Here is a 113,728-nt window from a genome sequence, read left to right as displayed (position 1 = left end):
ACCACGGGCTCCGGGACGCCGGACGCCACGGACAGCCGGCCGGTGCCGAAGACCTCCGCGTGCGGTACGCCGAGCCGGTCGGCGAGCGCGGCGACGCGAGCGACGACGGCCGGCAGCTCAGCCGTCGGTATGACGCCCGGACCCTCGATGCCATCCGTCACCGACAGATCTCCTAAAGCTCTCACAGGCTTCTCACAAGCGGTCGCGGTGAACTGGACGGAGATTACCGGGTAGTTCGAACTCACATCCAGGTCTCGCCACAACTGTGGCCAATTTCAGCCGTCAACAGGCATGGAATGCCACGATAGTTGACACCGCTCCGGCCCGGGCAGCAGGATCAAGGCGCCGCGTGAAGGCCGCATAGGCAAGAGGGGTGACCTCCCGATGGCATATCAGGCAGGTGGGCAGCGGTCCGTACCGCGGCCCGTCCCCGAGAGGCCCGAGGCCGAGGCGTATCTGCGGGACTACGCCACCCTCGTCGAAGCCGTGCCCTTCCCGTCCGTCATCGTCGACCACCGCTGGGACGTCGTTCTGGCGAACACTGCTTTCGCGTCACTTTTCCGTGGCGTGGGCCCGCATCCGACGGCCATGCCCGACGACAACTTCCTCAAGTTCGTGCTCTTCCACCCGGACGCGAGCACCGTCCTCGGCGACCACGAGTCCGGCTGGTGCCTGCCGATGCTGGCCCGCTTCGCGGCCGCGGTGGAGCGGCACGGTCACGATCACGGTGTGCAGGCCATCCGCCGGGAGATCGCCCAGGACCCGATCATGGAGGCCGCCTACCGGCAGGGCCTGCCGCACTGGATCCGCGCGGTCGGCGAGCGGGCGGCCGAACTGGACGGCGCCGTACGGCCGCTGCTGCACCCCGATCCGCGCTGGGGTGCCACCGACTGCCGGGTCGTCGACGAGACACCCGGGACCCTTCAGGAGCTGGGCTACACCCGGCTGACGCTGGTCCTGCGCGAGGTGCGCCGTGACCGGCCCAGGGTGCGCGGGGCCCGATCCGCCGCGGGCCACCTGCGCGTGGTGCCCGCCCCCGAGGACTGAACGGGGCACCGTCGGCGTTCAGGTCGCCGGCGGCGCCCCGTCAGCACGATTTCCGGTACGCAGACGTCGTCGCTCTGTTCCGTCACAGGGTGGTGTGTGACATAGTACTGGCGTGAGCGAGCGACTGACCTGCGACGTCGTGGTCGTCGGAGCCGGGATGGTGGGCGCGGCCTGCGCCCTGTACGCGGCTCGGGCGGGCCTCGCCGTGATCCTCGTCGACCGTGGCCCGGTGGCCGGCGGCACCACCGGCGCCGGCGAGGGCAACCTCCTTGTCTCCGACAAGGAGCCGGGCCCCGAGCTCGACCTCGCGCTGCTGTCCGGCCGTCTCTGGGGTGAGCTGGCGCAGGAGTTCGGGCCGGCCGTCGAGTACGAGGCGAAGGGCGGCGTCGTCGTGGCCTCGTCCCCGGACGGGCTCGCGGTGCTGGAGCGGTTCGCCGACGGGCAGCGGGCCGCCGGGGTCGCCGCCGAGCCGGTCATGGGCGACCGCCTGTACGACCTCGAACCCCACCTGGCCCCCGGCCTCCCGGGCGCCGTCCACTACGCCCAGGACTGCCAGGTCATGCCCGCCCTGGCCGCCGCCCACCTCGTCCGCACCTCGGGCGCCCGCCTCCTCACCGGCCGGACGGTGACGGACGTCCTGCGCACGCGGGACGGTGCCGTACGCGGGGTCCGCACCGACAAGGGCGACATCCACGCCCCGGCCGTCGTGAACGCGGCCGGCACCTGGGGCGGCGAACTCGCCGCACGCGCGGGCGCCCACCTTCCCGTCCTCCCGAGACGCGGCTTCGTCCTCGTCACCGAACCGCTGCCGCGCCTGGTCCGCCACAAGGTGTACGCCGCCGACTATGTGGCCGACGTCGCCAGCGACTCGGCCGCGCTGCAGACCTCTCCCGTCGTCGAGGGCACGGCGGCGGGCCCGATCCTGATCGGCGCGAGCCGGGAGCGCGTCGGCTTCGACCGGACGTTCTCCCTGCCCGTCGTACGGGCGCTGGCGGCGGGCGCGACGCGGCTGTTCCCGTTCCTCGCCGATGTTCACGCCATGCGCGCCTACCTGGGCTTCCGCCCCTACCTGCCCGATCACCTGCCCGCCGTCGGCCCCGACCCCCGGGTGCCCGGCCTGCACCACGCCTGCGGCCACGAGGGCGCCGGCATCGGACTGGCCACCGGCACCGGCCACTTGATCGCACAGGCCCTGACCGAGAAGACCCCCGACCTCGACCTGACGCCGTTCCGCCCCGACCGCTTCGCCGAGGAGGCCGCGTGAGAACCCCACTGGAGCTTGCCGACGCCCAGCCGGGACCGGCCTTCACGGTCACCCTGGACGGCCGCGAGATCGAGGCACTGCCCGGGCAGACGGTCGCCGCCGCGCTCTGGGCGGCCGGGATCACCTCCTGGCGGAGCACCCGGGGCGAGGGCCGCCCCCGTGGCGTCTTCTGTGGCATCGGCGTCTGCTTCGACTGCCTCGTCACCGTCAACGACCGCCCGAACCAGCGGGCCTGTCTGCTGCCGCTGCACCCGGGCGACGCCATCCGGACGCAGGAGGGGACGGGCCACGATGACTGATCTCGCGGTGATCGGCGCGGGTCCGGCAGGCCTCGCCGCGGCCCTGGCGGCCACAGCGCAGGGCGTACGGGTCGCGCTCGTCGACTCGGCGGCGGAAGCGGGCGGGCAGTTCTACCGTCAGCCCGCCCCCGCACTTCGCGCCAGGCGCCCGCAGTCCCTGCACCACCAGTGGCGCACCTGGGAGCGGCTGCGGGACGGGCTGGCCCGCAGCGACATCCGCTTCCTGACGGATCATCACGTCTGGGGTGTGGAACGGGACTCCGACGGCTTCACCGTGCACGCGCTGCTCGGCCCCGAGCAGCGGGAGCCGGCCACGGTGCACGCGCGCGCCGTACTCCTCGCCACCGGCGGTTACGAGCGGGTGCTGCCCTTCCCCGGCTGGACCCTGCCCGGTGTCGTCACCGCCGGTGGTGCGCAGGCGATGCTCAAGGGCGGGCTCGTGGTACCGGGGCGCACGGCGGTCGTCGCCGGGACCGGGCCGCTGCTGCTGCCCGTGGCGACCGGACTGGCCGCTGCGGGCGTCGAGATCGCGGCGCTCGTCGAGGCGGCGGGCCCCAAGTCCCTCGTACGGCACGGTCGGGCGCTGGCCGCCAAGCTGCCCGAGGGCGCCGGATATGCGGCCCGCCTCCTGCGCCACCGCGTCCGACTCCTCGCCCGGCACACGGTCGTCCGCGCCCACGGCGACGACCGGCTCACCGGGGTCACCGTCGCCGCCCTCGACGCCGACGGGCGCGTCCGGCCCGGCACCGAGCGGCACCTGTCCTGCGACACCCTCGCTGTCGGGCACGGCATGCTCCCGCACACCGACCTCGCCGAGACCCTCGGCTGCCGCCTGGACGGGCTGACGGTCGCCGTAGACGACGAGCAGCGCACGGATGTGCCCGGCGTGTGGGCGGCGGGGGAGTCCACCGGCATCGGCGGCTCCGCACTCGCCCTCGCCGAGGGCCACATCGCCGGACTCTCCGCCGCCGCACGACTGAAGGGCACGGAACCCGACCCGGCGCGGTGGGCAGGGGCCGCCAAGTCCCGTACCGGACTCCGCAGGATCGCCGCCGCCCTCGACGCCGCGTACCCGCCGCCCGCGCACTGGAGCGAGCAGGTCACCGACGACACCCTCGTCTGCCGCTGCGAGGAGGTCACCGCCGGTGCCGTCCGCGAGGCCGTGGACGAACTCGGGGCGGGCGACGTCCGCACCGTGAAACTGCTGACCCGCGCCGGAATGGGCTGGTGCCAGGGACGCGTGTGCGGGCCGGCGGTCGCCGGGCTCGCCGGATGCGAACTCACCCCGTCCCGGCGGCCGTTCGCACGTCCCGTACCGCTCGGCGTACTCGCCGGACAGCACGACAACGCCACTCGGAGAGGACCCTCATGACCGACCACCGTCCCTGGCGCGGAGTTCTCGTCGCCACCGCGCTCCCGCTCGACGACGACCTCCGCGTCGACCACGGCAAGTACGCCGAGCACTGTGCCTGGCTGGTCGAGAACGGCTGTGACGGCGTCGTACCGAACGGCTCCCTCGGGGAGTACCAGGTCCTCACACCCGAAGAGCGGACGAAGGTCGTTCAGACGGCCGTCGCCGCGATCGGCGGCTCGCGGGTGATGCCGGGTGTGGCCGCCTACGGCTCGGCCGAGTCCCGCCGCTGGGCCGAACAGGCTCGTGACGCGGGCTGCGAGTCCGTGATGCTGCTGCCGCCCAACGCCTACCGTGCCGACGAGCGGTCGGTGCTGTCGCACTACGCGGAGGTCGCCAAGGCAGGCATCCCGGTCGTGGCCTACAACAACCCCATCGACACCAAGGTCGACCTCGTACCGGAACTGCTCGCGAAGCTGCACGGCGAGGGGTGCATCCAGGCGGTCAAGGAGTTCTCCGGCGACGTCCGCCGCGCCTACCAGCTCGCCGAACTCGCCCCGGAACTCGACCTGTTGATCGGCGCCGACGACGTCCTGCTGGAGCTTGCCCTTGCCGGTGCCAAGGGCTGGGTCGCCGGTTACCCGAACGCGTTGCCGAGGTCCACGGCGGAGCTGTACCGCGCGGCCGTCGGCGGCGACCTCGCCACCGCCAAGCAGCTCTACGCGCAGCTGCACCCGCTGCTGCGCTGGGACTCCAAGGTCGAGTTCGTGCAGGCCATCAAGCTGTCCATGGACGTCGTCGGCCGCCACGGGGGACGCTGCCGGCCACCGCGGGTGCCGCTGCTGCCGGAGCAGGAGGCGACGATCCGCGCCGCCACCGAGAAGGCCGTCGCAGCAGGGCTCGCGTAACCCACCCGAGGAGACCCGATCATGCGTAGCAAACTCGTCCTGCACGCCGTCGACTCGCACACCGAGGGCATGCCCACCCGGGTGATCACCGGCGGCATCGGCACGATCCCGGGCGCGACCATGAACGAGCGGCGTCTGTACTTCCGAGAGCACCGCGACGACATCAAGCAGCTCCTGATGAACGAGCCGCGCGGCCACTCGGCGATGAGCGGCGCGATCCTCCAGCCGCCCACCCGTCCCGACTGCGACTGGGGCGTGCTCTACATCGAGGTCTCCGGCTATCTGCCGATGTGCGGGCACGGCACGATCGGAGTGGCGACCGTGCTCGTCGAGACCGGCATGGTCGAGGTCGTCGAGCCGGTCACCACGATCCGGCTCGACACCCCGGCGGGCCTGGTCGTCGCCGAGGTCGCGGTGGAGGACGGCGCCGCGAAGGCGGTCACCCTCCAGAACGTGCCGTCCTTCTCCGTCGCCCTCGACCGCAAGATCACCCTGGCCGACGGGCGCACGGTGACATACGACATGGCATACGGCGGCAACTTCTACGCCATCCTGCCGCTGGAACAGTTCGGGCTGCCCTTCGACCGGTCCCGCAAGGACGACATCCTGCAAGCCGGCCTCTCCCTCATGGCGGCGATCAACGCCGAGGAGGAGCCCGTGCACCCGGAGAACCCCTCCATCCGCGGCTGCCACCACGTCCACCTGATCGCCCCCGGCGCCAACGCCCGCCGCTCCCGGCACGCCATGGCGATCCACCCCGGCTGGTTCGACCGCTCACCCTGCGGCACGGGCACCAGCGCACGCATGGCGCAGTTGCACGCGCGCGGTGAACTCCCGCTGCACACCGAGTTCGTGAACGAGTCATTCATCGGCACCCACTTCACCGGCCGCCTCCTCGGCACCACCGAGGTCGCGGGCCGGCCGGCCGTCCTGTCGAGCTTCACCGGCCGGGCCTGGATCACGGGCACGGCGCAGTATCTGCTCGATCCTTCCGACCCGTTCCCGGCCGGGTTCGTGCTCTGAGCGTCGACGATAATGTGCCGCGTACCGCGTGACATTGCACAGCTAGGAGAGTCATGGCCGCCCAGCGCACCAGCGCCCCGCCCGCCGCAGCCGGCCCGGCGCTGCCCTCCCTGGGCGGCAAGAAGAGCAGCTACCGGGAGCGGGTCGCCGACGCCCTGCGGGCCGCGCTGATCGCCGGAGAGCTGCGCCCGGGCGAGGTCTACTCGGCGCCCACGCTCGCCGCCCGCTTCGGCGTCTCGGCGACCCCGGTGCGCGAGGCCATGCTGGACCTGGCCAAGGAGGGCCTGGTCGACACCGTCCCCAACAAGGGATTCCGGGTCACCGCGGTCTCCGAGAAACAGCTCGACGAGTACACCCACATCCGCGCGCTCATCGAGATCCCCACGGTGGTGGAGCTGGCCAGGACCGCCGACAAGGTGTCCCTGGAGGCGCTGCGCCCCGCCGCCCGGGAGATCGTGCAGGCCGCGGTCTCCGGTGACCTCATCGCCTACGTCGAGGCCGACACCCGCTTCCACCTCGGCCTGCTCGCCCTGGCCGGCAACGCGCACCTCGTCGAGGTCGTCGGCGACCTCCGCAAGCGTTCCCGTCTCTACGGCCTCACCGCGCTCGTCCAGGCGGGCCGTCTGCTGGCCTCCGCCGAGGAGCACCTCGAACTGCTCGACGCGTTGATCGCCCGCGACGAGAAGGCCGTGCGCGAGGTCATGACCCGCCACCTGGGACACGTTCGCGGACTCTGGGCAGCGAAGAAATAGACGCCGCCGACTGAGTGCATTGACGCAAGCCACTTGCATTATTTGCGCTATTCTTGCGTGCATGACGCGACGACTTGCGGAAGTGGCGAAGAAGGTCGGGGTCAGCGAGGCCACGGTCAGCCGGGTGCTCAACGACAAGCCCGGCGTCTCCGAGGCCACCCGGCAGGCAGTGCTCTCGGCTCTGGATGTCCTCGGCTACGAGCGGCCCACGCAACTGCGCGGGGAACGCGCCCGGCTCGTCGGCCTGGTCCTCCCCGAGCTGCAGAACCCGATCTTCCCCGCGTTCGCCGAAGTGATCGGCGGGGCGCTCGCCCAGCTCGGGCTGACGCCGGTGCTGTGCACGCAGACCAAGGGCGGGGTGTCCGAGGCCGACTATGTCGCGCTGCTGCTGCAACAGCAGGTCTCCGGGGTCGTTTTCGCCGGCGGGCTGTACGCCCAGGCGGACGCACCGCACGACCACTACAAGGAGCTCGCCGACCGCAACATCCCGGTCGTGCTGGTCAACGCGGCCATCGAGCACCTGGGCTTCCCGGCCGTGTCCTGCGACGACGCCGTGGCCGTCGAGCAGGCCTGGCGGCATCTGGTCTCGCTGGGCCACGAGCGCATAGGGCTGGTGCTCGGGCCGGGCGACCATGTGCCGTCGGCGCGCAAACTGGCCGCCGCGCGGGGCGTCGCCGGGGAGCTGCCCGAGGAGCACGTGGCGCGGGCCATCTTCTCGATCGAGGGCGGTCATGCGGCGGCCTCCCGGCTGATCGACCGGGGCGTCACCGGCATCATCTGTGCCAGCGACCCGCTCGCGCTCGGAGCGGTCAGGGCCGCCCGCCGCAAGGGACTTGACGTACCGTCACAGATTTCCGTGGTCGGGTACGACGACTCGGCGTTCATGAACTGCACGGAGCCTCCCCTGACCACCGTCCGCCAGCCCATCGAGGCCATGGGGAGGGCGGCGGTGGAGCTGCTGAACGCGCAGATCGCGGGCACCGCCGTAGCGGCCGAGGAGCTGCTCTTCGAGCCGGAACTGGTGGTGCGGGGGTCGACGGCGCAGGCTCCTCGCACCTGACGTCCGCTTGGAAGTTCCGGGCATCCATCCAACTGTTAAAAAATTTCAAATCTCGCGCGACATCTTGCGGACCGATGTCGCCGGTGCTTGAGTGTGCGGCGCCCACCGCTCCTGCCCAGAGGGGTCCACCGATGAGAAGCACCGGGTTCCGCCGTACCTTTGCCGCGCTGAGCGTCTGCTCCCTCGCTCTGGCCGTCTCCGCCTGCGGGTCGAGCGACGACTCGGCGAGCGGAAAGACGCGCATCACGGTCAACTGCATGCCGCCCAAGAGCGCCAAGGTCGACCGGCAGTTCTTCGAGCAGGACATCGCGTCCTTCGAGAAGCAGAACCCGGACATCGACGTCGTGGCCCATGACGCGTTCCCCTGCCAGGACCCGAAGACGTTCGACGCCAAGCTCGCCGGCGGGCAGATGGAGGACGTCTTCTACACGTACTTCACGGACGCCCGGCACGTCGTCGACATCAACCAGGCGGCCGATCTCACGCCGTACCTCAAGGAGTTGAAGAGCTACGAGACCATCCAGCAGCAGCTGCGCGACATCTACACCGTCGACGGCAAGGTCTACGGCATCCCGCGCACCGGCTACTCGATGGGCCTGATCTACAACAAGAAGCTCTTCACCGAGGCCGGTCTCGACCCCGAGAAGCCCCCGGCGACCTGGGCGGAGCTGCGCGCCGCGGCCGAGAAGATAGCCGGCCTCGGCAACGGCACCGTCGGATACGCCGACTACAGCGCCCAGAACCAAGGGGGCTGGCACTTCACCGCCGAGCTCTACTCCCAGGGCGGGGACGTGGTGAGCGCCGACGGCAAGCAGGCCACGATCGACACCCCCGAGGGCCGCGCCGTGCTGCAGAACCTGCACGACATGCGCTGGACCGACAACTCGATGGGCAGCAAGCAGCTCCTCGTCATCAACGACGTCCAGCAGATGATGGGCTCCGGCAAGCTCGGCATGTACCTCTCCGCCCCCGACAACATCCCGATCCTGGTCAAGGAGAAGGGCGGCAACTACAAGGACCTCGCCCTCGCTCCCATGCCCGGCGGCAAGGGCACGCTCATCGGCGGCGACGGCTACCTGTTCAACAAGAAGGCCGACCCCGAGCAGATCCGCGCCGGACTGAAGTGGCTGGACCACATGTTCCTCACCCCCGGAGACGGCTTCCTCGGCGACTACGCCCGCGCCAAGAAGAACGACGCCCCCGTCGGACTGCCCGAACCCCGTCTGTTCTCCGGCGCCGCCGACGCCAAGGACCAGCAGGTCAAGGAGGCCAACGCGAACGTCCCGGTGGACAACTACCAGGCCTTCCTCGACGGCAACCAGAGCCTCGACATGAAGATCGAGCCGCCGAGCGCCCAGCAGATCTACTCCGTCCTCGACGGTGTCGTCTCCGCCGTCCTCACCAAGAAGGACGCCGACCTCGACCAGCTCCTGAAGGACGCCTCAGGCAAGATCGACGGCATTCTGGCGCGAGGCTGACGGGCCATGACCAGGACGGCTCAGCGCCGGACCGTCGAGAAGGTCGCGGTCCGCCCGATGCAGGCGCCGCCCCCGGCAGGGGACCGGAGGCGGCGCCGCCTCACCGACCAGGTGCGTGCCTACGGCTTCCTCCTCGGCGGTCTGGTCTGCTTCGCCCTCTTCTCCTGGTACCCGGCGATCCGGGCCGTCGTGATCGCCTTCCAGAAGTACACGCCCGGCAGCGAGCCCGAGTGGGTCGGCACCGCCAACTTCACCCGCGTCTTCGCCGACCCGGAGTTCGCGGCGGCCTGGCGCAACACCCTCACCTTCACACTGCTCGCCCTGCTGATCGGCTTCGCGATCCCTTTCGTACTCGCCCTGGTCCTCAACGAGTTGCGGCACGCCAAGGCGTTCTTCCGGGTCGTGGTCTATCTGCCGGTGATGATCCCGCCGGTGGTCAGCGCGCTGCTGTGGAAGTGGTTCTACGACCCCGGCACCGGCCTCGCCAACGAGACGCTGCGCTTCCTTCACCTGCCGACCTCGAACTGGTCCAACGGCGCCGACACCGCGCTCATCTCCCTGGTGATCGTGGCCACTTGGGCCAACATGGGCGGCACCGTACTGATCTACCTCGCGGCGCTCCAGTCCATCCCGGGGGAGCTGTACGAGGCGGCCGAACTCGACGGTGCGAGCCTGCTGCAACGCATCCGCCACGTCACGATCCCGCAGACCCGCTTCGTCATCCTGATGCTGATGCTCCTTCAGATCATCGCCACGATGCAGGTCTTCACCGAACCGTTCGTGATCACCGGCGGCGGCCCCGAGAACGCCACGGTGACTGTCCTCTACCTGATCTACAAGTACGCCTTCCTCTACAACGACTTCGGCGGCGCCTGCGCCCTGAGCGTCCTGCTGCTCGCGCTCCTCGGCGCCTTCTCCGCCGTATACCTGCGTCTGACGCGCACCGAAGGGGAGGGCACATGACCACCCGGACCCTCGTCTCCCCGGCCACCCTGGCCCGCCCGCGCGGCAGGGCCGTCTACTGGTCCGTCTTCACCGGCACCGTCCTGCTCTTCACGCTGGCCTTCCTCTTCCCCGTCTACTGGATGGCGACGGGCGCGATGAAGTCACCGGACGAGGTGGCGCGCACGCCGCCCACCGTCGTCCCCGAGCAGTGGCACCTCAGCGGATACACGGACGCGTGGGACCTGATGCAGCTGCCGGCCCATCTGTGGAACACGGTGGTCCAGGCCGCCGGTGCCTGGGTGTTCCAGCTGGTGTTCTGCACGGCCGCCGCCTATGCGCTGTCCAGGCTGCGGCCGGTCTTCGGCAAGGTGGTCCTCGGCGGCATCCTCGCCACGCTGATGGTCCCCGCCCAGGCCCTGGTCGTGCCGAAGTACCTGACCGTGTCGGACCTCGGACTGCTCAACGACCCCCTGGCCATCTGGCTGCCGGCCGTCGCCAACGCCTTCAACCTCTATCTGCTGAAGCGGTTCTTCGACCAGCTCCCGCGCGATGTCCTGGAGGCCGCCGAGATCGACGGCGCGGGGAAGCTGCGCACCCTGTGGTCCATCGTGCTGCCGATGTCCCGGCCGGTCCTGGGGGTCGTCTCGATCTTCGCCCTCGTGGCCGTGTGGCAGGACTTCCTCTGGCCGCTGATGGTCTTCTCCGACACCGACAAGCAGCCGATCAGCGTCGCGCTCGTCCAGCTGTCGCAGAACATCCCGCTGACCGTGCTCATCGCCTCCATGGTGATCGCCAGCATCCCCATGGTCGCCATGTTCCTGGTCTTCCAGCGGCACATCATCGCCGGGATCGGCGCGGGCAGCAGCAAGGGCTGATGTCCCCAGGACGTCCTCCTCCTTCCGACAGAAAGGGCCGCACCGTGCCACAGCCCCGTCACGCCTCTGCACAGTGGTGGCGTTCCGCCGTCATCTACCAGGTCTACGTCCGCAGCTTCGCGGACGGCGACGGCGACGGCACCGGCGACCTCGCGGGCGTCCGCGCCCGGCTGCCGTACCTCGCCGGACTCGGCGTGGACGCCCTGTGGTTCACGCCCTGGTACGTCTCCCCGATGAAGGACGGCGGCTACGACGTCGCCGACTACCGCGCCATCGACCCGGCGTTCGGCACCCTCGCCGAGGCGGAGAAGCTCATCGCCGAGGCCCGGGAGCTGGGCATCCGCACCATCGTCGACATCGTGCCCAACCACGTCTCCGACCAGCACCCGTGGTTCCGCTCGGCCCTCGCCGACGGCCCGGAGCGCGCCCTGTTCCACTTCCGCCCGGGACGCGGCCCGCACGGCGAACTCCCGCCCAACGGCTGGCGGTCCGAGTTCGGCGGCCCCGCCTGGAGCCGGCTCCCCGACGGCGACTGGTATCTCCACCTCTTCGCCCCCGAGCAGCCCGACCTCGACTGGTCCCACCCGGCCGTGCGCCAGGAACACGAGGACATCCTGCGCTTCTGGTTCGAGCGCGGCGTCGCCGGCGTCCGCATCGACTCGGCCGCCCTCCTCGTCAAGGACCCCGACCTGCCGGACTTCACCGAGGGCGAGGCCCCGCACCCGTACGTCGACCGCGACGAACTCCACGACGTCTACCGCTCCTGGCGCGCGATCGCCGACGAGTACGGCGGCATCTTCGTCGGCGAGGTCTGGCTCCCCGACACCGAACGCTTCGCCCGCTATCTGCGCCCCGACGAACTCCACACCGCCTTCAACTTCTCGTTCATGACCTGCCCCTGGGACGCCGGGCGGCTGCGCGGGGCCATCGACGAGACGATCGCCGAGCACGCGCCCGTGGGCGCCCCCGCGACGTGGGTGCTGTGCAACCACGACGTGACCCGCACGGTCACCCGGTACGGCCGCGCCGACACCGGCTTCGACTTCGCCACCAAGGCCTTCGGCACCCCGACCGACCTCGCGCTCGGCACCCGCCGCGCCCGGGCGGCCGCGCTGCTCTCGCTGGCCCTGCCGGGAGCCGTCTACGTCTACCAGGGCGAGGAGCTCGGCCTGCCCGAGGCCGACATCCCCCTCGACCGCATCGAGGACCCCATGCACACCCGCTCCGGTGGCATCGACCCGGGCCGGGACGGCTGCCGGGTCCCGTTGCCGTGGGCCGCCGAGGCGCCGTACGCGGGCTTCGGCTCACGCGAGGAGCCGTGGCTGCCGCAGCCCGCCGACTGGGCGTCGTACGCCGCCGACCGTCAGGCGGCGGACCCCGGTTCGATGCTCGCCCTGTACCGCCGGGCGATCGAGCTCCGGGCGGCGTTCGGCGACGGCCCGCTGGTCTGGCTGCCCGCACCCGACGGCGTGCTCGCCTTCACCCGAGGGCGGGGCGCCACCTGCGTGGTGAATCTCGCGGACGCCCCGGCCGACCTGCCCGCCCACACCGGACTCCTGCTCGGCAGCGGCCCGTTGGACACCGAGGGGCGGCTGCCGAAGGACACCGCGGTCTGGCTGCGCGCCTGACACCGCGGCCCGCTCATCCCCGTACCCCCACCACGAAGGGATCAGCACATGCAGCAGCACACACATGGAGCTGTCAGGCCCATGACAGTAGCGGCATCGGCCGCCATGGTCGTCGCCCTCGCCGGCGGTCTGCTCACCGCGATGGCCCCCGCCGCCCAGGCCGCGTCCGGCGCGACCCTCCCCTTCACCTCCGTCGAAGCCGAGTCCGCCACCACGACCGGCGCGAAGATCGGCCCCGACCACACCCAGGGCACCCTCGCCTCCGAGGCCTCCGGACGCCAGGCCGTACGCCTCACCGCAGGCCAGCGGGTCGAGTTCACGGTCCCGCGCGCCGCCAACGCCGTGAACGTCGCCCACAGCGTCCCCGACGGCCAGTCCGGCACCTTGGACGTGTACGTCAACGGCCAGAAGATCGCGAAGACCCTCGCGGTCACCTCGAAGTACTCCTACGTAGACACCGGCTGGATCCCGGGTGCCAAGACGCACCACTTCTACGACAACGCCCGCCTGCTGCTCGGCCAGAACGTGCAGGCGGGCGACAAGGTGGCCTTCCAGGCGACGGGCACCCAAGTGACCGTCGATGTCGCCGACTTCGAGCAGGCCGCGGCGCCGACGGGGCAGCCCGCCGGATCGGTGTCCGTCACCTCCAAGGGTGCCGACCCCAGTGGCCAGGGGGACTCGACCCAGGCCTTCCGCGAGGCCATCGCCGCCGCGCAGGGCGGGGTGGTGTGGATCCCGCCGGGCGAGTACCGGCTGACCTCGTCCCTGAACGGCGTGCAGAACGTGACCCTCCAGGGTGCCGGGCACTGGCACTCGATCGTGCGCAGCTCCCGCTTCATCGACCAGTCCAGCTCCTCCGGGAAGGTCCACATCAAGGACTTCGCGGTGATCGGTGAGGTCACCGAGCGGGTCGACTCCAACCCGGACAACTTCGTCAACGGCTCACTGGGGCCGGGGAGTTCCGTCTCCGGCATGTGGCTCCAGCACCTCAAGGTCGGCCTCTGGCTGCTGGGCAACAACGACAACCTCGTCGTCGAGAACAACCGGTTCCTCGACATGACCGCCGACGGACTCAACCTCAACGGCAATGCCCGCGGCGTCCGCGTCCGGCACAACTTCCTGCGCAACCAGGGCGACGACGCGCTCGCCATGTGGTCGCTGCACGCGCCGGACACCGACAGCAGCTTCGAGAACAACACGATCACGCAGCCGAACCTCGCCAACGGCATCGCGATCTACGGCGGCACCGACATCACGGTCAAGGACAACCTGATCTCCGACACCAACGCGCTGGGCAGCGGCATCGCGATCTCCAACCAGAAGTTCCTGGACCCCTTCCACCCGCTGGCCGGCACGATCACCGTCGACGGCAACACGCTGGTCCGCACGGGCGCGATGAACCCCAACTGGAACCACCCCATGGGCGCCCTGCGCGTCGACTCCTACGACAGCGCCATCGAGGCGAACGTCCGGATCACCAACACGACCATCACCGACAGCCCGTACAGCGCCTTCGAGTTCGTCTCGGGCAGCGGGCGTGGCTTCGCGGCCAAGAACATCACCGTCGAGGGCGCGACCGTGCGCAACACGGGCACGGTCGTCGTCCAGGCCGAGGCCCCGGGCGCCGCCACCTTCCGCAACGTCACGGCCACTGCCGTGGGCGCCGCGGGCATCTACAACTGCCCCTACCCGTCCGGCTCGGGCACTTTCACCCTCACCGACGGCGGCGGCAACTCCGGCTGGAGCAGCACCTGGTCCGACTGCTCGACCTGGCCGCAGCCCGGCCAGGGCAACCCCGACCCCGACCCCGACCCGGCCCGCAATCTCGCCCAGGGCCGCCCGGCCTCGGCCACCGGCTCGCAGGACGTCTACGCACCCGGCAAGGCGGCCGACGGGGACGCGAACAGCTACTGGGAGTCCGCCAACAACGCCTTCCCGCAGTCCTGGACGGTCGACCTCGGCGCCAACGAGGCGGTCCGCCGGCTGGTGCTGAAGCTGCCGCCGCAGCCGGCCTGGCAGGCCCGCGCCCAGACGCTGTCCGTCCAGGGCAGCGCGGACGGGTCGACGTACTCGACCGTGGTCGCGGCGAAGGACTACCGCTTCGACCCGGCGACCGGCAACACGGTCACGGTCTCCCTGCCGAGCGGCACGAGCCTGCGCCACCTGAGGCTGCACGTCACCGCCAACACGGGATGGCCCGCTGCCCAGTTCAGCGAGGTGGAGGCATATCTGTCCTGACCGCGTCCTGCACCACGTCCTGAGGTGTCCCGCGCTTCGCCGCCTGGATCTGCTCGTACACATGGGTACGCAGCTCGGCGAAGCGCGGATCCACCCGCGTGTGCAACTGGTCGCGTTCGGCGGGCAGATCGACCTTGAGCTGCTCCTGGACGACGGTCGGGGAGGATGACAGGACGAGCACCCGCTCGCCCAGGTACACGGCCTCGTCGATGTCATGGGTGACGAACAGGATCGTGATGCCGCGCTCCCGCCACAGCCCCCGGACCAGATCCTCCAGTTCGGCCCGCGTCTGCGCGTCCACCGCCGCGAACGGCTCGTCCATCAGCAGTACACGGGGCTCGTAGGCCAGCGCCCGGGCGATGGCGACCCGTTGCTGCATACCGCCGGACAGCTGCCACGGATACGCCCGGACGGCATCCGCCAGCCCGACCGACTCCAGCGCGTCCCGCACCAGCTCCCGCCGCCGCGACGCGCTCAAGTCTTTCTGTTTCAAGGGTAGTTCGACGTTCTCGCCGACCCGCATCCAAGGGAAGAGGCTGCGCCCGTACTCCTGGAACACGAACGCCATCCCGGGCGGCGGCCCGGTCACCCTGCGCTGCTCCAGGTGCACCTCACCGGCCGTCGGCGTGAGCAGTCCGCCGATGCACTTCAGCAGCGTCGTCTTGCCGCAGCCCGACGGGCCGACCAGACACACCAGTTCGCCGGCGTCGACGGTGAAGGTGAGGTCGCGGACCGCCTCCACCCGCCGCCCCGACCCCTCGTAGACCTTGCGCAGGCCGGATACGGCAAGAAGCGCGTGCATGGACCGCCCTTTCACGAGGTTCACGGCGACCGCCGGGCCGAGGCGCGCAGACCGTGGTACCAGCCGAGCACCCGCCGCTCGACCAACTGGAAGACGACCGACAGCACAAAGCCGAGCAGGCCGAGCACGAGAATGCCGGTCCACATGTCCGGGATCGCGAAACCGCGCTGGAACTGGACGATGGTGAAGCCGAGCCCGTTGCTGGCGGCGAACATCTCACTGATCACCATGAGGATGATGCCGATCGACAGGGCCTGGCGCAGGCCCGCGAAGATCTGCGGACCGGCCGAGCGCAGAACCACTTTCCGCAGCCGCGCCACGCCCGTGATGCCGTACGACCGTGCCGTCTCCGCCAGCACCGGGTCCACCGCCCGCACGCCCTCGACCGTGTTGAGCAGGACCGGCCAGACGCAGCCGCTCGCGATCACCGTGACCTTCATGGTGTCGCCGATGCCCGCGAACAGCATGATGACCGGCACCAGCACCGGCGGCGGCACCGCCCGCAGGAACTCCAGGACCGGCTCGCACACCGCACGCACCCGCCGGTAGGAGCCGATGACGGTACCGAGAGCCACGCCCACGACGGCCGCCAACGCGTAGCCGCCCGTCAGCCGCAGCACGCTGGGCAGGACGTCCGCACGCAGCCGCTCCGCCGTCCATACGTCCGGGAAGGCCTCCAGGATCGTCCGCAGGGGCGGCCAGTACACGTCCGTGCTGCCGGCCGAGGCCACCCACCAGACCGTGACCAGCACCGCCGGCAGCGCGCACGCGAACACCAGCCGCAGCAGCACGCGCGTCACACCGCCACCTCCCCGCGCACCGACTGATGCCACGCCAGCGCACGCCGCTCCACCGTCCGCGCGCCCACATTGATCAGCAGCCCCAGCAGCCCGGTCACCACGATCAGCGCATACATCTCGGGCACGGCCTGCGAGGCCTGCGCCACCCCGATGAGCTTGCCCAACCCCGGCGCTCCGATGATGAGTTCGGCGGTGATGGCGAGGATCAGCGCGACCGCCGCCGCCAGCCGCACGCCGGTCATCACGTACGGCAGCGCGGTCGGCCACAGCACATGCCGGATCCGCGCCCAGGTGCCGAGGCCGTACGACCGCGCCGTCTCGTCGGCGACGGGGTCGACGTCCTGGACGCCGTACAGCACCTGGATCAGCACCTGCCAGAACGAGGCGTAGACGACGAGCAGGAGCACCGAGCGCAGTTCGGTGCCGTACAGCAGCACCGCGAGCGGGATCAGGGCGACCGACGGGATCGGGCGCAGGAACTCGATCGTGGAGGCCGTCACCTCACGCAGATACGGCACGACCGAGACGACCACGCCGACCACGATGCCCGCGCAGGACGCGATCGCCAGGCCCAGCGCCCAGCCGGTGAGCGTGTCGCCGAGGGCGCTCCAGAAGGCCGGGTCGGTGACCTCGTCCGCGAGCGCCCCCGCGATACGGCTGGTCGGCGGGAAGTAGGCCTCCTTGACCAGACCGAGCCGAGGCATCGCCTCGCCCAGGGCGAGGAAGGCCGCGAGGCCGGCCGCACCGAGTGCGACGTTCACGCCCTTCACGGCAGCAGGGCGTCCAGGTCGGGCGTCTTCTTGAAGAGGCCGTCCTCCTCGCCGAGCTTCATGAGGGCCTCGATGGAGGAACGGTTCGGCTCGGCCGGCCACTTCGGGAGGACGACCTGCTCCAGCACCGCCGCCGGGATCTTGGTGTACGTCGTGACGATCTGCCGGGCCTCGTCCGGGTGGGCCTCGGCGTAGGCGAGGGACTCGGCGGTGGCCTCCTGGAACTTCTTGACCACGTCCGGGTTCTGCTGCGCGTACTGCGTGGAGGTGAAGTACATCGCGACGGTGAGTTCCGGCGCGACGTCGATCAACGGCGAGGCGATCTCGCGGCCGCCCTGGCTCCTGATGGTGGCGGTCGCCGGCTCGACCACGCACGCGGCGTCGATCTGGCCCTGGTCGAGGGCAGCGGGCATCTGGTCGAAAGCCATCTCGACGAGCTTCACCTTGTCGGGGTCGCCGCCCGCCTCGCGCACCGCCTGCCGCACCGCGGTCTCGTTGATGTTCTTCAGGGTGTTGATGGCGACCTTCTTGCCCTCCAGCTCCTTCGCCGACTTGACGGGGCTGTCCTTCTTGACCATGAGGCCGTTGAAGTCCTTGCCCCGCACGCCGGTCGACGCGATGCCGTTGGCGACGGCCTTCACGGGGACGCCGTTGGTCTGGGCGACCATCAGGGACGTCACGTTGCTGAACCCGAACTGGAACTGCCCGCTGACCACGCCGGGCACGATCGCCGCGCCGCCCTGAGCGGTCGTGAACTCCAGCTTGAGGCCGTGCTTTTCGAACAGCCCCTTCTGCTGCCCGAGATACAGCGGCGCGACATCGACGATCGGGATGACTCCGAGCTTGACGGTGGTGACTCCGCCGGACGACGCGCCCGCGTCCGGCGAGCCGTCGTCGGACGAGCCACAGGCCGTCGCGACGAGCAGCAGGGCGCCGGCGGTGAGACCGGCCGACAGACGACGCATGGCTCCTCCTGTACAGACAACGGTGCAGCGGTGTTCCGACAGGTTGTGCGCAAGGCGCACAGTAGTGCGCGGGAATGCCCTGCGGGAAGGTAGAAGTCTCAACGGAGACAGGGCAATTGGCAGGGCGGAGCGGGACGGAGCGGGATGGGTCGGGTCGGCGCCGGGCGCGTCGCCGACAACATTGTTGACACTATTGGAGGTGGCGATGCTTCCGGCAGACCGCGCACCACACTTCGTGAAGTCCTTCGAGCGCGGCCTCGCCGTCATCCGCTGCTTCGACGCCGACCATCCCGCCCGCACGCTCAGCGAGGTCGCCCACACCTGCGACCTGACCCGTGCCGCCGCCCGCCGGCTGCTGCTGACCCTCGCCGACCTCGGCTACGTCCACCAGGACGGCCGGCTCTTCCGCCTCACCCCGCGCGTGCTGGAACTCGGCTACTCCTACCTCTCCAGCTACACCCTGCCCCAGATCGCCGAGCCGCATCTCGAGCAACTCGTCGCGCAGGTACGGGAGTCGTCGTCGCTGTGCGTCCTCGACGGCGAGGACATCGTGTACGTGGCGCGGGTGCCGACCCGTCGCATCATGACCGCGTCGATCACGGTCGGCACGCGCTTCCCGGCGTACGTGACGTCCGTGGGCCGGGTGATCCTCGCTCATCTGCCGGACGAGGAGGTGGAACGCAGGCTGGAGCAGGCCGAGTTGAAGCCCCTCACCGCGCGCACGATCACCTCGCCGGACGCCCTGCGCGCGGAACTCGGCCGCGTTCGCCGGCAGGGCTACGCCGTCGTCGACCAGGAGCTGGAGGAGGGCCTCAGGTCGGTCGCCGCCCCGGTGCGGGACCGGGACGGCGAGGTGGTCGCGGCCGTCAACATCGCCGTGCACGCCGGGCGCAACTCGGCCGACTCCGTGTGCAGCGACCTGCTGCCGCACTTGCTGGCGACCGTCGCCGGGATCGAGGGCGACCTGCGGATCGCGAAGCCCGGGCGGGGCACATAGCGAGGCCGGTCACAGTTCCAGGCCGGTCACAGATCCAGACGGGTCACAGATCCAGGACCAGCCGCTTTCCCCGGCACCGCGACACGCAGATCATCATCGTCTCGCCGCTCTCCTGCTCCTCCCGCGTGAGCACGGAGTCCCGGTGGTCGGGGGAGCCGTCGAGGACGTCGGTCTCACAGGTGCCGCAGGTGCCCTCGGTGCAGGAGAAGAGCACCTCGATGCCGGCGGCGCGCACGGTGTCGAGGACGGACACGCCCGGCGCGACGGTGAGCGTCAGGCCGCTCCGCGCCAGCTCGACGTCGAACTCCCCGTTCTCGCCGACCGGTTGCTCCTTCGCCCGGAACCTTTCGACGCGCAGCACCTCCGACGGGCACCGCGCCTCGACGGCGTCCAGCAGGGGGCCGGGGCCGCAGCAGTAGACGAGGGTGCCGGCCGGGAGGTCGTCGAGCACCGAGGCCAGGTCCAGCAGCCCGGACTCGTCCTGCGGAGCGACGGTCACCCGTTCGCCGTACGGCCCCAACTCCTCGGCGAACGCCATGGATTGACGGGTGCGCCCGCCGTACAGCAACGTCCACGCGGCACCCGCCGCCTCGGCCGCGGCCAGTATCGGCAGGATCGGGGTGATACCGATGCCGCCGGCGATGAAGACGTAGCGGGAAGCGGACTCCAGCCGGAAGTGATTGCGCGGGCCGCGCACCCGTACCTTGTGGCCCTGACTCACCTGCTCGTGCACATGGGCGGATCCGCCGCGCCCGTCCGGCTCCCGCAGCACGGCGATCCGCCAGGCAGAGCGATCGGCGGGGTCGCCGCACAGCGAGTACTGGCGCTCCAGCCCCGGCCCGAGCACGACGTCGATGTGCGCGCCGGGTTCCCAGGCGGGGAGCTGCTCGCCCAGCGGGTGGCGCAGGGTGAGGGCGAGGACGCCGTCGGCTGCGAACTCCCGTCGGGCGACGACGAGTTCGGCTTCGTACGCGTCGTTCATGAACTGGTTCCTCGCGGCTCGTGTCCCTCGGGTCCCTGGAGCCGGTGTCCCCGGGGGTGGGCGAGCATCCACTCCCACATCTCCACCGGGTCCTGCGCGGTGTGCTCGCGGCCGCAGTGACAGGTGCCGTGCAGGACGTCGGTGCCCGGCAGCCAGTCGATGCGGTAGATCTCGCCGGTGGGACCGCTCACTGGACCTTCTCCGTCTCCATCGGCTTCGCGCCCTCCTCGACCAGCCGGGCGAGGATACGGCGGGCGGCCAGGCCGCCGGTGTCGATGTTGATGCTCAGCTCCTGGTAGCCGTGGCGCTCGGTGCCGAGGGTCTGCTGGAGCAGGTTGAGGGCGGTGACGTCCTGCATGACGACCGTGTGGTTGTTGCCGCGCAGGAACTCGGTGACCTCGGCGTCGTCCGTCGCCCAGTCCCGCGAGACCGCCCAGAAGTCGTACACCTTGCCGTCGCCGGACGGTGTGATGGCGTACGTGATCTCGGTGTGGAAGCCGTTCGGGTCGCTGCCGTCCGCCTCGGGCAGCACGCCGACCGGGGCGATACGGCTGTGCAGCAGATACAGGCACGGGGCGTGGTACTCGATGTCCTGCCAGCGCGTGATCCTGCCCGCTATGCCGGTCGACCTGGCGTAGAACGGCGGGCACTCGGCGTCGTCCATGTGCCGGCTGACCCGGACGATGCCGGCGCCCTCGTCGACCTCGGTGGTGATCGGGGTCTCGGCGACTTCGGGGGTGCCGATGTAGCCGCCGTGGAGATAGGTCTCGTGGGAGAGGTCGAGAAGGTTGTCGACCAGCAGGCCGTAGTCACAGTCGATCGGCTCCATGCCGCGCACGGTGACCCAGCCGGGGGAGTCGAGGTGCCCGGCCCGCGGGATGCTCTGCGGGTCGGCGAGCGCCGGGTCGCCGACCCACACCCAGATCAGGGAGTCCTGCTCCACGACCGGGTACGACGCGACACGCGCGGTGCGCGGAACGCGTTTCTGTCCGGGCACATACACACACGTACCGGTGGTGTCGTACGTGAACCCGTGGTACCCGCACACGATCCGGTCACCGTCGAGTCGGGTCGGCGCCTCGGACAGCGGGTAGCGGCGGTGCACGCAGCGGTCGTGCAGGACGACCGGCGTCCCGTCCTCCTCCGTGCGGTAGAGCACGAGGGTTTCTCCGAGGACGGTCCGACCGAGCAGCTCGCGCCCGACCTCGTGGCTGTAGGCGGCGACGTACCACTGGTTCCTGGCGAAGGCGGTGGTGTGAGGCATGGGGTTCCCGTCCCTGTCGGCGGGGCTTCGTCGCCCCGCGTGCCGTGGTTGGCATCAGGTTCGTGACGGCTGCGACCGCCGCGCAAGACGACTTCTGCCAGACGGAAGTGCAGGGACGGAGGGCAGGGACGGAGGGCAGGGACGATGCGCGGGGACGATGCGCGGGGACCGACCGTCCCCGCAACCCCTACTCAAGGCTGAGCTGACGCAGATTGGTCCTGGTGAGCTCAAGGATCTCGTCACCGCGTCCGGACAGGACGGTGCGGGTGGCGAACAGCGTGAAGCCCTTGATCTGCTCAAGGGTGAGCTTGGGAGGCAGCGAGAGCTCCTGGCGCTCGGTGTGCACGTCGACCAGTGCGGGCCCGTCGTGTGCGAACGCCTCCTGCAATGCCCCCTCCAACTCGTCCGCGCGCCGGACGCGGGACGCGTGCAGTCCGGCCGCGCGGGCCAGGGCGCCGAAGTCAGGATTCTCCAGACCGGTGCCGTAGGTGACGACGCCCGCGGCCTTCATCTCCAACTCGACGAAACCCAGCGCCGAGTTGTTGAAGACGACGACCTTCACCGGGAGGTCCAGCTGCCGCAGTGTGCTCAGCTCGCCGAGCAGCATCGCGAGGCCACCGTCGCCCGAGAGCGCGATCACCTGGCGGCCCGGGTGGCTGGCCTGGATCCCGATCGCGTGGGGCAGAGCGTTGGCCATCGAGCCGTGGTTGAAGGAGCCGATGAGCCGTCGTGCCCCGTTCATGCGCAAGTAGCGCGCCGCCCATACGGTGGGTGTGCCGACGTCGGCGGTGAAGGCCGCGTCCCCGGCTGCCAGTCGGTCGACGGTGGCGGCTACGTACTGCGGGTGCAGCGGGGAGTCGGTGGGCTTGGCCTCGCCCAGCCGGTCCAGGCGGGAGCGCACCCGCTGATAGCGGCGGGTCATCGTGTTCAAGAAGCCGTCGTCGCCCCGGCGTTCGAGGAGGGGAAGCAGCGCCTGGGCGGTGTCCTTGACGGTCCCGACCAGGGGTACCTCCACCGGCGTACGGCGGCCGATGTGCTCGCCGCGCACGTCGACCTGCACGACGGACGCCTTCCGCGGGTAGAACGAGCGGTAGGGGAAGTCGGTGCCCAGCATCAGCAGCGCGTCGCAGTGCTCCATCGCCCGGTAACCCGAGCTGTAGCCGATCAACCCGGTCAGTCCGACGTCGTAAGGGTTGTCGTACTCCAGGAACTCCTTGCCCCGCAGCGAGTGCACCATGGGTGCCTTCAGCGCCTCGGCCAGTGCCACGGTCTCGTCGTGCGCCCCTTCGCAGCCGGCCCCGGCCAGGATCGTCACGCGGTCGGCCGCGTTGAGGACCTGCGCCGCACGGGCCAGCGAGGCGTCGTCCGGCCGGATGTGGGACGACGTCTTGAGCACCGGGTGCTGAGCGGGCCTGTCGGGCGCCGGCGCCAGGAACAGTTCGCCGGGGACGACCAGCACCGCCACTCCGCTGCGTTCGAGGGCGGTGCGGACAGCCGTCGCCAGGAGCCAGGGCACCTGCTCCGGCATGCTCGCCAGTTCGCAGTACACGCTGCATTCGCGGAACAGCAGCTGCGGATGCGTCTCCTGGAAGTACTCGCTGCCGATCTGCTCCTGGGGAATCTGCGCGGCCACCGCGAGCACCGGCACCCGGCTGCGCTGCGCGTCGAACAGCCCGTTGATCAGGTGCAGGTTGCCCGGCCCGCAACTGCCGGCCGCGACCGCGAGGCGTCCGGTCACGCCTGCCTCGGCAGCGGCGGCGAAGGCGGCGGCCTCTTCGTGCCGGACATGCCCCCACGCGATGGTGCCGTCACGGCGCAGCGCGTCGGTGAAGCCGTTGAGGGAGTCGCCGGGCAGACCGTACACGCGGCGCACGCCGGACGCCTTGAGCATGGAGACGATGAGGTCAGCAACAGTGTCGGCCACGATGTGACGCCCTCCTGCCCCGGGCTGCGGTGGGCGGTGGTCCGAGGAGCCGGTTGAACACACTCACCGTCACCACCGCGTAGGCGAGGTGGGGAACGATGTCGGCAGCCCAGTCGGCTGCGGCCCAGGTCCGGGGATCGGTCACCCCCAGCACGGTCATGGGCCCGTTGGTGGCCGCCAACGCCCCCACCACGGCCACCGCGTACTGGGCGCTCGGAGCCGGACGCCAACCGGCTGCATGCGCCAGCCCCAGCACCACGCCCATACCGGTCCCGGCAGCCAGGCCGGTCAGCGCGCCGAGAGCCGCAATGCGGTTCTCCTGGACCGCACCCTCGCCGGGGATACGCAGGTGAAGTTTCTCCGCCAGCCTGCGCACGGTCGTCTCGGGTGTGGAACTGGCCGGCCGGCCCCGCAGGACCATGTCGCCGTACGTGACCACGTTGAGCGTCGTCGTACCCGCGGCGCCGGCGGCGGCCCCGTAGAGCAGTGGGCCTGTGACACACACCATGGCAGTCCTCCTCCCGCCTGTTCGGGAGCCGGGCACGCCGGACCGCCCCGCAGCCTGCGGAACGCAGGGGGGACCCGCTCCCTACCTCCACCATGCGCCACCTCCGCCTCGCACGCCACGGGACGACGAGCTCGGGAAGCGGCGGTTTCAGGGGGCGGGCTTCGGGTCGATCCACAACGCTTCGGAGACGGCGCACAGTTCGCCCGCGGCCGTCGCGAGTGCCACGCCCATGGTGTGCTTGCGTCCGGACTCCGACCGCAGCCACGCGTACGAGATGTACGGCTCGCCGACGGCGACCGGCCGCAGAATCGTGCCCGTGAGCGCTGCGGTGACCGCTCCCGGGCGCAGGGTGCCGAGGAAGCGGCCCGCCCAGTGTCCCGGGCAGTCCAGGGCGCCCCAGACCAGCGGGGCCGGGAGCCGGCCGTCCGGGTCGGCGAAGGCGGGGGACGGGGTCCAGGCGGAGGCCACCAGGCCGAGGTCCGGCACCGGCGTGCCGTGCACACGCAGACCGCGGTCGGCGGTACGCAGGCCGCAGCCGAAGCAGTCGACCACACCCGACGGCGGCGCCGCCCGGAACCTGTCGGCCGCGGCGGCCGCCTCGTCCCAGGTGGGCGCAGCCGGCACGTCGACCGGCAGTTCGTCGGGGCGTGCCGTGGCGAGGGGCCGGTCGGCCTCGCCCAACTCCACGCCGCCGTCCGCCGTCTCGGCGATCCGCACGGGCACCTCGACCGGCACCGGCCCACGGAAGTCCACGCGAACCGTCCGTGCCCCGGACTGCTCCGCCAGCACACCGGCGACGTAGCCGCCGAAGGCCACCTCGGGGTAGCCGACGTACAGCCCGGGCACCACGATCGCGTCACTCGTCGTCATGATCCCCACCTCATCACACCCGCGGACCGGGATCATGTCGAGCACTCACCGCTCCAGCGGCTTGTGAGCGGTCTCGGGGAGCCGCAGATACACCAGCGACGAGCCGAGGCAGAGTACGGCGACGTACCAGGGGAACAGATCCGCGTGACCCAGCTCCTTGAACAGCGTGCCGACGTACGGCGCCGTCCCGCCGAACATCGCGACCGTCAGTGAGTACGGGAACCCGATACCCGCGGCCCGCACCCGGGGCGGAAACACCTCGGCGTTCACGGCCGCGCTGATCGACGTGAACCCGGTCAGCAGGACCATGCCCGCGCACTGCACGAGCAGCAGCACCGCGAACGAGTCGTGCAGGGCGTGCAGCAGCGGGACGGTGAGGAGGGCGAAGCCCAGGCCGAAGAAGAGGAGGAGGGGGCGGCGGCCGAAGCGGTCGGAGAGGAGGCCGCCGAGGGGCTGGAGGAGGGCGAAGAAGGCGAGCGAGATCGTGCCCGCCAGCAGCGCGTCGGACTTCTCGATGCCCGCGTTGAGTTCGGCGTACGTCGGCAGGTACGAGGTCCATGTGTAGTACGCGATCGTGCCGCCCGCGGTGATCCCGCAGATCAGCAGGGACTGGCGGGGGTGGCGGCGCAGCGCCTCGAACAGGGCCGGCCGCGGGGCCTGTTGCTGCTCGGCGCTCCGCGTCTCCTGGGCGCCCTGCCGGATCCAGAAGCCGACCAGGCTGAGTACGGCACCGAGGACGAACGGCACCCGCCAGCCCCAGCCGTTCATCTGCCCGTCACTCAGGGTGTCCACCAGCAGGGTCGCGATGCCGGAGGCCACGAGTTGCCCGGCCGTCGTCGACACGTACTGGAAGCTGGAGAACAGCCCGCGGCGGCCCGGTCCCGCCGACTCCACCAGGAAGGTCGTCGACGCCGCGAACTCACCGCCCACGGACAGGCCCTGGAGGAGGCGGGCGAGGACCAGGATCACCGGAGCGAGGACGCCTGCCGTCTCGTAGGTCGGGGTCAGGCCGACCAGCAGGCTGCTGCCGCCCATCAGAAGGATGGTGACCGCCAGCGCGGCGCGCCGGCCGCGGCGGTCGGCGATCGCGCCCATCACCAGTCCGCCCACCGGCCGCATGAAGAAGCCCACGGCGAAGACCGCGAACGTCGAGAGCAGCGGCACCAGGGAGTTGTCGGCGCCCTTGGGGAAGACCTCGGCCGCGATGTAGGTGGCGAGGAACGTGTAGGCGTACCAGTCGTACCACTCCACGGCGTTGCCGACGGAGGCGGCGAGGAGCTGGCGTACGGGCCGTTTCGTCGGCGGGGAAACCGTGCGCGTCGTCTCTGTCATGATCGCGACCATCCCCGTGTCCCGGTCCCGGCACACCTCACGTACCGACGACTTTCACACGAGCGCCACCAGACCCTTCCCTGACGTTTGGTGCTCCTGGAACACTCCTTCCGCGCGCATTCCGTCACATGCCGTCCGGTCACATCACCCCCTATGGGAAGAGGTCCCTCACTCATGCCCGAAGTCAATCGCCGCAGGTTCCTTCAAGTCGCGGGCGCGACCACGGCGTTCACTGCTCTGTCGAGCAGCATCCAGCGGGCCGCCGCCCTCCCGGCGAACCACCGAACGGGGTCGATGGAGGACGTCGAGCACATCGTCGTCCTGATGCAGGAGAACCGTTCCTTCGACCACTACTTCGGCAAGCTGCGCGGCGTCCGCGGCTTCGGCGACCCGCGCCCGGTGGCGCAGGACGGCGGCAAGTCGATCTGGCACCAGTCGAACGGCACCAAGGACATCCTGCCGTTCCACCCGGACGCCGACGACCTCGGCATGCAGTTCCTGGAGGGCCTGCCGCACGGCTGGAACGACGGTCAGCAGGCGTACAACAGCGGCAAGTACGACAAGTGGGTCCCCGCCAAGGGCACCACGACCATGGCGTACCTGAACCGCGAGGACATCCCCTTCCACTACGCCCTCGCCGACGCCTTCACCGTCTGCGACGCCTACCACTGCTCGTTCATCGGTTCCACCGACCCGAACCGCTACTACATGTGGTCGGGCTACACGGGCAACGACGGCACCGGCGGCGGACCGGTCCTCGGCAACGACGAACTCGGCTACGGCTGGACCACCTACCCCGAGCGCCTGGAGCAGGCGGGCGTCTCCTGGAAGATCTACCAGGACATCGGCGACGGCCTGGACGCGGCCGGCTCCTGGGGCTGGATCGAGGACGCCTACCGGGGCAACTACGGCGACAACTCGCTGCTGTACTTCAACAAGTACCGCAATGCCAAGCCCGGCGACCCCTGGTTCGACAAGGCCCGCACCGGCACCGACGTCAAGAACGGCGACGGCTACTTCGACCAGCTGAAGGCCGACGTCAAGGCCGGCAAGCTGCCGCAGATCTCCTGGATCGCCGCCCCCGAGGCCTTCACCGAGCACTCCAACTGGCCCTCGAACTACGGCGCCTGGTACATCGCCCAGGTGCTGGACGCCCTCACCTCCAACCCGGAGGTCTGGTCGAAGACGGCCCTGTTCATCACCTTCGACGAGAACGACGGCTTCTTCGACCACGTGGTGCCGCCGCTCCCACCGAAGGACGCCTCCAAGGGCAAGTCCACCGTCGACGTCTCGCCCGACCTCTACAAGGGCGACAGCAACCGTCCGGCCGGCCCCTACGGCCTCGGCCCGCGGGTGCCGATGCTGGTCGTCTCGCCGTGGAGCAAGGGCGGTTACGTCTGCTCCGAGACCCTCGACCACACCTCGATCCTGCAGTTCATGGAGCGCCGCTTCGGCGTCAAGGAGACCAACATCTCCCCCTGGCGCCGGGCCATCTGCGGCGACCTGACCTCGGCCTTCGACTTCTCCTGCAAGGACAGCCGCCCGGCCGCGCTGCCCGAGACGGACGAGTACGAGCCGCCGGACCGCGAGCGTCACCCCGACTACAAGCCGACGCCGCCGGCCGACCCGGCCATGCCGAAGCAGGAGCGCGGTCTGCGTCGGGCCCGCCCGCTCAAGTACGCCCCGCACGTCGACGGTTCCGTCGACGCGGCGGCCGGCAAGTTCACGCTGTCCTTCGCCTCCGGGGCCAAGGCCGGTGCCGCCTTCCACATCACCTCCGGCAACCGCACCGACGGCCCCTGGATGTACACCACCGAGGCCGGCAAGAGCATCGCGGACACCTGGAACTCGGCGTACTCGAACGGCTCGTACGACCTGACCGTCCACGGCCCCAACGGTTTCGTGCGCTACTTCAAGGGCTCGAACAAGACGGCCGGTCCCGAGGTCACCGCCCGGCACAAGGGCGACGACATCGAGCTGACCTTCACCAACAAGGGAACGGCGAGCGTCCGTCTGAAGATCGCCAACGGGTACGGCGGTCGCCCCGCGACGGCGACGGTACGGCCCGGCGACAGCGTGCGCCACACGGTCGATCTGCAGGGGAGCCGGCGCTGGTACGACCTGACCGTCACCACCGACGCCGACCCGAAGTTCCTGCGGCGCTTCGCCGGGCACGTCGAGAACGGGCGGCCGGGCGTGAGTGACCCGGCGATCATCACGGATTAGTCCGGATCGCAGCTCTGCTCAATGTGCTGTGAGGTGCCCCGGCTCCGCTTGCCGGGGCACCAACGCCGCCTCCTGCGCGGACGACTCGGGCGTCAGCGCCCGTCCCTGTGCCGCCGCCTCGGCCTCCAGGGCCAGTACGGCGGCGACGGGGTGGTCGTCGTCCGCGGCGGGAGCGGGCGTGGCGGGTGCCAGGGGGGAGGCGGGGTCGGGCGTCGCCCGGCTGAGCAGCACCACGCCCCAGGACGCCAGGCCCGCCCCGGCCAGCGCGAGCAGGATGCCCGCCGCGCCGCCCTGCTGGCGTTCGCCGAGCAGGACCAGCCCGATGACCGCGGCCGCCATCGGGTTGGCCAGCGTCACCACCGCGAGCGGGGCGCCGAGGCCGCCCCGGTAGGCGGTCTGCGACAGCAGCAGCCCGCTCGCCGCAAGGGCCGCGACCGGCAACGCCACCCCGACCACCTGAAGGCTGAGCAGCGGGGCCGAGTGGTCCGTCGCGGCCACCGTCACCGTCTGCGTGAGCGCCGAGGCCACTCCGGAGGCGAATCCGGACGCGGTCGCGTGCCGCAGCCCCGGCCGGGCGCCCGGCCGCGACAGCATGCCGATCAGCGCCACCGTCACCGCCGCGACCGCCACCGCCTCGGACGTGCTCAGCACGTCGTCGGGTGCGGGCCCGGACGCCGTGACGAGGATCGCCCCCAGCCCGGCGAGCGTCAGCGCCGTACCGCGCCACTCGACCGCGCTGACCCGTCGCCCGGCGAGGCGCGCACCCAGCGGCACCGCCGCCACGAGGGTGAGCGCGCCCAGCGGCTGCACCAGGGTCAGCGGACCGTACTTGAGGGCCACGACGTGCAGCAGCGCGCCGGAGCCGTTGAGCAGGACCGACCCCCACCAGGCGCCGGAGCCCAGCAGCCGCAGCAGGCCCGAACCCGCGGCGCGGGCAGCCAGCCGCTCCTGGGCGACGGCCGCGGCGGCGTAGGCGACGGCGGAGAACAGCGACAGGACGACGGCGAGGACGGTGGCGTTCATCGGCCCGCCCCCACGAGTACGGCTTCCTCGTCCGCGGATTCCTCACTGCGGGGGGCCGGTACGAGCCTGCCGGCGCCGTGTCCGGCCGTCGTCGCCGTGCGCTGCGGCAGCTGAACAACGGCGAGGGCTGTGCCGACCATGGCGGTGGCCACGATCGCGTCGAGCCAGTAGTGGTTCGCCGTGCCCACGATCGCCAGCAGGGTCACCAGCGGGTGCAGCAGCCACAGCCACCGCCGGCGCGACCGGGTCGCCACGATCAGGCCGATCGCCACCATCAGCGCCCAGCCGAAGTGCAGCGACGGCATCGCCGCGAACTGGTTCGAGAGGTGGTCGGTCTCGGGCGAGCCGTACACGGAGGGGCCGTACACCTGCCCGGTGTCGAGCAGGCCGGCCGCGGCGAGCATGCGCGGCGGGGCGAGCGGGAACGTCAGGTGCACCACCAGGGCGGCGGCGGTGACGACGGCGAGGACGCGGCGGGACCGGACGTAGTGCGCGGGGCGCCGCAGGTAGAGCCAGATCAGGAAGGCCGCGGTGGCCGGGAAGTGGACGGTCGCGTAGTAGGTGTTCGCGATGTGTATGAGCGTGTCGCCGTGCAGCAGCAGGTTCTGCACCGAGCCCTCGCCGGGCAGGTGGACGGTTCGTTCCAGGTCCCACACGCGGTCCGCGTTGTGGAAGGCCTCGCCGGTGTGGCCCGTGGCGAGCTGCCGGCCCAACTTGTAGACGAGGAAGAGCCCTGCGACGAGCAGGAGCTCCCGGACGAGCGGAGGCCGCGCTATCGCGTCGGTCTCCGCCCGGGCAGGCTCGGTGCGGGCATTCATTCCCCCGGCCCTTTCGCTGACGGTGGGTGGTGCTGGGTGGTGCTGGGTGTCGCTGGGTGGTGCTGGGCCGAGCTGTCGAGCTCATGACTCCTCGGGCTCGGCGAACTCATCGGTACGGCGACGTACCGATACGCCAATGTACCGAAACGCAGCTGTACCGATACGCCACTGTACCGATACGGGCACGTTCCGGTACAGTGGCGTATCGATAGACGTGCGACACACTGGAAGCGCGGCCTCCGTCACCCCACGGGGCCGCCCCACCGGAGCGAGGAGAAGAGCCATGACGTCGCAGGCCGCGAACGGACCGGAGACGGTCGCCGCCTCGCGCCGCTCCAAGATCACGCCAGAGCGTGAGCGGGAGTTCTTCGACGCCGTGCTCGAACAGATCCGCGCCTGCGGCTACGACGCCGTCACCATGGAGGGCGTCGCCGCCAGCACGCGGTGCAGCAAGTCCACGCTCTACCGGCAGTGGGGGACCAAGCCCCAGTTCGTGGCGGCGGCCCTGCGGTCCAGCCGGCTCACGCGCTTCGACGGCATCGACACCGGCACGCTCGCCGACGACCTGCGCGAGGCCGCGCGGGCCGCGGGGGCGTGGTCGGCCAAGGACACGCGACTGTTCCAGGCGCTCGGGCACGCGGTGATGGAGGACCCGGAACTCAAGTGCGCCCTGCGGGAGGCGCTCATCGACCCCGAGATCGAGGCGTTGCGGCAGATCCTGAGGCGTGGGGTCCAGCGCGGGGAGGTCGCCGCCGGCCATCCGGCGCTGGAGTACGTCCCCGCGCAGATCTTCGGCGTGCTGCGGGCGCGTCCCGTGCTGGAGGGCGAGGACGCCGACCCCGACTACCTCGTCCGTTTCGTGGAGGCCGCCGTGCTACCGGCACTCGGTCTCACCTGAGACTCAGGCCGCCGTCCACGGGATGACTGGACGGTGACCTGTTCGCGCCGCACCGTGGGGACGGGGGCGGCGCGCACCCCCCGGCCGGGTGGGGTTCCCCTTGAGCGGAGGGGCCGCCCCACCCGGCCGCCTTGTGTGCGGGGCGCGGTCGGGACGGCTCAGACGTCCTGGCCGTTGCCGCCGCCGGTGGACACCTTGATGCCCTTGGTGATCTCGTCGATCAGCGACTGCTTCTCACCGACGTCGACGCCGAAGCGGACCACGACCATCTGCTCCGCCCTCACGGGGGAGGGGAAGGCGAGCGACTCGACGTAGCCGTCGGTGCCCTTGCTCGTGATCGCCTTCCAGCGGACCAGGTAGCCCTTCTGCCCGGCCACGGTCACCGCCTTGGAGGCCAGCACCTCGTGCGAGGTGATCTTGCCGTAGCCCTTGCCGTAGGACTCCGTGGCGTTCGCCTCGATGTCCGCCTTAGCGACCTCCTCGGCCGTGTCGCCCTTGGTGCCGTGCGCGAGGGCGGGAGCGGAGTACGCGCCTCCCTTCTGGCAGCTCTGGGAGGTGTCGGCGGGGCACTTGTACGTGTCGTCCGAGGCGACGTTCGCGCCCCAGCCGCTCTCCTGTCCGTACCAGCCGTCCGGGATGGGGATGCTGATCCCGTTTATGGCGTCGGTCACCGAACCGCTGTCCACCTTCGGTGCCTCGGACTCGTCGGGTGCGGGCGACTCGCCGCCGGAACCGCCGTCGCCGCCGCCCGAACCGCCGTCGCCGCCGCCGGAGTCGCCGAAGGGGCCGCCCTGACCGCCGCCGGGCCCGCCCTGTCCGCCGGAGCCCTGCTGTGGGGAGTTGGCGCTGCTGCCGCCCGAGCCGTCGTCGGCGGTCAGCGCGTACACGCCGACACCGATGCTCGCGAGGACCACGGCGGCCACTCCCACGGCTATCCCGGTACGCAGCCGACGCCGCCCGCCCGACTCCAACTCGCCGGGATAGCCCGGATGTGCCGGATACGCCGGATAAGCGCCCTCGGCCGGCAACTGCTCCGGAGGACCCCATACGTCGGCCGACCCCGAGTGCCGGACCTGGTCCGTCCATGCCTTGCCGTCCCACCAGCGCTCGGTGGGCGGACCGTCACTTTGCCGGCCGGGGTCGGGGTACCAGCCGGGAGGAGTCACCTGCGTCATGAGCCCACCGTATGAGGTGTCGGTGAAAGCCGGATGAGAGGATCCGGCCCCGGCGTGCTCGGATTTCGGCCCGAATCACTCCAGGACCAGCCGAATCGGCTGCTCCTTCGCGGGTGGCGGAAGCCGCAGTCCGTCCCGGCCCGGGGTGATCGAGCCGAGCACGCGCGCGTGCCGGGCGCCGGTGGCGGACGGCACGGTGCCGGGCAGTCCGTGCGCGGTCAGGAATCCCAGCACGGCGAAGGCGTACGCCTCCTTCGCGGCCGACGGCAGCCCCAACTCGTCCGACGTGCGCAGCGACACCTCGGGGAGCCGCTGCCCGAGCATCCTCATCAGTACGGGGTTGCGCGTCCCGCCGCCCGAGGCGATCACCTCCGTCGCGCCCATCGCACGCACGGCGTCGGCGACCGTCCGTGCCGTGAGCATGGTCAGCGTGGCGACGACGTCCTCGGCGGGCAGGGTCCCGAACCCGGCCAGTGCGTCGCGCAGGTGGCCGAGGTGGAACAGCTCCTTGCCGGTCGTCTTGGGTGCGGGCAGCGCGTAGTACGGCTCCTCCAGCAACCGCAGCAGCAGCGGCTCATGGACGCTGCCGCGACCGGCCAGCGCCCCGTCCACGTCGTACGACAGCCGTCCGCCGCTGAACCCCCGTGCCGCGGCGTCGATCAGCGCGCAGCCAGGCCCGGTGTCGAAGGCGGTGCCGTCGGGCGCGGTGAGGTTGGCGATCCCGCCGACGTTGAGGGCGACTGGCGTGCCGGGCCGGCCGCGCAGCCACAGCAGGTCGACCAGGCTGACCAGCGGTGCGCCCTGTCCTCCCGCCGCGATGTCGCGGGGCCGGAAGTCGGCGACCACGGGCAGCCCGGTCGCCTCGGCGATCCACGCGGGCTGCCCGAGCTGCAGCGTGCCGTGCACCTGTCCGTCCTCGGCCCAGTGGTACACGGTCTGCCCGTGCGAGGCGACCAACTCGGCCCGCCCGCCGCACAGTTCACGATCCGCCCGCACCGCCGCCGCGGCGAAGGCCTGCCCGATCCGCGTATCCAGCCGACACACGTCCGCCATCGAGGCCACCCCCGGAGGCAGCACCTCCGCAAGAGCCTCCCGCAACGCCTCGTCATAGCCCTCGCTCACCAGCCCCCGCGCCTTGAGCACCAGGCTGTCGCCGACGAGGTTCAGGTCGGCGGCTGCGGCGTCGATGGCGTCGTGGGAGGTGCCCGACATGAGGCCGATCACCCGCATTCGATCAGCTCGCCTTCCGTTTCGGCTTCGGCGTCTTGGCCGGCGTGTGGTGTCCGCCGGGCGGGCCGTCGCACAGCTCGCGGTCTGCCCGGACAGCTGCCGCCGCGGGTGCGTGGCGCGACGCTTCGGCATGAGCCACGTTCATCAGCCCTCGCGCCTTGAGCACCAGGCTGTCGCCGACGAGGTTCAGGTCGGCGGCTGCGGCGTCGATGGCGTCGTGGGAGGTGCCCGACATGAGGCCGATCACCCGCATTCGATCAGCTCGCCTTCCTGTTCGGTTCCTTGACCGGGGCCTCCGGCTCTTGGGTCCGCGCCTTCGGCCCCGCGGTCAGCGCGAGGACACTCACCGCGCAGGTCGCGGCAGCGTAGTACGCCGGGATGTCCACGTTGCCGGTGCGTTCGATCGTCTCCGTGATGATGAGCCCGGCGCAGCCCGAGAACACCGCATTGGACAGGGCGTAGGCGAGTCCCAGCCCCGTGTAGCGCACGTTGGTCGGGAACAGCTCCGCGAGCATGGCCGGGCCGGGGCCCGCCATCAGCCCCACCACGGCACCTGCGCCGCACACCGCCGCGCCCTTCACGGTGAGGGAAACGCCGGGGTCCTGCAGAAGGTTGAGCAGCGGCACCGCGAGGACCACCACCAGCACTGCCCCCGTCAGCATCACCGGCCGCCGCCCGTACCGGTCGCTGAGCCACCCCGCCGGCACGATCGTCGCCGCGAAACCGAGGTTGGCCAGCACCGTGGCGATCAGTGCCTGCTGGAAGGTCGCGTCCAGCGTGGACTGCAGGTACGACGGCAGTACGACCAGGAACGTGTACCCGGCCGCGGCCCACCCCATGATCCGCCCGGCGCCCAGCGCGATCGCCCCCGCGACCTCACGCCCCGGCGGCCGCTCGGCCTCCCGCTCCTCCCGGAACGCCGGCGTCTCGTCCAGCCGCAGCCGCAGCCACAGCGCACCCAGCCCCAGCGGCAACGTCAGCAGGAACGGCAACCGCCAGCCCCAGTCGCCCAGTTGGCCCTCGGTCAGCACAGTGGCCAGCAGCGCCGCCACCCCCGCGCCGCCCAACAGCCCCAGCGCCACCGTGAACGACTGCCACGACCCGTACAGACCGCGCCGCCCGGGTGGCGCGAATTCGGTCATCACCGAGACCGCGCCCCCGAACTCCCCGCCCGCGGACAGCCCTTGCAGCACCCTCAGAAACGTCAGCAGCCACGGGGCGAGGGCGCCGACGGTGTCGTACGTCGGAAGCGCGCCGATCAGCGTCGTCGCCCCGGTCATCAGTGTGATCACCAGGATCAGCACCGGACGCCGCCCGATCCGGTCGCCGAGCCGCCCGAACAGGGCCGCTCCGACCGGCCGGAAGAAGAACGCCAGCGCGAACGACGCATACGTCCGCACCAGAGCCTCGACCTCGCTGCCGCCCTCCGGCGTGAAGAAGCGCGCCGCGATGATCGTCGCGAAGTACCCGTAGACCCCGAACTCGTACCACTCGATGAAGTTGCCCACCGAACCCGCGACAAGCGCCTTGCGGGACCGGACCGTGCCTCGGTCGGAAGAAGTCAGCGTCATGTCCGCGCCTTCGAACGTCGTTGGAGAGGCCTATTTTTGACTGACAGTCAGTTTTCATGGCGCAGGTCGCGGGCCCCTCGCGTCGCCCGTCCGCACCACCTGTCACCCTTCACGGCAACAGGTGCCCGGACCCGCCTCCACTTAGGCAATCGGACGGCTACGCTCGAGGTCGGTACGTCGTTCGGGCGACTTGGGGAGGGAGCGGGATGACGGAGGTACGGCCCACACAGGCCGCCTCGGCCTCCCTGTGGGAGCGCGACGAGGAACTCGCCGCCTTCGAGGGGGCGCTCGACACCCTGTGCGCAGAGAAGTCCTCGTCGGGCAGCCTCCTGGTGCTCCGGGGCGAGGCGGGACTCGGCAAAACCGCGCTGCTGGCCGAAACACGCCGTATCGCCGAGGCCCGCGGCTGCACGGTGTGGTCCGCCCGCGGCAGCGAGACCCTGCGCTCCGTCCCCTTCAACGTCGTACGGCAGCTGATGCAGCCCGCCCTGCTGTCGCTGATGCCGGAGGAGGCGCGCGAGTACCTCGGCGACTGGTACGACATCGCCGGACCCGCCCTCGGCATCACGGACCCCGGCGAGCGGCAGGCAGACCCGCAGGGCGTGTGCGACGGCCTGGTGGCCGCCGTACGCCGGCTGGCCCGGCGCGACTGGCCGCTGGTGCTGCTGATCGACGACGCCCACTGGGCCGACCAGGAGACCCTGCGCTGGCTCGCCGCCTTCGCCGAACGCCTCGGCGAACAGAACGTCCTGGTCGTGGTGGCCCGCCGCCCCGGCGAGGTCAGCGGCGACAGCGCCCGCCACCTCGACGCGGTCGCCGCCGCGGGCAGCTCCGTCGCCACTCTGAGCGCCCTGACCCCGGACGCGACCGCCGGCCTCACCCGCGCCACCCTCGGCCCGCACGCCGACGCCCCGTTCTGCCGCGAGGTCTGGGCGGTCACCGGCGGCAACCCGTACGAGACCGTCGAACTCCTCGCCAAGGTGCAGGACAGCGAGTTCGAGCCGACCGAGGCCGCGGCCGCCGAGCTGCGCGCCCTGAACCGCGCGGCACGCGGCGGCGGCCTCGTCGCACGCCTGGAGACACTCGGCATCGAAGCCACCCGCTTCGCCTGGGCGGCCGCCATCCTCGGCACCGGCATCTCCGTCGACCTGGTGGCCGAGCTCGCCACCATGAGCCTCGACGACGCCGTGCGCTGCGCCGCCCTCCTGCGCACCGCCCGCATCCTCACCGAGCCCGACCCGGCGGGTGCCCAACCGGGCGACGGGGAGCTGGAGTTCGTCCACCCCCTCATCGCCTCCGCCGTCTACAACTCCATACCCGACGCCCTGCGCACCGCGATGCACGGCATCGCCGCCCGCGTCGTCACCGACAACGGCCGCGGCGCCGCGGTCGCCGCCCGCCACCTCCTCGAGGTCCACCCGGACAGCGACGAGGAACTCGTCGAGCAGCTGCGCGAGGCCGCCCGCGAACACCTCGCCGTCGGCGCCCCCGACGCGGCCCGCCGCTGTCTGGAGCGGGCCCTGCTGGAACCGCCCCTGCCCGAGGTCCACGCGCGCGTGCTCCACGAACTGGGCGGCGCCACCCTCCTCACCGCGCCCGCCACCACCATCGACCACCTCCAGACCGCCTTGGCCATGCCCGGTCTCGACGGCGACGAACGCGTCGACGCCGTCTACCGCCTCTCCCAGGCCCTGCTCCACAACGACCAGCTGGAGGAGGCCGTCCGCACCGTCGAGGCGGAAGCCGCCCGGCACCGGGCCGGCCCCGCCCGACTGCGGCTGCAGGCGGTGCAGTTCATGTGGGAGGGCATCCACGCCGGCGAGGAGGCCTACCCGGGGCGCTCGACGCGTCTCGCCGAACTCGCCGCCACCTGCACCGGTCGCGACAACTCCGAGCGTGCCCTGCTCATCCTGCGGGGCTTCGACGCCATGGTCCGCGGTGAGAACGCCGAGGAGGTCGCCGAACTGTGCGACCGCGCCCTCGTCAACGGCCGCCTCGCCCCCGGACTCGGCTGGACCGACCCGGAGTGGGGCATCGAGCTGCTGATGATGCTGGCCAACTCCTACGCCTTCACCGACCGCCTCGACCGTGCGGAGTCCCTCTACAACGAGGCCCTGCGCGCGTACGAGTCCGCCGGCTGGAGCGGCGGCCACCTCGCCCTGGCCCACGCCTACGTCGGCGTCGGGCACCGCAGGCGCGGCCGGCTCCGCGAGGCAGAGGCGTCACTGCGCAAGTCGCTGGCACTCGCCGAGCGCGTCGGCCGTCGCCTGCCCCTGTACTGGTCGGCGACCTGCAACCTCGTCGACACGCTGCTCGCCCGCGGCCATGTCCAGGAGGCCTGGGAGCTCGCCGAGGATCACGGCTTCGCCCCGCCCTACCCGACCACCATCGTGCTGCCGGACCCGCGCTCGGTCCGCGGCCGTCTGCTCCTGGCCGTCGGCCGTACCAAGGACGGCATCAACGAACTGGAGGCCGCGGAGAAGGCGGCTGCCGTGCGCAGCCACAACAACCCGGTCCTGGTGCCCTGGGCCGTCGACCTGGCCCGTGCCCTCGCCAACGAGGACCCGGAGCGCGCCGCCCGGCTGGCCACCGACGTCCGCCGGCACGCCGAGCGCCTCGGCACCGACACCGCCATCGGCGAGGCCCTGCGTTGCGCCGCCGCCCTGGAGACCGGCCAGCGCGCGGTACGCCTGGCCGAACAGGCCGTCACCTATCTGGAGGCCTCGCCCTGCCAGTACGAACACGCCGCCGCCCGGGTCGAGTACGGCATCGCCGCGCGCTCGTCGGCGGAGCTTCGGCGCGGGCTGACGCTGGCACGGTCGTGCGGCGCGGACGGACTGGTGCTCCAGGCGGAGGCGGCGCTGGCCGCGGGAGTGGTGTGAGGCGGCTCAGAGGTCAGGCGTCCGGCTCCGCCTCCTCGGCCAGCACCCGCTGGGCCGCCGCGAACGCCGAGTTCGCCGCCGGAACACCGCAGTACACGGCCGTCTGCAGCAGTACGGCCCCGATCTCCTCCGGCGTCAGCCCGTTGCGCCGGGCCGCCCGGACATGCATGGCCAGCTCGTCGTAGTGGCCGTGCGCGACCAGTGCCGTGAGGGTGATCATGCTGCGCTCGCGGCGGCTGAGCGTCGGGTCGGTCCAGATCTCGCCCCAGGCGTAGCGCGAGATGAAGTCCTGGAAGCGGGCGGTGAACGGCGTCTGCCGGGCCTGCGCACGGTCGACGTGCGCGTCCCCGAGCACCTCGCGCCGTACCTCCATGCCTCGCCCGGCACCGCCCCCGAAGTGCGCCCGCAGCGCTGTCAGCACTGCCTCGGGGCATTGCGCGGGTGCCAGATGCGAGGCCCCCGGGAGCTCCACGAGCGTGGCACCGGGCACGGCGTCCGCGATCTCCCTCAGATGCGCGGGCGGAGTCGCGGGGTCCGCGCGGCCGGCGATCAGCAGCGTGGGGGAGGAGATCTCGGGCAGCCGGTCGCGCAGGTCGAACGCGGCGAGCGCATCACAGCAGGCGGCGTACGCACCCGGGTCGGCGTCCCGGTGGTCCTGCACCAGCTCCGGCACGGTGAACCCGGGTGTGAACCAGCGGTCGTTCGCGCCCTCGGCGAGCCCCGCCAGCCCCTCGCGCCGCACCAGCGCGGCCCGCTCCTCCCACGGCCTGGAGCCGTTGAAGTGGGCCGACGAACAGATCACGGCCAGCGAGGAGACCCGTTCGGGATGGTGCACGGCCAGGTGCAGCCCGACCGCACCCCCGAGCGACACCCCCGCGTACGCGAACCGTTCGACACCGAGCGAGTCGGCGAGCGCGAGCACCAGGCCGGCGAGGTCACCGACCGTCGCGCCCGCGCCGATGAGGTCGGCCGCCGAACCCCCGTGCCCCGGCAGATCCCAGCGGACCACCCGATGACCGATCGACAGCTCGGGCGCGACCTTGTCCCACAGGGCGTACGAGGTGCCGAGCGAGGGTCCCAGCAGCAGCGGGGGAGCGGAAGCGGGCCCTTCGGCACGGTGATTGAGGAGTTTCTCGGTCAACGTCGCTCCAGAGCACGGTCGGTGAGGGCTCCGGCGGAGCCGGTGTAGTGGGTGGGATCGAGGTCGACGTCCGTCAGCTCCGGCGCCTGGTCGAGCGGGCGGCCCTCGGACGCCAGCCGGGTGAGGAGTTCCTTGGCGCGGGCCCGCCCCAGCACGGGGGCGAGCTCGGCGGACAGCCGCTCCGAGATGATCAACCCGTGGGTGAGATCCAGGTGTTCGCGCATGACATCGGCTTCGACCCGCAGTCCCTCGGTCAGCTCGACGGCATCCCGGGCGGCCCCGCCGACCAGCCGCAGCAGGTCCCTGAGCGGTTCCCACTCGGCGTGCCAGGCCCCGGCCGGCCGCTCGTCCTCCGCCGCCAGCGAGCCGTACAGCGTGGCCGCGAGCTGAGGCGCCCGCCGTGCTGCGGAGGCGATGAGGGTGGACCGTACGGGATTCGACTTGTGCGGCATGGCGGACGAGCCCCCGCCACTGCCCTCCGCCACCTCGGCGATCTCGGTGCGGGAGAGGGTGAGGACGTCCGCGGCGAGCTTGCCGAGCGCCCCCGCCGTGAAGGCGAGGCACCCGGCGAGATCGGCGACGGGCGTGCGCAGGGTGTGCCAGGGCAGGTCGGGTGCCCGCAGGCCGAGCTCGCGGGCGTACGCCGCCGGCAGCGCCGTCGGATCGCTCGCGCCGTACGCCCCGAAGGCCGCCAACGTCCCGGCGGCGCCGCCGAGTTGCGCCGGCAGCGAGTTCCGTACGGCAGTCACCCGGTCCCGTGCGTCCAGCACCAGCGACCGCCATCCGGCCGCCTTGAGCCCGAACGTCGTCGGTACGGCGTGCTGGGTGAGGGTCCGCCCGGGCATCGCGGTGTCGCGGTGCTCGGCGGCCAGCCGGGCCAGGGCCTGCTGGGTGCGGTCGAGGTCGGCCGGCACCAGGTCCAGGGTGCGTGCCGCGACCAGCATCGTCGCCGTGTCCAGGATGTCCTGGCTGGTGGCACCCCGGTGGACGTACGGGCCGTACTCCTCGCCGACCGCCTCGGTCAGGTCGGCGACCAGCGGGATGACCGGGTTGCCGCCCCTGCGGGCACGCTCGGCGAGGGACCGTACGTCGAAGCGGGCCGCCTCGGCCGCCTCCGTGACCGCTCGCGCCGCCTCGGCCGGGGCCGTCCCCAGCGCGGCCTGAGCCCGCGTCAGCGCGGCCTCGGCGTCCAACAGCGCCTGGAGATAGGCGCTGTCACCGGTCGCGGAGGCCGCGGGGGAGCCTGTCCACCCGGGCGCGAGCAGGCCGGTGTCGGGATCGGGAGAAGTCACTGGTACTCCAGGAAGACCGTCTCGCCTTCGCCCTGAAGGCGGATGTCGAAACGGTATGTCCCATCACGCTGCTCCCGTGCGATCAGCGTGTCGCGCCGCTCCTCCGGTACCCGGGAGAGCAACGGGTCGGTGGCGAGAGCCGCAGCGTCGCCCGGCAGATAGATCCGGGTGTACAGGTGCACCAGCAGGCCGCGCGCGAAGACGCACACGCTGAGGTACGGGGCGCTCCGCCCGCGCGTGCCCGGCCTCAAGGTCCGCGCGGTCCAGTGGCCGCCTGCGTCGGTCTGGATGCGTCCCCAGCCGGTGAACTCCACGCCGTTGCGGCCCAGATACCCGCCGCTCGCCGGGTCGCGCCGGATCGAGCCGTCGACCTGCGGGATGTTCCCGTCCGGGTCGGCGCCCCACAGCTCCACGAAGGCGTCCGGCAGCGGATTGCCCTCGCCGTCGGTGATGTGGCCCTGGAGGACGATCGTGTCCGGGTGGCCGATCGGGGCGATGTCGCCGCCGCCGGGGAAGGGCAGGGCGTGGCCGTAGAAGGGGCCGACGGTGTGCGACGGGGTCGGGAGCACGGTCTCGGGACGGCTCGTGTCGATCTTCGTCATGGCAGGTCAGCGTCCCTCTTCGATCCAGGTGGCGTTCGGTCCGTCGAGGACGATGTCCCAGTGGTAGCCCATCGAGAACTCCGGCACCGACAGGCCGTGGTCGTACGTGGCGACCAGCCGTTGCCGGGCCGCGTCGTCCGTCACCGACTGGATGATCGGGTCGTACGGGAACAGCGGGTCGCTCGGGAAGTACATCTGCGTCACCAGCCGCTGCGTGAACGCCGTGCCGAACAGCGAGAAGTGGATGTGGGCCGGCCGCCAGGCGTTGACGTGCTGGCGCCACGGGTACGGGCCCGGCTGGACGGTGGTGAAGCGGTAGAAGCCGCTGTCGTCGGTCAGGGTGCGGCCGACGCCCGTGAAGTTCGGGTCCAGCGGGGCGTCGTGCTGCTCGCGCTGGTGGGCGTAGCGGCCGGCCGAGTTGGCCTGCCAGATCTCGATGAGCTGGCCGCGGATCGGACGGCCGTCGCGGTCGAGGAGCCGGCCCTCGACGGTGATGCGCTCGCCGATCGGCGCACCCGTGTGCTGCCGGGTCAGGTCGTTGTCGATCTCGGTGATGTCCCGCTCGCCGAAGGCGGGGGAGTGCAGCTCCACCAGCTCCGGGTCCTGGCTGACGTCGATCGTGACCGGCGGCTGCTTCGGGTGGCGCAGGACGGAGGAGCGGTAGGGGGTGTAGTCGCGGCGCGGGTGGTGCTCGACGGGGGCTCCGTCGGCGATCCGCTTCTCGTACGCGGCATGCTCGGCCGCGATCTCCCGGTCGATGTCGTGCTGGGTGAGAGTCATGGGGATCCTGCGTTTCGTCAACGTTCGAGGACTAGGGCGAGGCCTTGGCCGACGCCGATGCAGAGGGTGGCGACGCCGACTCCACTGCCCTTGCGGGCGAGCTGGTGGGCGATGGTGCCGGCGAGGCGGGCGCCGGACGCGCCGAGCGGATGGCCGAGGGCGATGGCGCCGCCCTGCGGGTTGAGGATCGCCGGGTCGAAGTCGGGCCACTCGGCGACACAGCCCAGCACCTGGGCGGCGAAGGCCTCGTTCAGCTCCAGCACGGACAGGTCGCCGAATCCCCTGCCCGCCTTGGCGAGCGCGCGGTTGACGGCCTCGACGGGGGCGAGCCCGAAGTAGTCCGGGTCCAGGGCGTTGACGCCGGTCGCGGAGATCCGCGCGAGCGGCTCACGGCCGGTGGCCCTCAGGCCGTCCTCGTCGACGAGGAGCAGCGCGGCGGCGCCGTCGTTCAGCGGGGAGGCGTTGCCCGCGGTGACGGTCCCGTCGGAGGTGCGGAAGGACGGCTTGAGCTTGGCCATCGCCGCCAGGGACGCATCCGGCCGTACGCATTCGTCGGCGCCGAAGACGACCGGGTCGCCCTTGCGCTGCGGGATGCTCACCGGCGCGAGCTCGGCGTCGAAGAGGCCCTCGGACTGCGCCCGGGCAGCCTTGTGATGGCTGTGCAGGGCGAACTCGTCCTGCTGCTCCCGGCTGATCTTGTGCTTCTCGGCGATCAGCTCGGCCGACTCGCCCAGCGGGATCGTCCACTGCGGCGCCATCCCCGGGTTGACCATGCGCCAGCCCAGGGTGGTCGAGAACAGCTCGGTGTGGGCGGCCGGGAAGGGCTTGTCGGACTTGGGCAGCACGTACGGCGCCCGGGTCATCGACTCCACACCGCCGGCCACCACGATCGAGGCGTCCCCGACCGCGATGGCGCGGGCCGCCTGGACGACCGCTTCGAGGCCCGACGCGCACAGCCGGTTGACCGTCACGCCGGGCACGGAGGTGGGCAGGCCGGCCAGGAGTGCGGCCATGCGGCCGACGTTGCGGTTCTCCTCTCCGGCGCCGTTGGCGTTGCCGAAGTACACGTCCTCGATCCGGGACGGGTCCAAGTCGGGTGTACGGCCCATGAGTTCACGGATGGCGTGGGCGGCCAGGTCGTCCGGGCGGACGGATGCGAGGGCGCCGTTGTAGCGGCCGATCGGAGTGCGGACCGCGTCGACGAGGTAGACGGTGTTCACAGCAGACTCTCCGCGACGGTGAGTTTTGCGTCGGTGCCGGCGATGATCTCGTCGACGGTGACACCCGGCGCGGTCTCGACGAGCAGGAGACCGTCCGGTGTCACGTCGAGCACGCCGAGGTCGGTGATGATCCGGTTCACGCAGCCCTTGCCCGTGAGCGGCAGGGCGCACTCGGCGAGGATCTTGGGGCTGCCGTCCTTGGCGGTGTGGGTCATCACCACGATGACGGTGCGGGCCCCGTGCACGAGGTCCATCGCACCGCCGATCCCGGTGATCATCTTGCCGGGGATCGCCCAGTTCGCCAGGTCACCGGTGGCGGAGACCTGCATGGCGCCGAGCACGGCGACATCTATGTGCCCGCCGCGGATCATCGAGAACGACAGTGCCGAGTCGAAGAAGGAGGCGCCCGGCAGGACCGTGACGGTCTCCTTGCCCGCGTTGATCAGGTCCGGGTCGACCTGGTCCTCCCTCGGGTAGGGGCCGGTGCCCAGGATGCCGTTCTCGGACTCGAGGATCACCTCGACGCCGGGTGGCAGATAGTTCGGGATCAGGGTCGGCAGTCCGATGCCGAGGTTGACGTACTGGCCGTCCTGAAGCTCGCGAGCGGCCCGAGCGGCCATCTCTTCCCGCGTCCACGCCATGGCTAGCTCACCGTCCCGTCTGTCGGGGGCGCGGAAACCGTGCGCCGTTCGATCTGCTTGTCGGCCGCCTGCTCAGGGGTGAGCGCCACGACCCGCTGGACGAAGATGCCCGGCAGATGCACCGCGTCCGGATCGATCTCGCCCGGCTCCACGATTTCCTCCACCTCGGCGATCGTCACCCGCCCGGCCATCGCGGCCAGCGGGTTGAAGTTCCGGGAGGACTTGTTGAACACCAGGTTCCCGTGCCGGTCGCCCTTCCACGCCCGCACCAGCGCGAAGTCGGTGCGGATTCCGCGCTCCAGGACGTACTCGGTGCCGTCGAACTCCCGCACCTCCTTCGGCGGCGAGGCGAGCGTGACCCCGCCGGAGCCGTCGTAGCGCCAGGGCAGCCCGCCGTCGGCGACCTGCGTGCCCACCCCGGCGGGTGTGTAGAACGCGGGGATCCCGGCCCCGCCGGCCCGCAGCCGCTCGGCCAGCGTGCCCTGCGGGATCATCTCGACCTCCAGCTCGCCGCCCAGGTACTGGCGGGCGAACTCCTTGTTCGCGCCGATGTACGAGCCGGTCACCCGGGCGATCCGGCCCGCCGACAGCAGCACGGCAAGACCCGACTCCATCGCCCCGCAGTTGTTGGAGACCACCGACAGGCCGCCCACCCCGCGCTCGTACAGCGCCTGGATCAGCACGTTCGGCACACCGCTCAGTCCGAAGCCACCCACCGCGAGCGACGCGCCGTCACCCACATCGGCCACCGCCCCCAGGGCCGTGGCGACCACCTTGTCCATCCGAGAAGCCCCATCTCTTCCGAGCGCTCAGCACCCTATTTAGTCAGCGCACTGAGTATTTCTGCGAGGTTGCTTCTCACGCTGCCACCGGAGTGGGGAGTCGTCAAGAGCTCGGCAAATGCGAACGTCATGGGGTTGGCGGCCCGAGGACAGTCGAGTGAAGGTCCGGTATTGTTCAGTGCACCGACGATTACGACCAGGGGAGCGCGCATGGCCGCCGTGGACCTCACCACCCACCCCGGGCATCTGGCCCGGCGGCTCCAGCAGGCGCACTACCTGCTCTGGAACACCATGGTCTCCGAGGAGATCACCTCGCCCCAGTTCGCCGTCCTCAACACGCTCGTCGCCGAGCCGGGCCTGGACCAGCGGACGGTGGGGGAGCGGGTCGGGCTCGACCGGTCCACGATCGCCGAGGTGATCAGCCGGCTCGGCCGCCGCGGGCTGCTCGACAAGGTCCGCGACCCCAAGGACGGCCGGCGCTTCCTGCTGCGCCTCACCGACGAGGGGGTGCGCACGCACAAGAAGCTGACCGTGCGCACGGCCCGGATGAACCAGGTCTTCCTGGCCCCGCTCTCCGCCGACGAGCAGGCACTCTTCTTCGACCTGATCCGGCGCGTCGCGGACGCGGCCGAGGGGCTCCGCAATCCGGCGGAACCCCTCGTCGCACACCCCTGATCCCGCACCTGCGCACCCTCGGACGCTCAGGGCGCCTTCGCGAACACCACCCACACCTGGCCGTCCCGGAAGGTCATCGGCTTGCCGGCGCCGGTCGTGAACGTCGTGCCGTCCGTGGCCTTGGGACGCTTCCAGTTGACGTCGTAGGCGCGCCCGTCGCGCAGCACCCGCGCCTTGCCCGAGCCGACCGTCTCGGTGTACGGCGTGTAGTGGCCGAGCGTGTCGTGGAAGTCGGACTTGCGCACCTTCACGTACTGCACGACGACCGTGGCCGCCGCCACCCGCTTGCCGTCCGACGTCGTGGCGGCCTTGCCGTCCATGGCGACCAGCCAGCGGTTCTGGCTCCCGGACCAGGTGAACGTGTACGTGGCCAGCGTGTAGCGCACCGTCTGCGAGGCCGTGGCCTTGCCGCCCGCCGGGGCGGCGCCGAAGCGGAAGCCGGTCGTCAGGGCGTCCTTGCCCGGCGCGGCGGGCATCAGCCGCTGGGGCTGCAGGAAGAGGTTGTGCGGCGCGGGCCGGCCCTTGCCGCGGAAGTACGCGCCGTCCGCCTTCTCGGGCGGCGCCGCATGCACGGGGGCCTTGTCGATCAGCGGCATGAGCTTGCCCTGCGCCCCGGAGAAGGCGAGCGTCGGCTTGTTGAACTGGGCCAGCAGCTCCAGGTCGGACTCGCGTGCGCTGCGCACCGGCCCTACGGCCTTCGGCAGCTTCGTCGCGTACACACCCATCAGGCGGCTCAGCCCGCCCTCGACCGGCTCGACGTACACGATGTCCGCGGCGTTCAGGCCCGTATGGGGCCGGGCGGCGCGGGCGTTGTCGATCTTCACGGCGAGTACCGAGGGGCTCTTCGCCCGGCTCTCGCCCTCGCTCGGCGTCGACGCATGCGGCCGTCCGCGGCCGTCGTCGCCCGGTCCGCCGGACGTCGTGCACGCCGACGCCAGCGAAGCTGCCATCGCGGCGGCCAGCAGCCCCGCCATCGTCGTGGCGCGTCTGGAGCGCGCCCCTCGTTGTCTGCCCACCGTTGCCACCCGCACCCACCCGCCCAGCCTGTGTGTCATCAATAGTGCGCTTATCTGTTCATAGGTGACATACCCGATCAGCTGGGACTGCCCGCACCAATCCGCCGATCGGCCCTGGCGCGGCCAGCCGGTCGGCGTACACCGCGCACAGCCGGCTCGCGGACGGGGCACCGGCCCGCCCGAACGGTTCGGCGGGGGAGCGCAGGGGTACCCGGCCGACACCGTACGAGCGAACGCGCACATGTGACGGAGGGAGCGCGGGCGATGAGGGCAGTGACCTGGCAGGGCAAGCGGGACGTGCGCGTGGAGAACGTGCCCGATCCGACCATCCAGGAGCCGACGGACGCGGTCATCCGCATCACGTCCACCGGGCTGTGCGGCTCCGACCTGCACCTGTACGAGGTGCTCACGCCGTTCATGACGCCGGGCGACATCCTCGGCCACGAACCGATGGGCATCGTCGAGGAGGTCGGCGCCGGGGTGCCGGACCTACAGGCGGGGGACCGGGTCGTGGTGCCGTTCCAGATCGCCTGCGGCAACTGCTGGATGTGCCTGACCGGCCTGCCGACCCAGTGCGAGACCACCCAGGTCACCGCGGAAGGCATGGGCGCCGCCCTGTTCGGCTACACCCGTCTGTACGGCGCTGTGCCGGGCGCCCAGGCCGAGTATCTGCGCGTCCCGCAGGCGCAGTTCGGTCCGATCAAGGTCCCGGAGGGGCCGCCGGACGACCGGTTCGTCTACCTCTCCGACGTACTGCCCACCGCCTGGCAGGCGGTCCGCTACGCCGAGGTCCCGAAGGGCGGCACCGTCGCCGTGCTCGGCCTCGGCCCCATCGGCGACATGGCGTGCCGGGTCGCCCAGGTCCAGGGCGCCGAGCGGGTGTTCGGCGTGGACCTGGTGCCCGAGCGGCTGCGCAGGGCACGCGAGCGCGGAGTCGAGACCTTCGACCTCAGGAGCTTCCACGACGAGAAGGAGCTCGTCGCCGCCATCCGCGACGAGACCGACGGCCGTGGCCCCGACGCCGTCATCGACGCGGTCGGCACCGAGGCCCACGGCAGCGCCGCCGCCCGGCTGGCCCAGCAGGCCTCCGCGATGCTGCCCCGCAAGCTGAGCGGCCCGCTCGCCGAACGCTTCAGCGTCGACCGGCTCGCCGCCCTCTACACGGCCATCGACCTGGTGCGGCGCGGCGGCACCATCTCCCTGTCCGGCGTGTACGGCGGCACCGCGGACCCGATACCGCTGCTCACCCTGTTCGACAAGCAGGTCCAGATCCGGATGGGCCAGGCCAACGTGCGCCGCTGGAGCGACGACATCCTGCCGTACCTGACGGACGAGGACCCGCTCGGCGTCGACGACTTCGCCACCCACCGCGTGCCACTGAGCGAGGCCCCGCACGCGTACGAGATGTTCCAGCGCAAGCAGGACGGCACGGTGAAGGTGCTGATGCAGCCGTGATTCCGGCTCGCGCCGCTCGTCAGGCCTGCGGCGTGAAGATCTCCGCCAGGTCGTAGCTCACCGGCTCCTCCAGCTGCGCGTACGTACAGCTCTCGGGCGTGCGGTCCGGGCGCCAGCGGCGGAAGCGGGCCGTGTGCCGGAAGCGGACCCCGTTCTCCATGTGGTCGTACGCCACCTCGGCCACCCAATCGGGCCGGAGCGGCACCCAGGACAGATCCTTCTTGCCCGACCAGCGGCTCGGCGCGCCCGGCAGCCGCGCCGACTCGTGGGCCGCCTCGTCGGCCCAGGCCGCCCAGGGATGCCCCGTGGCATCCGCCATGCGCAGCGGCTCCAGCTCCTCGACCAGCTCGGCGCGCCGCTTCATGGAGAACGCGGCCGACACGCCCACGTGCTGGAGGGCGCCCTGGTCGTTGTGGAGGCCGAGCAGGAGGGAGCCCACGACCGGGCCGCTCTTGTGGAGGCGGTAGCCCGCGACGACGACGTCCGCCGTCCGCTCGTGCTTGATCTTGAACATGGCCCGTTCGTTCTGGAGATAGCGCAGCGTGAGGGGCTTCGCGATGACCCCGTCCAGGCCGGCCCCCTCGTACTGCTCGAACCACCCCTGGGCCGTGTCGACGTCGGTCGTCGCCGGCGCCACATGCACCGGCGCCGTCACCCCGGACAACGCCATCGTGAGCATCGCCCGCCGGTCCGCGAGCGGCACCTCGAGCAGCGACTGGTCCGCCAGCGCCAGCAGGTCGAAGGCGACGAACGACGCCGGTGTCCGCTCGGCCAACGTCCGCACCCGGGAGTCGGCCGGGTGGATGCGCTCGGTGAGCGCGTCGAAGTCCAGCCGCCCCTCCCGCGCGATGACGATCTCCCCGTCCAGCACGCACCGCTGAGGCAGCCGCTCCTTCAGCGCCGCCACCAGCTCGGGAAAGTACCTGGTCAGCGGCTTGCCGGTGCGGCTGCCGAGCTCCACCTCGTCCCGGTCGCGGAACACGATCGCCCGGAAACCGTCCCACTTCGCCTCGTACTGCATGCCCGGCGGGATCTTCGCCACCGACTTGGCGAGCATCGGCTTCACGGGCGGCATCACCGGCAGGTCCATGGGGACGATTCTGCTCGCATCCGGCTGCCGCCGCCCGGTGTGCGCGGCATGCGCGGTGCGCCTACCGTGTCTCGCATGGGCGAAGCGGTGGAACTGGAAGCGGGCGGCCGGACCGTGCGCCTGTCCAACCCGGGCAAGATCTTCTTCCCGGAGCGCGGCTTCACCAAGCTGGACCTCGCCCGCTACTACATCGCGGTCGGCCCCGGCATCCTGCGCGCCCTGCGCAACCGGCCCACCACCCTGGAGCGCTACCCGGACGGGGTGACCGGCGAGTGGTTCTACCAGAAGCGGGCGCCCAAAAGCATGCCCGACTGGATCCCCACCGCCCACATCTCCTTCCCCAGCGGCCGCAGCGCCGACGAGATGTGCCCCACCGAGGAGGCCGCGGTCCTGTGGGCCGCCCAGTACGGCACGCTCACCTTCCACCCCTGGCCGGTCCGCAGAGACGACGTCGACAGCCCCGACGAACTGCGCATCGACCTCGACCCGCAGCCCGGCACCGACTTCGACGACGCCGCCCGCGCCGCCCATGAACTACGCGCCGTACTCGACGAGTTCGGCGGCCTGCGCGGCTGGCCCAAGACCTCCGGCGGGCGCGGCCTGCACGTCTTCGTGCCCATCGAGCCGCGCTGGACCTTCACCCAGGTCCGGCGGGCCGCCATCGCGGTCGGGCGGGAGATGGAGCGCCGGATGCCGGAGCACGTGACGATCAAGTGGTGGAAGGAGGAGCGGGGCGAGCGCATCTTCATCGACTACAACCAGACCGCCCGCGACCGCACGATCGCCTCCGCCTATTCCGTACGGCCCCGCCCGCACGCCCCGGTCTCGGCGCCCCTGCACTGGGAGGAGGTCGGCGAGGTGCACCCCCAGGACTTCGACCTCGTGACCATGCCCGCGCGCTTCGCCGAACTCGGCGACGTGCACGCGGACATGGACGACCACCGCTTCTCGCTGGACGCGCTGCTGGAGCTGGCCAACAAGGACGAACACGACCACGGACTCGGCGATCTGCCGTACCCGCCCGAGTATCCGAAGATGCCGGGGGAACCGAAGCGGGTGCAGCCGAGCCGGGCGAAGAAAGAGGCGCCCCCGTCGGAGGCGCCTCCCTCGGAGCCCACGGCTCCTTGATCTACAGCTCCTTGATCCGGATGTCCCGGTACGAGACCACATCCGTGGTGCCGTGCACCTGGAGCCCGATGTAACCGGAGGCGAACCTGCGTCCGTCCGTGCCCGGGTCGTCCGAGCGCGGCGGGACGAAGTCCTGGCCGCCGGTGTTGTCGAACTCGTTGATCAGCACGCCGTTGCGGTAGACCGAGTAGTGCTGGTCGACCACGCGGATCTCGTAGTCGTTCCACGTGCCCTTCTGGGTGACGCCGGCACCGGCGAGCCCCACCCGGTCGAAGCCGTAGATCGAACCGGTCTTGTACATGTCGCCGTCGGGCCGGTCGAGCACCTGCACCTCGTGCCCGTACTTGATGGCGACCCACTCCGGCCGCGGCTCCTCGGAGTGGTCGTGGACCCACGGGAAGCGGACGAACACACCGGAGTTGGCGTTGCCGGTGCCCGGAGCGTCGTCGCGCCACTGGAGCTTGAGCGAGAAGTCGCCGTACTTCCGCTCGGGGAACCACAGCATGCCCAGGCCGTCCTTGCTGGTGCCGCTCGTGATCGAACCGTCGGCGTTCTGCGCGAACGAACCGCCGCCCACCTGCTGCCACTTGGCGAATGACCCCGCGCTGCCGTCGAGGATCGTGCGGTAGCCCTCGGTCTGGCCGGGCTTGCCGATCCCGGACTGGCGGGCCGCCTTGCGGACGGCGTTGTACTCGCGCTGGTCGACGACCCCCTCCTTGAGGAGCTTGTCCAGGACCGTCGTCACGTGCTTGAGGAACAGCGCGTGGGACGACCACTCCTTCTCGTCCTCGATCAACTCGTTGATCCGGCACCGGCTGTTGGTGAGCCGGTTCGGCACACCCGAGTCGACCGTGCCGACGATCACCGTCAACCGCTCGTCGAACTCCGGGCAGTTGGGGGCGGGGACCTGGCCGGCCACCACGGTGAAGGTCACCGTGCGGGCGGTGGAGGTGTTACCCGCCTTGTCCGTCGCCCGGTAGCCGAGCGTGTGCGTGCCCGCGCGGTCGACGACCACCGGCGCCCCGTACGCGAGGTACGGCCCGCCGTCGATCGAGTACTCGATCCGGTCGACACCCGACCCGTGGTGCTCGTCGGTCGCCGTGACGGTCACCTTGGCGTTGCCGATGTACGCCCCGTCGGAGTTCTTCGTCCCCTCGACGGTCACACCCGTCACCGGCGCGGTCGTGTCCGGCTGGGGCGCCGCCACGACCGTGAACTGCACACTCTTCTCCGCGGCGACGTTCCCCGCCTTGTCGGTGGCCCGGTAGCGCACGGTATGAGCGCCGACCTCGTGCACCATCACGGGCGCGGCGTACGGCTGCCACGCGCCGTCGCCGATCGCGTACTCGATGGTGTTGACGCCGGAACCGGTGTCGGAGGCCGTGACGGTGACGGTCGCCATGTCGATGTACGTGCCGTCGGGGTTCTGCTCACCGCTGACGGTCGCCGACGTCTCCGGTGCCGTCGTGTCGTCGGTCGGCGGCGGGACGACCGTGAACGCGGCGCTCTTCTCCGCCGAGACGTTCCCCGCCTTGTCGAAGGCCCGGTAGCGGATCTTGTGGTCGCCGACCTGGTCGACGACGACCGGGGCGGTGTACGGCTGCCAGGCGCCCGCGTCGCCGACCGCGTACTCGGTGCGGTCGAGCCCGGAGCCGCCCTCCTCGTCGGTGGCGTGGACGGCCACGCTCGCCGAACCGACGTACTGCCCCTGCGCGTTCTGCGTCCCGCTGACGTGCGCCGACGCCTGCGGTGCGGTCGTGTCCTCGCCGCTGCCCTCGGTCACCACGAGGATGCCCTGCATCTGCCCGTGGCCGGGGATCGTGCAGTAGTAGCGGTAGCGGCCGGGGGTGAGCGTGACCTCGGCGGTGTGCTTGCCGCCCTGGTCGTCGTTCGGGTTGGCGAGGATGTTGAGCTGGACGTCGTTGTTGAACTCGGGGTCGGACGTGTCGAACGTCAACGTGTGCGGCATCCCGGTGGTGTTGCCGGTCGCCGTGCTGTTCTCGAAGACGATCGTCGTCGTGCCGGCGACCGCCGTCGCGGGCGCCGACGCGTACTTCGTGATGTCGTCGCCGGCCGTCCAGGTGAGCGTCTGGGCCGCGGCAGCGTTCGCGGACGGGGACTCGGACCGCCCGACGGCCGGGACGGACTGCAGCCCCAGCATCACCAGCAGCACGGCCAACAGGGCCGCCCGGACTCTTCGCCGGGGTGGACTGCTTCGCATCATCACTGGGCTCCCCTCGCCAGCTGGTCGGCGGCCGGAGTCGCAGCGCCGCCCGTGTAAGTGACCCTCCACAGCGCCGACTTGGCGTCCGAGGTGAAGAAGCCGCGGCCGTAGTCGAGCACGTACAGCACGCCGTCCGGGCCGAACTTCCAGTCCATGAGGTTCTTGATGCCGTCGTTGCCGATCGGCACGATCTTCTTCAGCGACTCCGAGTGAATCGGCAGACCGCCGTCACCGTGTGTCTTCGGGTCGGTGATCACCGCGTTGCGCGGCTGGTCGGCGTCGTAGAAGTCGCCGACGAACCACTTGCCGTCCCAGTAGGCCGGCCACTTGGTGGCACCCGCACCCGCCGCGTCGTACCGGTAGACCGGCCCGTTCATCGCGGCCTGCCCGCCGCCCTTGAGCCACGGCAGCGAGTAGGTGGCCTCCTCCTGCTTGTACGACGGGACGCCGTTCGCGTCACGCGGGAAGTCCGGCGCGCCGCCCTGGGGCGAGTACCAGATGTTGTTGCCGGTGACCGGCGGGAGGTTGACGAGGCCGTCGTTGTTCGGCGACTCGTTCTTCGGGTGGTCGCAGTCGTACCAGCCCAGCGGCTTCGTCGGGTCGGGCAGATTGCGGTCACGGTAGGGCTGCTTGTTGCCCATGCAGTACGGCCAGCCGCGGTTGCTCGCCTTGGTGATGACCGCGAAGGTGTCGTACTTCGCCGGACCCCAGGTCGTCGAGGGCGCACCCGCGTCGGGGCCGACCCAGCCCGCGTACAGGACGTCCGTCTGCTTGTCGACGGAGATGCGAGCGGGGTTCCTGACACCCATCACGTAGATCTCGCCGCGCGTCTTGCCGCCGCCCTCGTCGCTCTCCCGGCCCGTGAACAGGTTGCCCTCCGGCAGCGTGTACGTGCCGTCCGGCTCCGGGTGGATGCGCAGGATCTTGCCGTTGAGGTTGTTGGTGTTGCCGGCGGTGCGGCGCGCGTCGGCGAAGGACACGCCCTTGTAGTTGGGCTCGGGGTTGTTGCCCGAGTAACCGCCGCTGAAGCCACTGGAGTTGTTGTCGCCGGTCGCGATGTACAGGTTGCCCTTGGAGTCCCAGGCCATCCCGCCGCCCGAGTGGCAGCAACTGTGCACCTGTACCGGCCACTTGAGCAGGACCTTCTCACTGCCCAGGTCCAGCTTGTTGCCGGCCGGGTCGAGCGTGAAGCGGGAGACGCGCCGCTCGGCCATCCTCGTGTCGCGGTTCAGCCGGGAGTGCGGGGTGTAGTGCAGATACACCCAGCCGTTGTCCTCGAAGCGGGGATCGAGCTCGATGCCGAGAAGCCCTTCCTCGACCTTGATCAGCTCATCGCCGCCGCCCTTGTTGCCGAACACCGTGAGCGCCCCGGCCAGGGTGACCTTCTTGGTCTTCGGGTCGTAGACGTGGATCTCGCCCTTGCCCTTGCCGATCTCCGGGTTGTTCCAGTCGGTGACGACCGGCTGGGAGGAGTCGGCGCCGCCCCGGCCGATGTAGAGCACGCGGCCGTCGGGCGCGGTGACCAGGCCGTGCGGCTCGCCGATCTGGTCGTTCTGGCCGGGCTGGTTGGGCTGGGTGAGCCGCTCGGCCTTGTAGTTGCCCGTGATCGTGGCCTTGCAGTCGGCCTGCGTGAGCCGGGTGGTCCACAGCAGGGCGCCGCGCAGATGGGTACGGAAGTCGGTCTCGTCGTACGACGACGCCGTGCCGCCCATACCCGTGTAGAAGGAGCGGCCGCCGTCGTAGTCGCGACACCAACTCACCGGGTGGTCCCAGCCGTTGGCGCCGGTGCCCGGCTGGTACGTCGACTCCCGGACCCGGGCGACCGTGTGCACCTCGCCCGACGGGTTCTTCGCCCAGTTCAGCCACTTGTCCGGCCGCTTCCACTGCACCGGCAGTTCCTTGGTGGCCGGGTGCTGCCGGTCACCGACCTCAACGACGGCCCGCTGCACGTTCGTCGGGCCGCCGGCAGCCGGGCGGGCGCCGACGAGGCCGGTGAACCAGTCCGAGTACGGCTCGGCGCGGGCCGCGTCATGGACGCCGACGAAACCGCCGCCCGCCTCCATGTAGGCCTCCAGACCCGCCTCCTGCTCCGGGTCCAGGACGTCGCCGCCTCCGGTGAGGAACACGATCGTGTTGAAGCGGCCCAACTTCGTCTCATTGGTGAAGACCGAGGCGTCGTTCGTGGCCTCGGTCTTGAAACGCCGGCCGGCCGGGCCCGACAGGCCGATCTTCTCGATCGCCCCGATACCGGCGTTCACCACGGGCGACTCTTCGCCGCCGGCCGCGGACCCATAGAAGATGAGCACTCGTACATTCGCGCCGCCTGGTGGCGACTTGATGGACATCGTTGTCAGGGGCGGCTCCGGGGCCGGGCGTGCGTCGGCTGCCGGAGCGGACATCAGTCCGGCGGCGACGATCCCGGCGGTCACAGTGGCCACCCAGGTATGTCTTGTCGTGCTCAACCCTCGCAAGTGCATGGGGACCTCCACGGTCACAGCAACAGCGACAAGGAAGCTAGACCCCTTTGAACGACTCGCCAATACCTACGGCCGTACTGGGGCCAACTTTGTCCTGAGTGTGGATAAACGAGGGATCGACCGGTACCGTCTCAGCGGTTCATCCCCGTAAATTCCGTAACGCCGTGGGGAGTTCGGCATGAGCGAAGGCAGCTTCACCAGACGCGGCTTCGACAGGCGCACCTTCAACAGACGTGTCCTGCTCGGCGGCGCGACCGTCGCGACATCGTTGTCTCTCGGGCAGGTGCCCGAGGCCGCGAGCGCCGACGCGCCGGCGAAGACCGCCCCGGCCGGGGGCGAGGTCAGGCACCTCAAGCTGTACGCCGAGAAACTCGCCGACGGGCAGATGGGCTACGGCTTCGAGAAGGGCAAGGCGTCCATCCCCGGCCCGCTGATCGAGCTCAACGAGGGCGACACCGCGCACATCGAGTTCGAGAACACGATGGACGTACCGGTGAGCCTGCACGTCCACGGCCTCGACTACGAGATCACCAGCGACGGCACGAAGCTCAACAAGAGCGACGTCGAGCCCGGCGGCACCCGCACCTACACCTGGCGCACCCATGCCCCCGGCCGCCGCAAGGACGGCACCTGGCGGGCGGGCAGCGCAGGTTACTGGCACTACCACGACCACGTCGTCGGCACGGAGCACGGCACCGGCGGCATCCGCAAGGGCCTGTACGGGCCGGTGATCGTCCGGCGCAAGGGGGACATCCTCCCCGACGCGACCCACACGATCGTCTTCAACGACATGCTGATCAACAACAAGCCCGCGCACAGCGGCCCCAACTTCGAGGCCACGGTGGGCGATCGCGTCGAGTTCGTGATGATCACGCACGGCGAGTACTACCACACCTTCCACATGCACGGTCACCGCTGGGCGGACAACCGCACGGGCATGCTCACCGGCCCGGACGACCCCAGCCAGGTCATCGACAACAAGATCGTGGGCCCCGCCGACTCCTTCGGCTTCCAGGTGATCGCGGGGGAGGGGGTCGGCGCGGGCGCGTGGATGTACCACTGCCATGTGCAGAGCCACTCGGACATGGGGATGGTGGGACTGTTCCTGGTGAAGAAGACGGACGGGACGATCCCGGGGTACGACCCGCATGACCACGGTCATGAGCCGGCCGCCGGGTCCGCCGGGTCCGCGCACGAGCACTGACGCATCATGGACGGGTGACACTTGTCCTGACGCGTGGTGACCTGGAGTCCGTACTGGAGCCGGAGGCCTGTCTGGCCGTCCTGCGGGAGGGGTTCCGGACCGCGGACGCCGTGCCCGTCGCCGGGCAACGGGTGCGGACCGGCCTGCCGTTCCCCGGCACGGCCACCGCGCTGATCCCCGGCCTGCTGCCGGGCATCGAGGCGTACACGGTGAAGGTCAACGCCAAGTTCCCGGGCGCGCAACCGGCGTTGCGCGGAGTGATCTGCCTGCACAGCGGGCAGGACGGCGCGTTGCTCGCGCTGCTGGACTCGGCCACGGTGACGGCTTGGCGTACGGGGCTGGCGGCGGCGTTGGGCACCCATGTGCTGGCCGGCTCCGGCTCTGGCTCCGCCTCGGGAGAGGTCCTGGGCGTGATCGGCGCCGGGGCCCAGGCCGATTTGATGGTGCGGGGCCTGACGGTGCTGCGGCCGCACGGCGAACTCGTCGTCCATGACACGGACGCCGAACGGGCAGCCGAGTTCGCCGCACGGCACGGTGGCCGGGTGGCGGGCTCGGCGAAGGACGTCGCGACGGCAGCCGACACCGTACTGATGGCCACCTGGGCCCGGTCACCGCTGCTGCGGCTGGCGGACACACGGGAGGGGCAGCACTTCACGAGCCTCGGGGCCGACGAACCCGGCAAGGAGGAGCTGGCCGCGGATCTGCTGCGCGCGGCGCTGCTGGTCGTGGACCACCGCGAACTCGCCGCGAGCATGGGGGCCCTGGCGGCGGCCGGGCTTCCGGCGACGGCCGCCGATGCCACGCTGGGGGACGTACTGCGAAGCGAGCATCCGGGACGCGCGAGCGCCGGGAGCCGTACCGTCTACGCTCCGGTCGGGCTGCCCTGGCAGGACCTGGCGTTGAGCTGGGTGGCGTATGAGGCGGCGCAGCGGGAGGGCATCGGACGGCGGGTGGATCTGCTGGCGTGAGTGCCTCGTGAGTGCGAGGAGTTCCACGATCGGCCCCGGTCGTCCGAGAGCGCTCTCACCTCCGCCGCAACCACGGCTATCCTGATCCGCAACCGCCGACGAGGAGCCCTGCAGTGACCGAAACCGCCCCACGTCCCACCCTGGAGGCCGTGGCCGCCCGGGCCGGGGTCTCGCGGGCCACCGTGTCCCGCGTCGTCAACGGCGGGGACGGGGTCCGGGAGCCGCTCGTGGAGCGGGTCCGCGCGGCGGTGGAGGAACTCGGGTACGTACCCAATCAGGCCGCCCGCAGCCTCGTGACCCGGCGCCATGACGCCATCGCCGTCGTCGTCGCCGAACCCGAGACCCGCGTCTTCGCCGACCCCTTCTTCGCGCTGCAACTGCGGGGCATCAGCAAGGAGCTGACGGCCCACGACAACCAGCTGGTGCTGCTCCTCACGGAGGGCCGCGACGACCACGCCCGCGTCGGCCGCTACCTGGCCGGCGGCCATGTCGACGGGGCGCTCGTCTTCTCGCTGCACCTCGACGACCCGCTGCCCGCACTGATTCAGCACGCCGGGATCCCCACCGTGTTCGGCGGACGGCCCGGGTGGAGCGGCGACCAGCGTGGCGTGGTGTACGTCGACACCGACAACCGCGGCGGCGCCCGTGACGCCGTGCGGCACCTCGTCGGCCTCGGCCGCACCCGCATCGCGCACATCACCGGCGCACTCGACCAGACGTCGGCGGTGGACCGGCTCGACGGATACCGGGACGTCATGGTCGACGCCGATCCACGGCTGATCGTCGAGGGCGACTTCACACCGGCCGGCGGCGAACGGGCGATGCGTGAACTGCTCGAACGCTGCCCCGACCTGGACGCCGTGTTCGCCGCGAACGACCTCACCGCGGCGGGTGCGTTGCGGGTGCTGCGCGAGTCGGGGCGGCGGGTGCCGGACGATGTCGCCGTGGTCGGGTTCGACGACATGCTGCCGGTGGCGGACCAGACCGAACCGCCGCTCACGACGGTCCGTCAGGACATAGAGGAGATGGGTCGGCTGATGGCCCGGATGCTGCTGCGCGGCCTCGACCGCCGCACCGGTGAGCAGGTGGGAGGCGCGCCGTCCAACGTCGTCCTGCCGACGACGCTGATCCGGCGCGCATCCGCCTAGGGCCTGTTGCGAAAGTGGCCTCTGCCGCGCGACGCCCGGCACGCGCTCTCGCCGCACCGCCCGAAAACCCGAGTACGCCCAGTACGAGGGCTTTCGGGCGGCACGCCGAGAGCATGCACCGGACGCCGCGCGGCCGCCCTGCGGGCGACGAGGCCACTTTCGCAACAGGCCCTGGGCGGCCGGGCGGACTCAGCTCGGCGCTGCGCTCTTGATCACCGCGAAGCGGGCGCCGTACGGGTCGGTGAGCTTGGCGATACGGCCGATGTCCGGCAGGTCGGTAGCCGGCATGCGGACGGTGCCGCCCAGTTCCTGCGCCCTGGCGACCGTGGCGTCCGTGTCGGTGACCTCGAAGTACGGCAGCCAGTACGCCGGGCCGTCCGCCTCCGCCGGGTCGTCGGCCTTGTCGACGACCCCGCCGAACATGGCGTCCTCCCCTTGGCCCGCGGGGCTGAACGTCGTGTAGGTGCCGCCGTAGTAGTCGAGGGCGAAGGTCTCCATGCCGAGCGTGGTGTTGTAGAAGCCCGCCGCGGCCGGTACGTCCGTGGTGTACAGCTCCAGCCAGCACAGTGTCCCGGGCTCGTTCATGACGTCGAGGCCCTTGTTGGTGCCGGGCTGCCAGAGGCCGAAGCCCACGCCTGCCTTGTCGGCGAGGATGGCCATGCGGCCCATGTCCAGCACGTCCATGGGCTGCACCAGCACCGCTCCGTGCGCCTGCTCGGCCGACTTGGCCGTGGCGTCCGCGTCCGGGGTCTGGAAGTACACCGTCCAGGACGGCGGGCCCTGCTCCTCGGTGGTCTGCATGCCGCCGGCCGTGGTCCTGCCGTCGAGCTGGAAGAGGCCGTAGCCGCCGGTCTCGGGCCCGCCCGGCTGGAACCGCCAGCCGAACAGGCCGCCGTAGAAGGAACCGGCGCCCTCGATGTCGGGGGTGCCGACGTCGATCCAGTTCGGCGCGCCGGTGACATAACGGGTGGTGAGCATCATGGCCCTCCTCGGAAGGGTCCCGTTGTCTGCTCTGCCGAGTCTTGCACCGCCCACTGACAATCGCTGCCGGAGCGCTGCCGTCGGTTCGAGTGACGGCTGCGGCTACCGCGGGTGACCAGGAGGGGTCTCTTGGTTTTCACCCGTTTCCGCGCGCGCCGCCGTGCATCGCCGCGCACGGAGGGAGACCATCGAGTCGGCCGGGGGCCTGCGGCGCGGCGTTGATCGGGCGTTGATCGAACGTTTTTCGCCGACCGGCACGATCCTGCGCATGCTCATCGACACCATCACAACGATCACCTCGCCCGACCTGGACTGGCAGCAGGAGGCGTTGTGCGCGCAGACCGGGGCGGACTTCTTCTTCCCCGAGCCGGGCAGCTCCGTACGCGAGGCGAAGCGGATCTGCGGCATGTGCCCGATCCGCTCCGCCTGCCTGGAGTGGGCCCTCGACAACGACGAACGCTTCGGCGTCTGGGGCGGCCTGTCGGAGAAGGAACGACTGGAACTCAGGCGTGCGTCACGCTGAGGGCGGTGTTCCCAACGGGCCGTCGGCCGGTGCGGCGGCGGTGCTCGGCGCGACGGACGACGCGTGTCGACCTGTCGGCCAGGGCATTGCCGCCGGCATCAAGCGCGGCCTGGAGGCGCTGAGCGCGCACATCCCGCCCAAGCGAGGGTGTCGCCGACCTGGCAGCTGGGCAGCGGGCACAGTGCGGCACCGCACCCGGCCCGCCGCCTCAGCCAGGTGGCCTCAGTCAGGTTCCGTCAGGCCCCGGCGCGAGCCGCCATGCGGGCCTTGCGGGCCGCCAGCTTCTCGTCGAACTTGAGGGCCTCCGCGTCCAGGCCGCCCATGTAGAGGCCCAGCTCCTCCTGGGCCTTCTGGCCCTCGGGGCCGAGGCCGTCGATCTCCATGATCTTCAGGAAGCGGAGGACGGGCTGGAGGACGTCGTCGTGGTGGATGCGCATGTTGTAGACCTCGCCGATGGCCATCTGCGCGGCGGCGCGCTCGAAGCCGGGCATGCCGTGGCCGGGCATGCGGAAGTTGACCACCACGTCCCGCACGGCCTGCATCGTGAGGTCGGGGGCGAGTTCGAACGCGGCCTTCAGCAGGTTCCGGTAGAAGATCATGTGCAGGTTCTCGTCGGTCGCGATGCGCGCCAGCATGCGGTCGCAGACCGGGTCACCCGACTGGTGGCCGGTGTTGCGGTGCGAGATGCGGGTCGCGAGCTCCTGGAAGGCGACGTAGGCGACCGAGTGCAGCATCGAGTGCCGGTTGTCCGACTCGAAGCCCTCGCTCATGTGCGACATCCGGAACTGCTCCAGCTGGTCCGGGTCCACCGCGCGCGAGGTGAGCAGGTAGTCGCGCATCACGATGCCGTGCCGCCCCTCCTCGGCGGTCCAGCGGTGCACCCAGGTCCCCCAGGCGCCGTCGCGGCCGAAGAGCGAGGCGATCTCGTGGTGGTAGCTGGGGAGGTTGTCCTCGGTGAGGAGGTTCACGACCAGGGCGATGCGGCCGATCTCGGTGACCTTGGACTGCTCCTTGTCCCAGGCATCGCCGTCCTCGAAGAAGCCGGGGAAGTTGCGCCCGTCGGTCCACGGCACGTACTCGTGCGGCATCCAGTCCTTGGCGACCTGCAGATGCCGGTTGAGTTCATTCTCGACAACTTCCTCCAACGCGTACAGCAGGCGGGCGTCGGTCCAGACGGCGGGGCTGCCAAGGTGAGGGGAAGTAATCGTCACGGGAACTCCAGGGGACGCACAACACAGGAAAGGTGGCCGGCGAGCGGTTGCCGGGAACCTACGGAATCGTAGGCTACGAAACCGTAGGTTACGTAGCCGTAGGTTAAGGGCGGCGTAAAGACCGCTGATCAGCCCGTTCCGTTGAGAGTTCACGGGTGTGCGAACAGCCCCGGGGCCCGCAGGTCCCGGGGCTGAACGAGTGCAGCACTCAGTCGGTCAGGCGTACAGATCCCGCATCCGTACCGAGAGACATGTCACACATCCTTCGAGCTTCTCGAACTCGCCGATATCGACCAGAACGGGCTCGTGGCCGAGGTCGGCGAGCAGTTCCGCCGTCTTCGGCGCACTGGCGGCCATCAGCAGCTTCTCGCCGCCGAGCAGCACCACGTGCGCCCCGGACTCCTCGGGCACCGGCAGGAAGCGAGGGAAGAGGGACGGCGCGTCCAGCTGTGGTATGCGGCCCAGAATCGTTCCGTCGGGCAGCGCCGTGATCGCCGACTTCAGGTGCAGCACTTTGCTCACCGGCACGGCGACGACGCGCGCTCCCAGCGGTTCGAACGCGGCCCGCAGCTGCTGGACGCCCGCCGCGTTGGTACGGCCGCCCCGGCCGACGTAGATCGTGTCGCCGACCTTCAGCACGTCGCCGCCGTCCAGCGTGCCCGGCTCCCAGATCCAGTTCACGGAGCAGCCGAGCGAGGCCACGGCCTCCTCGACGCCGAGGGTCTCGTCGCGCCGGGACTCGGCGCCGGGCCGGGTGATCAGCGCGACGTTCTTGTACATGACGACGGTGTCCTCGACGAACACCGAGTCGGGGCAGTCGTCGGCCGGGTCCACCTCGACCGTCTCCCAGCCGTGCGTGCGCAGGGCCTCTACGTACGCCTCCCACTGCTCGACCGCGAGATCGACGTCGACCTTCTCGCGCTCGACGTGCGTGACCAGCCCTTCGGCGAGGCGGGGGCCGGGGCGGCGGACGAGGGCCTTCTTGCTGGGCACGACGGGATCTCCGGATCGATGGCAGGGGTCGGCGCCCATGATGCATGGGGCACCGATCCGCCATGATGCAGGGCGCCCGGGCCCGCACAAAACCCCTGCGGTCAGGCTGTGGCCCTCCTGAGATGCTCCGCAGTGAAGGACCCGTGCGTTTTGCGGAGCTGCTGCGGGGTTCCCTCGAAGATCACCCGTCCACCGTCCCGGCCGCCGTCCGGACCCAGGTCGATGATCCAGTCGGCGTGCGCCACGACATCCAGGTTGTGCTCGACGACCACCACCGTGTTGCCCGTGTCGACCAGCCGGTCCAGCAGGCCGAGCAGCCCGTCGACATCCGACATGTGCAGTCCGGTCGTCGGCTCGTCGAGGACGTACACCGCCCCGGTGCGGTGCAACCGTGTCGCCAGCTTGATGCGCTGCCGCTCGCCGCCGGACAGCGTGGACAGCGGCTGGCCGAGCGTGAGGTACGTCAGCCCCACGTCCCGCAACGCCCGCAGCCGGCGCCGTACGCCCGAGTCCTGGAAGAACTCCAGTGCCTGGTCGGCCGTCATCCCCAGCACATCAGCGATCGAGTTGCCGTCGACGGTCAGCCGCAGCACCTCGTCCTTGAAGCGCCGCCCGTCGCAGTCGTGGCACGTCGTCGTCACCGGGTCCATGAAGGCGAGGTCGGTGTAGATGATCCCGCGGCCTTCACAGGTGCCGCACGCGCCGGTCGAGTTGAAGCTGAAGAACCCCGGCTCGGCGCCCGTCTCGCGCGCGAAGATCTTCCGTACGGTGTCCATGATTCCCAGATACGTCGCCGGCGTCGACCGCGCGGAGATCCCGATCGACGACTGGTCCACGACTACGGCGTCGGCGTGCGCGTCGGTGAACTCCGCGGCCAGCGTGCTCTTTCCCGACCCGGCGACCCCGGTCACCACGGTGAGCACCCCGGTCGGGAACCCCACCGTCACGTCTCGCAGATTGTGCCGGCCGGCGCCCTTCACCCAGAGCCCGCCGTCCGCCGTACGTACGTCCTCCTTGATCGCGGTACGGCGGCCCAGGCACCGCCCTGTCACCGTGCCCGCCCCGGCCAGTTCGCCCGGTGTCCCCTCGAACACGACCTCTCCGCCGCCCGCGCCGGCCGCCGGCCCCATGTCGACGACGTGGTCGGCGAGCGCGATGACGTCCCGGTCGTGCTCGACGACCAGCACGGTGTTGCCCTTGTCGCGCAGCCGCAGCAGCAGATCACCGAGGCGGCCGACGTCACGCGGGTGCAGTCCGACGCTGGGCTCGTCGAAGATGTACGTCATGCCGGTGAGGCTGGAGCCCAGGTGCCGTACGGTCTTCAGGCGCTGTCCCTCGCCGCCGGAGAGCGTGGACGTCTCGCGGTCGAGGCTGAGGTAGCCGAGGCCGATGGCGTCGATGCGTTCGAGGGCGGTGACGGCGGCCCGGGCGATCGGTCCGGCGACCGGGTCGTCGATGTCCTTCAGCGCCGGGATCAGGTCGCTGACCTGCATGCGCGCGCACTCGGCGATGTTCATGCCGTTGATCCGGGTCGCGAGCGCCGCCGTGTTCAGGCGGGCCCCGTCGCATACCGGGCAGGTGCCCTCCGCCAGGAACTCGCGCACCAGGTCGCGGGTCTTCTGGCTCATCGCCGACAGGTCCCGCTTCAGATACAGCCGCTCGAAGCGGGTGGCCAGCCCCTCGTAGTCGGTGGTCCAGGTGCCGCCCGTGCCGTTGACGGTGACCTTGCTGCCCGGGCGGCCGTGCATCAGGAACTCCCGCTCGGCGACGGTGAAGCGGCTGACGGGCTTGTGCGGGTCGAGTTCGGCGCTGTTGGTGTACGCCTGCCCCTGCCAGGTGCCCGCCGCGAACGGCGGGAAGCGGACCGCTCCGTCGGCCAGCGAGCGGTCCGGATCGAGGATGCGGTCCCAGTCCGGCCGTACGGTCCGGCCCAGGCCGTCGCACTCGGGGCACATGCCCGAGGGGTCGTTGAACGAGTACGCGGTCGCCGGACCGGCGCTCGGCGTGCCGTGCCGGGAGAACAGCACCCGGATCACCGAGTAGATGTCCGTCATCGTGCCGACCGTGGACCGGGAGTGGCCCCCGATCGGCCGCTGGTCGACGACGATCGCGGGCGAGAGGTCCTCCAGTGCCTCCGCGTGCGGCCGCTCGTACTTGGGCAGCCGGTTGCGCACGAACCAGGTGAAGGTCTCGTTCAGCTGGCGCTGCGACTCGACCGCGATCGTGTCGAAGACGATCGACGACTTCCCCGATCCCGAAACGCCGGTGAACACGGTCAGCCGGCCTTTCGGGATGCGGAGAGCGACGTCCTTGAGGTTGTTCTCCCTTGCTCCGGTGATGGTGATGAAATCGGGCATGAAGTCGGCCATGCAGTCGAAGCTAGGCGGGATACCCGACAGCTTCTGGCGTGATTTCCTTCAGTTCTCCGTCCTCCACCATCAGCCAGCGCGTGATGCCGATCGACTCCAGGAACGGCAGGTCGTGACTGGCCACGATCAGCGCCCCCTCGTACGACTCCAGGGCCGAGGTGAGCTGTCGAACGCTCGCCATGTCCAGGTTGTTCGTCGGCTCGTCCAGCATCAGCAGCTGCGGCGCGGGCTCCGCGAGCATCAGAGCGGCCAGGGTCGCCCGGAAGCGTTCGCCGCCGGACAGCGTCGCCGCCTTCTGGTCGGCCCGGGCGCCCCGGAACAGGAAGCGGGCCAGCCGCGCCCGGACCCGGTTGTTGGTGGCCGCCGGCGCGAACCGGGCCACGTTCTCGGCGACGCTCAGCCGGCCGTCCAGCACGTCGAGCCGCTGCGGCAGGAACCGCAGGGGCACATGGGCCTGCACCTCGCCGGAGACGGGCTCCAGCTCCCCGGCGATCGTCCGCAGCAGCGTCGTCTTGCCCGAGCCGTTGCGCCCGATCAGCGCGATCCGCTCCGGTCCGCGCAGATCGAAGCCACCGGCCACGCGCGCGCCGTACACGAGCTCCAGGTCCATCAGCGTGAGCACGGTGCGGCCCGGCGGTACGGCCGTGTACGGCAGGTCGACGCGGATCTCGTCGTCGTCCCGTACGGCGTCCACCGCGTCGTCGAGCCGCTCCTTCGCCTCGGCGAGCTTCTCCTCGTGCATGATGCGGTGCTTGCCGGCGGACTCCTGCGCCGCCCGCTTGCGTGCCCCCATGACGATCTTCGGCTCGCGCTTCTGGTCCCACATCTTCTGTCCGTACCGCCTGCGCCGAGCCAGCTTGACCTGAGCGTCCACGAGTTCGCGCTTCTGCTTCTTCAGGTCGGCCTCGGCGACGCGCACCATGCGCTCGGCCGCCTCCTGTTCGGTGGCGAGCGCCTCCTCGTACGCCGAGTAGTTGCCGCCGAACCAGGTGACCTCGCCGGAGCGCAGATCGGCGATCTGGTCGACGAGTTCCAGGAGTTCGCGGTCGTGGCTGACGACCACCATCACTCCCGGCCAGGACGCGACGGCCGCGTACAGCCGCCTGCGCGCGTACAGGTCGAGGTTGTTGGTGGGCTCGTCCAGCAGCAGGACGTCCGGGCGGCGCAGCAGCAGTGCGGCCAGCCGCAGCAGCACCGACTCGCCGCCCGACACCTCGCCGATCGTGCGGTCCAACTCGATGTGTCCGAGCCCGAGTTCGCCGAGGGTGGCGAGGGCGCGCTCCTCGACGTCCCAGTCGTCGCCGACGGTCTCGAAGTGCTGCTCGGCCACGTCGCCCGCCTCGATGGCGTGCAGTGCGGCCCGCCGGTCCGCGATGCCGAGGGCCTCGTCGACCTTCAGGCCGGTGTCGAGGGTGACGTTCTGCGGGAGATAGCCGACCTCGCCGGCAACGCGTACAGCGCCGTCGGCCGGGATGAGCTCGCCGGCGATCAGCTTCAACAGGGTTGATTTCCCTGATCCGTTGATGCCGACGAGCCCGGTCCGGCCGGGGCCGAACGCGACGTCGAGGCCCTCGAAGACGGGGCTGCCGTCGGGCCAGGTGAAGGCAAGGGACGTACAGGTGATGGAAGTAGACATACGGGCCTCCGCGGATGCTCGAAGCGATCAAGGGCAAACGCGTTTCGAGACACCGGCGACCGACGGGGAGGCCTCGGGAGGGTATGAGAAAAGCCCTGTTCCGGAGGACGGCTCGAATGCCGAGGTCGCACGCTGCGCACACACACTTCAGGTGTGTGACGCGGTGTCTCAGGACCTCAGACGAGCAACGTCCTTCTCCAATCGACGGCAACAGGACCGTTGTAAACCGTAGGAGGGGACAGGGAGGGTGTCAACGCAATTAACGCGCCGCAGGCCAGGCGGCGCGTTCGGAGTGGTACGCCCGGGGGGTGCGCCTCAGCAGGCGTCCCGCATCAGCTCCGCCAGGTCGTGGTCCAGGTCCAGCTGGAGGTGCTCCAGACCGAGCGGCACCAGTTCGCTCGTGGACTGCAGGAAGCGGCGTATCTCGCCGGAGCGGATGTGCACGACGGCGGTGCCCTCGGGGGCGTGGAACTCCAGGACCGTACGGTCGTAGCCGTACGGCCGCACGCGGACGTCGCCGTGGCCCTCGGGTGCCTCCAGGCCGGCCACGAGCAGCTCGCGGCTGAAGGTCCAGCAGACCTCCACGCCCTCCAGCGTGGCCGGGGCCGGGAAGGTCATGCGCACGGCGAACGGGTCGCTGCGGTCGTAGTGAAGGGTGGCCGGAATGCTCGGCATCCGCGGCGCGGCGGCGACGAGACGGGCCTCGACGGGCTGCTCGATTACGGTGGACAACGCCTTGCTCCCTTGTGACGGCTGGACGAACATCCGGGCGGACGCGACGGGCACTGGTAGAGACGACAGAATCAGCCAATCCGTGCACACGAATGTCGAGTGACCTCTGTCACCGCCTTCATGCGCGGGAGTGGTGCGTTCGCCCTGCAGTGCCGGGAAAGTCACCTGTGGTCGTGTGTCGTCGTCTGCTCGTGTCCGTGGTCCATGTGGTGGGCGTGGCCATCTGGACGGCGCCGTGGCGGTCGGCTAGCTTCGCCCGCCATGAGGCGTTCGGGGAGCACGCGACGGGTTGGGCGTACGTTTCGGACAGTGGCCGCGGGGGTGGCCTGCGGGGCCGCGCTGGCAGCGCTGACGGCCGTACCGGCACAGGCGCACGGGCCGCAGAGCCGGGCGCCGCACTGGGAGGCCAAGGACAGCGGTACGCCCGAGGTGCGTTTCCGGGGGCTGTCCGCCGTCAGCCGGAACACCGCGTGGCTGGCCGGAACCGGGGGCACCGTTCTGCGCACCGGCGACGGCGGCGCGAGCTGGCGGAACGTCTCGCCGCCCGGCGCCGCCGAGTTGCAGTTCCGGGACATCGAGGCGTTCGACGCGCGCCGCGCGGTGGTGCTGGCCATCGGGGAGGGCGAGGCGTCCCGCGTGTACCGCACGGACGACGGTGGCGCGACCTGGACCGAGTCCTTCCGCAACACCGACGCGCGGGCCTTCTACGACTGCATGACCTTCTTCGACCGCCGCCACGGCCTGGCGATGAGCGACCCGGTGGACGGCAGGTTCCGCATCCTGTCGACCAGCGACGGCGGCCGCTCATGGAAGGTGCTGCCCAGTGCCGGTATGCCCGCGGCCCAGGAGGGCGAGGCCGGCTTCGCGGCGAGCGGGCAGTGCCTGGTGAGTTCCGGGCCGAAGGACGTCTGGCTGGCCACCGGCGGGGCCGCACACGCGCGTGTGCTGCACTCCCGCGACCGGGGGCTGACCTGGACGGCCGCCGACTCGCCGATCCCGGCGGGCGATCCGGCGCGCGGCGTCTTCGCCCTCGCCTTCCGCGACCGCGCGCACGGCCTCGCGGTCGGCGGCGACTACCGCCCCGAGCAGGCGTCTCCGCAGGCCGCCGCCCGCACCGGCGACGGGGGCGCCGGCTGGCAGCCCGCCGCGTTGCCGGTGCAGGCCTACCGCTCCGGCGTGGCCTGGCTCCCGCACAGCCGCAGCGCCGCCCTCGCGGTCGGCCCCACCGGCACCGACCTGACGACCGACGGCGGGCGCACCTGGCGGACCGTCGACACCGGGTCGTACGACACCGTGGACTGCACGCCGGACCTGGGGTGCTGGGCGGCGGGGGAGAAGGGCCGGGTCGCGCGGCTGGAGAGCTGACGGCGGAATGTGGGTACTCGGGCGCGAAGTGCGAGAGGAGTGCCCCCATGCCACGCGGTTCGAGCCCCAAGCGGGAACGTCAGTACGAGCACATCAAGCAGAGCGCCCAGGACCGGGGCGAGAGCGCCGGGCGAGCCGAGGAGATCGCGGCGCGGACGGTGAACAAGGAGCGCGCCCGGTCCGGCGAGTCGAAGACCGCCAGCCGCACGTCGACCCAGGACATGTCCTCCGGCAGGCGGGGTGGGCAGCGGTCGGGCAAGGGCTCCCAGGGGCCCACCTACGACCAGCTCTACGAGGAGGCCAAGCAGCGCAACATCCGGGGCCGTTCGGACATGAACAAGACCCAGCTCAAGCAGGCGCTGGGCAACAAGTGAGGCTCAGTCCGGCGTCTCGCGGTACCGCTCGAGTTCCGGCGCCGTCTTGGTCGCGTAGAACTCGGTGATGCGGTAGGCGCAGACTCCGGCCGCGACGAACGGGTCGGTCGAGGCGATCTCCTCGATTCGGGCCCGGTCCCCCGCGACGGCGAGGATCACCCCGCCGTCGCGGGGGTTCTTGCGCCCGGACGCCAGGAAGTGGCCCCTCGCGTACTGCTCGTCGAGCCACGCCACATGGGCCTCCAGCACGGCGTCGACGGCCTCGATCGGTGCGGTGTACGTCAGCTCCAGCACGAACATGATCGTGAGCCTACCCCTGGGCCCACGGCGGCCGGCCCCCTCGCCGTACGCTCGTGCCCACCATGACGACCGTACGCATTCCCGCGGGCTGGCCCGCGACCGAGGCAGAGGCCCGCGCCGTCCAGGACGAGCTGCGCGAAAGGGTGGTGCTCGACGAGCCGGGGCCACCGCCCGGCTCCGGGCATGTGACCGGCGTCGACGTGGCCTACGACGACGAGCGGGACGTGGTGGCGGCAGCGGCGGTCGTGCTGGACGCGGCAACCCTGGACGTCGTCGCCGAGTCCACGGCCATCGGCAGGATCTCCTTCCCGTACGTCCCCGGCCTGCTCGCCTTCCGCGAGATCCCCACGGTGCTGGCCGCCCTCGACGCCCTGCCCTGCCCGCCCGGCCTCGTCGTCTGCGACGGCTACGGCCTAGCCCACCCCCGCCGCTTCGGCCTCGCCTGCCACCTCGGCGTCCTCACCGGCCTGCCCACGATCGGCGTCGCGAAGAACCCGTTCACCTTCACCTACGACGACCCCGCCCCCACACGCGGATCGTCCGCGCCCCTCCTTGCCGGCGACGAGGAGGTCGGCCGAGCCCTCCGCACCCGGGACACCGTCAAGCCGGTCTTCGTCTCGGTCGGCCACCGCGTCACCCTCCCCAACGCCTGCGCCCACACCCTCGCACTGACCCCGGAGTACCGCTTGCCGGAGACGACGCGCAGGGCGGATGCGTTGTGTCGACGGGTGTTGAAGGAGGTGAGCGGTACGAGGGCTTAGGCCAAGGTGCTCGCGGCAGCGGCGCGCATTTCAGCCCGTCCGGCGTTTGAGGACGAGGCCGTTCAGGCCGAAGCGGGGGTGTGGGGGCGGCAGCCCCCAGGTACGGGGCGGGTAGGGGCGGCGGGGGCGAAAAAAACCTCCGGCCCGTACCTGACGACGACCGGGCAGGTGGGCTGAGTACCTCGTCTGAGTACCCGTACGGATGTCAGCCCCTTGGGGTGGTCGGCAGGCTGAGCCGCATGGCAACACACCGCTCCCCCAAGCCCCTCGCCGACCCCGACCGCCCCGTCGAGCGGGCCGTGACGGCCGCGCTGGTACTCGCCACGTTGGCCGGGCTCGGCTGGATCATCGGGATGATCTACACGATCGCGGGGTGGCCGCTCTAGGGGTGGGGGGGGACGGTTGCAGGATCGGTTCAGCGGGTGGCGGCCACCCGGAAGGTGATCCCCGCCGACCGCAGCCGCTCGATCAGGGCGTCTCCCATCGCCACGGCTGTCGTGACCTGCCCGGCCGTCGGCGGCAGATCGTCGAACGCGAGGGACAGGGCCCCCTCCGCGAACATCTTCGCCGTCTCCCCGTACCCCGGGTCCCCGCCCGACACCTCGGTGAAGACCCGCCGGCCGCCGCCCTCTCCCACGAAGCGAACGGAGAACCAGCTCTTCGCCCGCTTCTCCGGGCCGGGCCCCTCGCCCGGCTTGAGCCGGTCGGACAACCAGCGCCGGGCGGGCGGCAGTTGGGCGGCAGTGAAGAGCCCGCCCATCGCCGCGACACCGCCGAGCGCGATCGGCAGATGCCGTACGGCGGCGTAGTGGCGGTAGCGGAAGTCGGGGCCGTAGCGATCGAGGGCCCGCGCGGACCGCTTGACGACCTGCGGGTCGATCGTCGGCAGCGGCACCGCCCACGCGCCGACCTCCTTGGCGAACCGGGGCGCGCCCGTCGGAGCCTGGGCCCGACGCCCCATCAGCCGCGGCTCGTGCCGGGCACGATCACGCGCGGCGGCCAGCATCTGACGCCCGCGCGCGAACTGGTTGAGCGCGGAGGCGAACGTGCCGCCCGAGAAGGTCGCATCGACGGTCACGAACCCGTCCACCGCCAGCGGCACGCCCTCCGGCAGTTGCTGGACGGTGAAGTACGCGCCCAGGTCGTGCGGGACGGAGTCGAAACCGCAGGCGTGCACCAGCCGCGCACCCGTCTCACGCGCGCGTGCGTCGTGCCGGACGTACGTCCGGTCCACGAACTCCGGCTCACCGGACAGATCGAGATAGTCGGCGCCGGTGTCCGCGCAGGCCGCCACGAGGTCCTCGCCGTACGTCACATAGGGGCCCACCGTCGTGGCCACCACGCGCGCCCTTTCGGCAAGACTGCGCATCGAGGCCGGATCGGAGACGTCCGCCTCCAGCAGCCCGACCCCCTTGCCGCCGTCCGGCAGCCGGTCGCGCAGCCGCTCCAGCTTCTCCTTGCTGCGACCGGCGATCGCCCAGCGCAGCCCCTCGGGCGCATGCGCGGCCAGGTACTCCGCGGTGAGAATCCCGACGAATCCCGTCGCTCCGAAGAGCACGATGTCGTACGGGCGATCCGTCCTGTCCAGCCTGGTCATGACACCCCTCGGTCTCGCAGCACGCGCCGTTGTCGGTGGCCGAGGCTAGCGTGAGGGGTGCGGAGCCCGACGACGAGCCCGGAGGTTAGCGGTGGCCGTTCCCAGGACTGCCCTGAAGAAGTGGGAAAAAGTACGCGAGTTCGCCCTCGGGATGCCGGGCGCCGTCGAGGAGTTCCCGTGGGGCGAAACGGTCGCGAAGGTCAACAAGAAGGTGTTCGTCTTCCTCGGCGTCGCCGACGGCAGCTATCCGATGGGCGTCACCGTGAAGCTCAAGGACGAGTCGGCCCACGCCCACGCCCTGACCTGCCCGGGTGCCGAGCCCACCGGCTACGGCCTGGGCAAGTCGGGCTGGGTGAGCATCCCGCTGGAGCAGAAGGGTGCCCCGGCGGCGGAGCTGCTGTGCGACTGGGTGGAGGAGAGCTACCGGGTGATCGCGCCGAAACGGCTGATAGCGGAGCTGGACGGGCGCGACTGACGCGATAGGACGGTGACCGGCAGGGTGACCGGCCGGTAAATTGGCTAAGCGCTTGCTCGTCAGGTCTTGTGTCCGCTGGAACACGTTCTTAGCATCACTGGTGTTACATCAGTTGTGTCACGCCAATGGGGGCAGGATGACAACGGCACCGACGCCCGGGCACGGCCCGCTCACCGGCGTACGCGTGGTCGAGCTGGCCGGCATCGGGCCCGGCCCCTTTGCCGCCATGCTCCTGGCCGACCTGGGCGCCGACGTCGTCCGCGTGGACCGGCCCGGCGGCACGGGACTCGCGATCAACACCGAGTACGACATCACCAACCGCAACAAGCGCTCCGTGATCGTCGACCTGAAGTCCGCAGACGGTGCGGCGCGCGTCCTCGACCTGGCCGCCCGCGCCGACATCCTGATCGAGGGCAACCGCCCCGGCGTCGCCGAGCGCCTCGGCGTCGGCCCCGACGCCTGCCACGCCCGCAACCCCCGCCTCGTCTACGGCCGCATGACCGGCTGGGGGCAGGAGGGGCCGCTCGCCCAGCGCGCCGGCCACGACATCGCGTACATCGCGCTCACCGGCACCCTCGGCATGATCGGCAGCCCCGACGAACCCCCGGCGGTCCCCGCCAACCTGGTCGGCGACTACGCCGGCGGCTCTCTCTACCTCGTCGTCGGCGTCCTCGCCGCCCTCCACCACGCGCGCGCGACCGGCACCGGCCAGGTCGTCGACGCCGCCATCGTCGACGGCACCTCCCACCTCGCCGCGATGATCCACGGCATGCTCGCCGCCGGCGGCTGGCAGGACCGGCGCGGCGCGAACCTCCTGGACGGCGGCTGCCCGTACTACGGCACCTACGAGACCGCCGACGGGCGGTACATGGCCGTCGGCGCGCTGGAGCCGCAGTTCTACGACGAGTTCGTGACGCTTCTGGAGATCCCCGAACACGCCGGCGCGCGCAAGGACTGGGCCCGCTGGGGCGAGCTGCGCGAGGCGGTCGCGGCGCGCTTCAAGGCCCGAACGCGGGACGAGTGGACGGCCGTGTTCGAAGGGACCGACGCCTGCGTGGCGCCCGTACTGTCCCTGCACGAGGCCCCGCACCACCCGCACCTGGCGGCCCGCGGCACCTTCACCGACCACGGCGGCATCACCCAGCCCGCCCCCGCGCCCCGCTTCTCCGCGACGCCCACCGCCGTACGCACCGGACCCGCCCAGCCCGGCGCCGACACCGCGGACGTGGCACGCGACTGGGACGTACCCGACCTGACGAAGGGCCTCGATGTGGAGGACGCCGGTATGAAGGGCCACGAATGAAGCGGCAGATCTTCGCCCCCGAGCACGACGCGTTCCGCGCGACCGTGCGCAGCTTCCTGGCCAGGGAGGTGCTGCCGTACTACGAGCAGTGGGAGAAGGACGGCATCGTCTCCCGGGACGCCTGGCGCGCGGCCGGAAAACAGGGCCTGCTCGGCTTCGCCGTGCCCGAGGAGTACGGAGGCGGCGGCACCCCCGACTTCCGCTACAGCGCCGTCCTCGCCGAGGAGTTCACACGCGCGGGCGCCCCGGGCCTCGCGCTCGGCCTGCACAACGACATCATCGGCCCGTACCTCACCTCGCTCGCCACCGACGAGCAGAAGCGGCGCTGGCTGCCCGGCTTCTGCGACGGCACACTGATCACGGCCGTCGCCATGACCGAACCCGGCGCCGGCTCCGACCTCCAGGGCATCCGCACCCACGCCGAGGACCGCGGCGACCACTGGGTCCTCAACGGCTCCAAGACGTTCATCTCCAACGGCATCCTCGCCGACCTGGTGATCGTCGTCGCGAAGACGACCCCCGAGGGCGGCGCGCACGGGCTGTCGCTGCTCGTCGTCGAGCGCGGCATGGAGGGCTTCGAGCGCGGCCGCAATCTCGACAAGATCGGCCAGAAGGCGCAGGACACGGCCGAGCTGTTCTTCCACGACGTCCGCGTGCCCAAGGAGAACCTTCTCGGCGCCCTCGACGGCGCCTTCGTCCATCTGATGACGAACCTCGCGCAGGAGCGGCTGAGCATCGCGGTGTCCGCGATCGCCGCCGCCGAGCACCTGCTGGAGATCACCACCGATTACGTCAAGGAACGCGAGGCCTTCGGCCGGCCGCTGGCCACCAAGCAGCACGTCCGGTTCGAGATCGCCGAGATGGCCACCGAGTGTGCCGTCACCCGCACCTTCCTCGACCGCTGCATAGCGGACCACGACAACGGCGAGCTCGACGCCGTGCACGCCTCCATGGCCAAGTGGTGGGCGACCGAGCTGCAGAAGCGGGTCGCCGACCGCTGCCTGCAACTGCACGGCGGCTACGGCTACATGAGCGAATTCCCGGTCGCCCGGGCCTTCACCGACGGCCGTATCCAGACCATCTACGGCGGGACGACCGAGATCATGAAGGAGATCATCGGCCGTTCCCTGCTGGGCTAAGGCTCTTTCCTGCTCGGCTGACCCTCATCCCCGAAAGGCTTCCCAGTGAGCACCGAAGCGTACGTGTACGACGCGATCCGCACCCCGCGCGGCCGCGGCAAGGCGAACGGCGCCCTGCACGGCACCAAGCCGATCGACCTGGTCGTCGGCCTCATCCACGAGCTCCGCGACCGCTTCCCGACCCTGGACCCGGCCGCGATCGACGACATCGTGCTCGGCGTCGTCGGCCCGGTCGGCGACCAGGGCTCCGACATCGCCCGCATCGCCGCGATCGCCGCCGGGCTGCCGGACTCGGTCGCGGGCGTGCAGGAGAACCGCTTCTGTGCGTCGGGCCTGGAAGCGGTGAACATGGCTGCCGCCAAGGTCCGCTCGGGCTTCGAGGACCTCGTCCTCGCGGGCGGCGTCGAGTCCATGTCCCGGGTGCCGATGGCCTCGGACGGGGGCGCCTGGTTCAACGACCCGATGACCAACCTCGCCGTCAACTTCGTGCCGCAGGGCATCGGCGCCGACCTGATCGCCACCATCGAGGGCTTCTCGCGCCGCGACGTCGACGAGTACGCGGCGCTCTCCCAGGAGCGGGCGGCGACGGCCTGGAAGGAGGGCCGCTTCGACCGCTCCGTCGTCCCGGTGAAGGACCGCAGCGGCCTCGTCGTCCTCGACCACGACGAGCACATGCGCCCCGGTACCACCGCCGACTCCCTCGCCAAGCTGAAGGCGTCCTTCGCGGACATCGGCGACCTGGGCGGCTTCGACGCCGTCGCCCTGCAGAAGTACCACTGGGTCGAGAAGATCGACCACGTCCACCACGCGGGCAACTCCTCCGGCATCGTCGACGGCGCCGCGCTCGTCGCGATCGGCAACAAGGAGGTCGGCGAGCGATACGGTCTCACCCCGCGCGCCCGCATCGTCTCCGCCGCCGTCTCCGGCTCCGAGCCCACCATCATGCTCACCGGCCCCGCGCCCGCGACCCGCAAGGCGCTCGCCAAGGCCGGGCTGACCATCGACGACATCGACCTCGTCGAGATCAACGAGGCCTTCGCGGCCGTCGTCCTGCGCTTCGTGAAGGACATGGGCCTGTCCCTGGACAAGGTCAACGTCAACGGCGGCGCGATCGCGCTCGGCCACCCGCTCGGCGCGACCGGCGCGATCATCCTCGGCTCGCTCGTCGACGAACTGGAGCGCCAGGACAAGCGGTACGGCCTCGCCACGCTGTGCGTGGGCGGCGGTATGGGCATCGCCACGATCGTCGAGCGCATCTGACCCCCTCCCGACGGATCACACGGAGCACCTCCACATGAGCACTGAGTCCACCACCATCCGCTGGGAACAGGACCGCGCCGGCGTCGTCACGCTCGTCCTCGACGACCCCAACCAGTCCGCGAACACCATGAACCAGGCGTTCCGCGACTCCCTGGCCGTGATCACCGACCGGCTGGAGGCCGAGAAGGACACCATCCGCGGCGTCATCATCACCTCCGCCAAGAAGACCTTCTTCGCCGGCGGCGACCTGCGCGACCTGATCCGGGTCACCCCGGACACCGCGCAGGACCTCTTCGAGGGCGGTATGGCGATCAAGCGCCAGCTGCGCCGCATCGAGACCCTGGGCAAGCCGGTCGTCGCCGCGATGAACGGCGCCGCCCTGGGCGGCGGTTACGAGATCGCGCTCGCCTGCCACCACCGCATCGCCCTCGACGCGCCCGGCTCCAAGATCGGCTGTCCCGAGGTCACCCTCGGCCTGCTCCCGGGCGGAGGCGGCGTCGTCCGTACCGTCCGCCTCCTCGGCATCGCCGACGCCCTGTTGAAGGTCCTCCTCCAGGGCACCCAGTACAACCCGCAGCGCGCCCTGCAGAACGGCCTGATCGACGACGTGGCCGCCACCCAGGAGGAACTGCTCGCCAAGGCCCGTGCCTTCATCGAGGCCCACCCCGAGTCGCAGCAGCCCTGGGACCGGCCGGGCTACAAGATCCCCGGCGGCACGCCCGCCAACCCCAAGTTCGCGGCGAACCTGCCCGCCTTCCCGGCCGGCCTGCGCAAGCAGACCAACGGCGCCCCGTACCCGGCCCCGCGCAACATCCTCGCGGCGGCTGTCGAGGGCTCCCAGGTCGACTTCGAGACCGCGCAGGTCATCGAGGCGCGCTACTTCGTGGAGCTGGCGGCGGGCCAGACGTCGAAGAACATGATCCAGGCGTTCTTCTTCGACCTCCAGGCCGTCAACTCCGGCGCCAACAGGCCGGCGGGCATCGAGCCCCGCAAGGTCCGCAAGGTCGCCGTGCTGGGCGCCGGGATGATGGGCGCGGGCATCGCCTACTCGTGCGCCCGCGCCGGCATCGAGGTGGTCCTGAAGGACGTGGCGCTGGAAGCCGCCGTCAAGGGCAAGGGCTACTCCGAGAAGCTGTGCGCCAAGGCGGTCTCCCGGGGCCGTACGACGCAGGAGAAGGCCGACGCGCTGCTGGCCCGCATCACGCCGACGGCCGACCCGCAGGACGTGGCCGGCTGCGACGCGGTCATCGAGGCCGTCTTCGAGAACCCCGAGCTCAAGCACAAGGTCTTCCAGGAGATCCAGGGCATCGTCGAGCCGGACGCGCTGCTGTGCTCCAACACCTCGACCCTGCCGATCACCGTGCTGGCCGAGGGAGTGGACCGTCAGGCCGACTTCGTCGGACTGCACTTCTTCTCGCCCGTCGACAAGATGCCGCTCGTCGAGATCATCAAGGGCGAGCGGACGGGGGACGAGGCGCTGGCCCGCGCCTTCGACCTGGTCCGGCAGATCAACAAGACGCCGATCGTCGTCAACGACTCCCGCGGCTTCTTCACCTCCCGCGTCATCGGTCACTTCATCAACGAGGGCGTGGCGATGGTCGGCGAGGGCATCGAGCCCGCGTCGGTGGAGCAGGCGGCGGCCCAGGCGGGCTACCCGGCCAAGGTCCTGTCCCTGATGGACGAGCTGACGCTCACCCTCCCGCGGAAGATCCGCAACGAGTCGAAGCGGGCCGTGGAGGAGGCGGGCGGCGTGTGGGCGTCCCACCCCGCGGAAGCCGTCATCGACCGCATGGTCGACGAGTTCGGCCGCGAGGGCCGCAGCGGGGGAGCGGGCTTCTACGACTACGACGCGGACGGCAAGCGGGCGGGCCTGTGGCCGGGCCTGCGCGAGCACTTCACCCGCGAGGGCGCGCAGATCCCGTTCCGGGACATGCAGGAACGCATGCTGTTCTCCGAGGCCCTGGACACGGTCCGGCTCCTGGAGGAAGGCGTCCTGACGTCGGTCGCCGACGCCAACATCGGCTCCATCTTCGGCATCGGCTTCCCCGGCTGGACCGGCGGCGTCCTGCAGTACATCAACGGCTACGAGGGCGGCGTCGCCGGTTTCACGTCCCGCGCGCGTGAGCTGGCGCAGCAGTACGGCGACCGGTTCACGCCGCCGGCGCTGCTGGTGGAGAAGGCGGAGAAGGGCGAGCGCTTCGGGGACGCGTGACGCCGGGGGCGGCGGGGAGTGCCTCGCCCCGCCGCCCCAAGGCCCGTTGGGGAGCACAGGCCCCCTTGCCCAGCTCCTGACGGCTCATCACACTCGCCTCATGGAGACGCGTACCGCCCTGGTGACCGGAGCGGCGCAGGGCCTCGGGCAGGAGTTCGCCGTCGCGCTCGCCGGGCGCGGCTACCGGGTCGCCGGTCTGGACCTCGTCCCGCAACCGGAGACCGCCGGAAAGGTCCTGGACTACGTGGAGTTGACGGCCGACGTCACCGACGAGGCTCAGGTGTGCCGGGGGCTGGAGCGCCTCATCGACCGGTTCGGCACGCTGCACGTCGTCGTCAACAGTGCCGACGTCCAGCCCGCGAAGCCCTTCGAGGAGACGTCGGTCGAGGAGTGGCGCCGGATCATGCGCGTCAACCTGGAGGCACCGTTCCTGGTGACCCGCGCCGCGCTGCCGTATCTGAAGGCGGCCGGCCGGGGCCGCGTCGTCAACATCGCCTCGGCGGCCGTGCTCACCGCCCCGCCCACCATGGTCCCGTACGTCGCCTCGAAGATGGGCCTGATCGGCTTCACACGCTCGCTCGCCGCCGCCCTCGCGCCGTACGACATCACCGTCAACGCGATCGCGCCCGGCATGGTCCGCGACCGGCAGGCGGTGCCGAGGGCGCAGACGCCGTCCGACCTGGTCTCGACGCTGCTGTACGTCGTCGACGAGGGCAGCGGCTTCCTGACCGGGCAGACTCTCGACGTGTCAGGCGGATCGGCCTTCATCTGAGACGCCGCCGAGCCAGTCGCGCAGCTCCTCGCGCAGAGACCGCTGAAAGGTCGTCAACAGGGCCTGCATCACCAGAGGTTGCATGTGCGCGGACAGCGACTTCACGTCCTGTGCCGCGCGTTCCGACACCTCCCCGCGGAAGAGCTGCGCCAACTCGTGCGCGGCGGCACGCGAATGCTCGATGAGAACCTTGCGCGCCGCGAGGATCGCCTCTTGCGACAGCGGTACGTCCAGCAGCCCGACCCCCAGCCGCAGCAGCCCGAGGTCGACGCGATAGCCGACACCGCCCGCGCCGCCGTCGTCCGGCTTCACCACACCCATCGCGGCCAGCCGCTCCACGTCGTCGTCGCCGAGCGCCCGCCCCGCCCGCCGCTCCAGCTCCGCCCGCGAGACCGTCTCCACCGCCTCCGGCGCCCACGAGGCCACCACGGCCCGGTGAATGGCGAGGTCATGGGCGTCCAGATCCGGCGGCAGCTGCTGCACATACCGCTCGATCGCCGCGAGCGTCATGCCCTGCTGCTGCAACTCCTCGATGAGCGCCAGCCGGGCCAGGTGCTCGCGCCCGTAGTGGCCCACCCTGCGCGGACCCAGCACCGGAGGCGGCAGCAGCCCTTTGGTTCCGTAGAACCGCACCGTGCGGACCGTCATGCCCGCCCGCGCGGCCAGCTCGTCGATCGTGAGGGTCGTCTCCTCGGTGCCGGTCGTCATGTGCAGCAGTATCGCTGTCTCACCGGTGCTGTGACACCTCCGGCGACGCATGGGTCGGGGCGACACTGCCGTGTGAGAAGTAACGCTGTGTGACGTGCGCCACCGCGTGAGCCGGGTTTTCTGGGGGAAGGTGAGCCCTTGGTCTGTGCACTTATCGAGGGCACAGGCCATACGTACGTCCGGCCGCCCGAGCGCAATCCGCTCGGGCGCACCAGAGATTGGTACCACCCGTGAGCAAGGACGCCGTGAATACGGCAGTGGCCGCACCCCGCACCGACGCGGCCCAGGTGCCCGCGGATGCGGGCGACGCCGGTTACAGCAAGGACCTCAAGGCCCGCCACGTCAACATGATCGCCATCGGCGGGGCCATCGGCACCGGCCTCTTCCTCGGCGCCGGCGGCCGTCTCCACAACGCGGGCCCGGCGCTGGCGATCGCCTACCTGGTCTGCGGCATCTTCGCCTTCTTCGTGGTGAGGGCCCTCGGCGAGCTCGTGCTCTACCGCCCCTCGTCCGGCTCCTTCGTGTCGTACGCGCGCGAGTTCCTCGGTGAGAAGGGCGCCTACGTCGCCGGCTGGATGTACTTCCTGAACTGGTCGACGACCGGCATCGCCGACATCACCGCGATCGCGCTCTACACGCACTACTGGAGTCTGTTCACCGACATCCCGCAGTGGGTGCTGGCCCTGATCGCCCTGGCGGTGGTCCTGGCGGTGAACCTGATCTCGGTGAAGATCTTCGGCGAGATGGAGTTCTGGTTCGCGATCATCAAGGTCGCCACGCTGGTGGCCTTCATGTTCGTCGGTATCTTCCTGCTGGCCACTCAGCAGGAGGTGGGCGGTACGACGCCCGGCCTGAGCGTGATCACCGACAACGGCGGCGTCTTCCCGCACGGCTTGATGCCCGTCGTCCTGGTCATGCAGGGCGTGATCTTCGCGTACGCCGCCCTGGAGCTGGTCGGTGTCGCGGCGGGCGAGACCGCCGAGCCGGAGAAGGTCGTCCCGCGCGCGGTGAACTCGATCATGTGGCGCGTCGGCGTCTTCTACGTCGGCTCGGTCGTCCTGCTGGCCCTCCTCCTGCCCGGCTCGGTGTACTCGGCCGACCAGAGCCCGTTCGTCACCGTGCTGTCGAAGATCGGCGTCCCGGCCGCGGGCGACGTGATGAACCTGGTGGTCCTGACGGCGGCGATGTCCTCCCTGAACTCCGGCCTCTACTCCACGGGCCGCATCCTGCGTTCCATGGCGATGGCGGGTTCGGCCCCGAAGTTCACGGCCCGCATGAACCGCAGCCAGGTGCCCTACGGCGGCATCCTGCTCACCTGCGCGGTGTGCGTCCTCGGCGTCGGCCTGAACTACCTCATGCCCAGCCAGGCCTTCGAGATCGTGCTGAACGTCGCCTCCCTCGGCATCATCTCGACCTGGGTGATCATCATGATCTGCCACCTGGTCTTCGTCCGCCGCGCCAAGGCGGGCCTGGTGGACCGACCGCACTTCCGCCTCCCCGGCAGCCCGGTCACGGAGATCGCCACGATCGTCTTCCTGCTCGCCTGCCTCGGCATGATGTGGAACGACCCCGAGGTCGGCCGCAAGACCCTCCTCCTCATCCCGGTGATCGCCGCGATGCTGGTCGCAGGCTGGTACGCGATCCGCCGCAGGGCGACCCGCGCGGAGGACCAGGAGCTGACCGAGCTCACGAAGTAATCCGAAGGCCGTTGTCAGAGGCGGCCTCTACGGTGGCGTCATGCCGGAGATCACGTTTGTGCGGGGTGACGCCACCGTTGCGTTGGGCTTGAGCCGAGACACCGACGTCCTCGTGCTGGGCGGCGCCGGCGTGGACACCATCGTGTACGTCCCCGAGCTGCCGCTCCCGTACGCCGACAGCTACATGATCGACTCAGGGATCCGCACCCGCGCCGGGCAGACCGGGGACTTCGTGGCCGTCGGTCTGAGCAGCCTCGGCCTGCGTACCCACCACGTCGACTTCCTCGGCGAGGACCCCGAGGGCGACCTCGTCCGCGCCCTGCACCGCGAACACGGCATCGCCCTCACCGCTGTCCCGCAGCCCGCCGGCACCAAGCGCGCGGTCAACCTGGTCGGCCCGGACGGCAGACGGCTGTCCCTCTACGACACGAGCCGCGGACACGCCGAGGACCGCCTGCCGGAAGAGACGGTCCGGGCTCTCGCCGGCGCGAGCCGCCATGCCCATGTCTCCATCACCCAGCCATGCGCCCACGCCCTGCCCATCCTCCGCGAGGCCGGTGTCACGCTCTCCACCGACCTCCACAACTGGGACGGCGAGAACCCGTACCACGAGTCGTTCGCCCACGCGGCGGACGTCGTGTTCCTCTCGACGGCCGCCCTGGACGACCCCGAGCGGACCATGCGCCGAATTGCCGAGCAGGGGAGGGCCGAGGTGGTCGTGGCCACGGCCGGAGCCGAGGGTGCCCACCTGCTGACCGACGGCGAGCTGAGTCACGTCCCGCCGGTCCGGCCCCCGGCCCCGGTGGTCGACTCCAACGGCGCCGGCGACGCCTTCGCCGCCGCCTTCCTCTACGGCAGGCTCACCGGCGAGCCACCGCACCGCTGTGCTCTGTACGGCGCGGTGGCCGGCGCCCATGCCTGCACGGTGCCGTCGACGCGGACGGCACCGATGAGCAGGGACGAACTCATCGAGCGCGCAGCCGCGTTCGAGGGTTCATAGGACGCCCGACGACGTCAGTGCTCGTGCACACCATTCGTCGCCGCGATCTTCTTCCAGGACTTCGGCTGTACCGGATCCGCGCCCGACCTGGCGATGGACGCCGCGCGTGCGGTCGGCGCGGCCGGCTTCGACGGCTCGAACAGCCATGTGTCGAAGAGCGCTGCCAGCGGCTGCCCGGACACCTCCTCGGCGTACCGCTGGAAGTCGGCCACCGACGCGTTGCCGTAGGCGTACTTCTGCGTCCAGCCCTTGAGGATGGCGAAGAACGCCTCGTCCCCGATCTCGTTGCGCAGCGCCTGCAAGGTCAGCGCACCCCGGTCGTAGACGGCGATGTGGAACTGCTTCTCCGGCCCCGGATCCCCGGGCTTGACCGACCAGAACGCGTCGTCGGCCGCGCGCGAGGCGTACACGTAGTCGGCGATCTCCTGCGCCGTGCCCTCACCCTCGTGCTCCGACCACAGCCACTGTGCGTAGCGGGCGAACCCCTCGTTGATCCAGATGTCCTTCCAGTCCTTCACGGACACCAGGTCGCCGTACCACTGGTGGGCGAGCTCATGGACGACGACGTTGGTGTTCACCCCGTTCGCGAAGTTCGCCGGGCTGTAGAACGGCCGGGTCTGCGTCTCCAGCGCGTACCCGGTGTCGGTGTTGGGCACATACCCGCCGAGCGCGTTGTAGGGGTACGGTCCGAAGTACCCGCTGAGCCAGTCGGCGATCTCCCCGGTCCGCTCGATGCTCGCCCGCGCCGCGCCGTAGTGGGGACCCAGGTCCTTGCTGTAGGCGTTGATGACCGGAATGCCGCTCTCGCTCGTCCCCGTCGTCACGTCGAACTTGCCGACCGCGAGCGTGGCGAGATATGTCGCCTGCGGTTTGTCGGAGCGCCAGTTGTAGCGGGTCCAGCCCAGACGTGAACTCGTCGACTGCAGCGTGCCGTTGGAGATGGCCTGCGTGCCGTCCGGGACCTGCACCGAGACGTCGTACGTCGCCTTGTCGAGCGGGTGGTCGTTGCTGGGGAACCACCACCAGGCGGCCTCGGGCTCGTTCGCCCCGACTCCGCCGTCCGCAGTGCGGTGCCAGCTGGTGAAGCCGTACGCCTTCTTCGACGACGGCACGCCGCGGTAGCGCACGACGACCGTGACGTCCGTGCCCTTGGCCAGCGGCTTCTGCGGCGTGATCTCCAGCTCGTGCTCGCCCGAGGTCGCGAACGACGCCTTCGCGCCGTTGACCCGGACCTCGCTGACGTCCAGCAGGAAATCCAGATTGAACCGGGACAGATCCTGCGTGGTCTTCGCCAGCAGGGTCGCCGTCCCCTCCAGCTCGTCCGTGGCCGGCTGGTACTTCAGCCGGAGGTCGTAGTGGGAGACGTCGTATCCGCCGTTGCCGTAGGCCGGGTAGTAGTGATCGCCGATGCCCGGAGCGCCGGGGGAGTGGCTCGCGGCCGAGGCCGGGATCGCCAGCATCAGCGAGGCGGCCGCGAGTGCGCCCGGCGCCATGAATCTGCGGTGCACGAAAGCTCCAAGTCGTAGGGGCCCGAAGTCTGTCCGGAGCCTATTCACCCCCTGTGTCACGGGTGTGTCCATGACCACCGCTGTCACACGATCGCCATTCGGCCGACATGAGTCCACTCGTCCGGCAGACGTTTATCGGCCATAAAGGGCCTCACACGCCATCAGCCGCCCCCTTCTGCACGAGAGTTGACCGATGTACCGTCCGCGCATGCCGAAACGCATGCGCTTCACGATCTGGAGACCGCTCGCGACGGTGGCCGCAGCCGCGCTGACGGCCACGTTCCTCTCACCCGCGGGAGAGCAAGCCCGTGTACTCGTACGAGAACGCCATCCGCGAGGCCGTACGGGTGGACACCGGACTCGACGACGACTGCGACGGAAAGGTCAGGGCGAGCGTCTTCCTGATCCACGGCATGCGGGACCTCAACGTCCGTATGAAGCACGTCGGCCAGTGGTGGGACGCGCCGGCGAAGAACGGCGTCGAGCGCCGGCACCGCTGGTTCGACCACGAGCTCCTCGGCCACGACAACGGCATCGACCGTGAGCCGATGGCCGACATCGAGCGCCCCCCGACCGGTGGGCCACCTCGAAGGCCCGGCCGCCGCGCGGCACCGATGCGACCACATTGCCCCGCCAAGGGCACCGAGGCGGGCGTCGGCACCGTCGGCCTGCGCCTGTCCGGCTCCTCCGAGGTCACCGTCACCGCGACCCCGACCACCTCGACGGCCCACCGCTCCGAAGGCATCACCACCCTCACCGACCGCACCTGCTGGGGCGCGAGCACCACCGGCGACAGTGCCTGCTTCAAGGAGACGCGGGCCAAGACCGCGGCCGTCGGCCACATCGTCGTCAACCGCGGCTGGGCCGACCTGGGCAGCCACGCCTCCGACCTGAAGGGCGCACCGCTCACCCCGGGCAAGGCGTACACCGTCACCGTCACCGTCGACCTGGCGGCCACCGACCACGTCGTCCCGGCAGGCCACCGCCTCGCCCTGATCGTCGCGGGCACGGACAAGGACCTGAACGACCCTCCGTCGACGAAGCCGACGCTCACCCCCGATCTCTCCCGTACGAAGGCCCGCGTCCCGCTGGTCGGCGGCGCCCACGCCTTCGCACGCCACGGCGAGTTCCGTCTCCGCAGCTCCTGAGGCCGCGCCCCTCGACGGCCTGAGCGCACCCCGCACCACCCACTCACCGCATCCCGGAAGGAGGCCAGTGATCCGCACCCGAGCAGTCACCCTGGTCGCCGCGGCCCTCGCCGCATCCATCGTCGCCATACCGGCCCACGCCGCCGACTCCGCGCCCCGCACCGGCTTCGAGAAGTCGAACGGCGCCCGCTGGACCAGCCAGCCCGAGGAGCAGGACTTCCTCGCGGCCGTCGACAGGGCGAGCAAGCGGGTCTCCGTCACCCGTATCGGTACGACGAAGCAGGACCGCCCGCTCCAGCTCGTCCGGATCGGCACCCGCCCCACCCCGAACAAGGTGCTGCTGATCTGCAGCCAGCACGGCGACGAACCCTCCGGCCGCGAGGCCTGCCTGTCCACCGTCCGCGACCTGGCCTACGCGAAGGACCGGCAGACCCGGCGCTTCCTGGAGCGCACCACCCTGCTGGTGGTGCCCACGGCCAACCCCGACGGCCGGGCCGCCGACACCCGCGGCAACAGCGACGGCGTGGACGTCAACCGAGACCACCTCGCACTCCAGACCGCCGAGGGCCGCGCCATGGCCGCGGTGATCCGCGACCAGCGCCCCGACGTGATCTACGACCTGCACGAGTACGGCGCCACACCCCCGTACTACGACAAGGACCTGTTCGACCTGTGGCCGCGCAACCTCAACACGGACGCCCACGTCCACGACGAGGCGCAGGCCCTCTCCGAGTCGTACGTGCGCCCCGCCGCGTCCGGCGCCGGTTACTCGACCGGCACGTACGGGATCTGGACCGACCCCGTGACGGGCGAGCCGATCAAACAGGTCGCCGGTGACGGGCAGGAACGCATCCTGCGGAACATGTCCGGCGTGAAGCACTCGCTGGGGCTGCTGATCGAGAGCCGCGTCGATCCGCTGACCGAGGAGGAGAAGGCCGACGCGTCGCTCAACAACCGGCGCCGGGTGTACTCCCAAGTCGCCGCGCTGGACGGCCTGTTCGACTTCACCGAGGCCCGTCGAGGACAGGTCGAGGCGGCGACCGGCCTGGCCAGGCTCGCGGGGCTCGCCGACACCGGACCCGTCTACATCGGCGGCGCCGACAACGACCCTGCCGAACCCGCCGAGGTGATCGCCGACCCGCCCTGCGGATACCGGCTCACCACCGACCAGTACGGGCAGGTCAAGGATGAGCTCGCGCTGCACGGAGTGAAGGCGAAATCGACCGCCACGGGGGCATTTGTTCCGCTTCGCCAGTCCTTGCGTGCCCTTGTCCCGCTACTTCTGGACGAGCGCGCTCCGTATCACCTGACCGCCGCTGAGCCGGACACCGACTGCTGAAACGGCTGCGATCGGCGGAATCTGTGGTAGGTCCTGGGAGACGACGTGGAGAGGGCGTATCCACGGTTTCCCGGGGAAGGTGCCGCTGATGACTGACGATCTTAAGAAGAGAGGTGGCGGGGAAGGCCCTCCGGACGACCCCGGCCACCGCAGCACCGACCGAGTGGTGTTCGGCGTCACCGCCGTCATCACCCTGGCCTTCGTGATCTGGGGCTGGGCCGCCACGGACTCGCTGGAGAGCGTGTCCACGAAGATGCTCGACGGCCTGATCCACAACGGCGGCTGGGCCTTCATGCTCGCCGCCTCCTGCTTCGTGGTCTTCGCCCTGTGGCTGGCGATCAGCCGCTACGGTCGCATTCACCTCGGCGCCGAGGGCGAGGAACCCGAGTTCAAGACCGTGTCCTGGGTCGCGATGATGTTCAGCGCGGGCATGGGCATCGGACTGATGTTCTACGGCGTGAGCGAGCCGCTCTCGCACTACAACGCCCCACCGCCCGGCACCACCCCCGCCGACTCCGCCGAGCGCATGGAGACGGCGATGGCCACCACCCTCTTCCACTGGACGCTGCACCCCTGGGCGATCTACGCGGTGGTCGGCCTCGCCATCGCCTACAGCACCTTCCGCAAGCGCCGGCGCCAGACCATCAGCGCGGTGTTCACCCCGCTGATCGGGGAGAAGCACGCCAACGGCAGCGCGGGCCGGGTGATCGACATCCTCGCGATCATCGCCACCGTCTTCGGCTCCGCGGCGTCCCTCGGCCTCGGCGCGCTCCAGATCGGCTCCGGCTTCCAGGAGCTGGACTGGATGGACGACGTGAGCGAGGGGCTGCTCGTCGCCATCATCGCCGTACTGACGCTGGCCTTCGTTCTCTCGGCCGTCTCCGGCATCGAGCGGGGCATCCAGTGGCTGTCCAACACCAACATGGTGCTCGCCCTGATCCTCGCGGTCTTCGTGTTCATCGCGGGCCCCACGATCATCGTGCTCGACCTGCTGCCCACCTCGATCTTCGCCTACCTGGGCGACCTGCCCCAGCTCGCCGGCCGCACCGAGGCCAGCGGCGGCGAGGGAGTCGCGGACTGGCTCGGCAGCTGGACCGTCTTCTACTGGGCCTGGTGGATCTCCTGGACGCCCTTCGTGGGCATGTTCATCGCACGCATCAGCCGCGGGCGCACCATCCGGCAGTTCGTCGGCGGCGTCATCCTCGTGCCCAGCACCGTCAGCCTGATCTGGTTCGCGATCTTCGGCGGTACGGCGATGAAGCTGAAGGAGGGCGGCGCCCTCGGCGGTGAGGAGACCCCGGAGGGCCAACTCTTCGCCGTCCTGCAGGAGTTCCCGATCGCGACCGTCACCAGCCTGCTGGTGATGATCCTGGTCGGCATCTTCTTCGTTTCCGGAGCCGACGCCGCGTCCATCGTGATGGGCACCCTGTCCCAGAAGGGCGCACTGGAACCCGGCCGGTTCGTCGTCGTGTTCTGGGGTGTGGTGACCGGAGCCGTCGCCGCCATCATGCTGCTCGTCGGCAGCGGTCAGGGCGACGCGCTCACCGGCCTGCAGAACCTCACGATCCTGGCCGCCGCGCCGTTCGTCCTCGTGATGATCGGTATGTGCATCGCCCTCGTGCGCGACCTGCGCCAGGACCCGATCATCGTGCGCACCGAGATGGGCTCGGAGGCCGTCGAACTCGCCGTGATCGAGGGCCACAAGAAGTATGACGGCGACTTCGAGATCAGGGTCGGCCCGGGCGCCGGCACCGAGACGGAGGGCGACCCGCTGGGCCACGACCACGGCTGAGCGGTACGCACGCACGCGAGAGGGGGCGAGCCGGACGGCCGCCTCCTCTCGCGTGCCTCGCCCCAGGCGGGCCACGCGTTCGGTCGGTCGCCTGTGCGCAGTCATCCGGGGACGTAAGCGGAATATGTCATGCCGCGCTCATATCGGTCCCGCCCTGGGGATACTCACAGCATGTCTGCCGAGTACGCGACCTTCGGCCTGGCACCGGCGATGCGTGCCGGTGGCGTCCTCGCCAACGGTGACTACCAGGTGCACCGGGACTTCGTGGACTTCATCGTCGACGGACGCCCGCTGCTGTTCCAGCTGTCCGACCTCGACGCCGTCTCCCCGCTCGCCTCCGACGTCCCGCCCGCCATCTTCACCGCGCAGGTCCGCAGCCTGCTGCTGGAGGCGGAGGCCCCGCTTCCGGGCGGCCGGTATGTCATCTACGGCTGCCCCGAATGCGAGGACCTCGCCTGCGGAGCGGTCACCGCGCTCATCGACAAGGAGGGCGACGACTACATCTGGCGGGACTTCGCCTGGCAGACCGACGAACACGCCGACCTGGAGCTCAACGGCTACCACGGCATCGGGCCCTTCCGCTTCCACTGCGCCGAGTACCGCTCGGCGCTGGGCTCCCTGCTCGACGGCGACTCCGAGGCGCCGCGCCGCCGGGTCCTGCTCATCGGCGCCCGCGTCGCCCTCCTGGCCAAGCTCGCCGCCGCCCTGCGCACCATCGGCATCGGCGCCGAGATCACCGACGACGTGAGCGGCGTCGCCGTCGACGAACTGCGCACCTACGGCGCCGTCGCCTTCGGCCGTGGCATCGGCGAGGAGCAGCGTGCCGCCGCACGCCGTGCCTTCACCGAGGCCGGAGTCGACGTGACGTATGTCGACGGTCTCGCGCCGATCGTGCCGTTGCTGGTCGCCCAGATCGAACACGCCCTGGACCGCAGCCCGGTCGAACAGCGGCGCCTGACCCGTCTGGTGGCCGCCGACGGCGCGGCGGGCGTCGAGGTCACCTCGCCCTGCCACGTCCAGCTCACCGCGTACCGAGTCGACCGCCTCTACCGCACCCACGCCCACGAGGTCTTCGACGGCGTCCTGGAACCGGGCCGCCACCGCATCGCGCTGGACGCGAAAGCAGTGAAGGGGGAGTCGTTCGTGGTGGCGCGGACCTCGGGGGGTGTGCTGGTGGAGGCGATGGCGCGGTGAGGGCGCAGGGGCCCTTGGAGGCGATGGCGCGCTGAAACGAAGGTGCTCGCGGCCCTGCGCGGCGACTAGGATCGCGCTCTGTGAGTGCCACCCTCGTCGCCAAGAACCTCGCCGCCGGTCACGGCGACCGTTCCCTGTTCAGCGGGCTCGACCTCGTCGTTGCGCCCGGAGATGTGATCGGCCTCGTCGGGGCCAACGGCGCGGGCAAGTCCACGCTGCTGCGCCTCCTCGCCGGGCTGACCGCACCGGAGGAGGGCGAGCTGCGGCTGTCCCCGCCGACCGCGACCGTCGGTCACCTCCCGCAGGAACCGGAGCGCCGCCCCGGCGAGACCGTACGGGAGTTCCTGGCCCGCCGCACCGGAGTCGCCGAGGCCCAGCGCGCCATGGACGAGGCGACCCAGGCCCTCGTCGACGGCGCACCGGGCGCCGACGACGCCTACGCGACGAGCCTGGAACGCTGGCTCGACCTCGGCGGCGCCGACCTCGACGAGCGGGCCGAGGAGACCGCCGACTCACTGGGCCTGGCCGTGGACCTGGACCAGCCGATGACCTCCCTGTCCGGCGGCCAGGCGGCCCGAGCCGGCCTCGCCTCGCTGCTCCTGTCCCGCTACGACGTCTTCCTGCTCGACGAGCCGACGAACGACCTGGACCTCGACGGTCTGGAGCGCCTGGAGCGGTTCGTCGGCGGCCTGCGCGCCGGCACCGTGGTCGTCAGCCACGACCGCGAGTTCCTCACCCGCACGGTCACCAAGGTCCTCGAACTCGACCTCGCCCAGCAGCAGATCAACCTCTACGGCGGCGGCTACGAGGCGTACCTGGAGGAGCGCGACGTGGCCAGACGCCACGCCCGCGACGACTACGAGGAGTACGCCGACAAGAAGGCCGCCCTCCAGGACCGGGCACAGACCCAGCGCGCCTGGATGGACAAGGGCGTGAAGAACGCGCGGCGCAAGGCGAGCAACGACAACGACAAGATCGGCCGCAAGTTCCGCAGCGAGGCCAGCGAGAAGCAGGCCGCGAAGGCCCGCCAGACCCAGCGCATGATCGAGCGCCTGGACGTCGTCGACGAACCGCGCAAGGAGTGGGAACTGCGCATGGAGATCGCCTCGGCACCGCGTTCGGGCGCGGTCGTCGCGACCCTGCGCGACGCCGAGGTGCGACGCGGCGCCTTCAGCCTCGGACCGGTGTCCCTGCAGATCGACTGGGCGGACCGGGTGGCCGTCACCGGCGCCAACGGCGCGGGCAAGTCGACGCTGCTGGGCGCCCTGCTGGGCCGTATCGCCCTCACCGCCGGACAGTCGGCGCTCGGCTCCGGCGTCCTGATCGGCGAGGTCGACCAGGCCCGCAAACTCTTCCACGGCGAGGAGTCCCTGCTGGACGCCTTCTGCGCCGCGGTCCCGGACACCGAACCGGCGGAAGTCCGCACCCTCCTGGCCAAGTTCGGTCTGAAGGCGGACCACGTCCTGCGCTCCGCGGCCACCCTCTCCCCGGGCGAACGCACCCGGGCCGCGCTGGCGCTGCTGCAGGGCCGGGGCGTCAACCTCCTGGTCCTCGACGAGCCGACCAACCACCTCGACCTGCCGGCCATCGAGCAACTGGAATCGGCCCTGGACGCCTACGAGGGCACGCTGCTCCTGGTCACCCACGACCGCCGCATGCTCGACGCGGTCCATGTCACGCGCCGCCTGGAGGTCGCCGACGGCAAGGTGACCGAGCGCTAGCGACGGGTTTTGCCGCCGGCTCGATCGAGTCGGCCGGCCAGCTCCGGGTAGTCGACGACCAAGCCGTCGTCGTCGAACTCGATGTCGCTGCGGAAGTCCCCGGAGGCGAAGCGAACCCGGTTGCGCCCCAGGTGCGTGTAGGTCTGCCGTGACGGCAGGACCGCCAGGTCGGGCACCGACACCCACGCCATCAGGAACTCCCGTTCCACGGGCGCCAGACGGAGCCCGTGCCGCAGCACCGGCATCGTGTTGGTCAGCGGGCACAGGCCCAGGTCGCAGTCGAGGGCGCCGCCGACGTCGGGCAGATGCTCACCGTCGGCGGTCCACCGGCCCGCTCCGTCGTGCCGCAGGTCGAGCGTGCGGGTGCCGTCCGCGGACTCGGCGGTGACGCGCAGCCGACGCGTCACGAAGCCGTCCGCCGTGTCGAGCTCGTACGAGATCCAGTACGGCTCCGGCGTCGTCCCGACGGCACGGCCGCGGGCTCGCAGGGCACCGTCGCCGAGCTCGGCCCACGCGGTCTCGATGCCCTTGCTCCCCGACACCGCCCAGGTGATGACACGCGACTTCGGCATGCCGTCACCCTAAGGGCGAACGGGCCCGGACCTTCCGTGTCGTGCGGAGAGTCCGGGCCCTGCGTGTCGTGTCAGCGCTTGCCCTTCGGGTCGACCAGACCCGCGCGGCGCAGGGCGTCGGCCATGGCGCTGTTCGCCGGAGGCGGTGCCTGGCGCGAGCCGCCTCCGCCACCGCCGCCGCGGCCCTGGCGCTGCTGGGGCGGCCGCCCGCCCCGCTGCCGGCGCTCGCCGCCGCCCCCGCCCTGCTGGGCCTGGGGAGCGGCCTCGTCGTCGAGGCGCAGGGTCAGGGAGATCCGCTTGCGCGGGATGTCGACGTCGAGGACCTTCACCTTGACGATGTCACCGGGCTTGACCACGTCCCTCGGGTCCTTGACGAAGGTCTTCGACATCGCGGAGACGTGCACCAGCCCGTCCTGGTGGACACCGACGTCCACGAACGCCCCGAAGGCCGCCACGTTCGTCACGACGCCCTCCAGGACCATCCCGGATGCCAGGTCGGCGATCTTCTCGACGCCCTCCTTGAAGGTGGCCGTCTTGAAGGCGGGACGCGGGTCGCGCCCGGGCTTCTCCAGCTCCTTCAGGATGTCCGTGACGGTCGGCAGACCGAACGTCTCGTCCACGTAGTCGTTCGGCTTCAGCGACCGCAGCACGCTCGTGTTGCCGACGAGTGCGGCGACCTCCTGGCCCGACGTCTTCACCATCCGCCGGACCACCGGGTACGCCTCGGGGTGCACGCTGGACGCGTCCAGCGGGTCGTCGCCACCGCGGATGCGCAGGAAGCCCGCGCACTGCTCGTACGCCTTCGGGCCGAGCCGTGCCACGTTCTTCAGCTGCGAGCGGGAATTGAACGGGCCGTTCGCGTCGCGGTGGGACACGATGTTCTCGGCGAGTCCGGAGGTGATGCCGGAGACGCGCGAGAGCAGCGGTGCGGAGGCGGTGTTGACGTCCACGCCCACGCCGTTCACACAGTCCTCCACCACCGCGTCCAGCGAGCGCGACAGCTTCACCTCGGACAGGTCGTGCTGGTACTGGCCGACGCCGATCGACTTCGGGTCGATCTTCACCAGCTCGGCGAGCGGGTCCTGGAGCCGGCGCGCGATGGAGACCGCGCCGCGCAGCGACACGTCCATGTCGGGCAGTTCCTGGGACGCGAAGGCGGAGGCCGAGTACACCGAGGCGCCGGCCTCGGACACCATCACCTTGGTGAGCTGCAACTCCGGGTGCTTGGTGATCAGTTCACCGGCGAGCTTGTCCGTCTCGCGAGACGCCGTGCCATTGCCGATCGCGACCAGTTCGACCGCGTGCTCCTTCGCCAGCCGCGCGAGCTTGGCGATCGCCTCGTCCCACTTGTTCGCCGGGACGTGCGGATAGATCACGTCGGTGGCCACCACCTTGCCGGTGGCGTCGACGACGGCGACCTTCACACCCGTACGGAAGCCGGGGTCCAGGCCCAGCGTCGCGCGCGTGCCCGCCGGGGCGGCGAGCAGCAGGTCGCGGAGGTTGGCCGCGAACACGCCCACGGCCTCGTCCTCGGCGGCGGTGCGCAGGCGCAGTCGCAGGTCGATGCCGAGGTGGACGAGGATGCGGGTCCGCCAGGCCCAGCGGACCGTGTCCGTCAGCCACTTGTCGCCGGGGCGGCCGCGGTCGGCGATCGCGAACTTGTGGGCGACGATGCCCTCGTACGACGAGGGCCCCTCGGTGGGCTCCTCCGGCTCCAGGACGAGGTCGAGGACCTCCTCCTTCTCGCCGCGCAGCATCGCCAGGATGCGGTGCGAGGGCAGCGCGGTGAACGGCTCGGCGAAGTCGAAGTAGTCCGCGAACTTCGCGCCGGCCTCCTCCTTGCCCTCCCGCACCTTGGCGGCCAGGCGGCCGCGGCCCCACATGCGCTCGCGCAGCTCGCCGATCAGGTCGGCGTCCTCCGAGAACCGCTCCGTGAGGATCGCCCGGGCGCCGTCCAGGGCGGCCTGCGGATCGGCCACGCCCTTGTCGGCGTCCACGAACGCCGCCGCGGCGGCGAGGGGGTCGACCGTCGCGTCGCCGAGCAGACCCTCGGCGAGGGGCTCGAGGCCGGCCTCGCGGGCGATCTGCGCCTTGGTCCTGCGCTTCGGCTTGTACGGCAGATAGATGTCCTCGAGCCGCGCCTTCGTCTCGGCGCCGCGGATCCGGGCCTCCAACTCCTCGGTCAGCTTGCCCTGCTCACGCACCGACTCGAGGATCGCCGTGCGCCGCTCCTCCAGCTCCCGCAGATAGCGCAGCCGCTCCTCGAGCGTGCGCAGCTGCGCATCGTCGAGCATCTCGGTCGCTTCTTTGCGATAGCGGGCGATGAAGGGCACCGTCGAACCGCCGTCGAGCAGCTCCACGGCGGCCTTCACCTGCCGCTCTCGTACGCCGAGCTCCGCGGCGATCCTGTCTTCGATGGACCCTACGAGGGGTGTCGTCACGATCCCGTCCCGCCTTCTCACTGAGGTTGCGCGGCAATTGTGGCAGGTAGCACCGACAACCGGGGATCAGGGCGGCGACCCGGCCGGGTCGTGGCGGGTCGCGGGCCGGGCGGCGGGACGAAATCAGACCCTGCGGCTGCGCGTGCTGCTGGAGGCTCCGCCGAAGAGCCGAGCGAGAGCGCGGAACGGCAGCGTGACGACGGTCGCGATGGCGCCACCGATCTGGCGCAGTACGTCTGCGATTGCACGGAACACGTGATCACCCTTCCTTGTGGTTGGAGACCCCGAGTACCGCAGCTCGGCCCTGCTATGCAGTGTGATCCGAATGCCTGGTGCAGCCGGTTGTCCCGGCCCGGCCGGGGGGCAGGCGATCAGGACTTGCCGAGGAGGTCCTGGGGGAACGCCCCCGCCGCCACCGCCGCGCGGCTGAACCCCGTGGCGAGTTCCGTGAGGCGTGCGACCCGCTCCGCGCCGAGATGTTCGTACGGAGCCCGGTCGAGGCGGTCCGTCTCGGACTCGATGCGTTCGCGCAGGGCGACGCCCGCCGGGGTGAGGTCACCCGTGTCATCCAGGAGGCCGCGCCCGCGCAGGCGGTCGGACGCCGCGTCCCAGTCCTCCCGGGTCCAGCCACGCGTGCTGCACACCCACTTCGGCGTCATGCCCTTGCCGGTCGCCGTGTGGGTCACCACGGCCTCGAGGCCGTCGAGCCCCTCGGACATCAGTACGGCGAGGTGTCCGTCACCCCGGTGCTCGCGCAGCAGCGTCGTGGCGTGGAAGTAGGCCAGGTGGGTCTCCTCGGGGACCGGCAGGTCCGCGTGCGCCGAGTACAGAGGCCGGGCGCTGCGGGAACAGGCCTCGGTGGCCTGGAGCGCCAGGTGCGCGGCCTCCGCCATCTCCGGGGACGTCACCGCCTCCTCGCCCAGCAGCCGACGCAGCGCCGCGTCTACCGCACGCGCGCGTGCCGCCAGTACGTCCTGCGGGGACGCGATCGCCCAGACCGCCGGTACGTGCCGGGCCACCAGGTCGTACTTGTAGTTGTAGAACGTCGCCGTCACTGCACCCGCCCCGACCGGGCCCAGCGCGGCCGCCCTGACCGCGAAGTTGACGGCCCTGGGGTGCGTGATCCCGAGGGCGCCCAGCTCGGTCCCCGTCTCGGGGGCGAAGTAGGACGTGGAGTGCAGGGAGTTGAGCATGGTGTGGCAGCGGCGGGCGGCACGCGGTTCCAGGGCGGAAGTAGTCATGGCCGGCACGTTACCAACCGCTTGGTACGTGGTTCGGGGGGATACGGATCGTGGCAGGAAAGGTGGGGTCCTCGTCATTGCGGTCATGCGGTCGTTCTCGAAGAATCGATGGCATGGCGCAGCGAACCGTTCTCTTCGTCCTCTTCGACGGCGTACAGAGTCTCGACGTGACCGGCCCGCTGGAGGTCTTCGCGGGAGCCGAGAAGCACCGCGCGGGCACCTATCGCATCCGCACGGCCTCCCTGGACGGCGCCCCCGTCCGCACGTCCAGCCACCTGACCGTCGTACCGGACGAGTCCCTCACCGACGTCTCCGAGCCGCACACACTCCTCGTCCCGGGCGGTGAAGGCACGCGCGGTCCACAGCCCGGGCTGACGGACTGGCTGCGCGAGCACGGACCCCGCGCCGAGCGCCTGGTGTCCGTCTGCACCGGCGCGATCCTGCTCGCCGCGGCCGGCCTGCTGGACGGCCGCCGCGCCACGACCCACTGGGCGTACTGCGACAAGCTCGCCCGTGACCACCCGGCCGTGGAGGTCGACCCGGACCCCATCTACGTACGGGACGGGCGCGTCGCCACCTCCGCCGGTGTCACCTCCGGCATCGATCTCGCGCTCGCCCTGGTCGAGGAGGACCTGGGCCGGGACGTGGCCCTCGGCATCGCCCGCCACCTGGTGGTCTTCCTGCGACGGCCCGGAAACCAGGCCCAGTTCAGCGCCCAGCTCGCCGCCCAGACCGCCCAGCGCGAGCCCCTCCGGGAGGTCCAGCGCTGGATCACCGAGCACCCCGGCGCCGACCTGACCGTCGAGACGCTCGCCGTCCGCGCCAGCCTCTCAGCGCGCCATTTCGCCCGCGCCTTCCAGACCGAGACCGGCATGACCCCCGGCCGCTATGTGGACCGGGTCCGGCTCGAACACGCCCGGCGCCTCCTGGAGGACACGAGCGACGGCATCGAGGAGATCTCCCGGGCCAGTGGCTACGGCACTCCCGAGGCCATGCGGCGCGCCTTCGTCAAGACACTCGGAGCGGCCCCGATCGAGTACCGCCGCCGGTTCCGCCCGGCGCCCGTCGGCTGACTCTCCTGAGTTTCCTTCCGAAGTTTCCTTCCGAAAGGACGAACCATGCAGATCGCGATGGTCCTGTACGACCGCTTCACCGCTCTCGACATCGTCGGACCGTACGAGGCGTTGAGCCGCCTCCCGGACGTCCGGGTCGACTTCGTCGCCGAGTCCGCGGGACCGGTGCGTGCCGACACGGGGTTCCTCGCCCTCACCGCCGACAAGGCCCTGGCCGAGGTACCGCACCCCGATGTCGTCGTCGTACCGGGCGGACCCGGGACGTTTGCCGAGGTCGAGAACGAGGCCCTCCTGGAGTGGCTCAGGACCGCCGACGCCACGAGCACCTGGACGACCTCCGTCTGCAGCGGCTCGCTGCTCCTAGGCGCCGCAGGCCTCCTGGAGGGCCGCCGCGCCACCTCGCACTGGCTCACCCTGGACTTCCTGCCGCAGTACGGCGCCGAACCCACGGGCGAGCGCGTGGTACCGGACGGCAAGTACATCACCGCGGCCGGTGTCTCCTCCGGCATCGACATGGGCCTGACCCTGGTCGGGAAGATCGCCGGCGACGAACACGCCCAGGCCGTCCAACTGCTCACCGAGTACGACCCACAGCCGCCCTACGACGCCGGCTCGCCGCAGAAGGCGCCCGCGCACCTCGTCGAGGAGTTCCGTACGAACAGCCGCTTCAGCCTGACGTAGGCACGTTCCAGGTGAAGCGCGGCTGCCTGCGCTCCAGGAACGCGGCGACGCCCTCCGCGGTGTCGCCGCTTCCGCGCGCCTGCTCCGCCCAGTGATCGTCGCGGTCGGTGCGCCCGTCCGCGAACTCCTTCGCCGCGGCCTGCGTCAGCTGCGAGCGAGAGGCGAGGATCCGGGTGAACTCCGCCACCCGCTTGCCGAGTTCGCCCTCGGGCAGCACCTCGTCCACCAGGCCCGTACGCAGGGCCCGCTCCGTGTCGATCAACTCGCCCGAGAACAGCAGGTACTTGGTGGCCGCCGGGCCCACCAGCGCTGCCAACCGGCGCGTGGAGGACGCCGGATACACGATCCCGAGCTTCGCCGGTGTCACCCCGAACAGCGACCCCTCCTCGGCGAACCGCAGATCGCACGCCGCCGCCAGCTGCGACCCGCCGCCCACGCAGTGCCCCCGGACCGCCGCCAGCGTCGGCTTCGGAAAGGCCGCAAGCGCCTCCTCGGCGGCCACCGCCAGCCCCTGAGCCTCCTGCGGCGAGCCCTGGAGCGTGGAGATGTCGGCGCCCGCGCAGAACGTCCCGCCCTCACCGGTGAGCACCAGCGCCCGTACGCCCGGATCGGCGGCCAGGGTGCCGAGCAGCGGCGGCAGCGCCCGCCACATCGCGGCCGTCATGGCGTTGCGCTTGGCCGGATGGTGGATGACGACGGTGGCCACCGAGTCGGTGACGCTGTGCAGCAGCTGGGGCTCCATGCGGCGGATGCTATCCGCCCCCGCCGAACGTCGATCGGGAAGGGTCGCTCGGCCGGGTCACGGCCCGGGGACAAGCGGAACGAGCCGGACGGCGGGGGCGCCAAACCCGTACAACCCGAATAGTTCGCGAAGTCGGCACAAGCGGCGCCGGAGTGGTCCCACAACTGACCGTGTCATACGCCAACGATCAGAAACGCTCGATACCTGCTGACTTCTGTTCAGCACTACGGCCCGGACCTGTGCGTTACCAACACTCGACGTGTGGTGACAATCGAGCGCGAGGGTGGCGACCGGACGATGGAGAACCACGGGCGCGGGTCCGGCCCACGCCCAGCAGGCGGCGCGGACGAGCCCCTCGTCCAGCGGCCGCCGAATCCACTGCCGTACGAGGGCGTCTGGCGGTTCACCGCCCCCGCCGTCGACGCCTCGGTCCCGCAGGCCCGGCACGCCGTACGGGACCTGCTGTACCGCCAGGGCGTGCCGGTCCCCGACGATCTGGTCCAGGGGGTGTTGCTGATCGTGTCGGAGCTGGTCACGAACGCTGTCCGGCACGCGGCGCTGCTGTCGCCGACGCTTGCCGTGGAGGTCGCCGTCGGCGCCGAGTGGCTGCGGGTGTCCGTGGAGGACAACCACCCCTACCGCCCGACCGCCCTGGAGGCCGACCACGGCCAGACCGGCGGCCGAGGCCTGCTCCTGGTGCGCGAGGTGACCCGGGAGGCGGGCGGTGTGTGCGACGTCGAGCACACGGCGAGCGGCGGCAAGGTGATCTGGGCCGCCGTGCCGCTCAAACCCGCGCCCGTGCCCTAGGCCCCGTCGGACCCGCGCCAACCCTCGTCACCAACCGGCCGACGGGCCCGTCAGCTCCTTGACCGCGGGGCGGGCCGCGTCGAGCACGGTCATGAACCAGGACGAGAAGGTGTCCTTCACGTGGCGCTCGGCCAGCTCGGCCGGCGTCACGAAGGCCGTCTCGCCGACCTCCTCCGGGTCCGGCCGCAGCGGGGACTGCACGAGTCCGACGAAGAGGTGGTTGTACTCCTGCTCCACCAGGCCCGAGTCCGGGTCCGGGTGGTTGTAGCGGACCGTGCCCGCCTCGGCGAGCAGCGACGGGGAGACGCCGAGTTCCTCGTGGGTGCGCCGCGCCGCGGCGGCGAAGGGCGCCTCGCCGGGGTAGGGGTGGCCGCAGCAGGTGTTGGACCAGACACCGGGGGAGTGGTACTTGCCGAGTGCCCGCTGCTGGAGCAGCAGCCGGCCCTGCTCGTCGAAGAGGAAGACGGAGAAGGCGCGGTGCAACTGCCCGGGAGGCTGATGGGCGGCGAGCTTCTCGGCGGTGCCGATCGTCACACCGTTCTCGTCGACCAGTTCCAGCAAAATCGCGTCTGCGGCGCCGTTCGACGGACTGTGCGTCGCGGTGGCAGGTGTGATCGGCATACCCATCCTTCACTTCGGTCTTGCGCCCCAAGTGTGCCGTACGAATCCGGCACTCCCGGCAGTTGATCGTGCCCGGCGCGGCGGGCACGGAACCGCCGCCGGGGGCGCTGTGAGCATGAGGACGCGGCCTACCACCGGATCGCTGCATTCCGTCCGTACTGACGTCTTATCGGACCGTACGGTTGTTTCAGTGACAGAGCCGGGCCTCGTGCTCCGCGTGCCCGATGGGCTCCAGCTGGAAGGTGCAGTGCTCCACGTCGAAGTGGTCGCCGAGGCAGCCCTGGAGCTCGTGCAGCATCTTCTCGTGGCCGATCGCGTTCAGTACGTCGGAGCGCACCACCACATGCGCCGACAGCACCGGCATGCCGGACGTGATCGTCCAGGCGTGCAGGTCGTGGATGTCCTCGACGCCGTCCAGGGCGAGTATGTGGGCCCGCACCTCCGCCATGTCGACGTCCTTGGGAGCCGACTCCAGCAGGACGTCGAGGGTCTCGCGCAGCAGCTTCAAGGTGCGCGGCACGATCATCAGGCCGATGACCAGCGAGGCGATCGGGTCGGCGGCCTGCCAGCCGGTGCTGAGGATCACGGCCGCGGAGATCAGCACCGCGAGTGAGCCCAGCGCGTCCGCGGCCACCTCGAGGAACGCGCCACGCACGTTCAGGCTCTCCTTCTGGCCCTTCATCAGCAGCGTGAGGGAGATCATGTTCGCGACCAGGCCGATCGCGCCGAACACGATCATCAGGCCGCCGTTGGTGTCCGCCGGCGTGAGGAACCGTTCGATCGCCTCGTACAGGACATAGCCGCCGACGCCCAGCAGAAGCAGACAGTTGGCGAGGGCTGCGAGGATCTCCGCGCGGGCGAGACCGAAGGTGCGCTTCTCGCTCGGCGGACGGTTCGCGAAGTGGATGGCGAGCAGGGCCATGGCCAGACCCACCGCGTCCGTCGCCATGTGGGCCGCGTCCGCGATCAGGGCGAGCGAGTCGGCGGCCACACCGCCGACGATCTGGACCACCATGACGCCGAGGGTGATCGACAGCGCAACGCGCAGTCTTCCGCGGTACGCGGCCGCCGCCGTGCCGGTCGTCGGCGCGTGCGTATGCGCGTGCCCGTGATCGTGCCCAGCCCCCATGAGAAAGCCGCCCTTCTGCGGTCCGTCGACGATCGGAATGTCCGCTCGGAATTCCGTCCGGGATCACAGTGAACTACGGGTGGGGGGTATCCGGCAACGCGGCACTGAACACCGTTGTCATGTGCCCTGACCTGCGGAAACGATCCGCAGGTCAGAGCGCTGCATGATCATTCGGCTGTTCGGCCGCCGTGGTGCAGCAACCACCCCTGCCACGCCGACTCGACCATCTCGGGTACCCCGCGCCGAGCCGTCCAGCCGAGCTCCTCGGCGGCCAGCGCGGCCGACGCGACCGCGCGCGGGGCGTCCCCGGGGCGCCGGGCCTCGACGACGGCCGGGCGTGCGTCGCCGGTGACTTCTCCGATCACAGTGATCAGCTCGCGCACGGAGACGCCCTCGCCGCGACCGATATTGACCGTCAGATCGCCGCCCGTGTCCGCTTCGGTGAGCCGCCGGGCCGCCGCCAGGTGCGCCTCGGCGAGGTCGGCGACATGGATGTAGTCGCGGACGCAGGTGCCGTCCGGCGTCGGATAGTCGTCGCCGAAGATCCGCGGGGCCTCGTCGCGGGTGAGCCGGTCGAAGACCATGGGGACGATGTTGAAGACGCCCGTGTCGGCCAGCTCGGGCGACGCGGCGCCCGCGACGTTGAAGTAGCGCAGGCACACGGTCGAGATGCCGTGCGCCCGGCCCGCCGCCCGCACCAGCCACTCCCCGGTGAGCTTGGTCTCGCCGTACGGGTTCACCGGCGCGCACGGAGTGTCCTCCGTGATGAGATCCACATCCGGGTTTCCGTAGACGGCGGCGGACGACGAGAACAGGAATCGCTTGATCCCCGCCTCGGCGACCGCTTCCACGAGCGTCGCGAGGCCGCCCACGTTCTCCCTGTAGTAGCGGGTCGGCTGCGCCACGGACTCACCGACCTGCTTGCGCGCCGCGAGATGCACCACACCCGTCACCGCGTGCTCCGCGCACACCCGCTTCAGCAGGTCACCGTCCAGCGACGAGCCCTCGACGAGCGGGAGGTCCGCGGGGAGGCGTGCGGGATACCCGGCCGAGAGGTCGTCCAGTACGAGGACCTGCTCCCCGGCGTCGGTCATGGCCCGCGCCACATGTGCTCCGATGTAGCCGGCTCCGCCTGTGATCAGCCATGTCATGGTCGCCCACCCTATGACGGGCCCCCGGCGGGGCATGCAATGTCCCCGATGCCCCGGTCTGCGGGCGCGAGTTTGTGGGCGGACCCCGCGATCCCCGATGATGATCGCGGCAAAGCTCAGGGCAAACCACGTTGATCGCTCCGCCAAACGGCCGGTGAACGTTGGCTTCCATTAATCCGATAGCCTCTGCCGACACGCCGCCCGGCCGTCGCCTGCGGGGGCGCCGCCACCATGTACATGACCGGCGCGCATGCCGGTATCCAGGGAGTGAGTTCGGTTGTCGACCGCCATCCTCACCGGTCAGCCGGTGCCCGGATCGTCGATCGAGGGCGATCTGCGCTCCCTCGGCTATGACGTGCGGGTCGCCGCCGACACCGCGGACGCCGAGACCCTGCTCGCCCAGGTGCCCGGCGACCAGCGGGTCGCCGTGGTCGACGCCGGCTTCGTCGGCCACCTGCACGCGCTGCGCCTCGGCCTGACCGACCCCCGCTTCCCGCTCGCCGCGATCCCGGGCGCCGTGACGGCCCAGTCGGCCGGGCGCCAGGCGCTGACCCGGGCCATGGCCCGCGAGAACTCCGCGGGCGGCGGTACGGCAGTCGCCGTCGACAGCCTCGCCGACCGCATCGTCACCGCCCTCGACCACGACGGCACCGACGTGCACCGCCCTGAGCTCGGCAGCCTGGTCGCCGCCGTCCCGGCCGACCCGCAGGCCCGCAACGAGGCACGGCAGGCCGTCTCCGCCGTCGACGACGAGGCCGTACGCCTGAAGTCGGCCGTGAAGTCCCGCGACGGCTTCTTCACCACCTTCTGCATCAGCCCGTACTCCCGCTACATCGCCCGCTGGTGCGCCCGCCGGGGCCTGACCCCGAACCAGGTCACCACCGCCTCCCTGATCACCGCGCTCATCGCGGCGGGCTGCGCGGCCACCGGCACCCGGGGCGGGTTCGTCGCGGCCGGCGTCCTGCTGATCGCGTCCTTCGTCCTGGACTGCACCGACGGCCAGCTCGCCCGCTACTCCCTGCAGTACTCCACGCTCGGCGCCTGGCTCGACGCCACCTTCGACCGGGCCAAGGAGTACGCCTACTACGCGGGCCTCGCGCTGGGAGCCGCCCGCGGCGGTGACGACGTATGGGCCCTCGCCCTCGGCGCGATGATCCTGCAGACCTGCCGGCACGTCGTCGACTTCTCCTTCAACGAGGCCAACCACGACGCCAGCGCCAACACCAGCCCCACCGCCGCTCTCTCCGACAAGCTCGACAGCGTCGGCTGGACGGTGTGGGTGCGCCGGATGATCGTCCTGCCGATCGGCGAGCGCTGGGCGATGATCGCCGTGCTCACGGCCGTCACGACGCCCCGGATCACCTTCTACGTCCTGCTCGTCGGCTGCGCCTTCGCGGCGACGTACACCACGGCGGGGCGGGTGCTGCGGTCGCTGACGCGGAAGGCGCGTCGTACCGACCGGGCCGCGCAGGCGCTGGCCGACCTCGCGGACTCGGGGCCGCTCGCGCAGGGCCTCGCCGGGGTCTTCAAGAACGCCGCGGGCCGGCTGCCCGGCATCGCCGCCCCCGCCGTGGCCCTCCTCGGCGGCCTCGTCCTCCTCGGCCTGGCCGCGCAGCCCGGCTTCGGCGGTCCCTGGGCGGTCGTCGGCGCCGTCGTCTACGCCGTCACCTCGGCCCTGGCCGTCGCCCGCCCCCTGAAGGGCGCCCTCGACTGGCTGGTCCCGCCCTTCTTCCGGGCCGCCGAGTACGGCGTCGTTCTGCTGCTCGCAGCCAAAGCTGAGGTAAACGGAGCCCTTCCTGCGGCTTTCGGCCTGGTGGCCGCTGTCGCCTACCATCACTACGACACGGTGTACCGCATCCGCGGCAACGCCGGGGCGCCCCCGGCCTGGCTGGTGCGCGCCATCGGGGGGCACGAAGGACGGACGTTGCTCGTCACCGTCCTCGCCGCGGTGCTCTCCGCCTCGCAGTTCAGTGTCGCGCTCACGGTGCTCGCCGTGGCCGTGGCCTCGGTGGTGCTCGTCGAGAGCATCCGCTTCTGGGTGTCCTCCGGGGCACCCGCCGTACACGATGAAGGAGAACCCGCATGATCGGCCTCGTGCTGGCGGCCGGCGCCGGACGGCGTCTGCGCCCCTACACCGACAGCCTTCCCAAGGCTCTGGTGCCGGTGGGGCCCGCGGGCATAGAGGGCGAACCCACGGTTCTCGACCTGACTCTCGGCAACTTCGCCGAGATCGGTCTGACCGAGGTCGCGGTCATCGTCGGCTACCGCAAGGAGGCCGTGTACGCGCGCAAGGAAGCCCTTGAGCAGAAGTACGGCCTGAAGCTCACCCTCATCGACAACGACAAGGCCGAGGAGTGGAACAACGCCTACTCCCTGTGGTGCGGTCGTGACGCCCTCAAGGACGGCGTGATCCTCGCCAACGGCGACACCGTGCACCCGGTCTCCGTCGAGAAGACGCTGCTCGCCGCGCGTGGCGACGGCAAGAAGATCATCCTCGCGCTGGACACGGTGAAGAGCCTGGCCGACGAGGAGATGAAGGTCGTCGTCGGCCCCGAGAAGGGCATGACGAAGATCACCAAGCTGATGGACCCCGCCGAGGCGACCGGTGAGTACATCGGCGTGACCCTCATCGAGGGCGACGCCGCCCCCGAGCTGGCCGACGCCCTCAAGGCGGTGTGGGAGACGGACCCGCAGCAGTTCTACGAGCACGGCTACCAGGAGCTCGTGAACCGCGGCTTCCGCATCGACGTGGCGCCGATCGGCGACGTCAAGTGGGTGGAGATCGACAACCACGACGATCTCGCCCGCGGACGGGAGATCGCGTGCCAGTACTGACCCGGCTGATTCCCTCGCCGGTGGTCGTGGACATCCGCCCGGGTGCCCTCGACGACCTGGCCTGTGTGCTCGCCGACGAGCGCATCTCGCACTCCGGCAAGCTGGCCATCGCGGTCAGCAACGGCTCCGGCGCCCGGCTCAAGGAGCGGCTCGCTCCCGCCCTGCCCGGCGCCACCTGGTACGAGGTCGGCGGCGGCACCCTCGACGACGCGGTCCAGCTGGCCGGTGCCATAAGGGCCGGCCACTACGACGCGGTCGTCGGGCTCGGCGGCGGCAAGATCATCGACTGCGCCAAGTTCGCCGCGGCGCGCGTCGGCCTGCCCCTGGTCGCCGTACCGACGAACCTGGCGCACGACGGTCTGTGCTCGCCGGTCGCCACCCTCGACAACGACGCCGGGCGCGGCTCCTACGGTGTGCCGAACCCGATCGCGGTCGTCATCGACCTGGACGTCATCCGCGATGCCCCGGTGCGCTTCGTGCGGGCCGGTATCGGTGACGCCATCTCCAACATCTCCGCGATCGCGGACTGGGAGCTGGCGAACCGCGTCAAGGGCGAGAAGATCGACGGCCTCGCGGCGGCGATCGCCCGGCAGGCCGGCGAGGCGGTGCTGCGGCACCCGGGCGGCATCGGGGACACCGACTTCCTCCAGGTGCTGGCGGAGGCGCTGGTGCTCAGCGGTATCGCCATGTCGGTGTCGGGCGACTCCCGCCCGTCCTCCGGCGCGTGCCACGAGATCAACCACGCCTTCGACCTGTTGTACCCGAAGCGTGCCGCCGCGCACGGCGAGCAGTGCGGACTGGGCGCGGCCTTCGCGATGTACCTGCGCGGAGCCCACGAGGAGTCGGCCTACATGGCCGAGGTGCTGCGTCGGCACGGGCTGCCGGTACTGCCGGAGGAGATCGGCTTCACGGACGACGAGTTCGTCCGCGCCGTGGAGTTCGCTCCGCAGACCAGGCCCGGCCGCTACACGATCCTCGAACACCTCGACCTGACAACCGACCAGATCAAGGACATCTACGCCGACTATGTCAAGGCCATCGGTAGCTGAACTCCGCCCCGTCGTTCACCCCGCGGGGGTGAAGGACAGGCGCAGCGGTGAGCACTGGATGGGACGCCTCTACATGCGCGAGGTGTCCCTGCGGGTCGACCGCTACCTGGTGAACACCAGGGTCACGCCCAACCAGCTCACATACCTGATGACCGTATGCGGCGTCCTCGCGGCCCCGGCACTTCTCGTGCCGGGGATCCCGGGGGCCGTGCTCGGCGTGGTCATGGTCCAGCTCTACCTGCTGCTGGACTGCGTCGACGGCGAGATCGCGCGCTGGAAGAAGCAGTACTCCCTGGGCGGCGTCTACCTCGACCGCGTCGGCGCCTACCTCACCGACGCGGCGGTGCTCGTCGGCTTCGGCCTGCGCGCGGCCGACCTGTGGGGCAGCGGCCGTATCGACTGGCTGTGGGCCTTCCTCGGCACCCTGGCCGCCCTCGGCGCCATCCTGATCAAGGCCGAGACCGACCTCGTCGGTGTCGCCCGGCACCAGACCGGCAAGCCGCCGGTCCAGGAGGCCGCGTCCGAGATGCGCTCCTCCGGCATGGCGCTGGCCCGCAAGGCCGCCGGCGCCCTCAAGTTCCACCGCCTGGTCCTCGGCATCGAGGCGTCCCTGCTGATCCTGGTCCTGGCGATCGTCGACCAGATCCGCGGCGACCTGTTCTTCTCCCGGCTCGGCGTCGCGGTGCTGGCCGGCATCGCGCTGCTGCAGACCGTGCTGCACCTCGTGTCCATCCTCGCGTCGAGCAGGCTGAAGTGAGCGCGCCGATGAAGGTCGGCGCGGTGATCATCACGATGGGCAACCGCCCCGACGAACTGCGCGCCCTGCTCGACTCGGTCGCCAAGCAGGACGGCGACCGGGTCGAGGTCGTCGTCGTCGGCAACGGCTCCCCGGTCCCGGACGTCCCCGAGGGCGTCCGGACGATCGAGCTGCCCGAGAACCTCGGCATCCCCGGCGGCCGCAACGTCGGCATCGAGGCCTTCGGCCCCGGCGGTCGTGATGTCGACATATTGCTGTTCCTCGACGACGACGGCCTTCTCGCCCACCACGACACCGCCGAGCTCTGCCGCGAGGCCTTCGCCGCCGACCCGCGGCTCGGCATCATCAGCTTCCGCATCGCCGACCCGGACAACGGCGTCACCCAGCGCCGCCACGTCCCCCGGCTGCGCGCCTCCGACCCGATGCGCTCCTCCCGGGTCACCACGTTCCTCGGCGGCGCCAACGCCGTCCGCACCCAGGTCTTCGCCGAAGTCGGCGGGCTGCCGGACGAATTTTTCTACGCCCACGAGGAAACCGACCTGGCATGGCGGGCCCTCGACGCGGGCTGGATGATCGACTACCGGTCCGACATGGTGCTGTACCACCCGACGACCGCGCCCTCGCGGCACGCGGTGTACCACCGCATGGTCGCCCGCAACCGCGTCTGGCTCGCCCGCCGCAACCTCCCCGCCCCCCTTGTCCCGGTCTATCTGGGCGTCTGGATGCTGCTGACCCTCGCCCGCCGCCCCTCCCGTCCCGCCCTGCGGGCATGGTTCGGCGGATTCCGGGAAGGCTGGACCACTTCATGCGGTCCCCGCAGGCCCATGAAGTGGCGTACGGTGTGGCGGCTGACTCGACTGGGCCGACCTCCCGTCATCTGACAAGCTCGACCCTGAGAGCAGCCACCGGACCGTACCCCGGCCCCAGGTTCATGCCAGGCCCGCACAGGCTGCGCATCTCGAAGACGAAAGTTTCAACTGGTGAGTGAGACAACGCACGACGGCTCAGTCGCGGTGAGCGCGCCTCCGTCGCCCGACGAGGGACTCACGGCGGCCGAGCTGGCCGCCAAGTACGGGCTGTCCGTGAGCGGCGCCCGCCCCTCGCTGATCGAGTACGTCCGCCAGCTCCGGGACCGGCGTCACTTCATCCTCGCGTTCTCGCGGGCGAAGCTGACCGCCCAGTACAGCCAGGCGAAGCTCGGCCAGCTCTGGCAGGTGGCCACCCCGCTGCTGAACGCGGCCGTGTACTTCTTCATCTTCGGCCTGATCCTCCAGGCCGACCGCGGCATGTCCCGCGAGGTGTACATCCCGTTCCTGGTCACGGGCGTCTTCGTCTTCACCTTCACCCAGAGCTCGGTGATGGCGGGCGTACGCGCGATCTCCGGCAACCTCGGTCTGGTCCGTGCCCTGCACTTCCCGCGCGCCTCACTGCCGATCTCGTTCGCGCTCCAGCAGCTCCAGCAGCTGCTGTTCTCGATGATCGTGCTGTTCGCCGTGGCCCTGGCCTTCGGCAGCTACCCGGCGATGTCCTGGCTGCTGATCGTTCCGGTGCTCGTCCTGCAGTTCCTCTTCAACACCGGCCTCGCGATGATCATGGCCCGGGCCGGCTCCAAGACGCCGGACCTGGCGCAGCTCATGCCGTTCGTGATGCGTACGTGGATGTACGCGTCCGGCGTGATGTTCTCCATCCCGATCATGCTCGAGGGCAAGCCGGAGTGGATCGCGACCGTCCTGCAGTGGAACCCGGCCGCCGTCTACATGGACCTGATGCGTTTCGCGCTCATCGACGGCTACGGCTCCTCCAACCTGCCCGACCACGTCTGGGCGGTCGCACTCGGCTGGTCCGTGCTGGTGGCCGTCGGCGGCTTCGTGTACTTCTGGAAGGCGGAGGAGAGGTACGGCCGTGGCTGAGCAGAGGACGGATTCCCACATCCCCACCGTGATCGCGGACGAGCTGCACATCGTCTACCGCGTCAACGGCGCCAAGACCGGCAAGGGCAGTGCCACCGCCGCGCTCAGCCGCATCCTCAAGCGTGGCGAGGAGCGGGGCGTGCGCAAGGTGCACGCGGTCCGCGGCGTCTCCTTCGTCGCCTACCGCGGCGAGGCCATCGGCCTGATCGGCTCCAACGGCTCCGGCAAGTCCACCCTGCTGCGCGCCATCGCCGGCCTGCTCCCGCCCGAGACGGGCAAGGTCTACACCGACGGCCAGCCCTCGCTGCTGGGCGTGAACGCGGCGCTGATGAACGACCTCACGGGCGAGCGCAACGTCATATTGGGCGGGCTCGCCATGGGCATGTCCCGCGAGCAGATCAAGGAGCGCTACCAGGAGATCGTCGACTTCTCGGGCATCAACGAGAAGGGCGACTTCATCACCCTGCCGATGCGCACCTATTCCTCCGGCATGGCGGCCCGGCTGCGCTTCTCCATCGCCGCCGCCAAGGACCACGACGTCCTCATGATCGACGAGGCGCTGGCCACCGGCGACCGCAAGTTCCAGAAGCGCTCCGAGGAACGCATCCGTGAGCTGCGCAAGGAAGCCGGCACCGTGTTTCTCGTCAGTCACAACAACAAGTCGATCCGCGACACCTGCAACCGCGTCCTGTGGCTGGAACGTGGCGAGCTGCGGATGGACGGACCGACGGACGAGGTCCTCAAGGAGTACGAGAAGTTCACGGGCAAGTAGTCCACCCCGACATGGGCCGAGCGGCCCAGCAGGCTTGACCGGGCCCCGCCGGAACTGCCCCGGCGGGGCCCCGCGTCTGCAAAGGAAACGTCAACTTCGCCTGGCCCTGGGAAGCTTGACGCCAATCGGTGTGTTGTTGTGATGTGCAGGACACCCCCACGGGCCCCGCATCGTTGTACAACGTAAGCTGTACCGGTACCGAAACGCGGCAAGTAGGGCGATAAGGCACGACACCCCTCTCCCCGGGCTGCCGCGCGGACGTCCGGGCGGCGTGTCCGAAATAGTGCGCATTGGGTCTGCGGTGTAGAACGGGAGATGTGACGGCAATGGCTACGGAAACTCCCCAGCTCCACGCAGCATGTGCCGTCCCCGCGCAGGGCAGTCCACGGTGACGGGAAAATCCGCGCGCCCAGGTGACCCGGAGCGCGACACACTCGACAAGGCCGCCGCGGAGAACTTCCCCGTGGCGCCGTTCTTCCTGCCCAGGGCCTGGCGGACCGACCTCATGGCCGTCTACGGCTTCGCCCGCCTCGTGGACGACATCGGCGACGGCGACCTCGCTCCCGGCGGTGCCGACGCCCGTCTGCTCGGCGTGTCGCCCGAGGAGGCCGAGGACCGCCTCGCACTCCTCGACGCCTTCGAGGCCGACCTGCGCCGGGTCTTCGACGGCACCCCCGGCCACCCCCTGCTGCGCCGTCTGCAGCACACCGTCCGCCGCCGCTCACTCACCCCCGAGCCCTTCCTCGGCCTGATCGCCGCCAACCGCCAGGACCAGCTCGTCGGGCGGTACGAGACCTACGACGATCTCCTTGCCTACTGCGAACTGTCCGCCAACCCCGTCGGCCGGCTAGTCCTCGCCGTCACCGGCACCGGGACGCCCGAGCGGATCCGCCGTTCCGACGCGGTGTGCACCGCACTGCAGATCGTCGAGCACCTCCAGGACGTCACCGAGGACCTCGGCCGTGACCGGATCTATCTGCCCGCGCAGGACATGAAGCGTTTCCACGTCCAGGAAACCGACCTGGCGGCAAAAACAGCAGGCGCATCGGTGCGCGCACTGGTTGCATACGAAGCCGAACGTGCTCTGAACCTCCTGAATGAAGGCACCCCCCTGGTGGGTAGCGTCCACGGCAGACTCAAGCTGCTGCTGGCGGGTTTCGTGGCCGGGGGAAGGGCGGCGATCCGGGCGATCGCCGCCGCCGAATACGACGTACTTCCCGGCCCGCCCAAGGCCAGCAAGCTCCAGCTGCTGCGCGAGGCGGGCGTGACTCTGCGAGGAGAGGGGTGATCCGGACCGTGGAGTCTGCACCACACGCGTCCGCACCGGTACTCGCCGCCTACAGCTACTGCGAGGCCGTCACGGGTCGACAGGCCCGGAACTTCGCCTACGGCATCAGGCTGCTGCCCACGCCCAAGCGCCGCGCGATGTCGGCGCTGTACGCGTTCTCGCGCCGCGTCGACGACATCGGCGACGGCGCCCTGAGCGGCGACGTCAAGATCGCCAGGCTCGAGGACACCCGGAAGCTGCTGACCCGGATTCGCGACGGAGCGGTCGCCGAGGACGACACGGACCCCGTGGCCGTCGCCCTCGCCCACGCCGCCGGCGCCTTCCCGATCCCGCTCGGCGGCCTGGACGAGCTCATCGACGGCGTCCTGATGGACGTACGCGGCGAGACCTACGAGACCTGGGACGACCTCAAGGTCTACTGCCGCTGCGTGGCCGGCGCCATCGGACGGCTCTCGCTCGGCGTGTTCGGCGCCGGACCCGGCGCGCGCGGCGCCGAGCGCGCGTCCGAGTACGCCGACACGCTCGGGCTGGCCCTCCAGCTCACCAACATCCTGCGGGACGTCCGCGAGGACGCCGAGGGCGGACGCACCTATCTGCCCTCCGACGACCTCGCGAAATTCGGCTGCTCGGCCGGCTTCAGCGGGCCGACCCCACCGGAGGGCTCCGACTTCGCGGGCCTCGTGCACTTCGAAGTGCGTCGGGCCCGCGCCCTTTTCGCCGAGGGCTACCGGCTGCTCCCCATGCTGGACCGGCGCAGCGGCGCCTGCGTCGCGGCGATGGCCGGCATCTACCTCCGCCTCCTCGACCGCATCGAGCGCGAACCGGAGGCCGTGCTGCGCGGCCGGGTCTCCCTGCCCGGGCGCGAGAAGGCCTACGTCGCGGTGCGTGGCCTGTCCGGTCTGGACGCCCGGCATGTGACCCGGCGGGCCATCAGGAGGCGTGCCTGATGGACATTCCGGTCCAAGGTGATGCCGCCGGTGAAAAGTGGCGGGCAACCCTCCGCTGCCGGGCCGCGTCCCTGACTGAGACGACCGGCCGTGCAGCGTTCAAGCACCTGCACGGCGGTCGGGCAGGGGAGGGTGCACGATGACCGACGGCACGCCGCCACAAGGGTCGCTCGCCGACATCCCGTCAGGCTCCGGGAAGGACGCCGTCGTGGTCGGCGGCGGGCTCGCCGGCATCACCGCCGCGCTCGCCCTCGCCGACGCCGGAGTGCGCGTCACCCTGATCGAGGGCAGGCCGAGGCTCGGTGGCCTGGCCTTCTCCTTCCAGCGCGGCGACCTGGTCGTCGACAACGGCCAGCACGTCTATCTGCGCTGCTGCACCGCCTACCGCTGGTTCCTCGACCGGATCGAGGGCACGGCGCTGGCACCGCTGCAGGACCGGCTCGACGTGCCCGTGATCGACGTCGAACGGCCCGAGGGGCGGCGCCTGGGCAGGCTGCGGCGCGACGCGCTGCCCGTACCCCTGCACCTGGGCCGGAGCCTGGCGACGTATCCGCATCTGTCGCTCGCCGATCGCGCCAAGGTCGGGCGTGCCGCGCTCGCGCTCAAGGGGCTCGACCTCGCCGATCCGGCCCTGGACACCCAGGACTTCGGCAGCTGGCTGACCGCGCACGGCCAGTCGGCGCGTGCCGTCGAGGCCCTGTGGGACCTGGTCGGGGTCGCCACCCTGAACGCGGTCGCGGGCGGCGCCTCGCTGGGGCTCGCCGCGATGGTGTTCAAGACCGGTCTGCTGTCCGACCCGGGCGCGGCCGACATCGGATGGGCGCACGTCCCGCTGGGCGACCTGCATGACCGGCTGGCCCGCAAGGCGCTCGACTCCGCGGGCGTTCGTACCGAGGTCCGTACACGAGTCACCTCCATCTCCCCTGACGAGAACGGACGTTGGAGCGTACAGGTTCCCGGCGAGACGCTGCGGGCGGACACCGTCGTGCTCGCCGTGGCCCAGCGTGAGGCCCACGACCTGCTGCCCGCGGGCGCCCTCGACGCTCCCGAACGGCTGCTGGAGATCGGCACCGCGCCGATCCTGAACGTGCATGTCGTCTACGACCGCCAGGTGCTCACCCGGCCGTTCTTCGCGGCGCTCGGCACCCCGGTGCAATGGGTGTTCGACCGCACCGCGGCCTCCGGGCTGCGGGACGGCCAGTACCTCGCCCTGTCCCAGTCGGCCGCGCAGGACGAGATCGACGCCCCCGTCGCCGCACTGCGCGAGCGGTATCTGCCGGAGCTGGAGCGGCTGTTGCCCAGGACACGGGGCGCGCAGGTGAAGGATTTCTTCGTGACCAGGGAGCGCACGGCGACGTTCGCTCCCACTCCCGGCGTCGGGCGGCTGCGGCCCGGCGCTCGTACCAAGGCACCCGGTCTGTATCTGGCCGGAGCGTGGACCGCCACAGGGTGGCCCGCGACCATGGAGAGTGCGGTCCGCAGTGGCGTGAGTGCGGCCGGCGCCGCGCTGAGCGCCCTGGGCCGGCCCCGCCCCAGCCACCTCTTCGACGTAGAGGAGGCGGCGTGATGCTGAACCAGCACACGGCGGCAGGCCCCCGCACCCCCGGTACCGCAACAAGAGGAGAGAACGTGCCCACTGTGCCCCCGGCCTCGAAGGCCGCTCGAGAGACCGCGGTCGACGTGACCGCGCTCCTGGAGCGCGGTAGGACCCTGGCCACGCCGGTACTGCGGGCGGCGATCGACCGCCTGGCCCCTCCCATGGACACCGTTTCCGCCTACCACTTCGGCTGGATCGACGCCGACGGCAAGCCCACGGCCGGCGACGGCGGCAAGGCCGTACGTCCCGCCCTCGCGGTGCTCTCCGCCGAGGTCACGGGCGCCGCGCCCGAGGTCGGCATCCCCGGTGCCGTCGCCGTCGAACTGGTCCACAACTTCTCGTTGCTGCACGACGACCTGATGGACGGCGACGAACAGCGCCGCCACCGCGACACCGTCTGGAAGGTGCACGGCCCCGCGCAGGCCATCCTCGTCGGCGACGCCCTGTTCGCCCTCGCCAACGAGGTCCTGCTGGAGCTCGGCACCGTCGAGGCCGGCCGCGCCACCCGCCGCCTGACCACCGCGACCCGCGCGCTCATCGACGGCCAGGCGCAGGACATCTCCTACGAGCACCGCGACCGTGTCAGCGTCGAGGAGTGCCTGGAGATGGAGGGCAACAAGACCGGCGCCCTGCTCGCCTGCGCCAGCTCGATCGGCGCCGTGCTCGGCGGCGCGGACGACCGCACCGCCGACACCCTGGAGAAGTACGGCTACCACCTGGGCCTCGCCTTCCAGGCCGTCGACGACCTCCTCGGCATCTGGGGCGACCCCGTCTCCACCGGCAAGCAGACCTGGAGCGACCTGCGCCAGCGCAAGAAGTCCCTGCCGGTCGTGGCCGCGCTCGCGGCGGGCGGGTCCGCCTCCGAGCGGCTCGGCGAGATCCTCGCCGCCGACGCCAAGAGCAGCGACTTCGAGAACTTCTCCGAAGTGGAGTTCGCCGCCCGCGCCGCCCTCATCGAGGAGGCGGGCGGCCGTGAGTGGACCGCCGACGAGGCACGCCGTCAGCACGCCGTCGCCGTCGAGGCCCTCGACGCCGTCGACATGCCCGACCGGGTGCGGGACCAGTTCACGGCACTCGCCGACTTCGTCGTCGTACGAAAGAGATGAGCACCACCGGGCGAAAAGAGATGATCAGTATCGGTCGAATAACCCTCGCTTAGTCGCCGGCCGGTGCAGCGTGAACGAGCGCACCGGCCGACGGCGGACCCACAGCAGACGCACTACCCAGGAGCACTGCACGAAGGGGAAGCCATGACAGCGACGACCGACGGAAGCACCGGGGCACTGCCACCCCGGGCAGCCGCGGCCAGCGACACCGACAGCGAAACCCCCGTGGCGGCCGGGGTCCACGAAGCCGCCGTACGCGCCGCCCGGCGCGCCACCGACTTCCTGCTGGCGAAGCAGGACGCCCAGGGCTGGTGGAAGGGCGACCTCGAGACGAACGTCACCATGGACGCCGAGGACCTGCTGCTCCGTCAGTTCCTGGGCATCCGCGACGAGAAGACCACACAGGCCGCCGCGCTCTTCATCCGGGGCGAACAGCGCGAGGACGGCACCTGGGGCACCTTCTACGGCGCGCCCGGCGAACTCTCCGCCACCATCGAGGCGTACGTCGCCCTCCGCCTGGCCGGTGACGCGCCCGACGCCCCGCACCTGGCGAAGGCCTCCGCCTGGATCCGCGAGCAGGGCGGCATCGCTGCCGCCCGCGTGTTCACCCGGATCTGGCTGGCCCTGTTCGGCTGGTGGAAGTGGGAGGACCTGCCCGAACTCCCGCCGGAGCTCATCTACTTCCCCAAGTGGGTGCCGCTCAACATCTACGACTTCGGCTGCTGGGCCCGGCAGACCATCGTCCCGCTGACGATCGTCTCCGCGAAGCGTCCGGTACGGCCCGCGCCCTTCCCGCTCGACGAACTGCACACCGACCCGGCGAACCCCAACCCGCCCAAGCCCCTGGCCCCGGCGGCCAGTTGGGACGGGGCCTTCCAGCGGCTCGACAAGGCACTGCACCAGCTGCGCAAGGTCGCCCCGCGCAAGCTGCGCAGAGCGGCCATGAACAGCGCCGCCCGCTGGATCATCGAGCGGCAGGAGAACGACGGCTGCTGGGGAGGCATCCAGCCGCCGGCGGTGTACTCGGTCATCGCCCTGCACCTGCTCGGCTACGACCTTCAACACCCCGTGATGCGCGAGGGGTTGGCATCGCTGGACCGTTTCGCCGTCTGGCGCGAGGACGGGGCCCGGATGATCGAGGCGTGCCAGTC

103 protein-coding genes and 1 pseudogene (2 of these 104 cut by a window edge) are annotated in these 113,728 nt (G+C 70.9%); 57 read left to right on the top strand and 47 right to left on the bottom strand.

Annotation, left to right across the window (positions count from 1 at the left end; all coding sequences use genetic code 11):
* A protein-coding gene (locus OG331_RS11250; RefSeq protein WP_363032937.1) for a helix-turn-helix transcriptional regulator crosses the window boundary here: on the bottom strand, positions 1–161 show its 5' end (the start). 490 nt of this gene lie to the left of the window's left edge; 161 of the gene's 651 nt are visible here — the first part of the coding sequence; it begins with the start codon at positions 159–161; its stop codon lies beyond the left edge, outside the window.
* 223 nt (positions 162–384) lie between these two features.
* On the opposite strand from OG331_RS11250, the gene OG331_RS11245 reads away from it, so the two are divergent.
* The 13 genes from OG331_RS11245 to OG331_RS11185 all read left to right on the top strand — a co-directional run bounded on the left by OG331_RS11245 (position 385) and on the right by OG331_RS11185 (position 14,868).
* Positions 385–1,047 carry a hypothetical protein gene (locus tag OG331_RS11245; RefSeq protein ID WP_406194614.1) on the top strand — a complete coding sequence of 221 codons (663 nt, stop codon included), beginning with the start codon at positions 385–387 and terminating at the stop codon, positions 1,045–1,047.
* 112 nt (positions 1,048–1,159) lie between these two features.
* Positions 1,160–2,311: an NAD(P)/FAD-dependent oxidoreductase gene (locus OG331_RS11240; protein WP_406194611.1), complete on the top strand. Its 1,152-nt coding sequence runs from the start codon at positions 1,160–1,162 to the stop codon at positions 2,309–2,311.
* Positions 2,308–2,610 carry a (2Fe-2S)-binding protein gene (locus OG331_RS11235; RefSeq protein ID WP_406194608.1) on the top strand — a complete coding sequence of 101 codons (303 nt, stop codon included), beginning with the start codon at positions 2,308–2,310 and terminating at the stop codon, positions 2,608–2,610. Before OG331_RS11240 ends, OG331_RS11235 begins: the two co-directional genes overlap by 4 nt.
* Positions 2,603–3,982, top strand: a complete 1,380-nt coding sequence (locus tag OG331_RS11230) for an FAD-dependent oxidoreductase (RefSeq protein WP_406194606.1) — start codon at positions 2,603–2,605, stop codon at positions 3,980–3,982. The genes OG331_RS11235 and OG331_RS11230 overlap by 8 nt, the downstream gene beginning before the upstream one ends.
* Positions 3,979–4,869 carry a dihydrodipicolinate synthase family protein gene (locus OG331_RS11225; RefSeq protein WP_406194603.1) on the top strand — a complete coding sequence of 297 codons (891 nt, stop codon included), beginning with the start codon at positions 3,979–3,981 and terminating at the stop codon, positions 4,867–4,869. Before OG331_RS11230 ends, OG331_RS11225 begins: the two co-directional genes overlap by 4 nt.
* Positions 4,870–4,890: 21 nt before the next feature.
* Positions 4,891–5,892, top strand: coding sequence for a proline racemase family protein (locus tag OG331_RS11220; RefSeq protein WP_406194601.1), 1,002 nt, complete (start codon positions 4,891–4,893; stop codon positions 5,890–5,892).
* A 53-nt stretch (positions 5,893–5,945) separates the two neighbouring features.
* Complete coding sequence (locus tag OG331_RS11215) at positions 5,946–6,644, top strand: GntR family transcriptional regulator (protein ID WP_362381844.1); 699 nt, start codon at positions 5,946–5,948, stop codon at positions 6,642–6,644.
* Between the two features lie 61 nt (positions 6,645–6,705).
* Positions 6,706–7,704, top strand: a complete 999-nt coding sequence (locus OG331_RS11210) for a LacI family DNA-binding transcriptional regulator (protein WP_406194597.1) — start codon at positions 6,706–6,708, stop codon at positions 7,702–7,704.
* A gap of 131 nt (positions 7,705–7,835) precedes the next feature.
* On the top strand, positions 7,836–9,182 hold the full coding sequence (locus OG331_RS11205) for an ABC transporter substrate-binding protein (protein WP_406194594.1): 1,347 nt from the start codon (positions 7,836–7,838) through the stop codon (positions 9,180–9,182).
* 6 nt (positions 9,183–9,188) lie between these two features.
* Positions 9,189–10,145 (top strand): carbohydrate ABC transporter permease, encoded by a 957-nt coding sequence (locus OG331_RS11200; RefSeq protein ID WP_406194592.1) that lies wholly within the window; start codon positions 9,189–9,191, stop codon positions 10,143–10,145.
* On the top strand, positions 10,142–11,002 hold the full coding sequence (locus OG331_RS11195) for a carbohydrate ABC transporter permease (RefSeq protein ID WP_328877993.1): 861 nt from the start codon (positions 10,142–10,144) through the stop codon (positions 11,000–11,002). Before OG331_RS11200 ends, OG331_RS11195 begins: the two co-directional genes overlap by 4 nt.
* Before the next feature lie 44 nt (positions 11,003–11,046).
* On the top strand, positions 11,047–12,630 hold the full coding sequence (locus OG331_RS11190) for a glycoside hydrolase family 13 protein (protein WP_406194589.1): 1,584 nt from the start codon (positions 11,047–11,049) through the stop codon (positions 12,628–12,630).
* A gap of 81 nt (positions 12,631–12,711) precedes the next feature.
* The gene (locus OG331_RS11185; protein ID WP_406194586.1) at positions 12,712–14,868 is read left to right on the top strand and encodes a discoidin domain-containing protein; all 2,157 of its coding nucleotides are present in this window, start codon (positions 12,712–12,714) and stop codon (positions 14,866–14,868) included.
* On the opposite strand, the gene OG331_RS11180 is transcribed toward OG331_RS11185, so the two are convergent.
* From OG331_RS11180 to OG331_RS11165, 4 genes are read right to left on the bottom strand one after another with little or no spacing between them, the layout of a single operon-like run.
* Positions 14,840–15,670 carry an ABC transporter ATP-binding protein gene (locus OG331_RS11180; RefSeq protein ID WP_406194582.1) on the bottom strand — a complete coding sequence of 277 codons (831 nt, stop codon included), beginning with the start codon at positions 15,668–15,670 and terminating at the stop codon, positions 14,840–14,842. The two genes, OG331_RS11185 and OG331_RS11180, sit on opposite strands and share 29 nt — an antisense overlap.
* Before the next feature lie 20 nt (positions 15,671–15,690).
* Complete coding sequence (locus OG331_RS11175; RefSeq protein WP_406194579.1) at positions 15,691–16,470, bottom strand: ABC transporter permease; 780 nt, start codon at positions 16,468–16,470, stop codon at positions 15,691–15,693.
* Positions 16,467–17,240, bottom strand: coding sequence for an ABC transporter permease (locus tag OG331_RS11170; protein WP_406194577.1), 774 nt, complete (start codon positions 17,238–17,240; stop codon positions 16,467–16,469). Before OG331_RS11170 ends, OG331_RS11175 begins: the two co-directional genes overlap by 4 nt.
* The gene (locus tag OG331_RS11165) at positions 17,237–18,205 is read right to left on the bottom strand and encodes an ABC transporter substrate-binding protein (protein ID WP_328877987.1); all 969 of its coding nucleotides are present in this window, start codon (positions 18,203–18,205) and stop codon (positions 17,237–17,239) included. The genes OG331_RS11170 and OG331_RS11165 overlap by 4 nt, the downstream gene beginning before the upstream one ends.
* A 205-nt stretch (positions 18,206–18,410) precedes the next feature.
* Between OG331_RS11165 and OG331_RS11160 the strand changes: the two genes are divergently transcribed.
* Positions 18,411–19,202, top strand: a complete 792-nt coding sequence (locus OG331_RS11160) for an IclR family transcriptional regulator C-terminal domain-containing protein (RefSeq protein WP_406209933.1) — start codon at positions 18,411–18,413, stop codon at positions 19,200–19,202.
* Positions 19,203–19,245: 43 nt separating this feature from the next.
* Here the strand turns inward: OG331_RS11160 and OG331_RS11155 are convergent, their stop codons facing one another.
* The 7 genes from OG331_RS11155 to OG331_RS11125 all read right to left on the bottom strand — a co-directional run bounded on the left by OG331_RS11155 (position 19,246) and on the right by OG331_RS11125 (position 26,094).
* The gene (locus tag OG331_RS11155) at positions 19,246–20,184 is read right to left on the bottom strand and encodes a PDR/VanB family oxidoreductase (protein ID WP_406194574.1); all 939 of its coding nucleotides are present in this window, start codon (positions 20,182–20,184) and stop codon (positions 19,246–19,248) included.
* Positions 20,181–20,375, bottom strand: coding sequence for a hypothetical protein (locus OG331_RS11150; RefSeq protein ID WP_406194570.1), 195 nt, complete (start codon positions 20,373–20,375; stop codon positions 20,181–20,183). Before OG331_RS11150 ends, OG331_RS11155 begins: the two co-directional genes overlap by 4 nt.
* Entirely contained in the window at positions 20,372–21,448 is a 1,077-nt protein-coding gene (locus OG331_RS11145; RefSeq protein WP_406194568.1) for a Rieske 2Fe-2S domain-containing protein, read from the bottom strand. Before OG331_RS11145 ends, OG331_RS11150 begins: the two co-directional genes overlap by 4 nt.
* A 187-nt stretch (positions 21,449–21,635) precedes the next feature.
* Positions 21,636–23,339: a ubiquinone-dependent pyruvate dehydrogenase gene (poxB, locus tag OG331_RS11140; RefSeq protein ID WP_406209930.1), complete on the bottom strand. Its 1,704-nt coding sequence runs from the start codon at positions 23,337–23,339 to the stop codon at positions 21,636–21,638.
* A gap of 13 nt (positions 23,340–23,352) precedes the next feature.
* Complete coding sequence (locus tag OG331_RS11135) at positions 23,353–23,880, bottom strand: hypothetical protein (RefSeq protein WP_406194565.1); 528 nt, start codon at positions 23,878–23,880, stop codon at positions 23,353–23,355.
* A 147-nt stretch (positions 23,881–24,027) separates the two neighbouring features.
* Entirely contained in the window at positions 24,028–24,750 is a 723-nt protein-coding gene (locus tag OG331_RS11130; protein ID WP_406194562.1) for a hotdog fold domain-containing protein, read from the bottom strand.
* 45 nt (positions 24,751–24,795) lie between these two features.
* Entirely contained in the window at positions 24,796–26,094 is a 1,299-nt protein-coding gene (locus tag OG331_RS11125; protein WP_406194560.1) for an MFS transporter, read from the bottom strand.
* Between the two features lie 162 nt (positions 26,095–26,256).
* On the opposite strand from OG331_RS11125, the gene OG331_RS11120 reads away from it, so the two are divergent.
* Positions 26,257–28,308 carry a phosphocholine-specific phospholipase C gene (locus OG331_RS11120; RefSeq protein ID WP_406194558.1) on the top strand — a complete coding sequence of 684 codons (2,052 nt, stop codon included), beginning with the start codon at positions 26,257–26,259 and terminating at the stop codon, positions 28,306–28,308.
* A gap of 18 nt (positions 28,309–28,326) precedes the next feature.
* On the opposite strand, the gene OG331_RS11115 is transcribed toward OG331_RS11120, so the two are convergent.
* Together OG331_RS11115 and OG331_RS11110 are read right to left on the bottom strand one after the other, a co-directional pair.
* Positions 28,327–29,331: a DMT family transporter gene (locus OG331_RS11115; protein WP_406194555.1), complete on the bottom strand. Its 1,005-nt coding sequence runs from the start codon at positions 29,329–29,331 to the stop codon at positions 28,327–28,329.
* On the bottom strand, positions 29,328–30,149 hold the full coding sequence (locus tag OG331_RS11110; protein WP_406194553.1) for a phosphatase PAP2 family protein: 822 nt from the start codon (positions 30,147–30,149) through the stop codon (positions 29,328–29,330). Before OG331_RS11110 ends, OG331_RS11115 begins: the two co-directional genes overlap by 4 nt.
* Positions 30,150–30,432: 283 nt before the next feature.
* On the opposite strand from OG331_RS11110, the gene OG331_RS11105 reads away from it, so the two are divergent.
* Positions 30,433–31,047, top strand: a complete 615-nt coding sequence (locus OG331_RS11105) for a TetR/AcrR family transcriptional regulator C-terminal ligand-binding domain-containing protein (RefSeq protein WP_406194551.1) — start codon at positions 30,433–30,435, stop codon at positions 31,045–31,047.
* A 158-nt stretch (positions 31,048–31,205) separates the two neighbouring features.
* Here OG331_RS11105 and OG331_RS11100 read toward each other — a convergent pair whose 3' ends face one another.
* The 4 genes from OG331_RS11100 to OG331_RS11085 all read right to left on the bottom strand — a co-directional run bounded on the left by OG331_RS11100 (position 31,206) and on the right by OG331_RS11085 (position 35,023).
* The gene (locus OG331_RS11100) at positions 31,206–32,222 is read right to left on the bottom strand and encodes a DUF2510 domain-containing protein (RefSeq protein ID WP_406194548.1); all 1,017 of its coding nucleotides are present in this window, start codon (positions 32,220–32,222) and stop codon (positions 31,206–31,208) included.
* 75 nt (positions 32,223–32,297) lie between these two features.
* Positions 32,298–33,452 carry an anhydro-N-acetylmuramic acid kinase gene (locus OG331_RS11095; protein ID WP_406194546.1) on the bottom strand — a complete coding sequence of 385 codons (1,155 nt, stop codon included), beginning with the start codon at positions 33,450–33,452 and terminating at the stop codon, positions 32,298–32,300.
* A gap of 4 nt (positions 33,453–33,456) precedes the next feature.
* Positions 33,457–33,705, bottom strand: coding sequence for a hypothetical protein (locus OG331_RS11090; RefSeq protein WP_406194543.1), 249 nt, complete (start codon positions 33,703–33,705; stop codon positions 33,457–33,459).
* Between the two features lie 4 nt (positions 33,706–33,709).
* A complete protein-coding gene (locus tag OG331_RS11085; RefSeq protein ID WP_406194541.1) occupies positions 33,710–35,023 on the bottom strand; it encodes an MFS transporter in 1,314 nt (437 codons plus the stop codon).
* A 206-nt stretch (positions 35,024–35,229) separates the two neighbouring features.
* Between OG331_RS11085 and OG331_RS11080 the strand changes: the two genes are divergently transcribed.
* Positions 35,230–37,905 (top strand): ATP-binding protein, encoded by a 2,676-nt coding sequence (locus tag OG331_RS11080; protein ID WP_406194538.1) that lies wholly within the window; start codon positions 35,230–35,232, stop codon positions 37,903–37,905.
* Between the two features lie 13 nt (positions 37,906–37,918).
* Here the strand turns inward: OG331_RS11080 and pcaD are convergent, their stop codons facing one another.
* The 7 genes from pcaD to OG331_RS11045 are packed head-to-tail and all read right to left on the bottom strand — an operon-like array spanning position 37,919 to position 44,363.
* On the bottom strand, positions 37,919–39,046 hold the full coding sequence (gene pcaD, locus OG331_RS11075) for a 3-oxoadipate enol-lactonase (protein ID WP_406194536.1): 1,128 nt from the start codon (positions 39,044–39,046) through the stop codon (positions 37,919–37,921).
* Entirely contained in the window at positions 39,043–40,338 is a 1,296-nt protein-coding gene (gene pcaB / locus OG331_RS11070; protein WP_406194534.1) for a 3-carboxy-cis,cis-muconate cycloisomerase, read from the bottom strand. The genes pcaD and pcaB overlap by 4 nt, the downstream gene beginning before the upstream one ends.
* The gene (gene pcaG / locus OG331_RS11065; RefSeq protein ID WP_406194531.1) at positions 40,335–40,940 is read right to left on the bottom strand and encodes a protocatechuate 3,4-dioxygenase subunit alpha; all 606 of its coding nucleotides are present in this window, start codon (positions 40,938–40,940) and stop codon (positions 40,335–40,337) included. The genes pcaB and pcaG overlap by 4 nt, the downstream gene beginning before the upstream one ends.
* Before the next feature lie 6 nt (positions 40,941–40,946).
* Positions 40,947–41,720 carry a protocatechuate 3,4-dioxygenase subunit beta gene (gene pcaH, locus OG331_RS11060; RefSeq protein WP_406194529.1) on the bottom strand — a complete coding sequence of 258 codons (774 nt, stop codon included), beginning with the start codon at positions 41,718–41,720 and terminating at the stop codon, positions 40,947–40,949.
* A 17-nt stretch (positions 41,721–41,737) separates the two neighbouring features.
* Positions 41,738–42,940: a thiolase family protein gene (locus OG331_RS11055; RefSeq protein WP_406194526.1), complete on the bottom strand. Its 1,203-nt coding sequence runs from the start codon at positions 42,938–42,940 to the stop codon at positions 41,738–41,740.
* Positions 42,937–43,581, bottom strand: a complete 645-nt coding sequence (locus OG331_RS11050; protein WP_406194523.1) for a CoA transferase subunit B — start codon at positions 43,579–43,581, stop codon at positions 42,937–42,939. The genes OG331_RS11055 and OG331_RS11050 overlap by 4 nt, the downstream gene beginning before the upstream one ends.
* A gap of 2 nt (positions 43,582–43,583) precedes the next feature.
* Positions 43,584–44,363: a CoA transferase subunit A gene (locus tag OG331_RS11045; RefSeq protein ID WP_406194521.1), complete on the bottom strand. Its 780-nt coding sequence runs from the start codon at positions 44,361–44,363 to the stop codon at positions 43,584–43,586.
* A gap of 210 nt (positions 44,364–44,573) precedes the next feature.
* On the opposite strand from OG331_RS11045, the gene OG331_RS11040 reads away from it, so the two are divergent.
* Complete coding sequence (locus OG331_RS11040; RefSeq protein WP_406194518.1) at positions 44,574–45,038, top strand: MarR family winged helix-turn-helix transcriptional regulator; 465 nt, start codon at positions 44,574–44,576, stop codon at positions 45,036–45,038.
* A gap of 26 nt (positions 45,039–45,064) precedes the next feature.
* Here the strand turns inward: OG331_RS11040 and OG331_RS11035 are convergent, their stop codons facing one another.
* Positions 45,065–46,012: a DUF3048 domain-containing protein gene (locus tag OG331_RS11035; protein ID WP_406209927.1), complete on the bottom strand. Its 948-nt coding sequence runs from the start codon at positions 46,010–46,012 to the stop codon at positions 45,065–45,067.
* 306 nt (positions 46,013–46,318) lie between these two features.
* Here OG331_RS11035 and OG331_RS11030 point away from each other — a divergent pair, with 306 nt between their 5' ends.
* Positions 46,319–47,509 (top strand): zinc-dependent alcohol dehydrogenase, encoded by a 1,191-nt coding sequence (locus tag OG331_RS11030; protein ID WP_406194516.1) that lies wholly within the window; start codon positions 46,319–46,321, stop codon positions 47,507–47,509.
* Positions 47,510–47,528: 19 nt separating this feature from the next.
* On the opposite strand, the gene OG331_RS11025 is transcribed toward OG331_RS11030, so the two are convergent.
* A complete protein-coding gene (locus OG331_RS11025) occupies positions 47,529–48,599 on the bottom strand; it encodes an ATP-dependent DNA ligase (RefSeq protein WP_406194513.1) in 1,071 nt (356 codons plus the stop codon).
* 75 nt (positions 48,600–48,674) lie between these two features.
* Here OG331_RS11025 and ligD point away from each other — a divergent pair, with 75 nt between their 5' ends.
* Entirely contained in the window at positions 48,675–49,727 is a 1,053-nt protein-coding gene (gene ligD / locus OG331_RS11020; protein WP_406194510.1) for a non-homologous end-joining DNA ligase, read from the top strand.
* 1 nt (position 49,728) lies between these two features.
* Here ligD and OG331_RS11015 read toward each other — a convergent pair whose 3' ends face one another.
* Both OG331_RS11015 and OG331_RS11010 read right to left on the bottom strand, forming a co-directional pair.
* Positions 49,729–51,951, bottom strand: coding sequence for an OmpL47-type beta-barrel domain-containing protein (locus tag OG331_RS11015; protein WP_406194508.1), 2,223 nt, complete (start codon positions 51,949–51,951; stop codon positions 49,729–49,731).
* Positions 51,951–54,428 carry a ThuA domain-containing protein gene (locus OG331_RS11010; protein WP_406194505.1) on the bottom strand — a complete coding sequence of 826 codons (2,478 nt, stop codon included), beginning with the start codon at positions 54,426–54,428 and terminating at the stop codon, positions 51,951–51,953. Before OG331_RS11010 ends, OG331_RS11015 begins: the two co-directional genes overlap by 1 nt.
* Before the next feature lie 178 nt (positions 54,429–54,606).
* Here OG331_RS11010 and OG331_RS11005 point away from each other — a divergent pair, with 178 nt between their 5' ends.
* From OG331_RS11005 to OG331_RS10995, 3 genes are all read left to right on the top strand, one after another.
* Entirely contained in the window at positions 54,607–55,632 is a 1,026-nt protein-coding gene (locus OG331_RS11005; RefSeq protein ID WP_406194501.1) for a multicopper oxidase domain-containing protein, read from the top strand.
* Between the two features lie 14 nt (positions 55,633–55,646).
* A complete protein-coding gene (locus tag OG331_RS11000) occupies positions 55,647–56,600 on the top strand; it encodes an ornithine cyclodeaminase family protein (protein ID WP_406194499.1) in 954 nt (317 codons plus the stop codon).
* Positions 56,601–56,713: 113 nt separating this feature from the next.
* Complete coding sequence (locus OG331_RS10995; protein WP_406194497.1) at positions 56,714–57,748, top strand: LacI family DNA-binding transcriptional regulator; 1,035 nt, start codon at positions 56,714–56,716, stop codon at positions 57,746–57,748.
* A gap of 189 nt (positions 57,749–57,937) precedes the next feature.
* Here the strand turns inward: OG331_RS10995 and OG331_RS10990 are convergent, their stop codons facing one another.
* Positions 57,938–58,726, bottom strand: a complete 789-nt coding sequence (locus OG331_RS10990) for a VOC family protein (protein ID WP_406209924.1) — start codon at positions 58,724–58,726, stop codon at positions 57,938–57,940.
* Positions 58,727–58,997: 271 nt separating this feature from the next.
* Between OG331_RS10990 and OG331_RS10985 the strand changes: the two genes are divergently transcribed.
* The gene (locus OG331_RS10985; RefSeq protein WP_328877953.1) at positions 58,998–59,252 is read left to right on the top strand and encodes a WhiB family transcriptional regulator; all 255 of its coding nucleotides are present in this window, start codon (positions 58,998–59,000) and stop codon (positions 59,250–59,252) included.
* Positions 59,253–59,488: 236 nt separating this feature from the next.
* On the opposite strand, the gene OG331_RS10980 is transcribed toward OG331_RS10985, so the two are convergent.
* The 5 genes from OG331_RS10980 to OG331_RS10960 all read right to left on the bottom strand — a co-directional run bounded on the left by OG331_RS10980 (position 59,489) and on the right by OG331_RS10960 (position 66,193).
* Positions 59,489–60,463: an acyl-ACP desaturase gene (locus OG331_RS10980; RefSeq protein ID WP_406194495.1), complete on the bottom strand. Its 975-nt coding sequence runs from the start codon at positions 60,461–60,463 to the stop codon at positions 59,489–59,491.
* Between the two features lie 216 nt (positions 60,464–60,679).
* Positions 60,680–61,456, bottom strand: a complete 777-nt coding sequence (gene ddaH, locus OG331_RS10975; protein WP_406194493.1) for a dimethylargininase — start codon at positions 61,454–61,456, stop codon at positions 60,680–60,682.
* 101 nt (positions 61,457–61,557) lie between these two features.
* A complete protein-coding gene (locus OG331_RS10970; protein ID WP_406209921.1) occupies positions 61,558–63,813 on the bottom strand; it encodes an ATP-binding cassette domain-containing protein in 2,256 nt (751 codons plus the stop codon).
* Between the two features lie 22 nt (positions 63,814–63,835).
* Positions 63,836–65,461: an ABC-F family ATP-binding cassette domain-containing protein gene (locus OG331_RS10965; protein WP_406194491.1), complete on the bottom strand. Its 1,626-nt coding sequence runs from the start codon at positions 65,459–65,461 to the stop codon at positions 63,836–63,838.
* A gap of 315 nt (positions 65,462–65,776) precedes the next feature.
* Positions 65,777–66,193, bottom strand: a complete 417-nt coding sequence (locus OG331_RS10960; RefSeq protein WP_328877949.1) for an SsgA family sporulation/cell division regulator — start codon at positions 66,191–66,193, stop codon at positions 65,777–65,779.
* A gap of 261 nt (positions 66,194–66,454) precedes the next feature.
* On the opposite strand from OG331_RS10960, the gene OG331_RS10955 reads away from it, so the two are divergent.
* Both OG331_RS10955 and OG331_RS10950 read left to right on the top strand, forming a co-directional pair.
* Positions 66,455–67,558, top strand: coding sequence for a WD40/YVTN/BNR-like repeat-containing protein (locus OG331_RS10955; protein WP_406194488.1), 1,104 nt, complete (start codon positions 66,455–66,457; stop codon positions 67,556–67,558).
* A gap of 47 nt (positions 67,559–67,605) precedes the next feature.
* Positions 67,606–67,932, top strand: coding sequence for a plasmid stabilization protein (locus OG331_RS10950; protein ID WP_406194485.1), 327 nt, complete (start codon positions 67,606–67,608; stop codon positions 67,930–67,932).
* 3 nt (positions 67,933–67,935) lie between these two features.
* Here OG331_RS10950 and OG331_RS10945 read toward each other — a convergent pair whose 3' ends face one another.
* A complete protein-coding gene (locus tag OG331_RS10945) occupies positions 67,936–68,232 on the bottom strand; it encodes a YciI family protein (RefSeq protein WP_406194483.1) in 297 nt (98 codons plus the stop codon).
* 62 nt (positions 68,233–68,294) lie between these two features.
* On the opposite strand from OG331_RS10945, the gene OG331_RS10940 reads away from it, so the two are divergent.
* Together OG331_RS10940 and mmpA are read left to right on the top strand one after the other, a co-directional pair.
* Positions 68,295–68,993, top strand: coding sequence for an endonuclease V (locus tag OG331_RS10940; protein WP_406194480.1), 699 nt, complete (start codon positions 68,295–68,297; stop codon positions 68,991–68,993).
* 239 nt (positions 68,994–69,232) lie between these two features.
* Positions 69,233–69,379 carry a morphogenic membrane protein MmpA gene (mmpA, locus tag OG331_RS10935; protein ID WP_406194478.1) on the top strand — a complete coding sequence of 49 codons (147 nt, stop codon included), beginning with the start codon at positions 69,233–69,235 and terminating at the stop codon, positions 69,377–69,379.
* A 29-nt stretch (positions 69,380–69,408) separates the two neighbouring features.
* On the opposite strand, the gene OG331_RS10930 is transcribed toward mmpA, so the two are convergent.
* Positions 69,409–70,590 carry a saccharopine dehydrogenase family protein gene (locus OG331_RS10930; protein WP_406194476.1) on the bottom strand — a complete coding sequence of 394 codons (1,182 nt, stop codon included), beginning with the start codon at positions 70,588–70,590 and terminating at the stop codon, positions 69,409–69,411.
* A gap of 91 nt (positions 70,591–70,681) precedes the next feature.
* Between OG331_RS10930 and OG331_RS10925 the strand changes: the two genes are divergently transcribed.
* The 6 genes from OG331_RS10925 to OG331_RS10900 all read left to right on the top strand — a co-directional run bounded on the left by OG331_RS10925 (position 70,682) and on the right by OG331_RS10900 (position 77,751).
* Entirely contained in the window at positions 70,682–71,065 is a 384-nt protein-coding gene (locus tag OG331_RS10925) for an MmcQ/YjbR family DNA-binding protein (RefSeq protein WP_406194473.1), read from the top strand.
* Positions 71,066–71,201: 136 nt separating this feature from the next.
* A complete protein-coding gene (locus OG331_RS10920; protein WP_406194470.1) occupies positions 71,202–72,368 on the top strand; it encodes a CaiB/BaiF CoA transferase family protein in 1,167 nt (388 codons plus the stop codon).
* Positions 72,365–73,507: an acyl-CoA dehydrogenase family protein gene (locus OG331_RS10915; RefSeq protein WP_406194468.1), complete on the top strand. Its 1,143-nt coding sequence runs from the start codon at positions 72,365–72,367 to the stop codon at positions 73,505–73,507. The genes OG331_RS10920 and OG331_RS10915 overlap by 4 nt, the downstream gene beginning before the upstream one ends.
* A 45-nt stretch (positions 73,508–73,552) precedes the next feature.
* Positions 73,553–74,767 (top strand): acetyl-CoA C-acetyltransferase, encoded by a 1,215-nt coding sequence (locus OG331_RS10910; protein ID WP_406194465.1) that lies wholly within the window; start codon positions 73,553–73,555, stop codon positions 74,765–74,767.
* Between the two features lie 34 nt (positions 74,768–74,801).
* Positions 74,802–76,979 carry a 3-hydroxyacyl-CoA dehydrogenase NAD-binding domain-containing protein gene (locus OG331_RS10905; protein ID WP_406194463.1) on the top strand — a complete coding sequence of 726 codons (2,178 nt, stop codon included), beginning with the start codon at positions 74,802–74,804 and terminating at the stop codon, positions 76,977–76,979.
* 100 nt (positions 76,980–77,079) lie between these two features.
* A complete protein-coding gene (locus tag OG331_RS10900) occupies positions 77,080–77,751 on the top strand; it encodes an SDR family NAD(P)-dependent oxidoreductase (RefSeq protein WP_406194460.1) in 672 nt (223 codons plus the stop codon).
* On the opposite strand, the gene OG331_RS10895 is transcribed toward OG331_RS10900, so the two are convergent.
* Positions 77,728–78,459, bottom strand: coding sequence for a MerR family transcriptional regulator (locus OG331_RS10895; RefSeq protein ID WP_406194458.1), 732 nt, complete (start codon positions 78,457–78,459; stop codon positions 77,728–77,730). The genes OG331_RS10900 and OG331_RS10895 overlap by 24 nt on opposite strands.
* Before the next feature lie 230 nt (positions 78,460–78,689).
* Here OG331_RS10895 and OG331_RS10890 point away from each other — a divergent pair, with 230 nt between their 5' ends.
* Positions 78,690–80,156, top strand: coding sequence for an amino acid permease (locus OG331_RS10890; protein ID WP_406194456.1), 1,467 nt, complete (start codon positions 78,690–78,692; stop codon positions 80,154–80,156).
* An 88-nt stretch (positions 80,157–80,244) separates the two neighbouring features.
* Positions 80,245–81,156, top strand: a complete 912-nt coding sequence (locus tag OG331_RS10885; protein ID WP_406209918.1) for a PfkB family carbohydrate kinase — start codon at positions 80,245–80,247, stop codon at positions 81,154–81,156.
* Between the two features lie 14 nt (positions 81,157–81,170).
* Here OG331_RS10885 and OG331_RS10880 read toward each other — a convergent pair whose 3' ends face one another.
* Positions 81,171–82,664 (bottom strand): M1 family metallopeptidase, encoded by a 1,494-nt coding sequence (locus tag OG331_RS10880; protein WP_406194454.1) that lies wholly within the window; start codon positions 82,662–82,664, stop codon positions 81,171–81,173.
* Between the two features lie 380 nt (positions 82,665–83,044).
* Here OG331_RS10880 and OG331_RS10875 point away from each other — a divergent pair.
* The 5 genes and pseudogenes from OG331_RS10875 to OG331_RS10855 all read left to right on the top strand — a co-directional run.
* Positions 83,045–83,873, top strand: a pseudogene (locus OG331_RS10875) (CocE/NonD family hydrolase C-terminal non-catalytic domain-containing protein); the annotation flags it as partial.
* Positions 83,874–83,879: 6 nt separating this feature from the next.
* Entirely contained in the window at positions 83,880–85,151 is a 1,272-nt protein-coding gene (locus OG331_RS10870; RefSeq protein WP_406209916.1) for a M14 family metallocarboxypeptidase, read from the top strand.
* Positions 85,152–85,239: 88 nt separating this feature from the next.
* A complete protein-coding gene (locus OG331_RS10865; RefSeq protein ID WP_406194452.1) occupies positions 85,240–86,943 on the top strand; it encodes a BCCT family transporter in 1,704 nt (567 codons plus the stop codon).
* 171 nt (positions 86,944–87,114) lie between these two features.
* On the top strand, positions 87,115–88,137 hold the full coding sequence (locus tag OG331_RS10860) for an oxidoreductase (RefSeq protein ID WP_406194450.1): 1,023 nt from the start codon (positions 87,115–87,117) through the stop codon (positions 88,135–88,137).
* Between the two features lie 80 nt (positions 88,138–88,217).
* Complete coding sequence (locus tag OG331_RS10855) at positions 88,218–89,858, top strand: ABC-F family ATP-binding cassette domain-containing protein (protein ID WP_406194447.1); 1,641 nt, start codon at positions 88,218–88,220, stop codon at positions 89,856–89,858.
* Here OG331_RS10855 and OG331_RS10850 read toward each other — a convergent pair.
* The 4 genes from OG331_RS10850 to OG331_RS10835 all read right to left on the bottom strand — a co-directional run bounded on the left by OG331_RS10850 (position 89,855) and on the right by OG331_RS10835 (position 94,112).
* A complete protein-coding gene (locus OG331_RS10850; protein ID WP_406194445.1) occupies positions 89,855–90,430 on the bottom strand; it encodes a putative glycolipid-binding domain-containing protein in 576 nt (191 codons plus the stop codon). The two genes, OG331_RS10855 and OG331_RS10850, sit on opposite strands and share 4 nt — an antisense overlap.
* 71 nt (positions 90,431–90,501) lie before the next feature.
* Complete coding sequence (locus OG331_RS10845) at positions 90,502–92,871, bottom strand: Tex family protein (protein WP_406194442.1); 2,370 nt, start codon at positions 92,869–92,871, stop codon at positions 90,502–90,504.
* Positions 92,872–92,994: 123 nt separating this feature from the next.
* Positions 92,995–93,126 (bottom strand): LPFR motif small protein, encoded by a 132-nt coding sequence (locus OG331_RS10840; protein WP_010042827.1) that lies wholly within the window; start codon positions 93,124–93,126, stop codon positions 92,995–92,997.
* A 116-nt stretch (positions 93,127–93,242) separates the two neighbouring features.
* Positions 93,243–94,112, bottom strand: a complete 870-nt coding sequence (locus OG331_RS10835; protein WP_406194439.1) for an SCO6745 family protein — start codon at positions 94,110–94,112, stop codon at positions 93,243–93,245.
* 113 nt (positions 94,113–94,225) lie between these two features.
* Here OG331_RS10835 and OG331_RS10830 point away from each other — a divergent pair, with 113 nt between their 5' ends.
* Together OG331_RS10830 and OG331_RS10825 are read left to right on the top strand one after the other, a co-directional pair.
* Complete coding sequence (locus OG331_RS10830; protein ID WP_406194436.1) at positions 94,226–95,185, top strand: GlxA family transcriptional regulator; 960 nt, start codon at positions 94,226–94,228, stop codon at positions 95,183–95,185.
* Positions 95,186–95,230: 45 nt separating this feature from the next.
* Positions 95,231–95,866, top strand: a complete 636-nt coding sequence (locus tag OG331_RS10825) for a DJ-1/PfpI family protein (RefSeq protein ID WP_406194434.1) — start codon at positions 95,231–95,233, stop codon at positions 95,864–95,866.
* Here OG331_RS10825 and OG331_RS10820 read toward each other — a convergent pair.
* A complete protein-coding gene (locus OG331_RS10820) occupies positions 95,853–96,608 on the bottom strand; it encodes an enoyl-CoA hydratase/isomerase family protein (RefSeq protein WP_406194431.1) in 756 nt (251 codons plus the stop codon). The genes OG331_RS10825 and OG331_RS10820 overlap by 14 nt on opposite strands.
* Positions 96,609–96,905: 297 nt before the next feature.
* Here OG331_RS10820 and OG331_RS10815 point away from each other — a divergent pair, with 297 nt between their 5' ends.
* Entirely contained in the window at positions 96,906–97,415 is a 510-nt protein-coding gene (locus tag OG331_RS10815) for an ATP-binding protein (protein WP_406209913.1), read from the top strand.
* Between the two features lie 27 nt (positions 97,416–97,442).
* On the opposite strand, the gene idi is transcribed toward OG331_RS10815, so the two are convergent.
* The 3 genes from idi to galE form a co-directional block, all read right to left on the bottom strand.
* Entirely contained in the window at positions 97,443–98,036 is a 594-nt protein-coding gene (gene idi / locus OG331_RS10810; RefSeq protein WP_406194429.1) for an isopentenyl-diphosphate Delta-isomerase, read from the bottom strand.
* A 187-nt stretch (positions 98,037–98,223) separates the two neighbouring features.
* Positions 98,224–99,165: a cation diffusion facilitator family transporter gene (locus tag OG331_RS10805; RefSeq protein ID WP_406194426.1), complete on the bottom strand. Its 942-nt coding sequence runs from the start codon at positions 99,163–99,165 to the stop codon at positions 98,224–98,226.
* Positions 99,166–99,332: 167 nt separating this feature from the next.
* Positions 99,333–100,316, bottom strand: coding sequence for a UDP-glucose 4-epimerase GalE (gene galE / locus OG331_RS10800; protein ID WP_406194423.1), 984 nt, complete (start codon positions 100,314–100,316; stop codon positions 99,333–99,335).
* A 277-nt stretch (positions 100,317–100,593) separates the two neighbouring features.
* Here galE and OG331_RS10795 point away from each other — a divergent pair, with 277 nt between their 5' ends.
* From OG331_RS10795 to shc, 13 genes are all read left to right on the top strand, one after another.
* Complete coding sequence (locus tag OG331_RS10795) at positions 100,594–102,402, top strand: DUF5941 domain-containing protein (RefSeq protein ID WP_406194421.1); 1,809 nt, start codon at positions 100,594–100,596, stop codon at positions 102,400–102,402.
* A complete protein-coding gene (locus OG331_RS10790; protein WP_406194419.1) occupies positions 102,399–103,151 on the top strand; it encodes a sugar phosphate nucleotidyltransferase in 753 nt (250 codons plus the stop codon). The genes OG331_RS10795 and OG331_RS10790 overlap by 4 nt, the downstream gene beginning before the upstream one ends.
* A complete protein-coding gene (locus tag OG331_RS10785; RefSeq protein ID WP_406194415.1) occupies positions 103,139–104,200 on the top strand; it encodes an iron-containing alcohol dehydrogenase family protein in 1,062 nt (353 codons plus the stop codon). Before OG331_RS10790 ends, OG331_RS10785 begins: the two co-directional genes overlap by 13 nt.
* A complete protein-coding gene (locus tag OG331_RS10780) occupies positions 104,178–104,957 on the top strand; it encodes a CDP-alcohol phosphatidyltransferase family protein (protein WP_406194412.1) in 780 nt (259 codons plus the stop codon). Before OG331_RS10785 ends, OG331_RS10780 begins: the two co-directional genes overlap by 23 nt.
* An 8-nt stretch (positions 104,958–104,965) precedes the next feature.
* On the top strand, positions 104,966–105,838 hold the full coding sequence (locus OG331_RS10775; protein WP_406209911.1) for a glycosyltransferase family 2 protein: 873 nt from the start codon (positions 104,966–104,968) through the stop codon (positions 105,836–105,838).
* A gap of 99 nt (positions 105,839–105,937) precedes the next feature.
* Positions 105,938–106,867 carry an ABC transporter permease gene (locus OG331_RS10770; RefSeq protein WP_406194409.1) on the top strand — a complete coding sequence of 310 codons (930 nt, stop codon included), beginning with the start codon at positions 105,938–105,940 and terminating at the stop codon, positions 106,865–106,867.
* Positions 106,860–107,639: an ABC transporter ATP-binding protein gene (locus OG331_RS10765; protein WP_383600436.1), complete on the top strand. Its 780-nt coding sequence runs from the start codon at positions 106,860–106,862 to the stop codon at positions 107,637–107,639. The genes OG331_RS10770 and OG331_RS10765 overlap by 8 nt, the downstream gene beginning before the upstream one ends.
* 358 nt (positions 107,640–107,997) lie before the next feature.
* Entirely contained in the window at positions 107,998–108,927 is a 930-nt protein-coding gene (gene hpnC, locus OG331_RS10760) for a squalene synthase HpnC (protein ID WP_406194407.1), read from the top strand.
* On the top strand, positions 108,924–109,874 hold the full coding sequence (gene hpnD, locus OG331_RS10755; protein ID WP_406194404.1) for a presqualene diphosphate synthase HpnD: 951 nt from the start codon (positions 108,924–108,926) through the stop codon (positions 109,872–109,874). Before hpnC ends, hpnD begins: the two co-directional genes overlap by 4 nt.
* Positions 109,874–110,017 (top strand): DUF6380 family protein, encoded by a 144-nt coding sequence (locus OG331_RS10750; RefSeq protein ID WP_406194402.1) that lies wholly within the window; start codon positions 109,874–109,876, stop codon positions 110,015–110,017. The genes hpnD and OG331_RS10750 overlap by 1 nt, the downstream gene beginning before the upstream one ends.
* The gene (gene hpnE, locus OG331_RS10745) at positions 110,014–111,441 is read left to right on the top strand and encodes a hydroxysqualene dehydroxylase HpnE (RefSeq protein ID WP_406194399.1); all 1,428 of its coding nucleotides are present in this window, start codon (positions 110,014–110,016) and stop codon (positions 111,439–111,441) included. Before OG331_RS10750 ends, hpnE begins: the two co-directional genes overlap by 4 nt.
* Before the next feature lie 71 nt (positions 111,442–111,512).
* Complete coding sequence (locus tag OG331_RS10740) at positions 111,513–112,577, top strand: polyprenyl synthetase family protein (protein ID WP_406209908.1); 1,065 nt, start codon at positions 111,513–111,515, stop codon at positions 112,575–112,577.
* Between the two features lie 144 nt (positions 112,578–112,721).
* Positions 112,722–113,728 carry the 5' portion of a squalene--hopene cyclase gene (shc, locus tag OG331_RS10735; RefSeq protein WP_406194397.1) on the top strand. It continues 1,009 nt past the right edge of the window, so only the first 1,007 of its 2,016 coding nucleotides appear in the window; it begins with the start codon at positions 112,722–112,724; its stop codon lies beyond the right edge, outside the window.

It is taken from the genome of Streptomyces sp. NBC_01017, assembly GCF_045162795.1.
GTDB classification, from domain to species: Bacteria; Actinomycetota; Actinomycetes; order Streptomycetales; family Streptomycetaceae; genus Streptomyces; species Streptomyces machairae.
This window is presented reverse-complemented; position numbering and strand designations above follow the sequence as displayed.

Bases quoted from the DNA above. Each gene is read 5' to 3' on its own strand.
- OG331_RS11245 (WP_406194614.1), top strand. From the start codon at position 385: ATGGCATATCAGGCAGGTGGGCAGCGGTCCGTACCGCGGCCCGTCCCC.
- OG331_RS11230 (WP_406194606.1), top strand. From the start codon at position 2,603: ATGACTGATCTCGCGGTGATCGGCGCGGGTCCGGCAGGCCTCGCCGCG.
- OG331_RS11225 (WP_406194603.1), top strand. From the start codon at position 3,979: ATGACCGACCACCGTCCCTGGCGCGGAGTTCTCGTCGCCACCGCGCTC.
- OG331_RS11220 (WP_406194601.1), top strand. From the start codon at position 4,891: ATGCGTAGCAAACTCGTCCTGCACGCCGTCGACTCGCACACCGAGGGC.
- OG331_RS11215 (WP_362381844.1), top strand. From the start codon at position 5,946: ATGGCCGCCCAGCGCACCAGCGCCCCGCCCGCCGCAGCCGGCCCGGCG.
- OG331_RS11210 (WP_406194597.1), top strand. From the start codon at position 6,706: ATGACGCGACGACTTGCGGAAGTGGCGAAGAAGGTCGGGGTCAGCGAG.
- OG331_RS11205 (WP_406194594.1), top strand. From the start codon at position 7,836: ATGAGAAGCACCGGGTTCCGCCGTACCTTTGCCGCGCTGAGCGTCTGC.
- OG331_RS11200 (WP_406194592.1), top strand. From the start codon at position 9,189: ATGACCAGGACGGCTCAGCGCCGGACCGTCGAGAAGGTCGCGGTCCGC.
- OG331_RS11195 (WP_328877993.1), top strand. From the start codon at position 10,142: ATGACCACCCGGACCCTCGTCTCCCCGGCCACCCTGGCCCGCCCGCGC.
- OG331_RS11185 (WP_406194586.1), top strand. From the start codon at position 12,712: ATGACAGTAGCGGCATCGGCCGCCATGGTCGTCGCCCTCGCCGGCGGT.
- OG331_RS11180 (WP_406194582.1), bottom strand. From the start codon at position 15,670: ATGCACGCGCTTCTTGCCGTATCCGGCCTGCGCAAGGTCTACGAGGGG.
- OG331_RS11165 (WP_328877987.1), bottom strand. From the start codon at position 18,205: ATGCGTCGTCTGTCGGCCGGTCTCACCGCCGGCGCCCTGCTGCTCGTC.
- OG331_RS11160 (WP_406209933.1), top strand. From the start codon at position 18,411: ATGCTTCCGGCAGACCGCGCACCACACTTCGTGAAGTCCTTCGAGCGC.
- OG331_RS11155 (WP_406194574.1), bottom strand. From the start codon at position 20,184: ATGAACGACGCGTACGAAGCCGAACTCGTCGTCGCCCGACGGGAGTTC.
- OG331_RS11145 (WP_406194568.1), bottom strand. From the start codon at position 21,448: ATGCCTCACACCACCGCCTTCGCCAGGAACCAGTGGTACGTCGCCGCC.
- poxB (WP_406209930.1), bottom strand. From the start codon at position 23,339: ATGCTCAAGGCGTCCGGCGTGCGCCGCGTGTACGGTCTGCCCGGCGAC.
- OG331_RS11135 (WP_406194565.1), bottom strand. From the start codon at position 23,880: ATGGTGTGTGTCACAGGCCCACTGCTCTACGGGGCCGCCGCCGGCGCC.
- OG331_RS11130 (WP_406194562.1), bottom strand. From the start codon at position 24,750: ATGACGACGAGTGACGCGATCGTGGTGCCCGGGCTGTACGTCGGCTAC.
- OG331_RS11125 (WP_406194560.1), bottom strand. From the start codon at position 26,094: ATGGTCGCGATCATGACAGAGACGACGCGCACGGTTTCCCCGCCGACG.
- OG331_RS11120 (WP_406194558.1), top strand. From the start codon at position 26,257: ATGCCCGAAGTCAATCGCCGCAGGTTCCTTCAAGTCGCGGGCGCGACC.
- OG331_RS11115 (WP_406194555.1), bottom strand. From the start codon at position 29,331: ATGAACGCCACCGTCCTCGCCGTCGTCCTGTCGCTGTTCTCCGCCGTC.
- OG331_RS11110 (WP_406194553.1), bottom strand. From the start codon at position 30,149: ATGAATGCCCGCACCGAGCCTGCCCGGGCGGAGACCGACGCGATAGCG.
- OG331_RS11105 (WP_406194551.1), top strand. From the start codon at position 30,433: ATGACGTCGCAGGCCGCGAACGGACCGGAGACGGTCGCCGCCTCGCGC.
- OG331_RS11100 (WP_406194548.1), bottom strand. From the start codon at position 32,222: ATGACGCAGGTGACTCCTCCCGGCTGGTACCCCGACCCCGGCCGGCAA.
- OG331_RS11095 (WP_406194546.1), bottom strand. From the start codon at position 33,452: ATGCGGGTGATCGGCCTCATGTCGGGCACCTCCCACGACGCCATCGAC.
- OG331_RS11090 (WP_406194543.1), bottom strand. From the start codon at position 33,705: ATGCGGGTGATCGGCCTCATGTCGGGCACCTCCCACGACGCCATCGAC.
- OG331_RS11085 (WP_406194541.1), bottom strand. From the start codon at position 35,023: ATGACGCTGACTTCTTCCGACCGAGGCACGGTCCGGTCCCGCAAGGCG.
- OG331_RS11080 (WP_406194538.1), top strand. From the start codon at position 35,230: ATGACGGAGGTACGGCCCACACAGGCCGCCTCGGCCTCCCTGTGGGAG.
- pcaG (WP_406194531.1), bottom strand. From the start codon at position 40,940: ATGACGAAGATCGACACGAGCCGTCCCGAGACCGTGCTCCCGACCCCG.
- pcaH (WP_406194529.1), bottom strand. From the start codon at position 41,720: ATGACTCTCACCCAGCACGACATCGACCGGGAGATCGCGGCCGAGCAT.
- OG331_RS11050 (WP_406194523.1), bottom strand. From the start codon at position 43,581: ATGGCGTGGACGCGGGAAGAGATGGCCGCTCGGGCCGCTCGCGAGCTT.
- OG331_RS11045 (WP_406194521.1), bottom strand. From the start codon at position 44,363: ATGGACAAGGTGGTCGCCACGGCCCTGGGGGCGGTGGCCGATGTGGGT.
- OG331_RS11040 (WP_406194518.1), top strand. From the start codon at position 44,574: ATGGCCGCCGTGGACCTCACCACCCACCCCGGGCATCTGGCCCGGCGG.
- OG331_RS11035 (WP_406209927.1), bottom strand. From the start codon at position 46,012: ATGGCGGGGCTGCTGGCCGCCGCGATGGCAGCTTCGCTGGCGTCGGCG.
- OG331_RS11030 (WP_406194516.1), top strand. From the start codon at position 46,319: ATGAGGGCAGTGACCTGGCAGGGCAAGCGGGACGTGCGCGTGGAGAAC.
- OG331_RS11025 (WP_406194513.1), bottom strand. From the start codon at position 48,599: ATGGACCTGCCGGTGATGCCGCCCGTGAAGCCGATGCTCGCCAAGTCG.
- ligD (WP_406194510.1), top strand. From the start codon at position 48,675: ATGGGCGAAGCGGTGGAACTGGAAGCGGGCGGCCGGACCGTGCGCCTG.
- OG331_RS11015 (WP_406194508.1), bottom strand. From the start codon at position 51,951: ATGATGCGAAGCAGTCCACCCCGGCGAAGAGTCCGGGCGGCCCTGTTG.
- OG331_RS11010 (WP_406194505.1), bottom strand. From the start codon at position 54,428: ATGCACTTGCGAGGGTTGAGCACGACAAGACATACCTGGGTGGCCACT.
- OG331_RS11005 (WP_406194501.1), top strand. From the start codon at position 54,607: ATGAGCGAAGGCAGCTTCACCAGACGCGGCTTCGACAGGCGCACCTTC.
- OG331_RS10990 (WP_406209924.1), bottom strand. From the start codon at position 58,726: ATGCTCACCACCCGTTATGTCACCGGCGCGCCGAACTGGATCGACGTC.
- OG331_RS10985 (WP_328877953.1), top strand. From the start codon at position 58,998: ATGCTCATCGACACCATCACAACGATCACCTCGCCCGACCTGGACTGG.
- OG331_RS10970 (WP_406209921.1), bottom strand. From the start codon at position 63,813: ATGCCCGATTTCATCACCATCACCGGAGCAAGGGAGAACAACCTCAAG.
- OG331_RS10965 (WP_406194491.1), bottom strand. From the start codon at position 65,461: ATGTCTACTTCCATCACCTGTACGTCCCTTGCCTTCACCTGGCCCGAC.
- OG331_RS10955 (WP_406194488.1), top strand. From the start codon at position 66,455: ATGAGGCGTTCGGGGAGCACGCGACGGGTTGGGCGTACGTTTCGGACA.
- OG331_RS10950 (WP_406194485.1), top strand. From the start codon at position 67,606: ATGCCACGCGGTTCGAGCCCCAAGCGGGAACGTCAGTACGAGCACATC.
- OG331_RS10945 (WP_406194483.1), bottom strand. From the start codon at position 68,232: ATGTTCGTGCTGGAGCTGACGTACACCGCACCGATCGAGGCCGTCGAC.
- OG331_RS10940 (WP_406194480.1), top strand. From the start codon at position 68,295: ATGACGACCGTACGCATTCCCGCGGGCTGGCCCGCGACCGAGGCAGAG.
- mmpA (WP_406194478.1), top strand. From the start codon at position 69,233: ATGGCAACACACCGCTCCCCCAAGCCCCTCGCCGACCCCGACCGCCCC.
- OG331_RS10930 (WP_406194476.1), bottom strand. From the start codon at position 70,590: ATGACCAGGCTGGACAGGACGGATCGCCCGTACGACATCGTGCTCTTC.
- OG331_RS10920 (WP_406194470.1), top strand. From the start codon at position 71,202: ATGACAACGGCACCGACGCCCGGGCACGGCCCGCTCACCGGCGTACGC.
- OG331_RS10915 (WP_406194468.1), top strand. From the start codon at position 72,365: ATGAAGCGGCAGATCTTCGCCCCCGAGCACGACGCGTTCCGCGCGACC.
- OG331_RS10905 (WP_406194463.1), top strand. From the start codon at position 74,802: ATGAGCACTGAGTCCACCACCATCCGCTGGGAACAGGACCGCGCCGGC.
- OG331_RS10900 (WP_406194460.1), top strand. From the start codon at position 77,080: ATGGAGACGCGTACCGCCCTGGTGACCGGAGCGGCGCAGGGCCTCGGG.
- OG331_RS10895 (WP_406194458.1), bottom strand. From the start codon at position 78,459: ATGACGACCGGCACCGAGGAGACGACCCTCACGATCGACGAGCTGGCC.
- OG331_RS10865 (WP_406194452.1), top strand. From the start codon at position 85,240: ATGACTGACGATCTTAAGAAGAGAGGTGGCGGGGAAGGCCCTCCGGAC.
- OG331_RS10860 (WP_406194450.1), top strand. From the start codon at position 87,115: ATGTCTGCCGAGTACGCGACCTTCGGCCTGGCACCGGCGATGCGTGCC.
- OG331_RS10850 (WP_406194445.1), bottom strand. From the start codon at position 90,430: ATGCCGAAGTCGCGTGTCATCACCTGGGCGGTGTCGGGGAGCAAGGGC.
- OG331_RS10835 (WP_406194439.1), bottom strand. From the start codon at position 94,112: ATGACTACTTCCGCCCTGGAACCGCGTGCCGCCCGCCGCTGCCACACC.
- OG331_RS10830 (WP_406194436.1), top strand. From the start codon at position 94,226: ATGGCGCAGCGAACCGTTCTCTTCGTCCTCTTCGACGGCGTACAGAGT.
- OG331_RS10825 (WP_406194434.1), top strand. From the start codon at position 95,231: ATGCAGATCGCGATGGTCCTGTACGACCGCTTCACCGCTCTCGACATC.
- OG331_RS10820 (WP_406194431.1), bottom strand. From the start codon at position 96,608: ATGGAGCCCCAGCTGCTGCACAGCGTCACCGACTCGGTGGCCACCGTC.
- OG331_RS10815 (WP_406209913.1), top strand. From the start codon at position 96,906: ATGGAGAACCACGGGCGCGGGTCCGGCCCACGCCCAGCAGGCGGCGCG.
- idi (WP_406194429.1), bottom strand. From the start codon at position 98,036: ATGCCGATCACACCTGCCACCGCGACGCACAGTCCGTCGAACGGCGCC.
- OG331_RS10805 (WP_406194426.1), bottom strand. From the start codon at position 99,165: ATGGGGGCTGGGCACGATCACGGGCACGCGCATACGCACGCGCCGACG.
- galE (WP_406194423.1), bottom strand. From the start codon at position 100,316: ATGACATGGCTGATCACAGGCGGAGCCGGCTACATCGGAGCACATGTG.
- OG331_RS10790 (WP_406194419.1), top strand. From the start codon at position 102,399: ATGATCGGCCTCGTGCTGGCGGCCGGCGCCGGACGGCGTCTGCGCCCC.
- OG331_RS10780 (WP_406194412.1), top strand. From the start codon at position 104,178: ATGTCAAGGCCATCGGTAGCTGAACTCCGCCCCGTCGTTCACCCCGCG.
- OG331_RS10775 (WP_406209911.1), top strand. From the start codon at position 104,966: ATGAAGGTCGGCGCGGTGATCATCACGATGGGCAACCGCCCCGACGAA.
- hpnC (WP_406194407.1), top strand. From the start codon at position 107,998: ATGTGCCGTCCCCGCGCAGGGCAGTCCACGGTGACGGGAAAATCCGCG.
- OG331_RS10750 (WP_406194402.1), top strand. From the start codon at position 109,874: ATGGACATTCCGGTCCAAGGTGATGCCGCCGGTGAAAAGTGGCGGGCA.
- hpnE (WP_406194399.1), top strand. From the start codon at position 110,014: ATGACCGACGGCACGCCGCCACAAGGGTCGCTCGCCGACATCCCGTCA.